The sequence below is a fragment of the uncultured Pigmentiphaga sp. genome, assembly GCF_937950555.1.
In the GTDB taxonomy this organism is placed as follows: Bacteria; Pseudomonadota; Gammaproteobacteria; order Burkholderiales; family Burkholderiaceae_B; genus Pigmentiphaga.
This window is the reverse complement of record NZ_CALFCW010000014.1, coordinates 1-113,097: the sequence shown is the minus strand read 5'-3', so window position 1 is coordinate 113,097 and position 113,097 is coordinate 1. Positions and strand designations below refer to the sequence as shown.

The window sequence follows — 113,097 nt, the reverse complement described above, 5'->3', positions numbered from 1 at the left end:
ACGCTGCACAACTTCTTGCGGCGCTTGCGGGCAGTCTGGAACGCGACGTGGGCGATACGGCGAATCTCGGGTTCCGCGTAGCGCATGGTGTCGAAGCCCTCGCGCTCGCCCGCGAACGGACCGTCGGGCGCCGTGCGAACGCCGCGCGGCTGGCCGAAATAAATGTCGCCCGTCAGTTCGCGGATGATCAGTATGTCCAGCCCAGAAACGACCTCGGGCTTGAGCGAGGACGCGTTGGCGAGCTCGGGATACAACACGGCGGGCCGCAAATTGGCGAACAAGCCCAGGTGCTTGCGCAGGCCGAGAATGGCCTGCTCGGGCCGCAGGGCACGCTCGAGCTTGTCGTACTTCCAATCGCCCACGGCACCGAACAGCACGGCGTCGGCCTTCTTGGCCAATTCGAGCGTGGCAGGCGGCAGCGGATGCCCCGACGCCTCGTACGCAGCGCCGCCCACCGGCTGGGTCTCGAGCGTAAACGATTCGCCCAGCGCAGTCAGCACGCGGACGGCTTGCTCGACGATTTCAGGACCGATGCCGTCTCCCGGCAGCACTGCGATGTGTTGTGTCATGCTTCAATCCAAAAAACTGACTCGATTCTCTGCCCGTCGGCGCGGCGCACCGGCCCGCCGGCTGCCGCGCCCACAAGGGCCCATTAACGTGCGGTGCCCCGGAGCTCGGGAACGTCCAGCCACGGATGCGCGGCCAGGCGTTTCTCTTCGAAGGCCTTGATCTTGTCTGCGTGGCGCAGGGTCAGGCCGATTTCGTCCAGTCCGTTCAACATGCAGTATTTGCGGAAGTTGTCGATGCGGAAGGAGAACTCGCGCCCCGACGGCGTCACCACCACCTGGCGCTCGAGATCGATGGTGAGCTTGTAGCCTTCCTGGGCCTCGACCTCGCTGAACAGGAGATCGACCTCTTCTTCGGACAGCACGACGGGCAGCAGGCCGTTCTTGAAGCAGTTGTTGAAGAAGATGTCGGCAAACGACGGCGCGATTACCGCGCGAAAGCCATATTGCTCCAGCGCCCACGGGGCATGCTCGCGGCTGGAGCCGCAACCGAAGTTCTTGCGCGCCAGCAGGATGGAAGCACCTTGGTAGCGGGGCTTGTTCAGCACGAAGTCCGGGTTCAGCGGGCGCTTGCTGTTGTCCATGCCCGGCTGCCCTTCGTCCAAGTAACGCCAGGCGTCGAAAAGATTGGGGCCGAAACCGGTGCGATGGATGGACTTCAGGAACTGCTTGGGAATGATCTGGTCCGTATCGACGTTCTCGCGGTCCAGCGGTGCCACCAGGCCCTCATGAGTGGTAAATGCTTGCATGATGTTCTACCTCAGTTGACCTTGCGGACGTCGACGAAATGGCCTGCGACCGCTGCCGCGGCCGCCATCGCGGGGCTGACCAGGTGCGTGCGGCCGCCCGCACCCTGCCGGCCTTCGAAATTACGGTTCGAGGTGGACGCGCAACGCTCGCCCGGCTCCAGCCGGTCGTCGTTCATGGCCAGGCACATGGAGCAGCCCGGATCCCGCCACTCGAAACCGGCTTCGATGAAGACCTTGTCCAGGCCCTCTTGCTCGGCCTGGGCCTTGACCAAGCCAGATCCCGGAACGGCCAGGGCCAGCTTGACGTTGGGCGCGATGCGCTTGCCGCGCAGCACTGCGGCGGCGGCGCGGAAGTCCTCGATGCGCGAGTTCGTGCACGAGCCGATGAACACCTTGTCGATCTTGATGTCGGTGATCGGCATGTTCGGGGTCAGGCCCATGTATTCGAACGCGCGTTCCATGCCCGCGCGGCGCGTTTCGTCCTGCTCCTGCGCCGGGTCGGGCAGGCGGGCGCTCACCGGCAGCACCATTTCGGGAGAAGTGCCCCAGGTCACCTGCGGCTCGATCTCAGAGGCATCGATCTCGACCACGCGGTCGAAATGCGCACCCTCGTCGGAATGCAGCGTCTTCCAATACGCGACGGCCTTGTCCCAGGCCTCGCCCTTGGGCGCATAAGGACGGCCGCGGAAGTATTCGATGGTTTTCTCGTCCACCGCCACCAGCCCGACGCGCGCACCCGCCTCGATGGCCATGTTGCAAATCGTCATGCGGCCCTCGATGGAGAGGTCGCGGATGGTGCTGCCCGCGAACTCGATGGCGTGCCCCGTGCCCCCGGCCGTGCCGATCTTTCCGATCACGTGCAGCACGAGGTCCTTGGCCGTGCAGCCAGCGGGCAGCTTGCCCTCGACACGCACCATCATGTTCTTGTTCTTCTTGGCGAGCAGCGTCTGCGTGGCCAATGCATGCTCGACCTCGGAGGTGCCGATGCCGAAGGCCATGGCGGCCACGGCGCCGTGGGTACTGGTGTGCGAGTCCCCGCAGACCACGGTCATGCCGGGCAGCGTGGCGCCCTGCTCCGGCCCGATCACGTGCACGATGCCCTGCCGGCGATCGCCCATGTCGAACTCGACGATGCCGAAGTCGCGGCAGTTGGCATCCAGCGTGGTGACCTGCAGCCGGGAAATCGGGTCGGCGATGCCTTGGTCACGGTTGTGCGTCGGCACGTTGTGGTCGGCCACGGCGAGGTTGGCGCTGATGCGCCAGACCTTGCGGCCGGCTAGCTTCAGACCCTCGAACGCCTGCGGGCTGGTGACTTCGTGCACCAGGTGGCGATCGATGTAGATCAGACAGGTACCATCTTCTTCCTGATGGACGACGTGGGCGTCCCACAACTTGTCGTAAAGAGTCTGAGGCATGAGTTTCCGGCCAAAAAATTGAACGGGCTCATACTGCCGCTCGGGGCGGTGCCTCGAGGCGCCGCCCTGGCGCGAGGACCGGCCTCGACAAAACCCGCTCAGGGTATAGGGAACTCTTGATTATATATGAACCCCCCTGGGCGCCGGCCACGGGCGCCCAGGGGATCCCGAGAGGCGAAAGCTGCCAGGCGTCACCGCTTCGCCCTCGCCTGCTGGTACAGCGGCAGGACTTTCTCGGATGCCTGTTTCAGGTCCGCGATCCGCGACTCCGCCGAAGGGTGGGTGGACAGGATTTCGGGCGGCGCGGAGCCACCTACCTGCCCCATTTTGGTCCACAGCGTCACAGCCGCGCGGGGATCGTATCCCGCCCGGGCCGCCAGCTCCACGCCCATGCGATCGGCCTCGGTCTCGTGCAGACGGCTGTTGGGCAAGGCGAACATCACATTGGCCAGCGCGCCGCCTAAGTCCGACGTCGCCTGCGAGCCGGTAATGGCGGCCAGCACGCTGAGCCCCACGTTGGTCGCCATTTGCTCCGAGGCGCGTTCGCGCGCATGCTCGCGCAGCGCATGGGCGATTTCATGCCCCAACACCGCGGCCAGCTCGTCGTCCGTAGGCTTGATCGTGTCCAAGAGCCCGGTATAGACGGCAATCTTGCCGCCGGGCATGCACCAGGCGTTGACCTCTTTGCTATCGATGACATTGACTTCCCATTTCCAGTTTGCGGCGTCCGGACGGAACGCGCCGACCTGGGCGATCAGGCGCTGGGAAATGGCCCTGACGCGCGACAACTGGGAAGCGTTGGTGTTGAGCTGCCCCTTGCTGCGCGCCCCCGTGAGCGTCTGCTGGTAGAGCTGGGCCGCCTGCTGGTTCAACTGGGCCTCGGAAACCAGGCTCGACATGCGCTGGGTGCGGTTGATGCCTATGGCCCCGCTTTGCGTGGTCTGGACGGATTCGCAGCCGGCAACCGCCAGCGCCAACAGCGCCGCCATCGTGACGCGGCGGGCGAACGCAGAATACTTCGTGGTGATCCTCATGATGCCCCCGGCAAGAAAGCCAGAGGCAATTTTGCACCAAAAGCGGCGCAATCCTGCTATCGGGCGGCGCGGGCGATGTCCGGCGTCGACACGGCGACATCGACGCATTGGGCACGGTGGCGCAGGGCGTGGTCGGCGATCACCAGGGCCAGCAAGGCTTCGGCAATCGGAGTCGCCCGGATGCCCACGCAGGGATCGTGGCGTCCAAGGGTTTGCACGACCGTCGGGTTGCCGGCTTTGTCGATGGAACGGCGCGGGCTCCGGATGCTGGAGGTAGGCTTGATGCCCAATGAGACCGTGATCGGCTGCCCGGTCGAAATGCCGCCCAGGATCCCGCCGGCATTGTTCGACAGGAAACCGTCCGGCGTGAGTTCGTCGCCGTGCTCGGTGCCGCGTTGCTGCACGCTGTGGAACCCTGCGCCGATCTCCACCGCCTTCACGGCATTCAGGCCCATCATCGCGTAGGCGATGTCGGCATCCAACCGGCCGTAGATCGGTTCCCCCAAGCCCACGGGCACGTTCTCGGCCACCACTTCGATGCGGGCCCCCACGGAATCGCCATCGCGGCGCAGCTGGTCCATGTAGGCCTCGAGCTCGGCCAACTTACTGTGGCCGGGCGCAAAGAAGGGATTGGTATGGACCGCCTCCCAGCTTTCGAAGGGGATTTCGATACTGCCCAGCTGGCTCATGTAGCCGCGCACCAGCACGCCGTAGCGCTGCGCCAGCCATTTCTTGGCCACGGCCCCGGCTGCGACCGTCGGGGCCGTCAGGCGGGCCGACGAGCGTCCGCCGCCGCGAGGATCACGGATCCCGAACTTGTGCCAGTAGGTGTAGTCGGCGTGACCGGGACGGAAGGTTTCGGCGATGCTGCTGTAATCCTTGCTGCGGGCATCCTGGTTCCGGATCAGGAGCGCGATAGGCGTGCCCGTCGTCTTGCCTTCGTAGACGCCCGAAAGGATTTCAACCTGGTCCGGTTCCTGCCGCTGCGTCACGTGGCGCGAGGTGCCGGGACGCCGCCGGTCGAGCTCGACCTGGATGTCCGCCTCGGTGAGCTCCAACCCCGGCGGGCAGCCGTCGATCACACAGCCGACCGCGGGCCCGTGCGACTCGCCGAAATTGGTGACGCGAAAGAGTTCTCCGAGGGTGCTGCCTGGCATGGGGAATCTGGCTCCGAAAGGGACGCGGACGCGCGTGACCCGTGATTATCGCACCGGATCACCGATCCGGTGCATCCAGCCCCCGTCGGCACTTCAGAGCTGGCTTTCGGCTTCCCGCTGCTCGCCCGGCCAGTCGCGGATATAAGCCTTGAGCATGCGGTTTTCGAAGCTTTGGGCTTCCAATACGGCCTTGGCCACGTCGTAGAAGGAGATGACCCCCAGCAACATGCGCCCGTCCATGACGGGGATGTACCGGGCGTGCTTGTCGAGCATCAAGCGACGCACCTCATTGACTTCGGTGTTGGGCGACACCGTGACCGGCGCGTCGTCCATGATGGAGCGAATGGTGGTCGTGCCCAGCGAGCCGCCGTTGGCATGCAGGTGGCGAATGATTTCGCGGAACGTCAGCATGCCCACCAACTCGCCGAATTCCATGATGACGAGAGAACCGATGTCCTGCAGCGCCATGGTATCGACGACCTGGGCGACGGGAGTATCCGGGCTGGCCGTGTAAAGCGCATCGCCTTTGACGCGCAGGATTTCACTGACTTTGATCATGACTGCCTCCTCGGCACGACGCCGGCGCTGGCGTGAAACGGTTGGTGAATATTTATCGGCTCGTGCCTGGCGATTTCCCTATGCTAGCGCGCCTGACAGCGTGCTTCAACTCGGCACGGCGGCGGCCGCGACCGCCCCGGCGTCGAGTGCGTCCATGATGTTGCGCGCCGTTCGCTCGATATGGGTGCAGAGCAGCTCGGCCGCGTCATCTTCGCTGCGGTCGAGCACGGCTTCCACGAGCGCCTGGTGCTCGCCCCGGACGTCGCGATCGAATGGCTGGTACGCAAGGAAGAGCCGCCGATAGCGCGCGCTGAAATACTGCAGCGACTCGCAAATGCTGAGCACCATTGGCATGCGGCACGCAGAGATGAGCGCGAGATGGAAGCCGCGATGGTGTGCTTCCCACTCATCCACGTCCCGCCCTTCTTTCCGCTCCGGCCGCTCGTAACGCATGAGCCGGTGGTGGGTCAGGACGACGCTTTCTTCCCAGGCGTTGTCGCCATGCCGGATGGATTCGCGCAAGGCCATCGGTTCGAGGGTGGCCTGCAGTTTCGCCACTTCCGCGAGGTTTTCACGCGACACCGGGGCCACCCGGAAGCCTTTTTTGTCCTCATTGACGACAAAGCCTTCCGTGGCCAAGCGCGCCAGCGCTTCGCGCAGGGGAGACAAGCTGACGCCGAACTCCCCCTTGAGCACCTCGATGGACAGCTTCGTGCCCGGCGGACGCCGCCCCGAAGCAATGTCATTGCGCAGGCGCGTTGCGATCACACTGGCGAAGTTCTGGCCCGCCTCGGCAGTCGGAGGCTCGGCAGAAACGACGGATTTCATCATTCTCCTTTCAGACGAACGGCATGGCCGCGTCGCTCGGCGAATCGTAGCACGCAGCCCCCATCGATTCTGCCACCGCGCTCCCGCGACGCCGCGCAAAGTAACCGATCCGCGGCAATCCGGCCGACGCCATGGACGCGACGCAATCTTCCCACTCCACTCTCATAAAAAAATCGTTTACAGTTTCTAGAATCGATTATTCACAATCCCACACCGGCCCCATGGTCGTCGGAACCTACCCCCCAATAGGAGGCAGCGCCCACATGTTGCAACATCCCCAGTCCGGCATATCTGCCGCGACAGCCGCGGCAAGCGGAACCCTGCCGGTATCGCTGGAAGAGCGGCTGTCCCCGGAGTCGTCTGCCTTGCTGGTCATCGACATGCAGAATGACTTTTGCGCGCCCGGCGGATATATCGACACCATCATGGGCAAAGACGTCTCCTCGGCAGCGGCCATCGTCGACGCCATCGCCGCGCTGGCGGCCTCCGCGCGGGCGGCGGACGTCCCGGTCTTCTGGGTACGCGCGGACTACACGCGGCATCGGATCCCGCCCCCGATGCAAGTCAAGCTGCAAGCCCGAGGTATCACGAGCGACTGCTGCGTCCCGGGCACGTGGGGAAGCGACTGGTTCGGCGTGGCGCCGCAGCCCCACGAACCGGTATTCACCAAACATACGTACAGCGGCTTTCACGGGACAGGCTTGCATGAAACGCTGCAAGCGCGCGGCATACGGACTATTGTCTTCACGGGCGTGCAAACGCACATATGCGTCGAAACGACGCTGCGTGCCGCCCATACCTTAGGCTATTACTGCGTGGTCGCCGAAGACGCCGTCGCCTCCCACAGCCCTGCCGAACACGCGGCGACACTGGCCAACGTCCGCTTCCTGTTCGGCGACGTGTGTCCGAGTACGACGCTGCGTCAAATCTGGGACAAGGCTTGAGAGCAGCCCACTGTCGCGGCATTCCCGCGCCGTCCGGGCTCGCCGGCCATCACCTCCGCAGGAGCCGGGACAGGGAAGGAAAACCGGCATTGCCTGCCGCGGCACGTTGACCGACCCATCGTTTTCATCGAACCAAGGAGTCAGCATGGGAATCCGAGACACCGACAAGACTCTGCCCTCCAACCGCATGGTGTTCGAACTGCGGCGCGACGAGCAGAAATACCGTGCCTTCAAGGAAGACCTCGAAGCCACCATGACGGCTTACGGCCTGAGCGAGGAGGAAAAACGCGCCTGGCGAGCCATGGACATCGAGGCGCTCGGCAAGCTGGGCGTCCATCCTTATTTCCTGCCCCAGGTGTCGCGGCTCTTCAAGGGCGCCGCGCGCAATCACAACGATAGCGAAGCGGCTCGCCTGTACGCCGAGAAAATGGGTATCGCGACCAAGAACTGAACGCGGAGATTCGTATGGCAAAAATCGTAGCAGCCCTGGGCGTGGCCCACGCTCCAGGCGTCACCGGTTGGATAGACAAGGCGCCGCAGCACGAGCAGGAAGGCGTGCTGGCCGGCTATGCGAAATTCCACCAGCTCATGGAAGAAGTCGAGCCGGACGTGGTGATTGGCATCGCCAATGATCACCTGCTCAATTTCTCGCTCGACAACATCCCGGACTTCTGCGTCGGCATCGGAGACGAATGGGAGGGCCCAGCGCCGTGGTTCCGCGACTGGCTCAACATTCCCGATTACAAGGTAGCGGGCCATCGAGAGCTCGGCCGGGCGCTGGTGCGTGAATCGGCCAAGGCCGGCTTCAATCACGCCTTCGCGGAAAAACTGCTGTTCGACGACAACTGGTCGGTGCCGCTCAAGTTCCTATTCCCGCGCTACGACGTGCGCTTCGTTCCCATACACATGAACTGCATCGTGCCTCCCGTCCCGACGGCGTCGCACTGCTATGCAGTGGGGGAAAGCCTTGCGCGTATCGTGCAGCAATTCCCCTCCGACGAGCGCGTCGTGATCATGGGCACGGGCGGCCTGTCGCACGACCCAGGCGGCAAGGACTATTTCACCGTGCACGAGGCGTTCGACCGCTGGTTCCTGGAGCTCATGGAATCGGGGGACGCCGAACGCGTCAAGCGCGAGCTCACCTTCGAAAAGCTGCTGACCGGCGGCGACGGCGGCGCGGGCGAATTGCTGGCCTGGGTGGCGGCGATGGGCGCGGCGAGCGTATGCGGCAATACGCGCGCGGAGACGGTGTTTTATGTTCCTTCCGCGCCGATGCGCTGCGGCATGGGTGGGGTGTATTGGCGGCTGAACTAGGGGTGCCGTAAGCTTGCCGGGCGCAATGCCCGGCCTCTAGCCTCAGGATGCGCGCGCGCGGCGCAGGCGCTCGTCATGCACGGCTTCGGCGGCGTCTTGGCCGGTTTCTGCCGGATCTGTCGCCGCTTCCAATTTCCGTTCCAGCTCCCGATCGAGCTCGCGCTCTTCCTCGATGTCTTCCGGCCGCTGCGCAAGGGCCTCGGCGATGGTTATCGAACCCTCCTCCCACGCGGCATTCACCGCGCGCAGCAGCGCAGGGTCGCCAGCCAGGGGCTTGCGATCGAGCAGGAGTTTCTCCACCACGGGCTCGAGCGTGGCGACGGTGGGATCGCACACCATCGCCCACCGTTCGCGCGCGCTGCCGGCATCACCGATCCGGGCGATGTACCCGATGCTGGCGAGGGTATCGAGCACGACCATCAATTCGTCATGGTGAAGGTTGAGGCGGGCGCGCAGCGCGATCGTGCTCAGGCCGGGCGGATTGCGGTCGCGCGCAACGGCCAGGGCCCGCAAGATCGACAGCGCATCCACGAAAGCCGCCCCAGGGTGCCGCGCCGTCTCCCAGCGGCCCATGCGAATCAGGGGCAGGCTGGCGGCCAGCGTCGCGCCGAAGAGCGTCACGAGCCAGGAAAGGTACACCCACAACAGGAAGATGGGCAGCGTCGCGAAGGCGCCGTACACAATGGTGTAGGTCGGAAAACGTGAAAGGTAGAACGCAAAGCCCGATTTCATGATTTCGAGCACGATGGCCGCCGCAAAGCCCCCCGTCAGCGCGTCGCGCGCCTCGACATGCCGATTGGGCACGACCATGAACAGGGCCGCGAATGCAAAGCCGGTCAGGATCAGGGGGATGAACGAGACGAGGACGCCGATGGGCGCGGGCACGTCTCCCACCAGCCCCATGGACTCGCGCACGAGGAATGAAGTGGCCCAGAGGCTGGCACCGATCAGCACGGGGCCGAGCGTCAGGGTCGCCCAGTAGATCAACACGCGCTGCGGCAAGGGGCGGCGCTTGCGCACGTGCCAGATCTCGTTGAGCGCCTTGTCGATGGTCAGCATCAGCGAGACGGCAGTGAACATCAGGAATATGCCCCCGACTGCCGTCAACTTACTCGCTTTCTGGGCAAAGTCGTTGAGGTAGTCCATGATGTTGTCGGCCACTGCGGGGGGCATGAGGTTGCCGACTAGAAACCCTTCCAAGGCTCCTTGGAACTCACGGAACAGCGGAAACGCGGTGAACAGCGCCAACGCCACGGCAAGCAGGGGCACCATGGACAATACCGAGGTGAAGGTCAGGCTGGAGGCTACCTGTGCAATGCGCTCCTCTGCCGCCCGCTGCATCGCAAACCGGAGCAAGCGCCCCAGCCGCGCCAGCCAAGACTCCCGGGCCAGGAGGCGGCGGCGCAACGCTGCGGTGCGGGATTCCGGGCGCTCCGCGGCGTCGGGACCGGAAAGGGCGGGCGTGGCCGCGGAAACGTTGGACATTTCGGAAGCGTTCTGGACCATGAGGGGAGATAATAGCGGCCTATGGACATCCTGATCTTGTACTACAGCCGGCACGGCTCGACCCGTCAACTGGCCGAGCACATTGCGCTGGGCGTGGAGCGAACGCCCGGCGCACATGCCCGCTTGCGCACCGTTCCGCCCGTCTCGACCGTATGCGAAGCCACGGCGCCGGCCATTCCCGACAGCGGCCCGCCGTACGTGGAAGCCTCCGACCTCGAGGAATGCGCCGGGCTTGCGCTCGGATCTCCCACCCGCTTCGGCAACATGGCGGCGCCGATGAAGTATTTCATCGACCATACCATTGAGCAATGGCTGGCCGGAAGCCTGGCGGGCAAGCCGGCGGCCGTCTTCACGTCCACGGGCTCGATGCACGGGGGCCAGGAAAGCACTTTGCTGAGCATGATGCTGCCCTTGCTCCACCACGGGATGCTGTTGGTTGGCTTGCCCTTCACCGAAAGCGCCCTGATGAGCACCCGGCAAGGCGGCACGCCCTATGGCGCCTCACACGTCGCGGGCGTGGACAACCGCCAGCCTTTCCACCGGGATGAGCTCCAGCTGGCCGAAGCGCTGGGCGCCCGCCTCGCCCGCACCGCCCTGGAACTTCACGCCGGCCGGCAGGCCCGCGCGCGATGAAGGCCGCGCCCGTCATCCTGAGCCGCCGGCTGCGGCTCGCCGCATCGGCCTCGCTCATCGCCCTCATCGTACTGTGCATCGTCTGGGAAACGGTGCTGGCCCCGCTGAGGCCGGGAGGATCGATGCTGGTCCTCAAGGCCGTTCCGCTCCTGCTGCCCTTGCGAGGCATACTGCGGGGTAGCCTATATACCTATCAATGGGCCTCCATGCTGATCCTGGTCTACTTCATGGAAGGCGTGGTCAGGGCCACGAGCGACCCCGGCTTTTCTGCGCAGGTGGCGTGGGCCGAGGTTGTACTGACGACGATTTTTTTCTGGTGTGCGATCTTGTACGTGCGACCGGCGAAGCGAGCCGCCAAGGCAGCCCAAAAGGCAGCCGCCGGCCCTCCGCGTTGAGGGCCGCGCCATGTCCCGTGTTTCGCCCGGCCGGGCGCCAATGGAGGATGCATGGATTTGCTGACCGAGCTCAAGAGCGCGTTGGGCGCCGAACAGGTGCTTACCGGCGCCGACGCCGCACCCTACCTCACCGACTGGCGCGGGCGCTATACCGGCTCGGCCTATGCCGTCACGCGGCCGGCCAACACGCACGAAGTCGCCCAAGTCGTCAAGCTCTGCCGCCGGTATGGCGCGCCCATCGTGCCCCAGGGCGGCAACACCGGCCTGGCCGGTGGTGCAACGCCTGACGGCAGCGGCCGTGCCGTCGTCATATCGACCCGGCGCCTGGACCGCCTGCGCGCCATCGATACCGACAACGACACCATCACCGTGGAGGCGGGCTGCGTCCTGCAAACGGTACAGGATTGGGCGCGTCAGGCGGGGCGGCTCTTCCCGCTCAGCCTCGCCTCCGAGGGCAGCTGCACGGTGGGCGGCAACCTCGCCACCAACGCCGGCGGCACCCAGGTGCTTCGCTACGGCAACGCCCGGGAACTGGCACTGGGGCTCGAGGTGGTCACGGCCGAAGGCGAAGTCTGGGATGGATTGCGCGGCCTGCGCAAGGACAACACCGGCTACGACCTGCGCAACCTCTACATCGGCAGCGAAGGGACGCTCGGCATCATCACCGCCGCCACGTTGAGACTCTTTCCCCTGCCGAAAGCCCAATGCACGGCGATGGTCAGCCTGCCGTCGCTGGAGGCCGCCGTGGCCTTGCTCAATCAGGCGCGCGCGGGCCTGGGGGCGGACTTGACGGGGTTCGAGGTCATGTCATATGCCAGTCTCGAAGTCGTCACCCGGGCATTTCCCGACCAGAAGCTGCCGCTTCCGGCGGCCCCTTGGTACGCGTTGCTGGAAGTTTCCGACAGCGAGAGCGAGGAGCACGCACAGGCTCGCTTCCAAGAGGTACTGCAGGCCGCGGTGGAACAAGGCACCGTGGAAGACGCTGTGGTGGCCTCCAGCATTGCGCAGAGCCGGGCGCTGTGGCTGCTGCGCGAGAACATTTCAGCCGCCCAGGCGTGGGAAGGCAAGAACATCAAGCACGATATTTCCGTGCCCACTTCCCGCATCGCCGCCTTCGTGGCCGCCACCGACGCCATGCTCCAGGCCGCGGTTCCGGGTGTGCGCCACATCACGTTCGGCCATCTCGGCGACGGCAACCTGCACTACAACGTCAGCCGCCCGCCAGAAATTCCCGAGGCCGACTTCCTGGCCCGGCAAGACGAGGTCTACCGCTTGGTGCATGACAGCGTCCATGCCCACGGCGGCTCCATCAGCGCCGAGCATGGCATCGGCCAGCTCAAGCGCGAAGAAATGGCGCGCTACAAGAGCGCGCTTGAACTCGACCTGATGCATCGGATCAAGCGCGCGCTCGATCCCGAAGGCCTGATGAACCCGGGCAAGATCCTGCCGCCCTGAGCAGGACTCACCGGGCGCTCGCCTTCCAAGTACCGTCGTCCTGCTTGCAGAACCAGAAGCCCCAGTTTTCCCTCGACTTGCCCTGGGTGACGTCCGCGGCCAGGAAGCGGCAGGTCTGGCCCTTGGCGGTTTGCACGGTGTTGCGGGGCGCAAAGGAAACCGTGACCGGAGGCACCTGGCGCACCGGGGTGCTGGCCCACGTGGCGCGCTGGCCGTCTGCGACCTCGTTGAGCACACGCCCGACTTCGTTCGAGAAATTCGACACCTGCGCCTTGGGAATGTGCAGGAGAACGGATTCGTTCAGAAAACTCAGGTTGTCGGCCTGGGCCGCACCCATGCCGGCGAGCAACAGGAGCGAAGCGGCGAGGAAGGAGGTGCGCATGGGGAGGGCTCCAGGTGAAAGGTGACGAGATGATATCGCGTCCTGGCCCACCGCACACGCGGGAGCCCCGATGGCACGGCCGGCGATTGCCCGATTGTGGCGCCTGGCCCCCCGCACACGCGGGAGCCCCTGCGCCGGCGGGTTATCATTTCCCCTTATGCTTTCCCACCAACGACCTGCCGGCTGGGCGCTGTGCGTAGCCCCCATGATCGACTGGACGGACCGTCATTGCCGGTTCTTCCATCGACTTCTCGCGCCGCGGGCGCGCCTCTATACCGAGATGATCGCCACCGGCGCCATTTTGTACGGCGACGCGGCCCGGCACTTGGATTTCGATCCGGCCGAACATCCGGTTGCGCTGCAATTGGGCGGCAACGAGCCGCATGCCCTCGCCCGTGCCGCCAAAGCCGGGCGGGATTGGGGCTATGACGAGATCAACCTGAACTGCGGCTGCCCTTCGGACCGGGTGCAAAAAGGGGCCTTTGGCGCCTGCCTGATGTCCGAGCCGGCCCTGGTGGCCGATTGCGTCAAGGCCATGCGCGATGCCGTCGACATCCCTGTCACGGTCAAACACCGGATCGGATTGGACTACGACGAGTCCTACGAATTCGTGCGCGACTTCGTGGGAACGGTGCACGCGGCGGGCTGCGAAGTGTTCATCGTGCACGCCCGCAACGCCGTCCTGAAAGGGCTCTCCCCGAAAGAAAACCGAGAAATCCCGCCGCTGCGCTATCACGTGGCCCGCCAGCTCAAGCGGGACTTTCCGCAAGCATCCTTCGTGCTCAACGGCGGCCTGGTCGAAGCCGGGTCCGCCCTCTCGCACATCGGGCACGGCGGCGGCGAGCTCGATGGCGTCATGCTGGGCCGGGAGGCCTACCAGCGCCCCCGCGTGCTGTCGGAAATCTCGCAGGAACTCTGGCCTGAGACCCCCATACCCGACGATGAGGCGGTCATCGCCGCGATGACCGCCTACGCCGGTGAGCAGGTCGCCCGCGGCGTGCCTTTGCGGGCGATCGTGCGGCACATGCTGGGTTTGTTCAACGGCCAGGGCGGGGCGCGACGGTGGCGCCAGATGCTCTCCGACAGCCGCCTGCTCGCAGCCAATGATCCCGCACTGATCGGGGACGCCTGGTCGACCGTCGCGCAAGCCAACCGGCGGCGCGCTGCGTGAGCGATGCAGCGCCCCACGAAGCCCCATTACGGAACTAACCCGCCGAAAGCCTTCTAATCCAGGCTTTGCGGCCTGCCCGTTCACGCCATACTCCTGCCCGGGTACGCTGCGCCCGTGCCCCGCGGTCATTTTCCGTTCATGCGGCGCCCACGCCGCCGGGACTCACGGCGCATGAGGGCAAGGGTATACAGGCATGGCCCAGATCGTGTGCATCCTGGGTAACAAGGGCGGCACCGGCAAGACGACGCTGTCCCACATGATCTCGCACGGCATGGCGCTGCTCGGCAAGCGCGTCGTGTGCGTGCTCACGGATCTCGAGCGCGAGCGCCTCTCCAAGGATGGGCGGCGGTACCTGCCATTCGACGCAAGGGAGCCCGGCAACCTGTCCAAAGTCGTCGCGACGCTGAATCATGTCGACGACTGGTTCGGCGTCATCGACGGCGGCGGCAATCGCCCCGACATCGACAGCCATCTCGCCAACCAGGCCGACCTGGTGCTACTGCCCTTTCGCGACTCTCACGAAGACATGCGCACGGTGCTGCGCGACCTCGAATGGATGCCTCGCGCCTGGGGGCTCCCCTCGCAATGGCCGACGGACGAGCCGGCCAGGCGGGAAGCCGAGGCATCGGTCTCCCTGCTGCTGGGCGACTATCAGCATCGCCTGCTCGACCCGATCCCGCATCTGCACGCCACCAAACTCCTGCTGCAAGACCGCATTCCCCGTACGCTGCCCTGGCAGCTGACCAACGCCTGCCTTGAATTGGCGATGCAGGTTTTCGAGCTGCTCGACGTGCCCTACGAAGGCGGCCCCGCCGTCGACGCGGTCCCAGCCTAGATGCCTCGCGCGGCACGGTAGTTGCTGCAGGCCCGGCATGCACACTTCTCCAGGAGACGACCATGCCGGGCGATCCAGAACAACGCACGCTGCCCCCACAGGCGCAATCCAAGCAGCCGGGGATCCAAAGCGCGATGCATCCGCAGCCGAAGTCCACCGGCCCGGGATATCGCGGGTCCGACAAGCTGAAAGGCCGGTGCGCCATCGTCACGGGCGGCGATAGCGGCATTGGCCGAGCCGTCGCGGTCGCCTTTGCCATAGAAGGCGCGGACGTCCTGTTCACTTACCTCGATGAGAGTGGCGACGCCGAAGACACCCGCCGGCAGATCGAGAAGACCGGCCGACGCTGCGTAAGCATGGCGGGAGACCTGGGCAGCGAGTCCCACGCCAGGGAAGTCGTGCGGCGCGCCTTGAGGGAATTCGGACGCATTGACATCCTGGTCAACAACGCGGCCGAACAACATCCGCAAAACGCCCTGGAAGACATCGATAGCGCCCAACTGGAACGGACCTTCCGCACCAATTTCTTCGGCATGTTCAACCTGACCCGGGAGGCGTTGCCGCACCTGACTGCCGGAGCTGCCATCATCAACACGACATCGGTGACGGCCTACCGCGGCAGCGCGCACCTGATCGATTACGCCTCGACCAAGGGCGCGATCGTGGCATTTACCCGCTCGCTCTCGGCGGCGGTTGTCGAACGCGGCATACGCGTCAACGCCGTCGCGCCCGGCCCCATCTGGACGCCGTTGATTCCCGCTTCATTCAGCGCCGAAGAAGTGGCTACCTTCGGCGCCAGCGTTCCAATGAAACGCCCCGGGCAACCCGAAGAAGTCGCGCCGTGCTACGTCTTCCTCGCGTCGGACGACGCGAGCTATATGACGGGCCAAGTCTTGCACCCGAACGGAGGGGAGATCATCAACGGTTGAGCCCGCGGCGGCGACAATGGCTTACCGGCCGAGCAAGGTCATCAGCGCGTCGAAGCTGCTGGCCTCCCGCACGGAAAACACGAAGCAATCGCCGTCGCGATAATCGGTGTCACGCAGGTTCGTTGCCAACCGCTCCGCATCCTCGAGCGCTTCATTCCACGTCCCGCGGATCAGCGGACAGTATTTGAGCCGGCTGTCCAGCATATCCTTGCCCGAGCGGGCCGTGACCTCAACATACCCACGGAACTGCCCTTCAGGGAGATCGTGGACCCGGGCCTTCAGGAAATACTGTACGGCGAGATGGTCGACGACATGATTCATGGCCAGTCTCCAGGAGTGCTGTGATTCGATGCTAGCTCATCAGAAAGAAACTTTCGGCCCCGGATCCCGGCCGATAGCAAACGTTTACGTTCCATACAGTCCTGTGGCGAACCACGCGACGCCGGCGCAACACTTTGCGCCTGGGAGCGGCTGCACCACGACTGAATGGCTGCGCAGCGCGCTGGGAAAATCAACGCCGGGCACGCGCTTCGAGGCCTGCGTAGAGGCAAACCGCGAGGACGAGCGGACCGAGGTAATACACCGCGCGATAGGCCAGGAGCGCGCCCAGCAGTTGGTGGGCAGGCACCTGCGCAGAGAGCAGCGCAAGGAATACCGTTTCCAATACGCCCAGTCCTGCGGGAACGTGCGTCAGCGCTCCGGCCACGGCGCTGACTAGCAACACGGCGAGCACCCGCCAGTAGTCGACCTCACCCCCGAGCAGCACATAGAGGATCCCGCCCATGATCATCCAATTGGCCACCGACATGACGACCTGCGCCAGTGCCAGGCGGCGTCCGGGCACGGTGACCTCCACCTTTCGCACCTCGAAGCTGCGCCTCCCCCGCACCGCACACATCGCAAGATAAGCCGCCGCCACGGCCCATGCCGCGACGCCGGCCACGGGCAGCATTCCTGCGGGAATGCCCCATTGCCGCGGAGGCTGCAATCCGCCCCACACCAAGACCACGCCTAGCAGAATCAGGTAGCCCAGCCAATTGGTCACGACGCTCAAGGCATAAATCTTGGATATGTCGGGTGCGGAGAGTCCCTCCCGCGAATAGAGCCGGTAACGGAAGCCCACGCCGCCGATCAAGGCACCAAGATTCAAGGTAAACGCATAGCAGACGCCGGCAATCATGGCGACACGCGCCACGCCGAGCTTGTGGCCGACGTAGCGCTTTCCCAGCTGGTCAAACGCGCCGAACAGCAAATGGCTTGCCACCGTCAGCCCTCCCGCGGCGAGAAGCATCTGCGGGGAATAGGACCGGATCGATTGCAGCACGCGCTCCCATTCGACCTTCTCCCATTGCTGGGCAAGCAGGAAGGTCACGAGCGCCAGGAATCCGAGGGTGAGCGCATGCCGCCCCCAACGCCACCAGGCACGACGGCTGGACGGCCGAGTGTCGTCACGCCCTGAAGGCGCGGCCTCCCTATCCGATCTCACGAGAGTGGGCATCTGGTGTCTCCGTCGGGCGTGATGGGCCGGGCTCGACTTTTTCGAGCCTGGGAGCATGCGCAGGCAGCCAGCCGGCCCACGCGGGGAAGCGTCGCAGGAAATGGAAAACGATGAACGACGTCGCCATCCGCCAACGCGAGCGCGGCCGCGTGTCGCGCGCAGAAACTTCCCGACAATGGCGCTCGACCAGCGCATCCAGCCGTTCGCGCAAGGTGCGGCTGAATGCCGGATCGCGAATGATGAGATTGGCTTCCAGGTTCAATGACAGGCTAAGCGGATCCAGGTTGCTCGACCCCACCGTGGCCCACACGTCGTCCACGACCGCGACCTTGCCATGCAGCGGACGCTCGCAATACTCATAGATCTTCACGCCCGCGCTGAGCAGGTAATCGTGCAGCATGTGCGCGGCCACCTTGACGATGGGCATGTCCGGCTCGCCCTGGAGAATGAGCCTGACCTGCACGCCGCGCCTGGCCGCTTTGCGCATGTCGCGCAGCAGCCGGTAACCGGGGAAGAAATAGGCATTGGCGATGGTCACCTCGCGCTGCGCCGCCCGGATGGCGATCCGGTAATGTTGCTCGATGTCCGTCCGGTGGGCGTTGTTGTCGCGCACGACCAGCAGGCACTCCGCGCCCGCCTCGTTCAACGGCTGTTCCTTGGCGGGAGAAGCCGGCCTGGCGGCCCGACGGCGCGCCTTGTCCCGCGGCACCGTGCCGTTGCGGACGAAATCGCGGATCTGGGCCACGATCGGCCCGCGCACTTCGATCGCGTAATCCTGTTTGGCGCTCGGACCGAAATCCGCGAGGTGATCGGCGGAGAAGTTGATGCCGCCCACGAAGGCCGTTTCACCATCCACCACGAGCAGCTTGCGATGCAGGCGACGAAACACGTTGGTACGCATCCCCAGCAGCTTGGGCCGCGGGTCGAATACCCGGAACTGCACGCCGGCTTCGATCAGGCCAGCCAGGAACTCCTCGGGTAGATCCGTCGACCCATATCCGTCGACGAGGACCGAAACATAGACGCCCCGGCGGGCGGCATCGATCAAGACGTTGCGCAGCGCATTGCCCACCTTGTCGTCGAACAGAATGAACGTCTCGAGCAACACCTCGGCGCGCGCCTGGCTGATGGCCTCAAAGACCCGCGGGAAAAAAGCCTCGCCGTTCTCAAGCAGCGCAATCGCGTTGCCCTGCGTCCATTGCACGCTCGCAGGTGCGGCGGACTGGCCGCGAACGCGCCCTGCTTCCTCGCCGCGTGGCCATCCTCGCCATCGCCCGCGGCCGAACAAGCCATTGGCGCTCCCTTCTTGCGAATAAGGCTTACGTGGAAACGAACTACTCATAGCACGATCTCCGCAGCCAGCGGCGCATGGTCCGACAAGGATTTCCACGGATGGGGCCCGAGGTGGATAGGCCGCATCGCCCGTGCCCCGCGCACGTAGATCCTGTCGAGCGGCAGCAGGGGATGCCACGCGGGAAAGGTGCGGGCCAAGCGCCCCGTGGCATGTTCATAGACCTCACGCAGGCCCGCGCACCCGTTCAGCACGCGGCCGGCGCGCTGCAACCAGTCATTGAAGTCGCCCGCCACCACCAGCGGCGCGTCCGGCGGAATTTCTTCCTGGACGAGATGGCATAACAACTGCAACTGCTTGCGGCGGTGGCGCTCTTGCAGACCGAGGTGCACGCAGATGGCGTGGAGCTCTCCACCGGTGTTGGGCGCCTTGACGATGCAATGCAAGAGCCCCCGTCGCTCGGGCCCGCTTATCGAGACGTCGCGGTTCTCGAAATGGGAGATCGGAAACTTGGAGAGCACCGCGTTGCCGTGATGCCCGTCGGGGTACACGGCATTGCGGCCATACGCGAAATCGGACCAGATCGTATCGGCCAAGAACTCGTATTGCGGCGCCGCCGGCCAATCGGCGAAGCGCAGCGCGTGCCTGGCATGCGTGCCTAGCACTTCCTGCAGGAACACCATATCTGCAGACACGCTGCGCACCGCCTCGCGCAAATCGTGCAGAATCAGCCGACGGTTGAAAAAACTAAATCCCTTGTGGACGTTGACCGTCAATACCCGGAAGCTCATCCGGCCCTGCGCATCCGGCGGTCCTTTATCATCGTTATCCTGGTTCATGCGGAGCGCACCGCAAGAACCGTTCCCGCTACTCCAGCGACAACCAGCGCCGCCCGTCGCGGGCCAGGAGGACATCCGCGGCCGCCGGGCCGTGGCTGCCGGCGCGATAGAAATGGATCTCGCCGCTCTCGGCCCAGGCCTGTTGGAAAGGCTGCACCGCCTCCCACCCCAGCTCGATGTCGGCGGCCCGCTGGAATAGCGTGGCGTCGCCGACCATGCAGTCGTAGATCAAGGTCTCGTACCCTGAGCTATGGGAAGGCGGAAAGTGATCAGCGTAGCGGAAGTCCATGCTCACCGGCGCAATGCGGATCTTGGAGCCGGGCACCTTGGCCTTCATGTGGAAGAACAATCCCTCGTCCGGCTGGATCTGCAGCACCAAGGTATTGGCCGGGGGTTTCTCCTGCGCGCTCTGGCGAAACAGCGCATGGCCGGCATCCTTGAACGCGATCACGATTTGCGTCTGCCTGCGCGCGAGCGCCTTGCCCGTGCGCAGGTAGAACGGCACGCCGGCCCAGCGCCAGTTATCGATGCTGAGCTTGAGCGCGACATACGTTTCGGTCGTGCTGTCGGGCGCGACGCCCTCCTCCTCCCGGTAGCCACGCATGGGCTTGCCGTTCACGAGCCCGGACTGGTACTGCCCACGCACGCTGTTCTGCAACGCCTCGGCCGGTGTCTGGATGTGTATGGCGTCGAGCAGCTTTTCCTTCTCCGTACGCACGGCATCGGCGTCGAAAGAATTGGGCGGTTCCATGGCCACCATGGCCAGCAGCTGGAATAGGTGGTTCGGCACCATGTCCCGCAAGGCGCCCGTCTGCTCGTAAAAGGCAGAACGCCGCTCTACGCCTATCGACTCTGCTGCCGTGATTTGCACGTGATCGATATACAGCCGGTTCCAGTTGCTCTCGAACACGCTGTTGGCGAAGCGCGAGACCAGGATGTTCTGGACGGTTTCCTTGCCCAGGAAGTGATCGATGCGGAATATCTGGTTTTCGTGGACGACCCGCGTCAACTGCTTGTTCAACTCGCATGCGGAAGCGAGATCTCTTCCGAACGGCTTCTCGATGACCACGCGGCGCCAGCGGCCTCCGGCCTGCTTCAGCAGGCCTGCTTCGTACAGGTGCCGGGCGATGGTCTGGAAGTAGCCGGGCGCGGTCGCAAAGTAGAAAATGACCCCGCCCGGTTCGGCCGCCAGCGCTTGGCTCAAGTCCGCGTACGTGCGTTCTTCCTCGAAATCGCCCTGCAGGTAAGACGTCCGGCCCATCAGCCATTTCCAGACGGGGGCCTCGAAGCTGGCCTGCGCCTCTTCCCCGCGCGAGGCGAAAACCTGGTCGGCGGCCTCCTTCAAGCGCCGCCGGAACCCTTCGTCATCCAACGCGCGATGGCCGATGCCAATGACGCGGAACTCGGGATGCAGCGCCTTCAGGCGTGCCAGGTTGTAGAGGGCCGGGACCAGGAGCCGGCCCGTCAGGTCGCCGGTCGCGCCGAAAATGACCAACGTGCAACGTGGAGCAGGCGGCAGTTCCGCCTGGGACGTTTGCCTGTTCGTCTGGAAGTCCATGACTACCTCCGAAGCATGCGTCGATTATGGACGCGGGGTTATCGCGCTGCAACAAAGCCGTACGCACCGCTCCCCGGGGAGGGGGCCTCGGGCCATCGGACCACAATGCGCATGAGTCGTTCCCGCCGGCGGAGCGCACGCTCAGGCGCTGGGCTGCTCCGAGCCAGGCCCTGGTGGCTGGCCATCCAATGCCCCCGCCTGGATGCGCTTCTTGATCAAGTCCATGGTGGCCTGGGCAAGGCGCGTCAGCGGCCGCTGCGCGGCCGTCGCGATCACGAGCTGACTGGTCAGCCCCGGAGAGACGATGCGCGCCGCCCGCAAGTGCGGCCGCTGCGAGCGGCCGTATATGGCGTTGCGGGAAAGTACGGCATACCCCATGCCCCGGTCGACGAGGTCGAGCAGCGACTCGATGGCGTCCACCTCCAGGGCGATGGACAACTGCACGCCGAGCCGGGCGCAATGCACGTCCAGCAGGTTGCGGATGGCATTCGGCTGCCCGGGGGTGATCAAGGGGTACTGGGCCAGGTCGCGCATCTTGACAGTCTCAGGCATGGCCTTGCCGCCCAGGCCTTTGCGGCCGATCAGATACAAGTCCTCGGACCACACGTGTTCGTAGACGGCCTGCTGGCTGACCGGCGGGTTGTAGAGCAGCGCAAAGTCCAGGCGCCCCAGCAGCAGCCATTCGTACATGGACACCGTCAGCGCCTCCACCACTCCCAGCGACGCGCGGGGAAACTCGGCCCGGAAATCGGTGACGAGGTCCACCGTGATCGATTTGCCGACGCTGGGCGGCATGCCGACCACCACCTTGCCTGCCGGGGAGCCCCTGAGCTCTTCGATCTCCTGCTTGGCCAGGCGCACCTGGTGCAGGATGCCCCGGCCGCGCTCGAGCAGCCGCTTGCCGGCGTCAGTGGGCACCACCCCCCGGCCATTGCGCTCGAGCAGGTGCTCCTTGAGCTCGATCTCGAGCTGTCGCACATGCCGGCTCACCACCGGCTGCGACAGGTTGAGCGTGACGGCCGCCCGCGTCACACTGCCGAACTCGACCACGCGCACGAAGCATTCGAGCTGTTTCAGGTCCATTTGGAAACCCCGATTCATGTTTTTTAAGCATAACAGCTAGTCCCGATTTGCGTTTTCCAAACGCCAGTTACAGTCCACAATGCAAATTCGCCCGCTTGGCGCCCAGCGCGCCAAGCAGCATCAAAAGATGGGCCACCCCACACCAACGACTCGAGGAAGACAATGATCCGCACACTACTCGCCCGCTTGTGCCTCGGCGCTACCGCCACCTTGGTCGCCGCAGGCGCCTATGCCCAGGAATTTCCTTCCAAGCAACTGCGCCTGATCGTGCCCTTCGGGCCTGGCGGCGTGGCTGACGTCACGGCCCGCATCGTCGCCCAGGGCCTGTCGGACAAGTTCGGCAAACCGGTAGTCGTCGAAAACATGCCGAGCGCCGGCGGCATCACCGGCGCGACGACCGTCATCCGCGCCACCCCCGACGGCCACACGCTGTTCCTGGTCAGCAACCAGCAGGCGGTCAGCCCCTCCTTGTTCAAGTCGCTGCCTTACGACCCGGTCAAGCAGTTGGCGATGATTTCCATGGTCGGCTCGTTCGACATCGTCATGGCGGTGGACCAAAACAGCCCGCTGAAGACCGTCGGCGACGCCATTGAAGCCGCCAAGAAGAATCCCCAAGGCTTTAACCTCGGCACCATCGGCGTGGGTAGCACCCAGCACCTGTCGGCCGAGATGTTCCGGGCCATGGCCGGGTTGTCCGTGCCCACCATTCCGTTCAAGTCCAGCGGCGAAGTGATCTCTGCCGTCAAAGGCAACAACGTGCAGGTCTTGTTCGAAACCGTGCCGGCCGTGATCGGCAACATCAAGGGCGGCAGCCTGCGCGTGCTGGGCGTCGCGTCGGAGAAACGGAGCCAGGTGTTCCCCGACACGCCCACCATCGCCGAAACGGTACCGGGCTACGTCGCCGTTTCGTGGAACGGCCTTGCCGCCCCGGCCGACACCCCGCCCGCCATCATCGAAAAGCTCAGCGCGGCGGTGCGCGAAGTGGTCGCCGATCCGGCCATCAACAAGAAGCTGATCGACGTGGGCATGATCCCGCAAACCAATACGCCCAAGGAGTTCCAGAGCTTCCTGGCCGCCGAGATCCAGAAATGGAGCAAGGTGATTGAAATGGCCAAGATTGAAAAACAATAATCCGCTTGCCGACGGGCGCCAGCCGCCGGATCGCCCGGGGCATGCCGGCATGCCCCGGACAGGCGGCACAGCCGGCGCTGCCGTCCCGCTTCGGGCCCATCCATGTGCCGCAACCTGCCGGGGATGGGCCTGCTTATTGGAGAACCATGATGTTGGGTGTTGTCGTTAGGAAAAAGCCGTCGCTGCCCGAAGGCGCGGCGGAAAAGCTGGCTGCGCAGGGCGTGGCCACCGTGCATGAAGCGCAGGGCCGCAGCGTGGGGCTTATGAAGCCTTACATGCGTCCCATTTACCCCGGCGCGGCGATCGCCGGCCCGGCCGTGACCGTGCTCGCCCAGCCCGGCGACAACTGGATGCTGCACGTGGCCGTCGAACAATGCTCGCCGGGCGACATCCTGGTGGTTGGCTGCACGACCGAGAACGCCGACGGCATGTTCGGCGAGCTGCTCGCGACCTCGCTCAGGGCGCGCGGCGTGCGCGGCCTCATCATCGACGCCGGCGTGCGGGACGTGGCCGCGCTCACCGAGATGCGCTTCCCGGTTTGGTCCAAGGCCATCAACGCCCGCGGCACGGTCAAGGCAACCATCGGGTCGGTCAACGTCCCCATCGTCTGTGCCGGCGCGCTGGTTCATCCCGGAGATGCCATCGTCGCCGATGACGACGGCGTAGCCATCGTCCCCAATGCGCAGGTCAGCGCCGTCATCCAGAAGGCCGACAAACGCATCCAGGAAGAAGAAAGCAAGCGCGCCCGCCTGGCGGCCGGCGAACTAGGCCTGGACATCTACCAGATGCGCCCCAAGCTGGAGGCGGCGGGGCTGCGCTATGTCGACTCGCTGGACGAGCTGAAAGACTGACGCCGCGCCTCAGGCCGTCTACCTCGGGCCGGGCCCGGACCCGGCCTCCCCTCCACTCACGATTGCTGAATCATGAAAACTTGCGCTGCACCTGATCCGAATCCCATCAAACCGCGCGAACCCTTGCCTCCCGGTTCGTGCGATGCCCACTGCCACGTATTCGGTCCCGCCGACCGCTTCCCGTACCATCCAGACCGAAGCTACACGCCGCCCGACGCGCCGTTCGAACGCCTGCGGCAACTCCATGACTGGCTGGGCCTGGACCGCGCCGTCATCGTGCAGGCGAGCTGCCATGGCGACGACAACTCCGCCATGCTCGACGCCATCGCGCGCAGCGAAGGCCGCTATCTCGGCGTGGCCATCGTCAACGGCAACGAAACCGATGAACAGCTGGCCGACCTGCACGCCGGCGGCGTGCGCGGCGTGCGCTTCAACTTCGTCCAGCACCTGGGAGGTGCCCCCGACCTGGAGATTTTCGACAAGACCATCGGGCGGCTGAGCGAACTCGGCTGGCACGTGGTGCTGCACCTGGACGCGCAAGACATCGTCACCTACCGCGATCGCATCAACCGCATCAACGTGCCATTCGTGATCGATCACATGGGACGCGTCCAGGCGGCCCTGGGCATGGACCAGGAGCCCTTCCGCGCGCTACTCGAGTTGATGAAGAATCCCCTGGCCTGGGTGAAGGTGTGCGGAGGAGAGCGCGTGTCGGTCGGCAAGCGCCCCTTTGCCGATGCCGCCCCATTCGCGGCCAAGCTCATCGAAGCCGCGCCGGACCGCGTACTGTGGGGCACCGACTGGCCGCACCCCAATATCTCCAAAGACATGCCCAACGATGGCGAGCTGGTCAACCTGATGCTGGATTTCTGCCCGGATCCGGCGCTGCGCCATAAGCTGTTGGTCGAAAACCCGGAACGGCTGTACGGATTCAAGCCGCTGGCCTGACCCCTGGCGCCCGACTTACCCCTGGCCCCGGACGCGCGGATGCCTGCGCCCCGGGGCCGTTTCATTGGCAGCCCCCAAAAAGCGCGGCGCGCTGCGGCGCCGCCCGGGATGCCTGGTGCAGCCGGTCCCGGGCTACCGCTGCTGTGCTACCGGCTTGCGGCGAGTGGTGCGCCGGCTTGGAACCACCTGCCCAGCAGCGCCCGCTCTTCCTCCGTCATCGCCGTCGCGTTATTCAACGGCATGGTGCGCTGGACGACGGCCTGCTGATACACCACCTGCGCATGCGACTTGAGCAGCTCCGGCGTCTGCAGCTGAATGCCCTTGTTGGGAAGTTGTGCGTTGTGGCACACCACGCAGCGCTGGGCCACGACTTGCTGGACCTGCGTGATGTCCTGGGGCTCCAGGGGCTCGTGAAAGGCCGCCGCCCCAGTGCCCGCCCCGGATGGCGCAAGCGACCATGCCACGGCCGCCAGCAGCGCCACGCCGGCGGCGGGATACCAGAAGTTGTAGACCTGCTTGTGGCGCAGCACGAAAAACTGCCGGATCAGCGCCCCCGCCAGCATGATGGCGATCAACACCAGCCAGTTGTACTTGGCCGAATACACCATGCTGTAGTGGTTGGACAGCATGGCGAACAGGACCGGCAGCGTGAAATACGTATTGTGCACGCTGCGCTGCTTGCCCAGCTGGCCGTGGATGGGATCGACCGGCTCGCCGGCACGCATGGCGGCGACGACTTTCCGCTGCCCGGGGATGATGACCATCAGCACGTTGGCGCTCATGATGGTGGCAATCATGGCGCCCACGATCAGGAAAGCCGCGCGGCCCGCGAACAGGTGGCACGCGAGCCATGCCGCGGCGGCCACGAAAACCGCAACGGCAATGCCCACGGTGCGGTCGGCCCGCTCCCCCGTACCCGCGATGCGGCAGATGGCGTCATACACCAGCCACCCCACTACCAGGAAGCACAGCGCAGCGACCACGGCCGCAGCCGGGCCCCAATTGAAGACGTTCGGATCGATGAGGTAGGTGCGCGCGTTGAACAGGTACAGCACCACCAGCAGCGCGAAGCCGGACATCCAGGTGGAGTAGCTCTCCCAATAGAACCAGTGGAGATGCTCGGGCAGCTGCTTCGGCGCTACCAGATACTTCTGCGGGTTGTAGAAACCGCCCCCGTGCACCGCCCAGAGCTCGCCCGACACGCCTTTCTCGAGGAGTTCCGGGTCCTGGGGTTTCAGAAGGCTGTTGTCGAGCCAGACGAAGTAGAACGAAGAGCCAATCCAGGCGATGGCGGTGATCACATGCAGCCAGCGCAGCAACAGATTGGCCCAATCAAGAATGTAGGCTTCCATGCCCTTCCTGCTAGAGACAATCGCTCACCACTGCGGGCGCTGTGAGCAAGAAGGTCGCGCCAATAAAGCACCGCGGCGACCGTAAGGCGGCGAGGACTACGCCTCGCTTGTTACAGGCTGCATCTTCTCGCGACGCGCCGCTGCTTGTCAACGGTCCGCGCCCGCCCCCGGACCGGACGGGGCGCCTCAATGGGCCACGCTTCGATCCGCTAGAATGGATCGGTCGCTCCAGGTCGGAGCCCCCTGCAAAAAGACCTGAGATAAGCCATGAGCTGCGCAACCGCCCCATCTCGACTATCTGACCCCACTCTTTTCAAGACCCAGGCGTACATAAACGGTGCCTGGGTCGACGCCAGCGACGGCGCCAGCTTCGCGGTCGACAATCCTGCTGACGGCACCCTGGTCGCACGTGTCGCGGACGTCGAACCTGCGCAGGCGGAGGCTGCCATCGCGGCGGCACAGGCCGCCTTCGGCCCCTGGCGTGCGCGCACGGCCAAGGATCGCGCCGCGCTCCTGCGACGCTGGTTCGAGCTGATGCTCGCCCACGCCGATGACCTAGCGGCCCTCATGACCTTGGAGCAAGGCAAGCCCCTTGCCGAAGCCAAGGGCGAAGTGGCCTACGCCGCCTCGTTCATCGAATGGTTCGCGGAGCAAGGCAAGCGGGTCGCCGGCGACACCCTCTCGCCGGTGGCACCCAATACGCGCATGCTGGTGCTACGCGAACCGATAGGAGTATGCGCCGCCATCACGCCCTGGAACTTTCCGCTCGCCATGATTACCCGCAAGGCGGGTCCTGCCTTGGCCGCAGGCTGCACCATGGTCCTCAAGCCGGCAGAACAGACGCCGCTTTCCGCCCTGGCGCTCGCCGAGCTGGCGCACCGCGCCGGCCTGCCGCCCGGCGTGCTCAACATCGTCACCGCGGGCAGCGAGCGCTCCATCGCCCTCGGCAAGACCCTCTGCGCCAGCCCGGTCGTGCGCAAGCTCAGCTTCACGGGCTCTACGCCGGTGGGCCGCATCCTCATGCAGCAAAGTGCGCCCACCATCAAGAAGCTCTCACTGGAGTTGGGCGGGCTGGCGCCGTTCATCGTATTCGAGGATGCCGACCTCGACGCCGCGGTAGACGGGGCCGTCGCCTCGAAGTACCGCAATACCGGGCAAACCTGCGTCTGCACCAACCGCTTCTACGTGCATGACGACATTTACGATGCATTCGTCCAGAAGCTGGCCGAAAAATCCCGCTCGCTGAAGGTCGGCAACGGCTTCGACCCCGGCGTCGTGCAGGGGCCGCTGATCGACGAAGCGGCCGTCGCCAAGGTCGAAGAACACGTCAACGACGCGGTCGCCAAAGGGGCTGCCGTCCTGGCGGGCGGCAAGCGCCACGCGCTGGGGGGCCGCTTTTTCGAGCCGACGGTCCTGGCGGACGTCACGCGGGACATGCTGTGCATGCGCGAGGAAACCTTCGGTCCGGTGGCGCCCGTCATGCGGTTCCGGGATGAAGCCGAGGTCATCCGGCTCGCCAACGACACGCAGTTCGGCCTCGCCTCCTACTTCTACAGCCGCGACGTGGGGCGCATTTTCCGCGTGGCCGAGGCGCTGGAATACGGCATGGTGGGCGTCAATACCGGCTTGATCTCCAACGAAGTCGCGCCTTTCGGCGGCGTCAAGCAATCCGGTCTCGGCCGGGAAGGTTCGGTCTACGGCATGGACGATTACCTGGAACTGAAGTACGTGTGCCTGGGGGGCATATGAGCGAAGGATTCGCGCCCCACCCTGGCGAGGCCTCGATCCGGCCCGCACGGCCCGAGGACGTCGGTCCGGTTCTGTCCCTGATGCGTGGACTCGCGGAGTACGAGCACCTGACGCATTTATTCAAGGCGCGCGAGGAAGATCTTTTCGATGCGTTGTTCGGCGCCCGTCCCGCCGCTGAATGCCTGGTCGCCGAGGTCGACAGTGGCGTGGTGGGCTACGCACTGTTCTTTCATAACTACTCCACCTTCCTCGGGCGGCGCGGCTTGTACTTGGAAGATCTCTACGTACGCCCCGACCACCGCGGTCGCGGGCTCGGCAAGCGCATGCTCAAGACGCTCGCCGCCATCGCCGTCGAACGCGGGTGCGGCCGCTTCGAGTGGAGCGTTTTGGACTGGAACCAGCCTGCCATCGATTTTTATCGCGCAATGGGAGCCGACGTGCTGCCCGACTGGCGCATTGTGCGCGTGACGGGCGACGCGCTCGCGCGCCTGGGCTCAGCCGGCGATTGAACTGGCGCCGCCGCGCACACCATGCTGCGGCGGCGCAGCCTGGTCAGACTTTGAACCGGCCGACCATGGCGTCCAAACGCGCGGCCATGTCACGCATCTCCTGGGCCGACCGGGTCGTCTCCCGCATCGCGGCCGTGGTTTCTTCCACCATCTGAGCGATGCTTTCGACCTGCTGGGCGATGGACGTGCTGGCCGACGACTGCTCTCGGGTAGCATGGGCCACTTCGCGCACGCGCTCGAGCGAGGTGTCGGCACTGGAGCTGATCTCGCGCAAGGACATGGCGACTTGGTCGGCCAGGTCCGTGCCTTCGGCCACCATGGGCAGGATGTGCTCCATCGTGGCGGCGGATTCAGCGGTTTCCCGCTGGACGGCGCTCACCATTTCCTCGATCTCGACGGTCGCCGAGGACGTGCGCTCGGCCAGCTTGCGGACCTCGTCCGCCACGACGCTGAAACCTCGGCCCTGCTCCCCTGCCCGGGCAGCCTCGATGGCGGCGTTGAGCGCCAACAGGTTGGTTTGCCCCGCGATTTCCTTGATCGATGCGGCAATCGAGTTGATCTGCAAGGCGCGGGCCTCCAGGCCCCGGATTTTTTCGGACGCTTCCCCTACGGCGGCGGCGATGCGCTTCATGCTTTCGGCTGCACTCATGACGCCGGCTTCGCCGTTGCGGCAACGCTCGGCGACACCCTCCGAGTTCTGCTGCGTCTGCATGGCGGCATCGGAGATGTGCGCCACGGAAACGGTCAGCTCTTCGACAGCCGCGGCCATCGAAGAGGTGGCATCGCTCTGCTGCGCGGCGGCCGTCGTCACTTGGCTCACGGAATCAGCGATGCGCTGGGCGTCGCGCTTCATGGCGCCGGCCTCGTCCCGCACCGAGGCTATCAGTTCGCGCACGGAGTTCGACATGCTGGCGAACGCATCGAGCAGGCTGCCGGGTGGGGCGTTCGGCAGCCGCTGCCGGAAATCGCCGAGCGCGGCCCGGCGCATGATTTCGATCACCGCCAGCGGCTCGTCGCCTATCTGCCGGATGACTCCCCGTGCAATGAAGCCGCCGCCCAGCAGCAGTACCACTGCGAGGATCACGGTCGAGCCGGCGCCGAGCATGAGTTGCCGGAACAGTGCAGCATCGAGATCATCGATGTACACCCCGGTGCCCACGACCCAGTTCCACGGCTCGAAGCTCTTGAAGACGTTCAGCTTGGGGATGAGCTTGCTTTCGCCGGGACGCGCGAACATGACGGGCAGGAACGCATGCCCGCCGCCTTCGCGCATGGCGGCGAAACGCTCCTGCATCACCAGCGCCCGGTCGCGCTTGTCTCCGGTCAGGGCAACCGAATCCGCGCCCACGAGCGCAGGATTGCCGCCGTTCATCACCATGATGCCGTCGGCGTCGGTGATGAAGACATATTCCGCCTTGCCGTTGCCCCCGCCGTACCGGAACCCGAGTAGCGCCGTCTTGGCGGCCTCCTGCGCTTGCTCCCGGCTCATCACCCCCTTCCGCTGCAGCTCGTAGTAATGGTTGGCGACGCTCCAGGCACCTTGCGCCACGGCCAGGATTTCGGCCTTCTTGGAATCCAATAGCACTTGCCTGTCGTGGTAGAGCGCCCAGCCGCGGTCGACCAGGAGCAGGATGACCGCCAAGGCCACCAGCGCCCACAGCTTGCCCCGCAAGGACAGCCGGTTCACGATGGACGCCGAAACGTCGCCTCCCGCGCCGGCGGAATAGCGACTTGTATCATGCATTACCGCACTCATTGAGACCCCTTGCTCGCACAGGCCGGTGCAATGCGCGCCAGCCCGGAAACGAAAAACCATGCCTACCATTAACGGCATGCCGGGCGGGATCTGTATGGGCGAAACACGGTTCGCCTCAAAAGAGAAAGGGGGCTGCTCGCCCCCTTTTCTCCTCACGCTCCTGCGCGGGCTCAGGCCGCTTCGCGGCTTGCGCGCTTGCGCTCGTGCTCCTTCAGGTGCTTTTTCCTCAGGCGTATGCTCTTGGGCGTGATTTCGACCAGCTCGTCGTCCGCGATGAATTCCACCGCGTACTCCAGCGTAAGCTGGATAGGCGGAATCAGGCGCACGGCTTCATCGCTGCCCGACGCGCGAATGTTCGTGAGCTGCTTGCCCTTGATCGGATTGACGACCAAGTCGTTGTCGCGGCTATGGATGCCGATGATCATGCCTTCGTACAGTGCTTCGCCCGGCGAGACGAACATGCGGCCACGCTCCTGCAGCTTCCATAATGCATAGGCCACGGCGTCGCCGTCCTCCTGGCTGATGAGCACGCCGTTGCGGCGTTCGCCCAACGTGCCCTCGCGAACCGGCGCATATTCGTCGAACACGTGGCTCATCAGGCCCGTGCCCCGCGTCAGGGTAAGGAACTCACCCTGGAAGCCGATCAGGCCGCGCGCAGGAATGCGGTATTCCAGCCGGGTGCGGCCCTTGCCGTCCGAGGCCATGTCGAGCAGCTCGCCCTTGCGGCGGCCCAGCTCCTCCATCACGGCCCCCTGGTGGCCGTCTTCGACGTCCACCGTGAGGAGCTCGTAGGGCTCGCACTTGACGCCGTCGATTTCCTTGTACACCACGCGCGGGCGGGAGACGGCCAGCTCGTAACCCTCACGCCGCATATTCTCCAGCAGAATGGTCAGGTGCAGCTCGCCGCGGCCTGACACTTCGAACACCGTATCGTCTCCGGTGTCGCGCACGCGCAGCGCTACGTTGGACTTGAGCTCGCGCTCCAGGCGCTCGCGCAATTGCCGGCTGGTGACGAACTTGCCTTCCCGGCCCGCCAGCGGCGACGTGTTCACGCAGAAGTTCATGGTCAGGGTGGGTTCGTCCACCTTGATCATCGGCAGCGCCTCAGGCGCCTCGGGCGCGCAGACGGTGCAGCCTATTCCCAACTCGTCGATGCCGTTGATGAGCACGATGTCGCCGGCTTGCGCCTCGGGCACGATTTCGCGCTCGAGTCCGCGGAACTTGAGCACTTGGTTGACGCGTCCCTTGATGGGTTCGCCTTCCGGGCCGAACTTGACCACCACGTCCTGCAACGGGCGGACGCGACCGCGGTTGATGCGGCCGATGCCGATCTTGCCCACGTAGCTCGAGTAATCCAGCGAAACGATCTGCAATTGCAGGGGGCCGTCGGCATCGTCGGCGCGCACGGGCACCTTGTCCAGGATGACGTCGAACAAGGGCTTCATGTCGCCGTCGCGCACGTCGGCGCTCAGGCCGGCGTAGCCGTTCAGGCCGGAAGCATAGACGACCGGAAAGTCCAGCTGCTCTTCCGTTGCGCCCAGCTTGTCGAATAGATCGAAGGTCTGGTTGATGACCCAATCTGGACGGGCGCCGGGGCGGTCGATCTTATTGATGACCACGATGGGCTTGAGCCCCAGGGCCAGCGCCTTGCGCGTGACGAAGCGCGTTTGCGGCATGGGGCCTTCGACGGCATCGACCAACAGCAGCACGCCGTCGACCATGGAAAGCACGCGCTCCACTTCGCCACCGAAGTCCGCGTGCCCCGGGGTGTCGACGATGTTGATGTGCGTGCCTTGGTATTCGACCGCACAGTTCTTGGCCAAAATCGTGATGCCGCGCTCTTTTTCGATGTCATTGGAATCCATGACGCGTTCGGCGACCTGCTCGTTCTCACGGAACGTTCCCGCCTGCCGGAGCAGCTGGTCCACCAAAGTGGTCTTGCCATGGTCCACGTGCGCGATGATCGCCACGTTGCGCAATGCGCGTGTCATGTCGTTTCCTTGAATGAAATCAATCTATCTGGCTGCAGCCAGCCGTCCTCGCGACGGGCCGTTCCCAGAAACTTTCCTTGCGGGTCGTATACCCGAACCTTGTCGGTCGAGCCCGACGCACCGACCGCCGCCGCACTTTGCTTGCGCCCCTGCATGAAGCGGGATGCCGCGGCCGCGTCGAGCGTCACGGCGTCCAGGTCTTCCAGCATCTTGTCCGCCGCAAGCAGGGCCGACGCTGGATCGTCCAAGGACTCCAGGGCCTCCAACGTCCATGCCTGCTCCAAGCCAAAGCCGGCGGTACTCGTGCGCCGCAACGCCGTGAGATGGGCGCCGCAGCCCAGTGCCCGACCGATGTCTTGGGCAAGCGTGCGGATGTAAGTCCCCTTGCTGCAACGCACGTCTATCGTCGCGGCGCGACCCTGCATCGACACGAGTTCCAGTTCGTAGATATGGACCTCGCGCGGCTCGCGCTCGAGCGTGACGCCCTCGCGCGCGTACTCGTACAGCGGCTTGCCGTCGCGCTTGAGTGCCGAATACATGGGCGGAACCTGGGAGATCCTGCCGACGAATCGGCGCAGCACATCGCGCAGCTCAGCTTCGTCCACGACGCGACCGGGCTCTTGCCCCGGAAAAGCAACCGGCAGGCCGGTGCAATCGCCGCTATCCGTTTCCTCGCCCAGCGCGAGCGTGGCCGTATAACGCTTGTCGGCATGGAACATGGCGCCGGAGAACTTGGTCGCTTCGCCAAAGCAGAGCACCATGAGTCCCGTCGCGAACGGATCCAGCGTTCCCGTATGTCCGGCCTTGCGCGCATCCAGAATGCGGCGCGCCCGCTGCAGCGCATGGTTGCTGGACAAGCCCTCGGGTTTATCCAGCAACAACACACCGTCCAGCGCACGTCCGCGTCGGGAAGCCATCGCAATCGTCGAAATAAAAAGACGCAGCGCGGCTTACGCGCGATCGTCGTCAGGCGCGGACGGTTCGGCCGGCTCAATTTCCTCGCGGCCGTCCTCGGCCGAGCGGGAAGCCTCGATCGCGTCGGCCTTGACCCCCGGCGTGTTGGCCTGGGTAATGAGCTGGCTCATGGCGATGCCGCGCGACATCTGCCGGTCGTGCACGAAACGCAGCGTGGGCACTGTGTGGATGTGCAAGCGCTTGAAGAGCAGCGAATGCAGCCAGCCCGCCTTCTCGTTCAGGGCCGCTTCGGCATCGGCCGGCTCGGCCCCCATGACGGTGAAGTAAACCTTGGCATGGGCGTAGTCGGCGGACAGATCCACACCCGTGAGCGTGACCAAGCCCGCGCGGCTCACGTCGACCTCGCGCTGGATCATCTCGGCCAGATCCTTCTGGATCTGGTCGGCGAGCCGCTGGTTGCGGCCGCCCGGCACCTTTCTCTGTCTATGACGACTCATGTATCTACGACGCGCCCTTTACAGCGTGCGTGCCACTTCCTTCACCTCGAACACCTCGAGCTGGTCGCCGATCGCGATGTCGTTGTAGTTGCGCAGCGTAAGGCCGCAGTCGAAGCCAGCCTTGACTTCGCGCACGTCGTCCTTGAACCGGCGCAGCGAATCGACTTCGCCCGTCCACATGACCACGTTGTTGCGCAGCAGGCGGACCTGCGAGTTGCGGCGCACCACGCCGTCGAGCACCATGCAGCCGGCGATGTTGCCGATGCGCGAGACGTGGTAGACCTCGCGGATCTCGACCAGGCCTATGACCTCTTCGCGCTTTTCCGGAGCCAACATGCCCGACATGGCCGACTTCACGTCATCTACGGCGTCATAGATGATGTTGTAGTAGCGCACGTCGACACCGTTGTTTTCGGCCAGCTTCTTGGCGCTGGCATCGGCCCGCACGTTGAACGCGATGACCACGGCCTTGGAAGCGATGGCCAGGTTGATGTCGCTCTCGGAAACGCCCCCGACCGCGGCGTGCACGACCTGCACGCGCACCTCGTCGGTGGAGAGCTTCGTGAGCGCCTGCACCAACGCCTCCTGCGAGCCCTGCACGTCGGTCTTGACGATGAGCGGGAGCGTCTGCACGCCTTCGCCCATGTTCTCGAACAAGGACTCGAGCTTGGCCGCTTGCTGGCGGGCCAGCTTGACGTCGCGGAACTTGCCTTGGCGGAACAGCGCGATTTCGCGGGCCTTGCGCTCGTCGTTGAGCACGATGAGCTCGTCGCCGGCGGCTGGCACCTCGGTTAGGCCCTGGATCTCGACGGGAATCGACGGCCCCGCCTCGGTGATCGGCTTGCCAACCTCGTTGAGCATGGCGCGCACGCGGCCGAAGCTCGCGCCGGCCAACACGACGTCGCCGCGCTTGAGCGTCCCGCTCTGGACCAGGATGGTGGCGACCGGCCCGCGGCCCTTGTCGAGCTTGGCCTCGATCACCAGCCCCTTGGCCGGCGCATCCACGGGCGCCTTCAGCTCCAGGATTTCGGCCTGCAGCAACACTTGTTCGAGCAGCTCGTCGATGCCGGCACCGGTCTTGGCGGACACAGGCACGAACGGCGAATCGCCACCGTACTCTTCGGGCACGACCTCTTCGGCAACCAGCTCCTGCTTGACGCGCTCGGGGTTGGCCTCGGGCTTGTCGATCTTGTTGACCGCCACGACGATGGGCACGCCCGCTGCCTTGGCGTGATGGATCGCCTCCTTGGTCTGGGGCATCACGCCGTCATCGGCAGCGACCACCAGGATCACGATATCCGTGGCCTGGGCGCCACGCGCGCGCATCGCGGTGAACGCCTCGTGGCCCGGGGTGTCGAGGAAGGTGATCACGCCGCGTTCGGTTTCCACGTGATACGCGCCGATGTGCTGGGTAATGCCACCGGCCTCGCCCGAAGCGACCTTCGAACGGCGGATGTAGTCCAGCAGCGAGGTCTTGCCGTGGTCGACGTGGCCCATGACGGTGACGACCGGCGCGCGCGGCAGCTGGGCCGCGTCGGTGGCGGGCGCCTCGTCGAGGAATGCCTCCGGATCGTCCAGCTTCGCGGCGATCGCGGTATGCCCGAGCTCTTCGACCACGATCATCGCGGTTTCTTGGTCCAGCACCTGGTTGATGGTGACCATCTGGCCCATCTTCATGAGCACCTTGATCACCTCGGCAGCCTTGACCGCCATCTTGTGGGCAAGGTCGGCCACCGAGATCGTCTCGGGCACGTGCACTTCGCGCACGATGTTCTCGACGACCTGTTGGTGCTGCTTCTGTTCCTGCTGGCGGTGCTTTCCACCGCGGCCGCCGCCGCGCCATCCGTCACGGCTCGCGCCGGCCGAGGCGTCGCCGCGGGTCTTCAGGCCCTTCTTGCGATTGGCATCTTCCGACCACGTGGACGCGACCGCACCGGCCTTCAAAACCTTCTTGCCGGCCGCGGGCTTGTCGTCCTTCTTGGCCGGAGCGCTTTCCTTATTGGCATCCTGGGCCTGGGCGCCCGCCTTCGCGGCAGGCTTGTGCAGCGTGCCGGCGATGGGTGCCGCGGGTTGGGCTGGCGGCTGCGGCGCGTGCAGGACCTTGCGCGGACGGTTCAGCATCTCGCGCAGGGCCGCGGCTTCCGCCTCGGCGGCGCGACGCGCCCTCTCGCGCGCCTCTGCGGCCTTGGCATCGGCCTGACGCATTTCTTCGGCTTTCTTACGGGCCTCGTCGGCCTTGACGCGCGCCGCCTCGGCGCTCGACGCAGCCTGGCTTGCTACGACATCGCTCACTGCAGCCCCTCCCTCGGGCACGGCAGGGTGGGTGGATTGGGCAGCTGCCGCCTCGGCGGCAGCCTGTTTGGCTCGTTCGGCTTCCGCCGCGGCTCGCTCGGCTTCCTTGGCTGCTCGTTCGGCCTCCTGGCGGGCCTTTTCCTCCGCCTCGCGCAGGCGGGCCTCGGCTTCGCGACGCTCGCGCTCCTCGGCCTCCGCGCGCGCACGGGCTTCTTCCTGCTCGCGCGCGGCCGCTTCGGCGTCGGCCGTAGCGCGCGTTTCCTCGTCAGCACGAACCGGCGTGCCCGACTCGGCTTCGGCGCCGTCGGCTATATCGCGCTTGATGAACACGCGCTTCTTGCGGACCTCGACCTGGATCGTGCGGGCCTTGCCGGTGGCGTCGGCCTGCTTGATCTCGGAAGTCTGCTTGCGGGTCACCGTGATTTTCTTGCGGTCTTCCGACGCACCGTGGGCGCGGCGCAACGATTCGAGCAGTTGTGCCTTGTCGCTTTCGGTGACGGTGTCGTCGACCGAATTGATGCTTACGCCCGCGGCGCGCAGCTGTTCCAGCAGTACATTGGCGGGCAATTTCAGCTCATTTGCGAACTGGGCGACAGTGTTACTCGACATTCGTTTCTCTTCCCCGGTGTGGCTGATCGACGGTATGGGTTGGCTCAAGCCTGCTCAAACCAGTGCGCACGGGCACGTACGATGAGCTGCTTGGCTGCCTCTGCGTCGATGCCTGTCAATTCGGTCAGCTCGTCGACGGACAGGTCCGCGAGGTCGTCGCGCGTGTACACCTGCCCTTCCGCCAGCTTGGCGGCCAGCTCCGGCGTCACGCCCTCCAGGCCCAGCAGGTCCTGCGCCGTCTCGACCCGCTCTTCCTGCGCGATCGCTTCGGTCAACAGTGCGTTGCGTGCGCGATTGCGCAGTTCATTGATCGTATCTTCGTCGAACGCTTCGATTTCCAGCAGTTCCTGGATCGGCACGTAGGCGATTTCCTCCAGGCCGGTGAAACCTTCCTCGATCAGGATGTCGGCCACTTCTTGGTCGACGTCCAGCTTGGTCATGAAGGTCTCGCGCAGGGCATTGTGCTCCTGCTCCTGCTTGGCCTGGCTTTCTTCCGGCGTCATGATGTTGATCTGCCAGCCGGTAAGCTCGGAAGCCAGGCGCACGTTTTGGCCGCTGCGGCCGATTGCAATCGCCAGGTTGTCCTCGTCGACCACGACGTCCATCGCGTGGCGATCCTCGTCGACCACGATGGATTGGACGTTGGCCGGAGCCAGCGCGCCGATCACGAACTGCGCCGGATCCTCGGACCATAGCACGATATCGACCTGTTCGCCTCCGAGCTCGTTGCGCACAGCCTGCACGCGCGAACCGCGCATGCCGACGCACGTGCCGATCGGGTCGATGCGGCGGTCGTGCGCCACGACGGCGATCTTGGCGCGCACGCCCGGATCGCGGGCCGCGCCCTTGAGCTCCAGCAGGCCCTGCTCGATCTCCGGCACTTCGTTTTCGAACAGCTTCGCAATGAACTGCGGCGCGGCGCGCGACAGGATGATCTGCTGCCCGCGTGCCTGGCGGTCGATGCCCTTCAGGTACGCACGCACGCGGTCGCCCACGCGCAGGTTTTCCTTCGGGATCATTTCCGAGCGCGGCAAGCGGGCTTCGATCTTGCCGATCTCGATGATGGCGTCGCCCTTGTCCATGCGCTTGATGGTGCCGGAGACGATGGACTCGCCGCGCTCCAGGAAATCGTTGAGCAGTTGCTCCCGCTCGGCATCGCGGATTTTCTGCAGGATGACCTGCTTGGCGGCCTGCGCGCCAATGCGCCCGAACTCGATGGGTTCGAGCGGCTCTTCAATGTATTGCCCCACTTCGATGTCGGGATCCACGTCGCGCGCGTCAGACAGCAGCGTCTGCTGGTCCGGCATCTGCAGACCAGCCTCGTCAGGCACGACGAGCCACCGGCGAAACGCCTCGTGAGAGCCCGTGTCGCGGTTGATCGCGACACGGATATCGACATCTTCTTTGTAGAGCTTCTTCATGGCGGAAGCCAGCGCGCTCTCGAGTGCGCCGAACACCACGTCGCGCGTGACATTCTTTTCGCGCGCCAGCGCATCCACCAACAATAGAATCTCGCGGCTCATCGCTTTTTGCCCCTGAAATTCAGAACCGGATCCAGCTTGGCGCGCTCGACCTCGTCGAGCGTAAACCGCAAAACCTGGATCTCCCCTTCCTTTGCTTCGAATTCGATACCGAACGTCGCGGGTTCGGATCCCGTACCTGCGTCGCCGTCCGGATCGGATTCCGGACCGACCAGCGTGCCAATGAAGACCTTGCGGCCCTCGAACGGCTGGCGCAGCTTGATTTGCGCACGCTCGCCGGCAAAACGCATGAAGTCCCTGGCGGTGCGCAACGGCCGGTCGATGCCGGGCGAGCCGACTTCCAGCCGCGCGTAATCAATGTTTTCGACCTCGTAGACGCGCGACAGTTGCCTAGACACCGCCTCGCAATCTTCTATGCGCACTCCGCCTTCCTTATCTATCGTGACACGCAGCAGCCCCTGCCCGGCGCGTTCCACGTCGACCAGTTCAATCCCCATCCCAGCCAGGGATTGTTCGGTAAGCTGAAAAAGATCTGCCATGCCTCGTTATGCGCCCTCGTTCGTAACCGGCACGCATCGCATGCCGCGTACCCGCCGCAGTCCATCGTCCGGCAGATGCCGACGGCCCGACGGACGCGAACCGGAAAACCAAAAAAAAATGGGCTGCACGGCCCAGCCCATTTTGCGACATCGCCCGGACCGAGCGCAGCTGCGCTGCAAAGTACCGAACGCTCGCCTGTTCTGTTGTCGGAGGACTCAACCGAAGACCAGCCTTGGGCACGGATGCCGAAAGCCGCCACAGCCGGAGAACCCTCCCGCCATACACACACTGGTGGCCCGTCGCCCAACAAACGCCAGGGCATTGCAGGCCGCCACCATCGCGCAAGGTGGAATCACTGAAACCGGCTTGGAAAGCGGCTATTCGTGCACTGGACCCTAAACGCGGTGTCTAGCCTGTAAATGTTAAGCTAAATTGGCCTTTTTTTCAAGCCAACACCGCCATTTCGCCAATAGATGCCGCTCAGCGTCCACGCCGGGCGCGCCCGGCAACGCCCCCTAGGAAGCCCAGGTGCGACTCGTGGGCCGACGGGCTGCGGGGTTGGCGCTCGTCCGCGCCGCGTGCCCCACCCTTGCCCGACTTGCCCCGGTTGCCGGACTTGCGGCCGCGCTGCGCTCGGCCGTTGGCGGAAACGTCGCCCTCCGGCTTGACGCCCGGCTGCCCCGGGCGGGCGGCCTTCTTGCCGCGCTTGCGGCCGGGCCCGCGCTCCGGCGCGACATAAGGATGCCCGTTGGGCAACCCGCCGGCGAAGCTCAAGCCCGTGCCGAAGGGGTCGGAAGGAAAGGTTTGGTTCAGGGCGACCACTCCGGCCTTGCCGCCCTGGAGCCGTCCTTTGCGCCCGATGCGCGCGCCATGCATGCCGTTCTGGGTGAGCGTGCCAAAGCCGGGCGGCAGCGCCGCTTCGTGGGAAACAGGCTGGGCGCCCCGGCGGCCGCGCCGACCGCCTTCGTCATCGGCCCGGATCAGCCCCAACTGCACCTGCAGGGCGGTGACCAGCGCCGGATCGAGCTCTTCCCATCGCCCGCGGCGCAGGCCGCGCGGAAGGGAAATGTCGCCGAAGCGGGTGCGCAGCAGGCGGCTCACGACCACGCCCTGCGATTCGAACATGCGCCGCACTTCGCGATTGCGCCCCTCCTGGAGCGTGACGCGGTACCAGCGGTTGGCGCCTTCGCCGCCCAGATACTCCATGGAGCCGAACGACGCCACGCCATCGTCGAGCTGCACGCCCTGCAGGAGGGCATTGCGCTGCTCCTCGGTCACCTCGCCCAGCACGCGGACCGCGTATTCGCGCTCCAATCCGTAGCGAGGATGCATCAGGCGGTTGGCGAGGTCGCCGGAGGTGGTGAAGATCAGCAAACCTTCCGTATTGAGGTCGAGGCGCCCCACGGAAATCCACTTGCCGTTCTTGATCTTGGGCAGGCGGGAGAACACCGTCGAGCGGCCTTCCGGGTCGTCCTGCGTGACGATTTCCCCGGCGGGCTTGTGATACAGCAGCACACGCGGAGGCCGCGAGGCATTGCGCCGCTGCACCAACTTGCCGTTGACGCGCACTTGGTCGTTCGGCCCGACGCGCTGACCGATATGCGCGGGCTCGCCGTTGACCGAGACGCGGCCGGCGATGATCAGCTCTTCCATTTCGCGCCGCGAGCCTATGCCTGCATCGGCCAGCACCTTGTGCAGCTTGGGCATGACCGCCTCGCTCGCGAGATATTTGCTCAGGCGGCGCTTCAGGTCCGGCGCCTTGTCTAGGTAGGACAACGCCTGCTCGGCTTCCTTTTCCGCTGCCTTCTGCTCTTCCGGACTCAACTCGGGCAACGCCGGCTGCATCGCCTCGGCAACGCCCTGCGGGGGCAATTCACCGCGGTTCGACTTGGTTTTTTTCCCGTTGCGGGATTTGCGGCGGGGAGCCTTGGCTTCCCCGGCTGGCGAGGAGGGAAGATCGCCTTCGGCGGTGGGGGCCGCCTCCGTTGCGGGCTGCGCCTCTTCGGCGGGCCGGCGGCGGCGGAATGGCGTGCGCAAATTCCGCCGCCCCCGTGCCTTTTCCTGCGTGGGAGCGCCTGTCTCCAGCGGAACCACGGGCGCCTCCACGCTTTCGGCAGCGGGCATTTCTTGCGTTGTGTCGTTCATCTATAGTCTTCGTCGCTTGTCTTCGTATCGGAGGACGCACCGTCCTCGGCGCCGGACGCCGGCTCGGCGTCGGGCGACTGCATGTTCGTACTGTCAGGGCCGGCTTCCTCGACTGCAGCCCCCGGGTTCGCGCCCGGTGCATCCTCATGCGCAGGGGCTGCGGACATTTCTGCCTCGGGCCCGGGCAAACCGGAAGCCGCGGCCTGTTCCTCCCCGACTTCGTCCTGGGGCTGCGCCTCTTCGTTCGCGGCTGCCGCAGCGCCCGGGTCAGCGGCGTCCACGGCCAGCGACAGATCGCCCGAGCCATCCAGGCCACTCAATGCCGCCACAGACTCGGCTGACTCGAGCGGAGGCAGCTCGTCCAAGGCCTTCAGCCCCAAATCGTCCAGGAACTGGCGCGTGGTCCCAAACAACGCCGGCCGGCCAGGCGCATCCCGATGCCCGATGACCTCGATCCAGCCGCGGTCTTCGAGGGTCTTGATGACTTGCGAAGATACCGTCACGCCACGGATCTCTTCGATGTCGCCCCGCGTCACGGGCTGCCTGTAAGCCACGATGGCCAACGTTTCCATGACCGCCCGGGAATACTTGGGCGGCTTCTCCGGATTCAGCCTTTCGAGATAAGGCCGCATCGACGGACGGCTCTGGAATCGCCAGCCGCCCGCCAGCGCAACCAGTTCTATGCCCCGATCGCTCCACGCCTCGCGAATATCTTGCAGGAGGCCACGGATCGTGTCGTTGCCGACTTCATCGGCAAACAGCTTGCGCAATTCCGACAACTGCAACGGTTCCTGCGCGCACAAGAGCGCAGTCTCCAGCACGAGTCTTGCCTCGCTGGTGTTCATGAGCGTGTGATCAAACGGGCGTAATCCGTATGATTCCCAATACGGGTTCTGATTCTTTAGAGCAATGCGGCCTGGACGGCCGGCTCGACCGACCTTCTGGGCGAGCGGGCTGAGTTCTACGTTATGCTGAACCGGCCTGTGATGATGCAAGAGCGATCTCGGCACCGGCTTGTGATGGCCGCCGGCATTGGCTGCCCCGCTCGTTGGCGAGAGCGGCCGCTCTTGCAGCGGTTCTAGTGTAGCGCCTGGCCGCGGTTGTCACAAGCTTTCGAAAATCCCCAGGAGAGCCAAGGACTTTCCGGCCGCCGTGCGCCGGACAGCCGGCGGACCTCCGTCATTGCCTGAATTCGCCCATGCTGTTTTCCCGACTCTGGAACTCTGCTTATTTTCTACTCACCGCCACGGCCCTGCTCTGGTCGGGAAACTTCATCGTCGGACGCGCGGTCGACGGCATCGTCCCGCCCATTGCTCTCGCGTTCTGGCGCTGGGCGGGTGGAACGGCGATCCTATTCGTGCTATTTCGCCACCACGTGCGGGCCGACTTGCCCGTCATCAAACGCCACCTCCCCCTGCTGCTATTACTCGCGCTGCTCGGCATCGCAGGATTCAACACGCTCGTCTATATCGGATTGCAGGACACCGCGGCCGTCAACGCCTTGCTGATGCAGTCAGCGGTGCCCATGGTTACGCTGTTGCTCTCCTTCCTGCTGCTGGGACAAAAAACCACCCTGTTGCAAATCGCGGGCGTGGTCGCCTCGCTCGCCGGCGTGGCCACCATCGCCACGCGCGGGCAGCCGCAGGACGTCATGGCGCTGGCGCTGAACCCGGGCGATGCATGGATCATCGCCGCCGTCATCGTCTGGGGCCTCTATACCACCCTGTTGACGCGGCGCCCGGCCATTCATCCGCTCAGCCTGCTGACCGTCACCTTCACCTTGGGTGCGCTGATGCTGCTGCCGCTCTACGTGCGCGAATACCTGCAGGGCGCGCGCATCGCCGCGGGGCTGCCCGGCATCCTGGCGATCGGCTACGTCATCGTATTTCCTGGCATCGTCGCCAACTTCTTCTTCAATCGCGGCGTGGAACTGGTGGGCCCCGGCACAGCCAGCTTGTTCACGCACCTGATGCCGCTTTTCGGCACGCTGCTCGCGGTGATCTTCCTCGGCGAGCGCGTCCATGCTTTCCATTTGGCTGGCGCACTGCTGATCGCGGTGGGCATAGGGCTGGCCACGGCCGCCAAGCGGCGCACCGCGGCCAAGGCCTCGTGAACGAAGCCGTCCAGGGGAATCAGTTGCGGAAGTCGCCGGTTCCGAGCTGCACGATGCCGCTGGTCGGAAGGCGCGCCGTCTCGCTGGCTACCGACAGAATCTCCTGCCGCCCCCGGTGGAACGCCGCCAGCAACGCCTCCGGGGAAGAGTCGGCAGCGCCGAAGTGCTCCCGCAGCACGTCTGCGGAAATCTCGAACTCCTGGCATTTCCGGCCCTCGAGCCGGGCGGTGAAGCGAACAGCGCCGCCGAGTACGACCGGCCGGACCTCTTTTGCAAGCTCCGTCGTCATAGCCTTGTCTCCGGTAAGCGTGAGTCTGTCATTCGCACGTCGCGATCTTCGACTCTAGGCCGTTCAGCGCCGCCCGTCCACCCACCGGGGCGTAACGGGACGTATAACCGGAAACTTAGCGCAGGCACCGCCACTCGCAACGTTTCGTTGCATGTGCCGTGCGTACCCGGCACAATCGCGGCTTTTGCGGCAACGTCGCGTTGCAATCGTCCGGGGAAATTCGTCATGAGCGCGCTGGGGCTGAGGGGAAAGTCATTGCTGGCACTGCTTTTGGCCTGCGCCCTCGCATTGCTCCCCGCAGCACTGCTCGCCTGGCAGGGCATCAATACGGTCAGGGAACACTTCGGCCTTGCGTACGCCCGAAACCATACCCTGCTCAGCCTGCAGAGACTGCTCGCGCCGGTCATGCGCGAACTGGTCCTCGCCCAGCGCATGGCAGGCTCGACACTGACCCTCGAGTGGCTCCGGGATCCGGCCGATCCCGCCAAGCGCCACCGTTTTTTCCAAGAAGCGGAAGGCTACCTGCGCGACTTCGCCGACCATTCCTATTTCGTCGTCGACGGCACCCCGGCGTATTACTACAACGCTGCAGGCCAGCCCGCCCTCGAAACACCGCACTATAGGCTGCGGCGCGAAGAGGCCAAAGACGCCTGGTTTTTCTCGACGATGGAGGATCCCTCCCCTTACGACATCCAGGTGGATCTCAATTGGAAACTCGGCCTCACGAAGGTCTGGTTCAACGTCCAGGTGCGGGACGGCGACCGCAAACTGGGCATGGTCGGCACGGGCCTGGACCTCACGACCTTCCTGGACCGATTCCTCGAGGGGGACGGCCCGGGCGTGACGCCGGTGATATTCGACCGCGAGGGCAACATCGTTGCGCATCGGGATCGCGAGCGCATCGCCTTCAAGTCCATGTCGGCCGAAGAGGCCTCCCGCCGCTCCGTCCTGAGCCTGCTCGACCCTGGACCGGGGCGGGAGGCACTCCAAAAGGCCATCTCCGACGCCGCGACCGCACCAGGCGAGACGGTTACCCTCTTCGGCCGCCAGAACGGCGCCAAATCCGTCGTCGCCTTGACCTACCTGCCGGAGCTGCGTTGGTACGTGCTGACCGCCGTGGAGCTGAACGTCGCCAACCTGATCGGCTCCCAATGGCTGGTGCCGGCCGTCTCGTCCCTCGCGGCAGTCATCGCGCTGCTGGTCCTGGGCTTCGGCTATGCCGTCGACCGGCTGGTGCTGACGCCGCTGCGCCGGCTGCAGCAAACCGCCCAGGCCATGGCGGCAGGCCGCTATGACGTCAAGCTGCCGCAACAGGGAAGCGACGAGATCGGCGAGCTGAGCCGCGCCTTCGGCATCATGGCGGAAAAAGTTCGGTCGCACACGGCGGAGCTGGAAATGCGGGTGCAAGAACGCACGCAGGCCCTGGAAGAAGCCAACCGCCGCATCATCGCCACCCATAAGACCATCGATGACTCCATCGACTACGCGAGCCTGATCCAGCGCGCCATCCTGCCCGATCGCCAGCTGGTGCAATCGCTGGGATCACGCCACTTCGTCATTTGGAAACCGCGCGACATCGTCGGCGGCGATTTTTACGTGTTCCGCGCCGATGGGCAGAACTGCCTGCTGGGGGTCGTGGATTGCGCCGGCCACGGGGTTCCCGGTGCCCTCATGACCATGCTCGCGCGGGCCGCCATCGACCATGCCATCTCGGAGGCCGGCCCCCGTGACCCAGCCGAGATCCTGGCGCGCACGGACGCCACGATGCGGTCCATGCTCCAGAATGCCGAGCTGCCGCGCGCGCCGGCCACGAACATGGATGCGGGACTCGCCTATGTTGATCGCCAGGAGGGGGTGCTGTATTTCGCCGGCGCGCGCATGTCCCTGTATGCGAGCCGCGGCGATGAAGTGGAGGAATACAAGGGCGGCCGCCGTTCCCTGGGCGAACGGCGCGTGGGCCAATACGCGAATACCACGGTGCCGCTGGCCGGACGCACCTTCTACTTCGTCACCGATGGACTCCTGGACCAATCGGGCGGGGAACATGGGTTCTCGTTCGGCAACCGTCGCCTGATGGATCTGCTCAGGAAAGTGGGCGGCCTGCCGCTCGACGCCCAATCCCGGGCCATCGGCCAAGCCTTGGTAGACTACCAGGGCAGCCAACCGCAGCGCGACGACATCACCATTTTGTCATTCAAGTTTGAGTAGCCACCTTTGCGCGGAGTCACGAATGGATTCGACCGATTTGTTCGCAATGCGCGAGGCGTTCAACCGCGACCGCATCATGCTTTGCTTCAACGGGCCGATCTCGCGTAGCCTGATCGAGGAGATCGGCAACGCCTTGCGCAATTACCTCGAGGCGGAACACGTCCAGCCCTCCGCGGCCATGGACGTCTTCGGCGCCTATATCGAGATGACCCAGAACATCCGCCATTACGCGCTCTCGCATGGCTACGCCGAGCATGAAGCCACCGCCACGGTGGTGGTCGCCCACAAAGAAGACGGCCGCCACGTGGTTTCTGCCGGCAACGTGGTCGAACTGGCGGACGGGCGCGCCCTGGTCGAACGCATCAACGCACTGGCCAAGCTCGACAAAGCGCAGCTCAAGGCAACCTACAAGGAACAGCTGCGCAAGCCCCGCGACGCCAACGCCAGCACTGGCGCCGGGTTAGGGCTGATCGACATTGCCCGCAAGGCCAGCGAGCCGCTCGTCGCCTCGTTGCGCGAAACCAGTTCCGGACGGGGTTTTTTCAGCCTGCGGGCCGTCATTTGAGTAAAGAGCACGTGCATGAGTAATTTGACGATCCCCGGTAGCCAGTCCACTCCCGCCATCAATGGAGATTGGGAGACAGGCGTCCTGACCATGTCGGGAGACTCCTATCCGGAAAACTCGTTCGACCTGTTCAACCAGGTCATTGACTGGGTCGAGCGCTTTTTGGCGCAAACCCGGAAGCCGCTGACGCTCGAATTGCATTTGCTCTACTTGAATACGAGCAGCGTCCGGGCGGTCATGGACGTCTTTGACCTCCTGGAAGAAGCGCACCAGGCCGGACACGAAGTGGCTGTCAATTGGCACTACGACCGACGCAACGAGCGCGTCGCGGAATTGGCGGAAGAATTCCTGGAAGACTGCAGCTTCCCTTTTTCCATCATCCCCCACGATTGAACCGCCCGCCATCATGAAACGCGACACCGACCTTTGCCAGCGCATCGAGCGTCTGCTCGCCATGCCGGAGTACCAGGGGCACCCGCTCCACGAGGCCCTGGGCCAACTCTGGCAGGCTTATGTCGACCAGTCTGCGCGGCTCGAACGAGTCACGCACATTTCCGACCGCTACCAAGCGCTGGCCAAGGAGCGGGAAAACGATCTCGACGAACGTTTTCGCAAACAGTTGCGCAAGCTGGAAAAACTGGCCCGCATCTCCGACCATTACCAACGGATGATGCAAGACCTGAACGCGGCGCTCAGCGATGCGTCCAAGCGCGACGTGCTGACCGGATTGCCCAACCGCCGGCACCTCTTGCAAAAGCTGAAAGAGGAAAGCGAACGCTCGGCACGTTCCGGCCGTCCTTTCTCGGTGGCGATGCTGGACATCGATCACTTCAAGCAAATCAACGATACCCTGGGGCACGCGGCCGGGGATCGCGTCCTGGCAGGCGTCAGCCGCATTCTCGAATCCTCGCTGCGGGAGAACGACTTGTGCGGCCGCTGGGGAGGCGAGGAATTCATGCTGGTGCTGCCCGATGCATCTCCGGACGCAGCCCAGGCCCTGGTCGATCGCGTTTGCCAACGGATACGCAGTCACGCATGGGCCCCCGATAACCCCAGGACCGTCAGCGCCAGCGTGGGGGTCAGCACCCACCGCCCAGGCGAGCACTATTCCGAGACCGTCGAACGCGCAGACGCGGCGCTGCTCGAGGCCAAGCGCCGCGGTCGGGATTGCGTGGTGATCTCCCCCGACTGACCGGATGCAGGCAAGCACCGCGCCTGCACGCCGTACCCTCTATAATCGTCACCACGACCTGCTTGACGGGTCTGCATAGCCGGGCGCCACGATCCGGCAGAGCTGGAGGAGGCTCAGTTTCGATGGGCCATCGATGCACCGCCAGCTTTTCCGCTTATTCCCTGCATTACGCTTTCCTTCGCCTCGCAGCTATGCGCTGCGCCTGGCGGTCGCCGTGCTGTCGGCAATGGCGCTCGCCCATGCAGCGCCTTATGCGAACCCTTGGTGGACCGCCATGGCAGTATGGATGCTCGGCCAGCCGACGCGCGGCCGGGCCATCGAACGTGCGGTCGCCCAATTGTTCGGCGTCGCGGCCGGCGGCCTCGCCGCCATAGCATTGACTGTAAGCACGCGAGAAGCACCCGCCCTGCTATTGCCCGCGCTTGCCGCATGGACCGCCGTGTGCTGCGGCACCAGTAGCCTACTGCGTGACCAACGCGCCCATGCTGCCGCATTGGGTGGCCTCATGGCGACGATGGCGGCTGTCCTGACGGATGGCACGCCGACCGCCGTCGCCCTTTTTGGGCTGGCGCGCATGCTGGACACGGGCATCGCCATCTCTGCTTCGCTGCTCCTGGTCACGGCGTGGAATCCTTCTTCCTGCGCCACCGCCGCGATCGAGAAAGCCGATGCGCTGGTGCGCGAAGCACTGCTTCGCACGGCCGCCACGATTGCGATGCCTGCGCAGCACGACACCCCGGCGCCGGACCGCGCTTTCGCCGCCTCCCTGGCCGAGCTCGAGGCTGCGGCAGAAGATGGCATGGCGGGATCGCTGTTTCTTCGACGTCGCCTCAAGCCTTTGCGCGAACTGCTCAGCGCGCTGCTGGACCTCATCGCTTTGGCGCCCGCCCTGCACCATCGAGCTGCGACGCTGCGCAACGAACGCAATGAAGATTTGCAGCAGCTGGAGGCCAGCCTGTACGACCTGGCGGAGACCCTCGAGGCAGGGCGCGGCATGCCCCTTGCCGTCGTGCGCACCGCAACGCGGCAATTGCGGGGAGCCGACCCGCTATGCGACGCCTGCCTGGAAGACTTGGAGCGCACGCTGGCAGCCATCGCGACGAGTCATCGCGCCATGACGGCCTCATTGCAAGACACTCCGTCGGCCACGCCCCTCGCCCCGCCGCTGGGGCCGGCAAGCGTGAATGTGCGCCAGGCGGCTTTGCGCGCGATGGCGGTATGCGCCTTGGTTGCAGCCGGATGGATCGCCTGGGGGGAACACACTGCGCAACTCATCCTGCTGGGCGCCAGCCTCTTTGTCGCCGCGGCCGGAGCGTGCGACCGGCAAACATCACTTGCCCAGTGGCCACTCGCCGGCATCGCCGCGGCGTCCGCCCTGGGTTGGCTGATCGGCATCGCGCCCAAACTCCACGAAGCCTGGCAGCCGATCGCATGGCTCGTCCCGATCACCTTCGCCGCTGCAGCCATCCAGGCGGACCGGCGCACCGCGTGCGCCGGCCTCTCGTTCAACATGCTGTTCGCGGCACTGGTGCAATGCCCACGCATCCTGGCCGGCGGAGCGGGCACCGAGACATGGATACTGATGGGTTTTGCGGCGACGTATTGCGCCTACCTGTACTTGACTCCAATCACGAGAGGACATCGCCGCCTACTTCAACAGCGCGCGATGCGTGCCGAGATTGCCGCCATTGCACGCCACATCGATGCGCCACAACGGGCGGCCCGCCACCTCGCCCGGCTGCGCTTCTTGATCTTGGGCATGACGCGCGAGCGGGACGCGGCCGCCATCGATGGCGCCATCGCTTCATTGACGCTCGGCCAGGCAGTGATGCGCGCGGGCGCCCTGCTCCGCCGATCGCCCGGCGCTGCGGAAGCCACGTGCTTGCGCGATGCGCTGCATGTGATGGGCAAGCCGCAGGCCACTGCTTGCGAAATCATCGATACGCTGCAACGCTACGCTGGCGAATCGCGCACCCATGCCGCGCACGGCGCGTCCGCACCGGCGCGCCACTTCCAGGACACCGCTGCGCACCTGTCCTTCTACGCGGCGCGCGCGCTCGCTGCGGGGCGCGATCGAACTGGGCGCCCCATGGGCGTCGCGCCGGTGCCGCCATCAAACCCTGTCACATCCCAGGAGCGCGCATGATGCGCTCGACGGCTGCGGTTTGCATTGCCAGGAAGACCGATATATAATTTCTTCATGCAGACGCGGGGTGGAGCAGTCTGGCAGCTCGTCGGGCTCATAACCCGAAGGTCACAGGTTCAAATCCTGTCCCCGCAACCAAATTCGAACGGCCTCGATTGCCCAAGCATCGAGGCCGTTTTCTTTTCCAAGCGCACTCCATGCGCCTTGCCCGAGCCCCCCAGGAAGAACGTCCATGAAACCGCTCGCCGCTGCCCTATGCACGCTCCTTGCCGCATGCACGTCGCCCGGCGAACGAGGACCGATCGGCATGGCCAATCCGGCGTCCGTTTACTGTCGCGAGCAAGGCGGCACGCTGCGCATCGTCGACACCCCAACCGGGCAGGCCGGAATGTGCTTGTTCGCGGATGGGACGACGATCGAAGAATGGGAACTGTATCGTCGCGATCATCGCTGATCACGACGGTTGAGCTGGTCAACGACTGGCTGGCGTGCGACTGTCCTGCGTGCCCGCGCCGCGTCGATTGTCGGGACGGGCTGGTTCATCGGGGCCAGTCGTGCTCGGTTTGTTCGCGGTCGGATCCTTACCGCCTTTTCCCGCTCCTTCAGGAATGCCGGTGCGCATGCCACCAGTCTGCGCCCCGGACGGGAGCTCTTGCGCGCCTTTTTGCTCCGCCCCCGTGTCATGCGTCTTGCCGCGGCCTTGCGTGGGCTTGGCGGCATCGAGTGCGTCACCGGAAGAGCGTTCGCCGGCCAGTGCCAGCGGCGGAGCCAGCACCAAGGCCGCACATAGGAAATAACGAGTTGCTCGCATCATGCCTCCTTTTGTTAGCAGTGGCGATTGCAGCAACGAACGTTCCCGATGGCTCATCCTGCCGCCGGCACCCACGCGCCCAGCAACTCCTATAATGCGCACGGTGCGCTGCGCGGGAACCTCGACGCAGGCCCGCTCCCGGGCCCTGCGGGCATACCCCAGGGCTCGCATCGACGCCGAACAGGTTACGTATACTTGAGGTAGGAGATCTCACGATTTCCCGCAATTGCCGGAGCGCTGCGCCGCCTCGGCCCTCTGGACACGCCATGACCGCTTCTCCACGCGCCATTACCTACTTCCCGGCCCCGCGCTCTCAACGCTACTGTTCCCAGTGCGGCAACCTGCTGACGCGCCGCATTCCCGAGGACGACAACCGCGTACGAGACATTTGCGACCAGTGCGGGGCGATCCACTACCAGAATCCGCGCATGGTGCTCGGCACCATCCCCGTGTGGGAGAAACAGGTCCTGCTCTGCCGCCGCGCGATCGAACCCCGCCACGGCTATTGGACCCTCCCGGCCGGGTTCATGGAGCTCGGGGAAACCACGGCCCAGGGCGCCGCGCGCGAAACCCAGGAAGAAGCCGGCGCCCGCATCGAAATGGGGCCCCTGTTCGCCGTACTGGACATCCCCCACGTCGACCAGGTCCACATTTTCTACCTGGCCCGGCTCACCGACCCCCAGTTCGAACCCGGGCCCGAAAGCCTGGAGGCTCGCCTCTTCAATGAAGAGGAGATCCCCTGGGACGAACTCGCGTTCCGATCGGTCTCCACCGCCCTGAAGCTGTTCTTCGCGGATCGCGCGCGCGGGGCGTTCCAGGTCCACAGCGATACGCTGCTGCGCGGTCCGGAACCCGTTTACGCGTCTTCTGCGCCCGCCCCTTGAGCCCGTCACCGTCTCGCTACCGCATGCCGGCCCTGCTGGGGCCCGATACGCCTTTTCCTCCGCTCGACCAGGCCCTGGAAGATCCTCCAGGACTGCTGGCGGTCGGGGCCGACCTGTCCGTCGAGCGACTCAGGGACGCCTACGCGCGCGGGATCTTCCCGTGGTACCTGCCGGGCGAACCCATCCTGTGGTGGAGCCCGGATCCGCGCATGGTGCTATTCACCGATCGCTTCGCGCCGTCCCACTCCCTGCGCAAGAAGCTCAGGCAGATCGAGCGCCGTGCGTCGGTCGAGGTCCGCGTGGACACCGCGTTCGACGAGGTGCTGCTGGCCTGCGCGGCGCCGCGCAGCGAAGAACGGCCGGCGACCTGGATCACTGCGCCCATGCAACGCGCCTATCGCGCCTGGCATGAACTGGGCGAGGTCCATTCGGTGGAAACCTGGGTGGACGGCAAACTCGCGGGGGGACTGTACGGCGTCTCGCTGGGCAGGGTGTTCTACGGCGAATCGATGTTCGCCCGGGTTTCCGATGCCTCGAAAATCGCGCTCGCGTATCTGGTGCGGTTCTTGCGGCGCCACGGGGCCGACGTCATCGATTGCCAGCAGGATACGCGGCACCTCGCCTCGCTCGGGGGGACCGTCATTGCACGCGCAGAGTTCGAGCGGCTGATTGTAAAATCCGTCCGCCTGCCCCCTCTTCCGTGGCGACCCGGCAGGCTGCTTCCGAACGGCGAAATCGTCGACCTGGATACCCCTCCCGCCGCGGCCTCTCCGGCTGAACGCGCATGACGCACCTTCGAGAACTACCCTTCGCCGCGCTGCAGTTCTATGCGACAGCCCCCTACCCGTGCAGTTATCTGGGGGACCGCATGGCGAGGTCGCAAGTCGCCACCCCGAGCCACCTCATCAACGCGGACGTCTATTCCGAGCTGGTGCGCCTGGGATTCCGCCGCAGCGGCGTGTTTACCTACCGCCCGCACTGCGACAGCTGCCGCGCATGCATCCCCGTGCGCATACCAGTCACCCGCTTCCGGCCCAACCGCACCCAGGCCCGCACCTGGAAACGCCATTCAGATCTCCAGGTATTCATCGCCGAGCTCGCCTATTCCGCCGAGCACTATGCGCTCTACCAGCGCTATCAGTCGACTCGCCACCGCGGCGGCGGCATGGATCAGGACAGCCGTGAGCAATACGCCCAGTTCCTGCTGCAAAGCCGTGTCAACACGCGGTTGGTCGAATTCCGGGACCCGCAGGGAAGCCTGCGCATGGTCTCCATCATGGACATCCTGTCCGACGGACTGTCCTCGGTCTACACCTTCTTCGACCCGGACCTGAAAGGCAGCCTCGGCACCTGGAACATCCTTTGGCAGCTGGAGCAATGCCGGCTGCTGGAGCTCCCTTATCTCTACCTGGGTTACTGGATAGAACAAAGCCCGAAAATGGCCTACAAGGTCAATTTCCGCCCCATAGAAATGCTCGTCAACGGCGAATGGCGGGACTACGCAGGCCCACCGCCCGGCAAGGCTTCCGTCGCCGTCGTCGACACTTCCCGCCTAAAGACTCCCGACCGGGACGGCCATCTCAACGATGTGCCGTCTTCCCCCAACTGACTCGATTCCACCCATGTCCGCGTTTTTCCGTGCCTACCCGCTACTGCGGCCCGCCCTGTTCGCCCTTGAGCCCGAAACCGCCCATGCCCTGACGCTCACCGCGCTGCAACGGCTTCATGACCTGGGGCTGACCCGGCGCGCCCCTACCCCCGGCCGCCCGGTCGAGCTCATGGGATTGAAATTAGCCAATGGGGTAGGCCTGGCAGCCGGCCTGGACAAGAACGGAGCGCACATTGACGCGCTTGCTGGCCTGGGCTTCGGCTTCATGGAAATCGGCACCGTCACGCCCCGGCCGCAGGCCGGTAATCCGCTGCCGCGGCTATTCCGCCTGTCCCCGGCTGAAGCCCTGATCAACCGCATGGGCTTCAACAATGACGGACTGGACGCCTTCCTCGCGAACGTCCGCCGCAGCCGTTACCAGGCCCATGGCGGGATCCTCGGCCTGAACATTGGCAAGAATGCCGACACGCCCATGGAAAAGGCCGCGGATGACTACCTGGCCGGACTCTCGGCCGTATATCCGCACGCCGACTACGTCACCATCAACATCTCGTCGCCCAATACGAAAAATCTCCGCAGCCTCCAAGGGGCAGACGAACTGTCGCAATTGCTGTGCCGGCTCGGCGAAGCGCGCGACGAACTCGCCTCGCGGCATGGCCGGCGCGTGCCGCTTGCCGTCAAGATCGCGCCCGACCTGGACGAAAGCCAGATCGACGCCATTGCCGAACTGCTGCCGCGATACGGCATCGACGGGGTGATCGCCACCAACACCACCCTCTCGCGGGACGCCGTCCGGGGCTTGCGCAATGCCGACCAAGCGGGCGGCTTGTCGGGGCCGCCGGTGCGAGAGATGTCGCTGCGCGTGATCGAGAGGCTGCGGCGCAGCGCAGGCTCCTCCCTTGCCATCATCGGCGTAGGCGGCATCACGGAGGGTCGGCACGCCGCCGACAAAATCGCGGCCGGCGCCGATGCGGTCCAGCTCTACACCGGCCTCGTCTACCGCGGCCCCGCCCTAGTCAACGATTGCGTTGCCGCGCTGGCGCCTGGACGCTGAGCCGCGCAGCCGGCCAGCGCGCTCCGACGAATGGTGCGATGCAATAAACCTGACCGGGCGGCGGTATACTCGGGAACAAAAAATGGGCTGCTGCATCGCGGCAAGCCCACCCCATCAAGGTGAGGTCGCGTTTACGACATTTCACCATATGGGATAAACTAGCATCATCGCGTAGAGATCAAATAACAATGCCCAGAGCCATGACTTCCGAGGAGGCGGCTTTAGCGCCTTCCTCCGCGGCTCCCGCGCCGCAGATCGCCATCCAAGTGCTCGAACGCACCATGCGTCTGCTCGATGCCCTCGCCCAGCACCCCGATCCGGTTAGCCTCAAGGAACTCGCCCAAGCAACCGGCCTGCACCCCTCCACCGCCCACCGCATCCTGAACGACCTGGTCGCAGGACGCTACGTCGACCGCGTGGAAAGCGGCATGTATAGCCTGGGCATGCGCCTGCTCGAGCTCGGCCACCTGGTGAAGGGCCGGCTCAACGTCCGCGACGCAGCCATCACGCCGATGCGCACGCTACACCGCCTCACCGGGCAAACGGTCAACCTGTCGGTCCGGCAGGGAGACGAAATCGTCTACATCGACCGCGCATACAGCGAACGCTCCGGCATGCAGGTCGTGCGCGCCATCGGCGGCCGGGCTCCCCTGCACCTTACGTCCACGGGCAAGCTGTTCTTGTCCGCCGACGATCCCCTGCAGGTGCGCGCATACGCAGCGCGCACCGGCCTGCACGGACACACGGCCAACAGCCTGACCACGCTCGAGGACCTCGAGCGCGAACTCGAAGAAGTGCGCGCCAAGGGCTACGCGCGGGACAACGAAGAACTCGAAATGGGCGTGCGCTGCATCGCCGCGGGCATACGCGATGACACCGGCAAGCTCATCGCCGGCCTCTCCATTTCCGCGCCGGCGGACCGCATGCAGGACAGCTGGATCGATACGCTGGTGGAAACTGCCAGCCAGATTTCGGACGCCCTGGGCTACGAGCCCTGACCGGCGCCCGCTACGCCCGGCGGCACCGGGCCGCGGCTGGCCGTGCCGCCAGCCGCCCCCGCGAAGCTTACATCGCGCCGATTTCGCGCTGCACCCACTGGCGAATGCGCTGGGCGTCAGCCGTGCGGGTCAGCGAGCCGACGGAATCAAGCAGCACGATGGCCAAGTCGCGGCCTCCTATGGTCGCCAGCATGACGAGGCAGCGGCCGGCCTCGTTGATGAAACCGGTTTTCGATACGCTGATATCCCAATCCGGGCGTGCCACCAGGCGGTTGGTATTGCGGAAGGTCTGGGGCCTACCCTTCACCTCGACCACATATTCAGTGTCTGTCGTGTAGTGCCGGATCAGCGGATGCCGGGCCGCTTCGCGCACCAGGACGGCCAGGTCGCGCGGGCTCGAGACGTTTTCGCTGGACAGCCCCGTGGGTTCGACGTAGCGCGTGTCTTGCATGCCCAGCGCGGCGGCCTTGGCATTCATGGCTTGCACGAAGGCCGGCAGGCCGCCGGGATAATGGCGGCCCAGCGCATTGGCCGCCCGATTCTCCGACGACATCAAGGCCAGGTGCAGCATGTCGGCCCGCGAGAGCCGGGTGCCGACCGCCAGGCGCGAATGCGTGAACTTGTGGGTGTCGATATCTTCGGACGTAATCTCGAGTTCTTCATCCAGCGGTTGCCCCGCCTCGATCACGACCAGGGCTGTCATCAGCTTGGTGATCGAAGCAATGGGCGCCACGGTATTCTCGTTCTTGGCAAACAGCACGTCCGACGAGGCCAGGTCTTGGACGAAGGCCACGCTGGAGCGAACTGCCAGATGGCCGTCGTCGAGCTCGAGCGAGGAAGCAGGACCGTACGAAGCGCGCTGTATGCCGGCCGCGGCTTCCTTGTGCGCAACCGGCTTGGCAGCGCGCTTTTTCCCCGCCGCGACCGGTTTGGCCTTCTTGGCGGAGGCAACCTTGGAGGACTTGGCAGGGGCAGTCTTGGAAGACTTGGCGACCTTGGCCGGCTTCTTGGAGGAACGGGCCTTCCCCGATGCCGCCTTCTTGGCCTGCTTGGCTTGCGACGCGGACGAGGTAGCGGCGTGGGCCACCGGGACGGCGGCGGGAAGGATAAACGTGGCTGTGAGGGCGCAGAGCAGCGAGATCGATAAAATGCGGTTCCTGATGCGCGCCATGTTTCCTCCGGTAACGACTCGGCCCAGGGGTGGCAGCTTATCAGATTTTTCCGCGGAAATCTCTATTAAATGAACGACTTAGCTCGCTTTTTTTAAGCTTCTACTTAAAAACCGACTGCAAATATTGCAAAGCCCGGCACAGGCCGGGCCTTGGCTTTCCAGGAGCCCATGGGCGACGCTCCGAAACACGCCTTGGCAGGGTAGCTGCCGGGCTACCGGAGGCGTCGCGCCTGGGCGGTGCTCGGCGTCAATCTGCGTAGACACCCGCCTTCTTGATCACGGCGCCCCACTTGGCGGTCTCGGACTTCACCAGCGTGTCGAGGGCGGCAGGCGTGGCCTTGTCAGCCAAGACGATGGCGCCGAGCTCGCTCATGCGCTTCTGGAACGCGGGATCGTCCAAGCCAGCCTTCAGTGCGCTCTGCAGCTTGGCGACCACGGCGGGCGAAGTCCCCTTGGGTGCCCACAAGCCGTGCCAGATGCCGACCGAGAACCCCTTCAGGCCGGATTCGTCCAGCGTGGGCAGGTCGGGCAGGCTCGGCACCCGGGTCGTGCTCGTCACGGCATAGGCCTTGACCTTGCCGGCCTTGATTTGCCCGGTGGTGTTGGTGGTTTGGTCGCACATGAAGTCCACCTGCTTGCCCAGCAGGTCGTTCATGGCCGGCGCGGTGCCTTTGTAAGGGATGGTCTGGAACTCCGTGCCGATGGAGCTCATGAACATCAGGCCGCACAGGTGCGAGGCCGAGCCGATCCCCGCGTTGGCCATGGAGAGCTTGCTGGCGTTGGCCTTGACGTAGTCGAGGAACTCCTTGATGTTATTCGCGGGGAAGTTGTCGCGCGCGACTATCGTCATGGGCACGTCGACCGTGAGCCCGATCGGTTGGAAATCGTTGGCCTGGTCGTAGCTCAGCTTGCGATAGAGCGCCGGCGCAGTGGAGAAGCCGATGTGCATGAGAAGCACGGTATAGCCGTCGTTCGGCGCCTTGGCCACCCTTGCGGTGCCGATCGTGCCGCCGGCACCGCCGACGTTCTCGACCACCACCGTTTGGCCGAGCGACTTGCGCATGGCTTCGGCCAGCGAGCGCGCCACCACGTCGGTGGGACCACCGGCCGCGAAGGGAACGATCATCGTCACCGGACGGGTGGGATAGTTCTGCTCCGCCGCGTGCGCAGGCGCGAGGCCGGCCACGCCGGCCAGGACTGCGGCCGCGATCGCCGCGGGCGCTGCATTTTTTTGAAGGCCCATTTTTGTCTCCTGCTCGTGAAAGGGTGCCGCGGGAGACGACTCCCGCGACAGTGAAAAGAGTGTAAGGGATCGCAATCTGCGCGCGAGAACGAATCTCCCTATCGTTTCCCCTGAGTCCACGCCACAGCGAACGCCGAGATCGCCATGCCGGCCAGCATGGTCAGGGTGAGTGGCTCGTCGAACGCCGCCCAGGCCATGAGCGCGGTCACGGTCGGCGTCAGATACATGAGGCTCGCCACCCGGGTGGCGGCACCGCGCCGAATCAGCAGGAACAACAGGCAGATCGCGCCGATGGACAGCGCAAACACCGACCAGGCCCACGCGCCCACGAAGGACCAGGTCCACTCGACCTGCATCGTTTCGAACACCCAGGCGGCCGGCGCAACGACGGCCAGCGATGCGGCAAACTGCAGCACCAGGCCGGCGCGCAAGTCCACCCCGGGACAGAACCGCCTCTGGTAAATCGTGCCGGCGGTGATGGAGACCAATGCCCCCACGGCAAACGCCAGCGCCCGCCAGGTGAGCCCGTCGCCACCGAGGCGGTTCTCCACCACCAACGCCACGCCCAGGAACCCCAGTGCCAGCCCGATCCATTGGCGCATGCTGGGCGCCTCGCCCATCCAGCGGCCGGCCACGCCCGTCAGCAGGGGCTGCAGGCCCACGACCAGCGCGGCCAACCCTGCCCCCATGCCCTGGTGGATCGCCGTCCAGACGCCGCCGAGATATCCGGCCTGGAGCAGCACGCCGGCCACGGCGACATGCAGGCTTTCTCGACGCCCTGGCCACTGGATGGACAACAGAAACGACAGCGGCACCATGACGGCGAGCACGCCCGCGAACCGCGCGGCCAGGAAGGTCATGGGCTCGGCATACGGCAGCCCAAAGCGGGCGACGACGAAGCCCGTGCTCCAGATAATGACGAAAAAGGGTGCGATCAAGCGGGACAGGAGCGGAGAACCCACGGCGCGGCCTTCGGTATGGGACGCCGAAGTGTAGCGGGACACCGCCCACGCGCGCTATGTGCAGAGCCCTTTGGGCCCCCTTCCGCGGGCGGGGAAGGCGCCTGACGCATCGCAACAATCCACAGGGGAAAAAACTTGACTTTCCCCACAGTACACCTACAATAGTTTTTGTGCGATGCAGCAATCGACATCGATGCGCATTGACGGATCGGGCTGTTTGGGGGCGTACTTCCCTGGTTTCCCGGTCGCCTCGTCCTAGACAGTCCACAAGGAGCCCAACTATGTTCGCTACCCCTGAACGCGCACTGGCCTCGCAAAAAGCGGCCTTTGAAACCCTACTCACCGCCCAGAACACCGCGTTCGAAGGTTTCGAAAAACTGGTCGACCTGCACCTGAAGGTTACCAAGGCCACGTTCGAAGAAGCGTCGCTGAAGGCACAAGAAGCCTTTGGCCTGAAAGACGGCCAAGAAGTGTTCGCCTTCGTCTCCTCGCTGGTCCAACCGAGCGCCGAGAAGGCGGTCGCCTACGGCAAGCACGTTTATGACATCGTATCTGGCGTGCAGACCGAATTCACGCGCCTGGGCGAAGCGCAGCTGGCCGAACAGCACCGCCAACTTGCCGAAGCCGTCGACCAGCTGGCCAAGAACGCGCCGGCCGGCTCGGAAAGCGCCATCGCGCTGGTCAAGTCCTCGCTCGCCACGCTCACGTCGGCATACGAGTCGGTGAGCAAAGCGGCCAAGCAAGCGGCGGAACTGGCCGAGTCCAACCTGAACGCGGCCACGAATGCCACGTTCAAGGCCGCCGCCGACGGCCGCGCAGCGCGCAGCCGCAAGGCCGCCGCGGCCTAAGCCCTGCACGCAAGACCCGATTACTCGGCGGCGTTGAACAGGCCGCCGAGCCGGCGCACCTCTTCGCGCATGCAGGCCAGCGCCTCGGCCGCCGCGGCCGGCTCGCCTTTGACACCCAACTCGATGTGGCGGCGCTTCCCATCGCCTCCCACGCTGGGCAGGCTGAACGCCTTGACGTCGGGCCAACGCCGCTCGATGGCCTCCATCACCGGCGCGATGCGCGACTCTGGCAGCTCGAACACCATGAATGAATGCTCGACGTGCGGCACCGCATGGTGCAAGCCGGCATAACGGTTGTCGAGCGTCCATTCGATCATCGGCCAGGCCATCACCGGAAAGCCCGGCACGAAGGTGTGGTCTCGTATGAAAAATCCCGGAATTTTGTTGTAGGGATTGGGCACGATCTCGCTGCCTTCCGGAAACTCGCCCATTTTCAGGCGCCGCTGGTTTTCCGGCGTCGTCATGTCGGCGCTGCCCGAGCCCTCGGCGGCCGTCTCCGCGCAGCGCTCGGTGATCAGAATCCGCGCTTCCTCGTGCAATACCAGCGGTACGCCCAAGGCAGCCGCCGCGGCTTGGCGCGTGTGATCGTCGGGCGTGGCGCCAATGCCGCCGCACGAAAACACAATGTCGCCACTGGCAAAACTGCGACGCAGCGCGTCGGTGAGCGCCTCGCGGTCGTCGCCCAGGAACTGGGCCCAGGCGAGCCGCAGGCCGCGCGCGCCCAACAGCTCCACGACCTTGGCGAAATGCCGGTCTTGGCGGCGCCCGGAAAGAATCTCGTCTCCGATGATGAACAAGCCGATACGGCGAGAAGCAAGCGATGCGTTCATGACGTGGTCTCGCTACGCAGGCGGCGCAGCGCCTCGAGTGCAAAATGCGAAAACAGGAGCGCCGAAAACACCGGCAGTATGAACCAGGCGGGAGGCAAGAGGTTCAACAGGGAACAGATCAGCCCTAACGCCCAGAATCCCCGATTGTGCCGCGCGAGCAGCAGGCGCCGCTCTTCGGGCGAAGCATGCTCGATCATCGCGTCGAGCCGGAGCATGCGAGTAAAGGCAAAAGCCCACCAGGCGATGGGCAGCAGCACGGCCAGTGGAGGAAGCAGCCAGAGCGGCATGGTGAACAGCCAGCCGAACACGAACAGCGTCGTGACCCACACGGCATTCCAGACGCTCGCGACCGTCGCATTGCGGCCACGCCGCTCCAGCTCGGGGTAGTCGTTCTTCTCCAGATTGCGCAGCACCAGCGGCATGATGAGCACCGCCGCGACCACGAGCCCCAGGATGCCCGATAGCGGCAGCAGGATCAGCGTGGCCACGACGGGAATCAGCCACAGCTTGAGCGAGGCGATCCCCACGGCGACCAGCACGCCGTCCAGATCGCTCACGAACGGAATCCCGAACAGCGTGCCTTGCAGCCATTCGGTAAGCGGTGTCCAGAAGAACCAAATCAGGGCGATCGCCGCGGCCAAGGCGACCAGGAAAGGCAGCAGCAACGCAAGCAACATGGGCCCGCGGAACTGCGATACGACGGCCCGGCCAAAGGCCAGGCCGACCCCCTGCAACCCCGCGCTGGCCGCAGTGCGTTCATCGGAAGAGGAAGCCATTCGATCTCCGTGATTTCAGTCACGGTTGCAAGTATGACGCAAGGCGCAGGCATAATGGCTACCAAAACCCTTACGTCACTCACATCATGGCCGTCTACTTTCCCGACACCGGCGCCGGTGAGCTCGCGCGGCGCCTCGATGATCCGCAAACCTTGCTGGTCGCGTGCCTCTGCGCGGCTTGGTGTGGCACTTGCCGCGAATACCAGCCCAAGTTCGAGGAACTGTCCGAGCAGTTCACCGATCACGTGTTCCTCTGGGTGGACGTCGAGGAACACCCCGACCTGCTGGACGACCAGGACATCGAAGACTTCCCCACCCTGCTGATCCAAACCGGGCACCAGACCCTCTTCTATGGCCCGATGCTGCCCCACATCGGCCACCTGCAGCGCCTGCTCGAAAGCCTGGAGACCGACAGTCCGGCCCCCAACCTGCCCGGCGCGCCGGAGCTGCGGCGCGCCCTCACCTAGGACGCTCGAAAAGCGAGGCGGAAAGCGTCACTGCTGCGTCGCACCTGGCTCGGAAACGGCCCCGCCCCCGGTGCGCCAGGGGTCTACGCAACAATGAATCGCCGCCCGCCCCGCCTGGCCCCCCACGGTGTGCAACGCGGCGTCGACCTGGTCGAGGCCGAAAACGTGGGTGCAGAGTTTGTGCAACGGGTAGCGCCCCGACGCAATGGTCGCAAGCCCCAGCTCCACGGCCTGGTAGCTATGCCCACGCACCCCCTTCAGAGTCAGGCATTTCTTGAACAGGATATCGCTGTCGAATTTCGGCACCGGCTCACCTTTGCGCCCCCCCAGCAGGATGGTTCCATGCTTGCGAGCCAGTTGGACCGCGGCGACGATGGTGGCCGGCCCCCCGGAGGCGCAGTCGATGACCAAGTCGGCCATCAGCCCGCCAGTCAGGTCGGCGACGGTCTCTAAGAGATCTTCCTTCTCGATATCGATGGTGTGGTGGGCTCCCAGTTCGCGCGCCAACTCCAGCCTGTGGCGGTCCGCCGACAAGCCCGTCACGATGATGCAGCTCGCCCCCGCTTCGCGGGCGGCGACCACGCACGCCAACCCCTGCTGGCCAGGCCCCTGGATGAGCACCGCTTGTCCCACGGTCGCCCGGCCCTGTAAATGCGCCCATTCGAACCCATTGCCCAACGGAAGGGCCAGCGTGGCTAGCGTCGGGGAGACCGATTCCGGCACCCGGTGGAACACCGAGCTGGGATGCAAGAACTGGTACTCCCCATAGCCCCCCCATAACGAAGGAGCGACCGAGATGGGCGTCGACCCATAGCGAACGCCGTTGCCCAGCAGGGAGTCGGTGGCGTCGCATAATCGAAAGTCGCCGCTGCGGCAATAATCGCAATGACCACAAGGAAGATACTCCTCCAGGGCGACGCGATCTCCCTCCTTTAATCCCCATCTGGTTGCAGCGGAGCGGCCGAGCGCCTCGATCCTCCCCACGGTTTCATGGCCCAGGATCAAGGGCCCCTTACTCCGAGGGTAGTTGACGAAGTATGGCCAATCGCTTCCGCATATTCCCGTCATCTCGACTTTCAACAGACCGCCATCGACCGGAATTTCGGGGCGTGCAAAGGCGCGCACTTCGGTTCGCAGCCCGTCGAGAGCCACGGCGGCCCGTATGGACGAAGTCATACTTGTGGACATGGCGTTCCTAGATGGAGGTATGGGCACCTTCGACTACCGCGGTCACCTCCTCCACCACGTCGGCCAATGGCACTTCGGGGGGCAGGACGAAGGACGCCGAACGCACCCGATGGGTCGCGGGATCCAGGCCGGGAGGCTGCGTGCCGTCCGCCACGGCGTCTGCGGCAGCCAATAAGCGCCGGCGGGCCTTGACAATGGCGATATCCGTGCTCGCCAGGCGCTCCAAGGACCGGTCTACGATAGGCCCCATGCTCTCTTGCAGCGATGCATCTTGCATCGCGATCCCCTTCACGCCGCTGTAATAGATTCCCTTTTTCTGCGCCTCGCGGTCGATCAGATAGTCATTGCGCTTGTTGGCGACCGTCCGGTAAGTGCCTGGGATCAACTCGGCATAAATGCCTTGTCCGCTTTCCATGGCGGCGCGCTCGTCCGTGCTGAGCGGACGGGACGGGTGATGGGTCATGCTCCACACGTAGCAATTCTCATCATCCATGGGCACCCACGCATGGCCATGAAGCGCGTGGTCACCGTAGGGCGGAATCATCGTGTACCAAGGCATGATCCACTGCGTAATCCGCCAGTAACTCTTGCCGCCGTCTGCGCGCCTACGCGCACCGATCAACAACCCGCCGGCTGACTCCATGACTTCAAATTGCGGCGTAGCGTCGCGCTGATACTGGGCGCCCTGGGTGCCCTTGTGCAGGGGGTCGGTGTGCAATTCCCCGCTGTGCAGGAAGGACACATGGCTCGAATCGATGCCTCCCTCCATCGCCTGAAGGTAATTGCTCTCCTGGATCCGCTTGCACACGTAGCGGTGGGAGGCCGGCACTTGCATCCACTCGAATTCGGGAAACGGCGGCTTGAGCTCTGGCGGCCCCATGTAAGTCCACACGACCCCGCCCTGCTCGATGCACGGATAAGACAGAAGCCTTACGCTCTTCTTGAATGTGCCGCTCGCCTCTTCCGACGGAACTTCCAGGCATTCGCCCGAGGCGGAGAACTTCCAACCGTGGTAGGCGCAACGGATGCCCCCCATTTCGTTTCGGCCGAACCAAAGCGAGACGCGGCGATGGGGGCAAAACTCATCGACGAGCCCAACGCGCCCCTCCGAGTCGCGAAAGGCCAAGAGATCTTCGGAGAGGAGCTTGACGCGGACTGGCGGGCAATCGGGAGTGGGTACTTCTTCGGACAAGAAAGCGGGAATCCAATAGCGGCGGAACAGGTTGCCCATGGGCGTACCTGGTCCGGTCCGGACCAATTTTGCGTTCTGTGCTTGAGTGACCATGACGTATGTAGTGGGTGGAAACCCGTTCAATCTCAATCGGCCGACAAACCGGCTTGGGACGCGACCTGGCGCCAGGTCTGGATTTCCCGGCGAACCCAGTCGTCCAAGACTTCCGGACTGCCGCCTACGGCGGTCACGCCCATTTGTTCGAACCCTGCCTTGACGTCGGCCGTCCGAAGCAAATCGTTGATATCGCGATTGACCCGCTCGATGACTTCCCGCGAGGTGCCTGCTGGCGCATGCAGCCCGACCCAAGTTTCGAACTCCATCCGCTTCAGGCCCAGTTCGCTGAGCGTCGGCACCTGGGGAAACTGGCTCAGCCTGCGATCCGACACCGCGGCCAACATGCGCATCTTGCCGGCCTGGACCAACGATGCCGCTGTCTGCAGTACCACGAAACTGGCCTGGACTTGGCCCGAAGCCAGGTCGTTGAGCACGCCGCTGGTGGCCTTGTAGGGCACGTGCGTCATCGAAACGCCGGTTTCCTGCTGGAACAGCTCCATCGTGAGATGATGCACGCTGCCTATTCCAGGCGAGGCATAGTTGAGCTTGCCTGCCGCTTGTTTCTTCACGTGCGCGAGGAACTCGTCCACGCTATGCGCGGGAACGTCATTGCTGACGACCAAGACCAGCGGACTCTTGCCGACTAACGCAACGGGGACAAAAGCACTGGCCGGGTCATAGGGCAACTTGGAACGCACCGCGGCAAGGGTGCTGAAGGCGGTGATCGACATCAGCAACGTATAGCCATCGGCAGGCGCCTTGGCCACGGCATCGAAGCCGATCGCGCCTCCGGCACCGACTTTGTTGTCGACCACGACCGGCACCCCCCAACGCGGCGACAACTTGGAAGCCAGCAAGCGCGCCATCTGATCGCCGGTCGTCCCGGCGGAAGCGGGGCTAATGATCTTGACCATGTGGGCGGGATAGCCCGCAGCCGATGCGACTGCCGGCGATAACGCCCACCCACCGAATAGACCCACACCCAGCCAACGAATCAATCGGCCGGCACCAGGTTTACTTGTGACTCGCGCTTCCATCCCCGTCTCCCATGTTGTTTTCTTTGGGATGGACAGTAACTCGCCCTGATTTATCATCCAAGCGAGTTATTCTCATTAATTAAATAGGTTCGCCAATGAATAACTTCTATTCCGAGCTCGGCAACCTTTCCCTCAAGCAATTGCGCGCCTTCGTCTGTGTTGCAGAGACGCATAGCTTTACGGAAGCCGCGGCCGTCCTGAACCTGTCGCAATCGGCCGTAAGCCTGCTGGTGCGAGAACTCGAGGCCGAGCTGGGGCTCAAGTTGTTCGACCGGACCACGCGTTCGGTTCAACTGACGGAGGCAGGCGAAGAGCTGCGCCCCACGGCGACCCGGGTCATCCAAGACCTCGGAAGCGCCGTCAGCGAATTCCGCGGGCTTGCCGCCCGTAGCAGGGGACGAGTGAGATTTGCGTGCTCGCCGGTCCTCGCGTCGCTCTGGCTTCCCCGCGTAATCGGGGCATTCTCGGAACGACACCCGAACGTGACCGTCGTCTTGCGCGACAGCGCGGGCGGCGAAATCGTCGATTTGGTCGCGAGCGGCGAAGCAGATCTCGCGCTCAGCGTCCCGCCGTCAGAATCACCGTTCGTTCGTGAAGAACCGTTCCTGACCGACCACCTCGCGCTCATCTACCCACGCAGCTATAGGTGGAATCGGCGCCACAAGCCTTCCTGGTCTGACGTCACGGCCCATCCGTACATCGCCTTGGCTGCGTTGAACCCGACCCGCCACTTCGTCGACTACCACGCGATGCAAGCCAACGTTCGCTTAAAGCCGGCCTTCGAAGTTTCTTTTGTATGGACAGCGATAGGCCTCGTCGATGCCGGACTCGGCGTGGCCCTGATTCCTGGCCACGCCCGCCCCATCGTAGAAAAGTACAGCAACGTCGAGATGCGTCTATTCGAACCAGAAAGCATCGTGCGCCCCATCTCGTTGCTAAGCCATCGCCAACGGTCCCTGTCGCCGGCCGCGCAAACCTTTTCCCACTTCATCCGGGAATACGTGAAACGCTGAGGCGCCGCACTTACCGGTTGATGGCCTCCCAGCTCTTTTGCAAGCGCTTGACCGACACCGGCATGGGCGTGCGCAGCTCCTGGGCGAACAGGGCCACGCGCAACTCTTCCAGCATCCAGCGGAATTCGTCCAGGCGCGGATCCGGGACGCCTTTGCGCGCGGCGCGGGCCCGTTGATAGGGCACGAGCAGTTGATTCAGGTCTGCCAGCAGGCGCGCGTCGCGGGGAGGATCGGCACGCAGCTTGTCGATCCGTGCCTGTACCGCCTTGAGGTAACGCGGGAAATGCGCCAGTTGCGGATAAGGGGTGTCGCGAATGAACCACTTTGTCATCAGGCCGCGCAATTGCTGTTCGATGTCCGCATGGGCTGCCGCGTGCGCCTTGGCCTGGGGTAGCTTGCGCTGCGCCGCCGCCCATTCGGTCAGTATGGTCGACGCCAGGCGTGCGATCTCTTGGGCCAGCAACCCCACCCGCCCCTTGCCTTCGGCCCGCCGCTGCGCGAAGGCTTGCGCGTCCGTCGGCAGCGGATCGGCCAGGCAGGCCTGTGCCAGCGCTGCATCGATGATCTGGTCCCGCAATTCCTCCTGCGTCCCGAGCGGCATGTACAGCATGCTCATCTGGGTCAGGCCGTTCAGGTTTTTCTCCAGGAACTTGACCTGGTCTTTCAGTTGCAGGCGGAACAGGCGCAGCAATCCCGCTCGGTGATGCCGAGCCGCCTCGTCGGGATCGTCGTAGACGTCGAGATCGCAGTGCGTGCCGCGGTCCACCAGCGCCGGATAGCCGATGACCGACAAGCCGCCGCGCCGGATTTCCATCAGTTCCGGCAAAGGGCCGAACGTCCAATCCGTCAGGTTCTCGTGGGCCAAGGCCTGCGCCACGTCCTTGTCGCGCGCGGCCACCTGCTGGAACGTGGCCTGCGCTTCGCGTCCCAGCTCCGCTTTCAGTTGCGACAAATTGCGGCTCATGTCCAACATCCGCCCGTGCTCGTCCACCACCCGGAAGTTCATGAACAGGTGGGGCGGCAGCGTTTCCAGCTTGAAATCGGCCGGCGCCAGCTGCACGCCGGTTTGCTCGCGCACGTCCGCGATCAGCGCCTCGATCAGGCTGCGGTCCGGTTTCAGTGCCCGGTCGAACCAACGGTCGTAGAAGGCCGCCGCGTACTCGGGCAGCGGCACGCAATGGCGGCGCAGCTTCTGCGGCAGGGATTTGAGCAGCAGATGGACCTTTTCCTTCAGCATGCCCGGCACCAGCCACTCGCAGCGGGCCGGGTCGAGCTGGTTGAGCGCGAACAGCGGCACGGTCAGCGTCACGCCGTCGCGCGGCGAACCGGGCTCGAAGTGATAATCCAGCGCCATCTCGATGCCGTGCAGCGCCAGTTTCTTGGGGAAGACCTCGGTAGTCACGCCGGCAGCTTCGTGCCGCATCAGCTCCTCGCGCGACAGGAACAGCAGCTTGGAGCCCTCGCCGGCCTGCGCGCTCGCCTCCCGGTACCATTTTTCCAGCGTGACGACGCGATTCACGTCGGCCGGAACCTGCCTGTCGTAGAAGGCGAAGATCAGCTCGTCATCGACCAGGATGTCGGGCCGCCGCGATTTGTGCTCCAGCTTCTCGATCTCGGCGACGAGCCGGCGGTTGTGCGCGATGAACGGCAGCCGGCTGTCGAGCTCTCCGGTCACCAGCGCCTGGCGAATGAAGATTTCGCGTGCATGGCGCGGATCGATGCGTCCATAATCGACGCGACGGCCGGCGTAGACCGTCAGGCCATACAACGTCGCCCGTTCATTGGCGACCACCCTGCCCTCTTTCTTCTCCCAGCGCGGATCAGACCAGTTCTTGCGCAACAAATGGCGGCCCGCGCGCTCCACCCAGGTGGGGTCGATGCGGGCCACGCAGCGTGCGAACAGGCGCGAGGTTTCTACGAGTTCGGCTGCAACGACCCAGCGCCCCGCCTTCTTCGCCAACCTCGACCCGGGATGGATGACGAAGCGAATGCCCCGGGCGCCGAGATACTGCGCGTCCTCGTCGGACTTGTAGCCAATGTTGCCGAGCAACCCTGTCAGCAGGGCAAGGTGGACTTGCTCCAGCGTGGCCTCGGACTGGTTCAGGCGCCATCCCTGTTCGCCAACGACCGCCGCGAGCTGGGAGTGCACGTCACGCCATTCCCGCATGCGCACCGGCGACAAAAAATGCTGGCGCAGTTTTTCTACCAACTTGCGCTGCGACTGTTTGTGCTCTAGCGCCTCATTGAACCACTTCCACAGCTTCAGGAACGCCATGAATTCAGACCGGTCATCGGCGAATTGGGCATGCGCCTGGTCAGCCGCTTCCTGTGCATCGAGCGGTCGGTCGCGCGGATCCTGCACCGAAAGCGCCGACGCGATGACCAGCATCTCGGACAGGCAATCGTGGTCCCGGGCGGCCAGGATCATCCGGCCGATGCGCGGGTCCACCGGCAGGCGCGCGAGCTCGCGCCCGACAGGTGTCAGCGCATTGTTCTCGTCGATGGCCCCCAGCTCTTGCAGCAAGTGGTAACCGTCGGCGATCGCCCGCCCGGGCGGCGCCTCCACGAAGGGGAACTGCTCGATGTCCGCCAGGTTGAGCGATTTCATGCGCAGGATGACGCTCGCCAGCGAAGAGCGAAGGATTTCCGGATCGGTGAAGCGGGGACGCGCCTCGAAATCGCTTTCTTCGTAAAGCCGGATGCAGACCCCCGGCCCGATGCGGCCGCAGCGTCCCGCGCGTTGGTTGGCCGAGGCCTGGCTCACCGGCTCGATGCGCAACTGCTCGACCTTATTGCGCCAGGAATAGCGCTTCATCCGGACCAGGCCGGTATCCACGACGAAACGGATGCCGGGTACCGTCAGCGAGGTCTCCGCCACGTTGGTCGCGAGCACCACGCGGCGGCCGCTGCCTTTGGGGTGGAACACCCGCTCCTGCTCGGCCTGCGACAGGCGCGCGAACAAGGGCAACACCTCCGTCCCCGGAGGATGGTGTTTGCGCAGCGCCTCCGCCGCCTCCCGGATTTCGCGCTCGCCCGGGAGGAAAACCAGCACATCTCCCGGCCCATGGCGGGCACATTCGTCCACGGCGTCGACGATGGCGTCGATCAAGTCCCGTTCTTCGTCGCGGGACAGCTGCTCTTTCTCGCGCGGGCGCTCGGACTTGCGCGGCGCCGCGTCTTCGGCATCGCTGGCCTGCATGCCCCGGGTGTCCACGGGACGGTACCGCACCTCCACCGGATACAGCCGCCCCGAAACATTGATGACCGGCACCTCGGGTTTCCCGGGCAAAGAGAAATGGCGGGCGAAACGCTCGGCGTCGATGGTCGCCGAGGTGATGACGAGCTTCAGGTCGGGGCGGCGCGGCAGCAACTGCCGCAGGTAGCCCAGCAAGAAGTCGATGTTCAGGCTGCGCTCATGTGCCTCGTCGATGATGAGCGTATCGTAGGCGCGCAACTCGGGATCGCGCTGTGTCTCGGCCAGCAAGATGCCGTCGGTCATGAGCTTGACCGAAGCGCCCGGCGCGGTCTTGTCGTTGAAGCGGACCTGGTATCCCACCACCTCGCCCAGCGGGGTGCCCAATTCCTCGGCGATGCGTCGCGCCACCGACGTCGCCGCGAGCCGGCGAGGCTGGGTGTGGCCGATCATGCCGGCCGCGCCTCGTCCCAGCTCGAGGCAGATCTTGGGCAGCTGGGTGGTTTTGCCGGAGCCGGTCTCGCCGCTTACGATGATGACCTGGTGGGCCGCCAACGCGCGCGCGATCTCCTCGCGCCGGCCGCTGACGGGCAGATCCTCGGGGTAGGTGATGGGCGGAACGGGATTGCGCCGTCGTGCCGAAGGCACATTCTTGGTGGATTCTGCGACCATGAGAAGAACTTGGATTAACCCGTCATTATAATTTTGGGATGAACGCTGCCGCCCAACCTTCTGACCCCGACTCTGCCAACCTCGACCTGAACGCCCGGTTCGTACAGTGGTTCCGCGAGGTCGCCCCTTACGTGCACGCCTTCCGCGGCAAGACCTTCGTGGTGGCTTTCGGCGGGGAGCTGGTCCAGGCCGGCGCGCTCAACAGCCTGATCCAGGACCTGTCCTTGCTTAGCGCCCTGGGCATCCGGCTGGTGCTGGTGCACGGCTCGCGGCCCCAGGTCAATGAGCAGCTCCGCCTGAAAGGCATTCCCTTCCAGTTCGACCGCGGCATCCAGGTCACCGACGCGGCGGCGCTCGAGTGTGCCAAGGAAGCCGCCGGCGAAATCCGGCTCGACATCGAAGCCGCCTTCAGCCAGGGCCTGCCCAACACCCCGATGTCGCATTCGCACATCCGGGTCGTTTCGGGCAACTTCATCACAGCGCGCCCGGTCGGCGTCATCGACGGCGTGGACTACCGCCATACCGGACAGGTCCGCAAGGTGGACGCCGAGGCGCTGCGGCTGGCGCTGGACCACGGATCCATCGTGCTGCTGTCCCCGCTGGGCTTCTCCCCCACTGGCGAAGCTTTCAATCTCTCCATGGAGGATCTCGCCACTTCGGTGGCCGTCGCGTTGCGCGCCGAAAAGCTCATTTTCCTGACCGACACGCCCCTCGTCCTCGACAAAGACGGCAACGTCGACTCCGAACTGGCGCGCGAAGACGCCGACGCCCTTCTCGCCCAGGGCAACCTGGACCCGGGCACCGCCGTTTTCCTGCGCCACGCCTCGCGTGCCGTCAAGCAAGGCGTGGCGCGCGCGCACCTCGTCCCGCACGACCTCGACGGCAGTGTATTGCTGGAAGTCTTCACGCACGACGGCGTAGGCACCATGGTGGTCGAAGACACGCTGGACGACCTGCGCCCCGCCACCATCGACGACGTGGGCGCGATCCTCCACCTGATCGAACCCCTCGAAGTGGACGGCACGCTGGTGCGCCGGGGCCGCGGCAGCATCGAGCGCGACATCGAGAAATTCTCGGTGGCCGAGCACGACGGCGTGATCTACGGCTGCGCGGCCCTGTACACCTACCCGGAAGAAAAAATGGCCGAAATGGCCGCCCTGACGGTCAACCCCGCCTGGCAAGGCGCCGGCGAGGGAGACAAGCTGCTGCGGCATATCGAGGCGCGCGCGCGCGCGGCGGGCATTACGCGTTTGTTCGTGCTGACCACGCGCACGGCGCACTGGTTCATCAAGCGCGGCTTCGCCCAAGGAAGCGTGGCGGACCTGCCCAAGGACAAACAGGCGCATTACGACCGCAGCCGCAACAGCCAGGTCTTCATCAAGCGGCTGTAAGCCCCCACCCAACCGCGCCAGAACGGGGCATCAAGCGCCTCCCGCGGGTCCAGAACGGGGCGTCCCGCCTGGCGATCGCCCCGACCGGGGCTTCCTGGTACAGGTGATCAAAGGCACGGCGCTCGCCTCGGTCATCGGACTCATCGAACTAACCAAAGCTGGCACCATGATCGCCAATGCCACCTTCAAGCCGTTTGTGGTGTTCAGTTGCGTCGGCCTGCTGTAGCCTGGCCCGCGACGGCATGACGCTCGTCATGGTGACCCACGAAATGCTTCGCGCGCAAGGTCAGCGACCGCGTGGTGTTCATGCGCCAGGGAAAGGTGCACGAAATGGGGCCGCCCGAAGAATTGTTCAACAGCCCACGGACGCCCGAACTCCAGCAATTTCTGTCATCGCTGCACTGAGGCGTGGCGCGGCGCCGGGCACATCCTGGCCGCCTGTACGCGCCCCTGGCATGGCATAATCCCACGTCTATCGAGGGTTTGCCGGTTTGCACGTGAACAACTCCAAACTCGCCTCCCACGTTCCCCCTCAAGTCGTTACACGGCTCCTCGACGTCGCCGAGCTCCTTTTCGCCGAACACGGCTATACGGCGGCTTCGGTCCGGCAGATTGCGCAATCGGCCGGCGTCAACCAGGCGCTCATCAACTACCATTTCCAGACCAAGCAGGGTCTGTTCATGGCGGTATTCGAGCGGCGCTGCCGCGTGCTGATGCAAGAGAGGGAAGAACTGTTGGCAGAGGCCCTGCGGCGCGGAGCCGAAAGCGGAAAAGTCGCGCTACGCGACATCATCTATGCCTTCGTCTACCCGCCCCTGCGCATGGCCAACGACGACGGCCCCGGTGGCCGAGCCTTCGTGAAGCTGCAGGCGCGCCTGCACCACGAGCCCAAAGAACTCGAGCAGGCGCTACGTGCCCGCTACTACGACCAAACCACCTTCAAGTTCGTGGATGCCCTGCGCGCCTGCTTTCCCGACCGCTCCCCGGAGTCGATCTACTGGCGCCTGACGTTCGTCATGGGGATCTACATCTACGTGGCGTCCAACACCGGGCGCATCGAGATCATTTCCCGGGGAACGTGCAAGGGTACGGACCTGGCGCAGGCGCTGGCCGAGATCCTGGATTTCTGCGAACACGGCTTCTAGCCGCGGCGCCTTACCGCTGCACTTACTGCTCCAGCTTGGCGCCGGTTTCGCGCACGATGGTGGCCCAGCGCTTGAGCTCGTCCTTCAGGTAGGTGCCGAACTCGTCGGGCGTGCCCCCCACCGGGATCAGCGCCTGCATGGCCAGGTTGTTCTTGATGTCTGCCTCCTTGAGCGTTTCGTCGATGGCCCGGCTGACCTTCTCGATGCGGTCCTTGGGCGTGCCTGCGGGAGCGAGAACGGCAGTCCAGGTGTAGTCCAGGATATCGGGATAGCCCAGCTCCGCGAGCGTCGGGACGTCAGGCAGCATGGGGATGCGCTCCTTGCTCGAGACGGCGAGCGCCTCCACGCGGCCGCTCTTGACGAAGGGCAGCACGCCCGCCACGGCCAGCGACCCCACGGGCGGCTCTCCCGCCGCCAGGGCCGCGGCGGCCGGGCCGGCACCCCGATAGGGCACGTGCGTCATTTCCGTGCGCCACTTGATCTTGAACAGGTTTTCCCCGGTGAGGTGTGGCGTGGTACCGGTGCCGGGGCTGGCGAACGACAGCTTCTCCTTGGACGCCTTCTCGCGCAGCTGCGCCAAGGTCTGCACGCCCAGGCTCTTGTGGACCGCGATCGCGTTCGGCTGCGTGGCGATGATGGAAACGGGCGCGAAATCCTTCTCTGCGTCATAGCCCGCATCCTTGCCGGACAGCGCCGGGTTCACGGCGAAAGATGTCGTCGTGACCAGGTAGGTATAGCCGTCCGGATCGGCCTTGGCCACAGCCTGCGCGCCGACGTTGCCGCCCGCGCCGCCCCGGTTCTCGATTACAACCGCCTGCCCAAGCCGCTCGCTCAGTTTCTGGGAAACGATGCGGGCCGTCACATCGGCCGGCCCGCCGGGCGGAAAGGCCACGATCAGCTTGACGGGCTTGGTTGGGTAATCCGACTCGGCGGCCCATGCGCCAAAGGCAGCAAGACAAGCGGCAGAGCCCAAGATCAAACGCTTCAACGTGCGATGCATCATCTCCTCCTCGTCCTAGTGAATACCGCCACATGCCGACGGCGCCCGCTCTGACCGGCCGGGCTGCCGACGGACGTTCCAAACCATCAACCTAAACCTGCGGCCCCTCCTTGCTCACGCCACTGGGGGCGGTGCCAGCACTTCGATGTCCGTCACGACATCGATCACGGCCGGCCGCCCCGCGGCCAGCGCTTGCTCGAGCGCCGCGGGAAGCTGTCCGGGTTGCGTCACGCGGATGCCGAGCGCGCCGATCGTGTTGGCGATTTCGGCGAAATTGACCGGGGTATAGGTCCAGAGCTCGCGCCCCCTTTCGGTCTGCTGACCGCCATAGGCGCGATCAAAACCCCGCTTGGACTGATTGCCGCCGCTGTTGTTGTTGACCACCACGACGGTGTTAATCTTCCAGCGCACCGCCGTTTCCAGCTCGGCGATGTGGTACCAAAAGCCGGCATCGCCGGTGAAGACGACCACTGGGCGCTCCGGCTGCGCGCATTTGGCGCCCAGTCCGGCCGGAAATGCCCAGCCCAAGTGGCCCGCGCTGCGGATATAGCTTTGGCTCGTCGAGCGCAGGTCGAACATGCCGCCCATCCACATGCCCGCATGCCCGGTATCGACCACCACCATCGCGTCGTCGGGCACATGCTGCGTAAGCTCATGGCAGATACGCTCCGGACGGATGGGAACGGCGTCCGACGTCAGGGCCGGCCTGTATTTCTCGTACCAATCGTGCTTGAGCTTGGCGACTTCGTCCAGCCAAGCTCGCCGGTCTACCGCAGGCTGGTTCCGCGCACGTTCGAGCAGCCTCGCCAGCGCAGCGCGCGCATCGGCGCACAGCGACGCACGCAAGGGATAGTTGCGGCCGATGACTTCCGGGTTGATGTCGATCTGGATGGCGGCAACGCCGGGCGCGGGCACCTGCCAGACGTGGGTCGTCATCCCGCCGGCCTCCGTGCCCACGAAGCACACGAGGTCGGCCCGCTGAACCGTGAGGTTGGCGCTTTCGCGCGAGTAGGAGCCGACCACCCCCACGCTCAAGGGATGATTGCCAGGAATCGCATCCTTGGCATTGAGCGAAGTCGCCACGGGAATCTGCAGCGCCTCGGCCAGCGCGCGAAGCTCGGCCTGGGCGCGGGAGTTGCGCACCCCGCCGCCGACGACGAATATCGGTCGCGACGCTTCCCGCAACAAGCCCAGCACCCGATCGACCTGCTCGGGCTCGGGTTCGGGACGATACGGAGGCACGCGCGCAAAGCGCTCGTCAATTTCCGCCTCCATGTCGGCTTCCTCCGCATCGATCTGCCCTTCGTTACCCCGGAATTGCAGGTGCACCGGGCCGGGCGCCCCGCTCACGGCCGCGCGGAATGCCTGGCGCAGCATGTCGGGGATGCGCTCCGGGGCGTCGACGGTGGCGTTCCACTTCGTCACGGGCTCGAACGCCGGGACGTCGTCGACCTCCTGGTAAAGCTTGCGGAATTTCGTGCGTGGATCGCGCCCTCCGGTGATCGCGATGACGGGCGATTGCGCCAGCCAAGCATCTCGCAAGCCTGCGGCCAGGTTCAGCGCCCCGACGATTTGCGCCATGCAAATGCCCGGCTTGCCGCTGGCGCGGGCATAGCCGTCGGCCATATAGGCCGCCGATTTTTCCCCGTGCGTATGGACGCGCGCGATGTTTGTCCGGAACTCGAGTTCGGCGAAAGTCCGCCGCAGGATGGCAGGCACCATGAATACGTGGGTCACGCCGTACGCCTTGAACATGTCGGCGATGACCTGCGCGCCGGTCGTCTTAGCCAAGATCGCCTCCTTGCCGATTACTTGATGGCCAGCGGGTTGGTTGGAGAACCGACGGCGCCGGTAATCGGCAGCGTCGGGGCCACGAAAAGAAACTCGTACTGACCGTCGGCCGCGCAATCGTCGGCGAGGTCCGCCACATAAAAGATTTCGCCCATCGTCAGGCCGATGATGGGAATGGTGATCCAATGCCAGGGCTGGTTGATGCCCGGCTCAGACTCATTGGGGCGCACTTCGCACCCCCATGTATCGCTCGCCAGTGCAGCGATCTGCGAACCATGCACCCACTCGAGCGTTTGGAAGGAAAACCCTGGCGCGTCGCCCCCAGGATAACCGTCCCAGCTGCCCTGCTTGAGCTTGGCTTCCATCTGGCCGGTCCGCACGATGACGAAATCGCCGCGCCCCACCTGCACGCCTTGCTTGCGGGCGGTTTCCTCCAGGTCGTCGCTGGTGATGGGGTACCCGTCCTCGAGCTGGTCTACGCCTTTGGCCCGCGCGACGTCAAGCAGCACGCCTCGCCCCACCATCTTGTTCTTGGTCTTTTCTATTCCGGCCTTTTGCGCGCCTGCCGACGTCACCTCGCGGCAATCGTAGCCGTTCCACATCCAGTTTTCGTAGAAGACATGGCCCAGGCCGTCCCATTGCGTGCCGCACTGGAGCGGCATCACGACGATGTCGTCGGCAGCGCGTATACCCCGGGAATCCAACACGCCCGAGTAGGCATCCGTGCCGGTGCGCAGCATGAGATGCAGCGGGTTGATGCGCCCCATCGCGGGATATTTGCTTTTCGCTCCCTGCGGGCCGTGCTGGTCGAAATTCAGCGCCAACGAGATGACCTTGCCCTGCCTGACGAGCTGCGCGGCCCGGATGATGTCTTCGGGCTGCACATAGTTGAGGGTCCCGATTTCGTCGTCCGGCCCCCACTTCCCCCAATTCTTGAACCGCTCTGCGGCCTTCCTGAGATCGTCGCGCGTCACCTTCATCGGCACCTCCTTTTAAATCTACTAAACGATCGTTTTAAACAAACGTTTAACACGAGTATGTCCGATGGCCTTCGCCACCGTCAAGGGGGCAAGAGGCGGTAGGAGGGGCACAGCGCTTGCTGACGGTGCCCGGCTTCCAACGAAAGGAGAGCAGCATGAAAGCGTTGTGCTGGCACGGCAAGAAAGACATCCGCTACGACACCGTCCCCGACCCCCGCATCGAGGAGCCCGGCGACGCCATCGTCAAAGTCTCCGCCTGCGCCATCTGCGGTTCGGACCTGCACTTATTCGACGGTTTCATGCCGGGCATGAAAGCGGGCGACGTCATGGGCCATGAGTTCATGGGCGAAGTGGTGGAGGTCGGCCCGGCTGCGCGCAAACTCAAGGTGGGGGACCGGGTAGTCGTCCCCTTCACCATCTGCTGCGGCGCGTGCGACCAATGCAGGCGCGGCAATTACTCCGTGTGCGAGCGCACGAACCGCAACAAAGACCTGGCGACGAAAGCCTTTGGCCACACGACCGCGGGGCTGTTCGGCTACACCCACCTGACCGGCGGCTACGCCGGCGGGCAGGCCGAATACGTCCGGGTGCCCTATGCGGACACGACGCACATCAAAGTTCCGGCCGACCTCACGGATGAGCAGGTCTTGTTCCTCGGCGACATTCTGCCGACCGGATGGCAGGCAGCCGTTCAATGCGACATCGCGCCCACGGATACGGTGGCGATCTGGGGCGCCGGGCCGGTCGGGCTGATGGCGATGCGCAGCGCCCAGTTGCTGGGCGCGCGCCAAGTCATCGTCATCGACCGCGTCGCCGAACGGCTGGCCATGGCCGCCAAGGCCGGCGCAACGGTCATCGACTTCGAGCAAGAAAGCGTGGTGGAGCGGCTACGTGACCTGACGGCGGGCAAGGGGCCGGAAAAATGCATCGACGCGGTGGGCATGGAATCCCATGCAGCGCGCTCGCTGGACGCAATGTACGATCGCGCCAAGCAGGCCGTCATGCTGGAAAGCGACCGGCCCCACGTCCTGCGGGAGATGATTTACGTCTGCCGGCCAGCCGGCGTACTTTCTATCCCGGGGGTTTACGGCGGGTTGATCGACAAAATCCCCTTCGGCGCTTCGATGAACAAAGGCCTGACCTGGCGCATGGGGCAGACTCACGTGCTGCGCTGGAGCGAAGAACTCCTACACCTCGTCGCCGAAGGCCGCCTGGACCCATCCTTCGTCATCACCCATACCGAAGCGCTCGAGGACGGACCCACCATGTACGAGATCTTCCGCGACAAAGAAAACGGCTGCGTGAAAGTCGTGCTCAAGCCGTGACGGCACCGCCCCTAAAAGGCGGCGGAACGATAGACTTCCCGGCCGCCGACGTAGGTCGCCAGCGCCTTCAGATGCTGCACCTCCGAGGCGGGAATGCTGAGGTAATCGGCCGATAGCACGACGAAGTCGGCAAGCTTGCCGGCTTCGATCGACCCCTTGATTGCCTCTTCGTCCGTCAAGCGGGCGTTGTTGATGGTCATGAGCCTGAGCACCGCCTCGCGCGAGGGCACCGCTTGGTCCCCAATACCGCTTGAGCACGGGCGCCGCGAGGTAGAGGTGGTCCTGCACCGACAACCGCAGATCCATGGCCTTGATGCGCGGGTATTGGTCCGGCCGCGTGACGAAGGCGTGCTCGATGGTCCAGCCCCGCCCGTTGATGTCTCGCTCCGCATCCGCCCGCTCGAACCCCTGCAGCACCTGGTCCACCGCGGCGTCGCCCACGGCATGCACGGCTGCGCGCCATCCTGCCCGATTGATAGCCGCCACGTAGGCGTCGAAACTTTCCTGCGGCACGAGCTGCAGCCCGTAATAGGTGCCGCCCTTGCCCAGCTCTCCCTCATACGGCCGGGTCATGCGCCCCCCCTCGAAGCCGCCGTCCACGCTGATCTTGAGGCCCCATACGCGCACGCACTCGTCGCCCTCTCCCTGGCGTATGCCCGCCTCGACGATGCTGGAGCGGAAGTCTGCGAGGTCCCGCGGCCGGAACAGGATGCTGTAGCGCACGGCCGCCCTGCCGCTGTCGCGCAACTGCTGGAACTGGCGATACGCGGCCACGGTCGTGCCGGGAACGCGGATGCTGGTGATGCCGTATTCGTTGAGTTTCTTTTGCTGTGCCTCGAGCCGGAAAACATTTTCCCGGGACGCAGCCCGCGGGCCGGCGCTCCGGCAGCGACGCCCCTTGCCGCCATGGCACAATGCGAGCGGAGCAATCCTAGCCGCCGCGCTTGCCGTGGCATTGCCGGACGGGCCGCTGTCCCGCATTGGAGCCTATCACCTCATGGAGCCACCGCTTCCTACGCCGCTCGATGCCGAAGCGCTCCAGCGGTTGGTCACGGTCGAAATGCCGTACGGCAAATACAAGGGCAGGAAAATTGCCGACCTGCCCGGCCCCTACCTCGCCTGGTTCGCCCGCGAGGGTTTTCCGCCCGGAGAACTGGGGCGCCTGCTGGCCCTGATGCACGAGATCGACCACAACGGCCTGGCCTCGCTGCTGGCGCCGCTGCGCCGGGGCTGACGGCGGCGGCCTCACCACCTCCGGCGTCCCGTGAGCGTTTCCGCCCACAGCCTGAAGTCTCCCTTCAGGGACCACCACGGGTGCGCAAACGTGGCCGGCCGGTTCTTCTCGAAAAAGAAGTGTCCGGCCCAGGCCAAGCCGTAGCCGCAGGCCACCGCCGCCGCGAACAGCCACGGCCGGCCAAGCGCAACGCCCAACACCGCCAACGCCAGCGCCGCGCTGGTGCCTGCCACGTGCATGCGCCGGGAAACCGGATGTGCGTGCTCGCTCAGGTAGAAATCGTAGAACTCGTCGAAGCTGTGGTAGCGCCTGCGGGGCGGGCGCGCCTGGGCGTCGGCCATGGTTCACCTCTGGGAAAAAGCGCAGTCACCCTTCCTCTATGCCCATTATGCGTCCGCGCCTGCCGGGATAAACACATCGTCGCGATATTTCAATTTGTGACGCAATGTATCATTTGTGTTCGACCATCCAGAGGGAAATCCATCCATGAGCGCTACCCACGCGGCCGGACCGAACGCCTCGGCCGATCCTCCCCTACGCTGCCGCCCAGGCCGGCTTCTCGCCGCCGCGGCCCTGTCCCTGTCGATGCTCCTCGCCGCATGCGGAGGCGGTAGCGGCTCCAACCCGCAACCCGAACCTGGCTCCGTCTCGGGAACCGTGACCTACGATGCCGTTCCGGCCAAGAAGTCGGCGGGCCTGGACTACGGCGCGACCCGTGCGCTGCCCGTGCGCGGCGCGGTGGTCGAAGCCATCAGCGGAGAGGAGGTCCTGGCCAGCACTGTCACCGACGAACAAGGCTGGTATGCCCTCGCGCTACCGCCTGGCCGCAACGTGCAAATACGGGTGCAGGCGCGCCTGCTGCGCGAAAGCCCGCAAGGCGCGTGGAGCGTGGCCGTGCGCGACAACACGCATCCGGGGTATCGGGCGGTCCCGTCCAATGCCCCGGTGTATGCGCTCGTGAGCAGCCCGTTGTCCGTGCCGCAGGTTGGCATGACCCTCGACCTGCACGCTGCCTCGGGCTGGACGGGCTCCAACGCGTCAGGCAGGTATGCCGGCCCGCGCGCCGCCGGCCCCTTTTCCGTGCTGGACCAGGCCTACGCCTCCATGCAGCGCTTCCTCGCCGTGGCGCCCGACATCAACTTCCCTCACCTGGACATCTACTGGAGCGTGAACAACCGCAGCGCCAACGGCAATCCTGCCGACGGCGACATCGGCACCAGCCACTTCACGTCGGGCGGCCCGGCGCCCGGCTTGTACATCCTCGGCAAGGCCGACGTCGACACCGACGAGTACGACACTGGCGTCGTCGTCCACGAATGGGGCCACTATTTCGAGGCGCACATCTCGCGCTCTGATTCTCCAGGCGGACCGCACACGGAGGGCGACAAGCTCGACATGCGGATTGCTTGGGGCGAAGGCTGGGGCAACGGCCTGTCGGGCATCGTGCGCGATGATCCTTTCTATGTCGACACGTCGGGCCCGAGGCAACAGTACAGCTTCTACTTCGACGTCAGCGCGCCGCCCGCCCCGCCCGACGACGCTGCCTGGTACAACGAAGCGGCGATTCAGTATTTCCTTTACCAGCTTGCGCAAGAGCCGGACGGCTTCAAGTCCACGGTCTCCATCCTCCGGAACGAGCAAAGGCACACGCCTGCCTACACGAGCATCTTCCCGTTCGGTGCCGCGTTGGCCAAGCACCTGACCGACGGCGTCGTCATCGGCCGCGTCAACCAACTGCTGGCCGATGTCGGCACGCCTGCCCTGGGCGAGTTGGACGAGTGGGGCAGTGCCGCGTCGTACACGATTCCCACCGACCCTCCCATCTCGGCCACACCCTATCTCACGTTCGCCGCGCCGCAGGCGAAGACGCCCACAAGGCAGCAAGCATGCGTATCCAACTTGCTCGGGAACGAATCCAACAAGCTCGACCAAGGCCGGTTCCTGCGCCTGCAGGTCGAGGAACCGGGAAGCTACAGGCTGGGCGCCCGGCTCCTCTCGCCGGAAGGTGCGAAGACCAAGGCGTTCCTCATGCTTTCCCGCTCAGGCGAATCTATCGACATGGACGACGAAGAAGTCGAAGGCGAACTCGAGCCCGGCACCTATACCGCCACGCTGCTGGACTACTCCATCGCCGAAGACGCGGACGACGACGATGACGACGTCGAGCGCGCCCCGCCGGGGACGCAAGTCTGTTATGAAGTGACTTTTGAACGCATTTCCGCCGGAGGCCAGTGATGCGACCGACACCGAATCCTCAAGCCGCGCGCGTGCCGGCTCGACGCAACATGGCCGCCCTAGTGGTCGTGCTGTCCACGTCGCTGTCCGCCCTACCCGCTTGCGCGCACGAATCGCAGCACGCTGCGCAGGAGGCGACGTCCTCCGCAAGGCATGACGGTTTCGAGCCGCGTCCCCGCAAGCCGGGAGACCTCGTCGCCGTGGCGGTGCGCACGCCGCCTGCCCCGCTTCCCGCCGGTCCGGCCACGGTGAGGCTCGCATTGACCGGATCGCCCGGCGTGAGCGCCGTAGAAGTGCGCTACGGCACGGAAGGTGCCCTGCGCGTGGACGCCGCCACGCCTGCGACCGTCCCCCTCGATGCGCAGCGCCGGGCCGTGCTCGAAGTGCCCGTCACGGTCCTCGGACCAGGCGTGCATTACCTGAACGTGTATCTCAGGGCAAACGGGAGAAACAGCGCATTCTCGGTACGCCTAGATGCGGGAGAGAACGCTACCGTCCGTCAAAAGCGCACGCTTCCCGAAGAAGGGGGATTCATCGTGCTGCCCGCCCAGGAAACCCGCTCCGGCGGCCCGGCGCGCTAGCGAGCGCCTGCCCGGCAAACGCCGCCTCCGTTGCGCCGCCAGGCCTGGCGCCCGGCCGCGCAACGCTCAATCTATCCGCGCGCCGGTGAACTTGACGATTTCGCCGTGCAGCTCATATTCCTTGCGCACGAACTGCGCGAACTCGCTCCGGCTCATGGGCGAATTGATGGAGCCGCGCTCCTGCATGGTGCGGTCGAAGGCCGGATCCTTGAGCACCTCGTTCACTGCCTGGTGCAGGCGGTCCAAGCGGTCGGCCGGCGTTCCCTTGGGAGCAAACAATCCGTCCCACGCGAAAAGCTCGTAACCCGGCACGCCGCTCTCGGCAATGGTGGGTACATCTGGCAACGCCGGAATGCGCTGCGGCGTGGAGACGGCCAGCACCTTGATCTGCTTGCTCTTGGCCAGGGGTACCAGATACGGCGCCACGTCGATCATGAACGATACCCGGCCCGAACGCACGTCGGTGGACGCGGGCGCCCCCCCTTTGTACGGCACGTGGGTGAACTCGACCTTCGCCATGTGCTGCAACAGCCCGCAAGCCATGTGCGAAGCCGTGCCGTTGCCGGCCGACGCGCAGGTCAGCTCGCGCGGATGCTGCCTGGCGTATTCGATCAATTCCTTGGCGGAGTTAAAACGCGAATCCGGGCTCACGAACATGACCATCGAGATCACCGAGAACCGCGCGATCGGCTCGAAATCGTCCGGCGAGTAGCCGACCGATTTATAGAGCCAATGATTGGTGGCCATGGTGCCGTTGGTCCCGAACACCACGGTGTGCCCGTCCGGCGTGGCCCGCGCGGCAGCCGCCGTCCCGATGTTGCCGCCCGCCCCGGCGCGGTTATCGATAATGATGGGTTGCCGGATCTTGCCCTCCATCTCGCGGGCATACAGGCGGGCCAGCGTGTCCCCGCCTCCGCCGGCCACGAAGGGCACGATCATGGTAATGGGGCGTTGCGGCCATTGCGCATCATTCTCCGCGGCGCCCACGCCCGCGACCCCCGCGACCGACAGTGCCATGGCGGCAAGCCAACGAACCGGGGTGCGCCCGGGTTTTACTGGGTTCATACGCGTCTCCTTTGCTGTTTGAGTTGTCTTCATGCCGGCATTGCTTGTCTTCGTGAGGCCGGCCCAAGACAAGGGTGTGATTCAGTCCACGCCGGCTTCGAGCAACTCCACCGGGTCGCCGTAGCGAGAAGCGATCTCGACCACTTCCGGATCGCGCAACGCACACAGGAATCCTCGATCGATCAGCGTGTTTGGCCCGGCCTTGACGGTGGCATCCAGGCAAACCAGGTCCATGTGCACGGGCGGCTCTTCCCAATCGGGTAGCACGCGCCGTATGTAGTCGCTGGGCTTGACCAGGTCGATGCCGAAATGCAGCGCCCCCGGCGCGTTGGAGCCGGCCGGATAAACGGTATGGCGCGGCGCCTTGGGGTTGAAGCCGCAACCGCCGCCTTCGATCATGCGTCCACCCACCAGCATGTCGTGCAGGATGCGCGCTTCTTCGGACTCTCCCTCGACCGCGCTGACGTACTCGCCCTCGAAGCGCACGGCGATGCGCTCTTCGAATGGCTTGGCAAAGCCGACCGCCCATTGCGGATAGATGACACCCGACATCGGCGTCTTGACCGAATGGTCATTACGGACCGCCGTCCGGTCCCATAGATTGGGCCCGTGGGTAGGCAGGTAATGCACGTAGCAGCCGGGCTCGTCCGCCGTGGTAACACCGCGCCAGCGGTTGGACGACAGCATGGTGTCGCGCGTCTCGGGGGTGAAACCGATGCGGAAATCGGTGCCTCGCGGATCGGTGAAGTGCAGGTCGAAGCTCTCGCCTTGCGGGTAGCGCTTGGCGGTGGCCCGGCACAGCGCGCCGACGATCTCGATGGGGAAACGGGCCTGCGGGGTATGGAGCAGGTCCAGGTCGCGGAAATACGTGATCTTGACCCAACGCTGGCCCCGCTTGCGCATGGCGATGCAGAACGGATCCTCGATCGAACAGAACCAGGTCGACACCACGAAGTCTGCTTGCTCCAGCAAGCCTTTTACCGGCTCGGGCACGGCGGTCACGCGCGAATTGGGCTCGGTATAGACGCGCACCTGCGCGCCCCGGGCGCGCGCCAGGCCGATCACGGCATCGACGACGCGCGTGTCCAGCAACTGGTCAGTCAACATCAAGACGCGCTCGCCTGGACGGATCGCGAACACTTTGGCGAAGTTATCCAGCGCCTGGAAAAAATGCTTGGTCTTGACAACGGAATCGGCCAGCGGAGGCGGCAGGCCGACGTATGCCGAAGAGGGGATCATGAGCGCCTCATACTAAGAGATCTAATTAAATTGCATGCAAATTATTGGTTATTTTCGTTTTACGTGCAAATATTTCGTCATTCTGCATGCAAATTTAAGGATGCTGCCATAGGGACTACCATCCCTGGCGACGAAAACCCCACAACGACCGATCCGGCAAATGGCCACACAAATCAATACGGTTGCCGCCGAGCTGCGCCGGCGCATCATGTCGGGCGCCTATTCCCAGGGCGAGCGCCTCGTGGAACTGCAACTCGCGGCAGAGCTCGGCGTCTCCCGCACGCCCATCCGGCTCGCGTTCGAGGAATTGGTCAAGGAAGGCCTGCTCGAGCGCCTGCCTACCCGCGGCTTCCGGGTCAAGGCATTCAATCTGGACGACCTCTCCCAGGCGCTCGACGTGCGCAGTACGCTGGAAGGCATGGCCGCGAGGCTCGCCACCGAACGCGGGCCCTCCCCCGACGTCATCGAGACGCTTCGCGACTGCATAGAGGAAGGCTGGCGGCTGCTGGAGGACGCCGCGGAGAACGGCTACCGCGTCGAAACGCCTCGCTGGTCGGCGATGAATGCGCGTTTCCACGCGACCTTGATCCGGGCAGCGGGCAACCCGCTGCTAGCCGGCATCTTGGAGCAGGTCTCGCAGATTCCGCTAGTGGGCGCCGTCGTGCTGGGCCTGGGCCTGGACGAGACCATGCCCAGCTCGGAATACACCTTTATCCATCGCGCCCACCAGGACCACGAAGACCTGGTCGGGGCCATCGAGCGTGGCGAAGGCACGCGCGCGGAGAGCCTGATGCGCGAACACGTGCGGCGCAGCCGCGATAACAAGCGGCGGATTTATCAGGCCAGAATGGAGGCCAGGGGAAAAGGCGGAAAGTAGCGGCGACGCCGGCCGCCATGAAGATGGTCCTGCCCGCCGGCGATTTCCGCGATGCCGCAAACCGCGCTTCGCTACAATAGCCGCATTGCAATCAACCGCGGAACAGGTGCTCACATGACTCGCATGGTCTACTGCGTCAAGCTCAAGAAAGAGGCGGAAGGGTTGGACTACCCGCCCTACCCTGGCGAACTCGGCACCAAGATCTGGCAGAACATTTCCAAGGAGGCCTGGCAGGAATGGGTCCAGACCCAGACCCGCCTGGTCAATGAAAACCGGCTCAACCTTGCCGACGCCCGGGCCCGCAAGTACCTGCAGCAGCAAATGCAGCGGTACTTATTCGAAGATGGCCACGTCGAGGCGCAAGGCTACGTTCCCCCGAAATAAGACCCGCCTGCTGCGCGTCCCGGGCCTCCCGCACGGGGCGCCACGCGTGGCCGGCGCAGCCCGCCCCCAGGGGCAGGCCACAGGGGCGTCCCGGGCTTGGGCGGCTACGCCGACGCCTCCCGCTCGACGTTGTCCACGCCGGTGTGGCGCACGTCCCGGCCTTTGACCATGTAGACGACCAGTTCGCACATGTTCTTCGCATGGTCGCCGATCCGCTCCAGCGCCTTGGCGATGAAGAGCAATTCGATGGACCGCGAGATTTTGCGCGGATCCTCGATCATGTAGGTGATGAGCTGGCGGATGATGCCTTGCCACTCCGCATCCACGGCCTTGTCCTGCCTGACCACCTGGACCGCAGCCTGGACATCGAGGCGGGCAAAGGCATCCAGCGCCCTTCGCAGCATCGTGACCACGGTGTTGGCCATGTGCCAGAGCTCGACGGCGGGCATGTTCATTCGGCCGGCCTCGTGGATCATCTTCGCCATGCGGGCGATTTTTTCGGCTTCGTCGCCCGCCCGTTCCATGTCGGTGATCATCTTGATGACGGTAATGATCATCCGCAAGTCGCCGGCCGCGGGCTGCCGCCGCGCCAGGATGTGACTGCAGGCCTCGTCCAGTTCGATCTCGAACTTGTTGACCTCGACGTCCCGCACGATCACTTGTTCGAGCGTCGCCAGGTCGCCGTTGGCCAGGCCGTCGATGGCGCCGGTGATTTGTGCCTCGACCAGGCCTCCCATTTGCAGCAAGCGCGACCGGATTTCCTCCAGCTCTGCGTCGTACTGCTTGTGCGTGTGTTCAGTCATGTCCGCTCCCAGCCCAAAAAACGGCGGGCCGGACGTCATGCCCCGGCCCATGGCAATGCATCTCAGTTTATGAACGCCATATGACACGGATATGTCGGCGCCGGCGCAGCGCGCGGGAGGCTATGCGTGATGCGGTTTTTCCAGCCTGCGAACGCCGGACTGGGTGGCGAGGAGCGCCACGTCTGCGCCGCGCAGTGCGAACAGACCGCAGGTCACCACGCCCGGGACGTCATTGATCACTTTCTCCAAGCCTTGCGCCTCGGCAATCCGCAAGCCGTGCACGTCGAGGATGACGTTGCCGTTATCCGTGACGAACCCCTCGCGCAGCCGAGGCTGACCTCCCAGCAGGCGCAAGGTGCGTGCCACCGCCTCCCGCGCCATGGGAATGACTTCGACCGGCAGCGGAAACGCGCCCAGCTGTGCGACCAGCTTGGATTCGTCGGCAATGCAAATGAAGCGCTCGGCCACCGACGCGACGATTTTTTCGCGCGTGAGCGCGCCGCCACCGCCCTTGATCATGTGCAGGTGGTCGTCGATCTCGTCGGCGCCGTCGACGTAGATGGGCATGTAGTCCACGTCGTTCAGGTCAAGGACCGCAAGCCCGTGCCCCGCGAGCCGCGCGGCGCTGCGCTCGGAGCTGGCGACGGTGCCGCGAATGCGGCCCTTGTAGGCCGCGAGCCCGTCGATGAATAGATCGGCGGTCGAGCCGGTGCCGACGCCGATGACCACGTCGGGCGCCGCCACCTCGGCGACGAAGGCGAGCGCCGCATCGGCGGCTTGCTGTTTGAGCTGTTGTTGAGAAAGCATGATAGTGGTGACCAAACTATTGCGAGGGGTTTTAGCGGACACTTTAGCACTTGCGGGCATGCAGGCCGCGCCGGCGCCCGCTATCCGGATTCCGGCCAAGCCCGGGCAAGCAGGAAGGCGCACGCCGCCTCCCCATGCCCGGTGTCGCTGTCGCCGTACAGCCAGCTCGGCTGCGCCAGCCGTGCCGCAATGAAGGCATCCGCCGCCATGCCGCCGGGGATGTCCATCAGCACCGCCGCCTGCACCAGCGCAGCCGTCAAGCCGGCGATGCGGCGCGCCTTGAACTCTGCCTCGTCCCTCGCGGCGATCAGATCGACCCAGGCCTGCCACGCCGCGCGGAACTCGTCGCTGCCCCGTCCCCTGTCCCGCAGGTGTTCCTCGAGGGCTTCGAGCGCTTCCGGATCCCGCTGCATCGCCCGCAGCACGTCCAGGCACATGATGTTTCCCGCCCCTTCCCAGATCGCATTGACGGGCGCCTCCCGGTAGAGCCGCGGCATCGGGCCGTCCTCGACGTAGCCGTTTCCGCCGCATGCTTCCATGCATTCGCCGATGGCCGCCTCGGCCCGCTTGCAGACCCAGTATTTGGCCGCTGGCGTCACGATGCGCCGGAGCGCCCGCTCGAGCGGGGCGTCGGACTCGAACGCGCGCGCAAGGCGCATGGCAAGTGCCGTGGCAGCTTCGCTCTCTAGGGCGAGGTCTGCCAGGAGGTGCCGCATCAGGGACTGCCGGATGAGCAGTTTTCCGAACGCCTGGCGCCGCGAGCAAAAGTGCAGCGCCTGGACGGTCGCCTGCCGCAGCAAGGCCGCGCTGCCCAGCACGCAATCGAGCCGAGTATGAGACGCCATCTCCAGGATGGTCGGCACGCCGCGGCCGGGATCCCCTACCATCACGCCCCAGGCGCCGCAGAACTCGACCTCGGCGCTTGCGTTGCTGCGGTTGCCCAGCTTGTCCTTCAGCCGCACGATGCGGACGGCGTTGCGCCGGCCATCGGGGCGATACCGGGGCACGAAAAAGCACGACAAGCCTTCGCCTGCCTGGGCCAGCACCAGATGGGCGTCTGACTGCGGCACGGAATAAAACCATTTGTGGCCCGTGAGCAGATAGGAGCGGCCGCGGCCGGGCGCCGCACACGGCTCGGCGTGCGTCGTATTGGCACGCACGTCGGAGCCTCCCTGCTTCTCGGTCATGCCCATGCCGACCAACACGCCTCGCTTGGACGCAACGGGCGCATCGGCCGGGTCGTAGCAACGGGAATACAGGAGGGCCAGCCAGTCGCGGGCGAAATCGACTTCTCCGGCCGGCTCCTTGGCCAGCACGGGAATGGCGCCGAAGGTCATGGTGGTCGGGCAAAGGGTACCCGCCTCGACCTGTCCCTGCATGAGGTAGCCTGCGGCGCGGGCCGCCATGGCGCCGGGGGCCGGAGATGACCACGGCGCGCAATGCAGCCCGCGCTGGAAAATGCCAGACATCAGGAAGTGCCACGCCGGGTGGAAACGCAGCGCATCGACCCGTCGCCCAACGGGATCGACGGGAATGAATTGCGGCGGATGCGCATTGGCGTCGCGGCCCGCCTCCATCACCTCGGGCCGGCCCAGCCAAGCGCCGTGCTCGCGCAACGCCTCCTGCGCATGGGCCGCACCTTCGCGGGCGACGGCCTCCTGCAATGCGACGTCGGTGTCGTACAGGGAATAACCGCTACGGGGGCCCACTACGTTGACCGCGTCGTCCAATCCCGCTTGCCTCATGCCTGCTCCCTACCGCCGCCGCGGCGCCGGGCTTCAGTGTAGCGCGGCCCTTGGGCCGGGCGACCTCGCCGGTTGCAGCGAGCCTACCCCTGGGCGTCCTCGTCGCCGTCCGCCCCAAGCAATTGCTGGGCCTCGTTCTCGGGCAGGGCTTCGACGGTCTTGAGATTACGGAGCATGGCCCGCGTGCGCACCTCGGTTTGCCCGATCTTGTTGCTCGCGGTCTCCAGTGTCTTCTTCACGCTCGCCAGCACCTCGCCGAATTTCCCGAACTCGGCCTTGACCGCGCCGAGCACCTTCCACACCTCCGACGAACGCTGTTCGATGGCCAGGGTACGGAAGCCCATTTGCAAGCTGTTGAGCAAGGCCGCCAGGTTGCTCGGACCCGCCACATTGATGCGCAAGGCATGGAGCTTGTCGATCAGGCCCGGACGCCGCAACACCTCGGCGTAGAGGCTTTCGGTCGGCAGGAACATAATGGCGAAATCGGTAGTGTGCGGCGGCGCGATGTACTTGGTCGCAATGCGGCGCGCCTCCAGTTCCACGCCTCGCTCGAACGCCGCGCCGGCCGCACGCACGGCCTCGGGGTCGGCCCGCTCCTGGGCGTCCACCAGGCGCTCGTATTCTTCCTTGGGGAATTTGGCGTCGATCGGCAGCCAAACCGGGCCGGACTCGTCCCGCCCCGGCAACCGGATGGCGAACTCCACCAGGTCGTCCCGGCCTGGCACCGGCTTGACGTTGCGGCCGTATTGGGCGGGCGTCATGGTCTGTTCGATCAGCATGCCCAATTGCACCTCCCCCCAGGTGCCGCGGGTCTTGACGTTGGTCAGCACGCGCTTGAGGTCGCCCACGCCTGCGGCGAGCGTTTGCATTTCGCCCAGCCCCTTGTGCACGGCCTCCAGCCGGTCGGAAACCAGCTTGAAAGACTCGCCGAGCCGCTGCTCCAGCGTCGCGTGCAGTTTCTCGTCCACGGTGCGCCGCATCTCTTCCAGCTTGGCGGCGTTGTCGGACTGCAAGTCTTTGAGGCGCTGCTCGACCGTGGCGCGCACCTCCGCCATGCGGCGCTCGTTCGCTTCAGTCAGCACGCGCAGTTGCTCGGAAAATCGGTCCGCGAACCGTTGCAGGGCCAGGGCGCTTTCCTCACGGGTGACGGCGGCATCGCGAGTGAGCGAGAGCCGCAAAGCCTCGAAGCGCTCCTGCAATTGCGCCGTGAGCACAGTGAGATTCTGCGCGAAGGCGTCGAGCTGCTGGTTGAGCACCTGGGCCTGCTGCGCCTGCTGGCTGCCCATGGCCTGAAGGCCTTGGGCCAGCGCCTGCCCGAGCTCGGTGCGCAGCCCGCGCGTCGACTCGGCCAGCTCGGAACGCAGCCCCCGCTGGCTCTCCGTGATCTCCGCCCGCAGCGAACGCTCCAGCCTTTCCTGCGCCTCCAGGATCTGGTCCGGACGAGGATCGCCGGACCCGGGCTTGCGCAACAGCGCCAGCAGCGCGAAAAGCGCGGCAAGCGCGGCAGCAACGGTGCTGCCCCACAACAAATATTCAGTCAAGACTCGACCCCCAAAAATGGGATTTTAGAGCCTGACCGCAAGGCAGCATCGCCCGGGCCCGTTGCCGGCCGCACGCATGGGCACGGATGCCAGGCAAGCATGTTGCCGTGGCGCGGGCGGGTATCCGCCGCGTCTACGCGCGCAGGTCAGTCGAGACGGATGTCATTCTTGCGGATGATGGGGAACCAGCGCTCCGCCTCATCCTTCAAGTACGCCGCAAACTCCTCGGGTGTCCCGGCCACCACTTCCATCATCTGCGCATCGAATGCCTTGCGAGCCTCCGGGTCGCGCAGGGCGCGCACCACTTCCGCGTGGATGCGGGCCTTCAATCCCTCATCCATGCCGCCGGGAGCGACAATGCCCATCCAGGCACCCGTATCGACCCCGTCCATGCCCTGCTCGGCGAGGGTCGGCACCTCCGGCATGAAGCGGGTGCGCTTGCCGGTCGTGACGGCAATGGCGCGGAGTTTTCCGGCCTTGACGAAAGACTGCACCGCCGCCGCGGGCAGGCAGGCCATGTCCACGTCACCTGCGATCAGCGCGGTCACGGCCTGGCTGGAGCCGCCGTAGGGTACATGCACGATGCTGGTCCCGCTGCGCGAAGCGACCAGCTCCATCGCGAGATGGGACAGCGAGCCGTTGCCGATGGACGCGTAATTGAACTTGCCTGGCGATTGCTTGAGCAGCTCAATCAGCTGCGCGAGGTCCTTTGCCGGTAGACCGGCGCGCGCCACGAGGACGCTGGGCTGCATCACGGCAACCGTGATGGGCGTCAGGTCTTTATCCGGGTCGTACGGCATCTTCTTGTACAACACCTTGTTGTTGACCAGCGGCCCGGTGATGCTCACGCCCAGGGTATACCCGTCCGGCGCCGCCTTGGCGACGTGGTCGGTGCCTATCATGCCGCCCGCCCCCGCCTTGTTCTCGACGACGAAGGTCTGCTTGAGCTGCTTGGACAGGCGCTCGGACAGAACCCGGGCCAGCGTATCCGGCGTGGAGGCCGGCGCAAAAGGCGCAATGATGCGCACCGTCCGCTCCGGCCACTCAGCATGGGCCGGCAAGGCGATCATGGGCACGAAAAGCATGGCCGCAGCCAGTTTCCTGATCACGGTATCGTCTCCTTGTAGTGAATGAATAGAGTAGGCCCCGGGCGCTAGATGTCCCGGCCCAGATAGGCGCCGTCTTGCTCGAGCGCGTCCTGCAGTCGCGCCACGTCGAGCCGGCGCGGCGCCACTCCGGCCTGCAGGGCGAGGGCCGCGGCAGTTCCGGCCGCCTGGCCCATGGCAAAGCACGGCCCCGTCACCCGCGCCGCCGACTGCCCCATATGGGTCATGGACGCGCAGCGTCCGGCAACCAAGAGGTTGTCCACCCTCTGCGGCAGCAACATGCGGTACGGCAGGTGATTGAAGCCGCGGCAGTTGGGCACGTCGACGAACTTGAAAACGATGTCGCCTGCCACGTGCGCTTCCACGGGCCAGCCGTTTACCCCTATGGTGTCGTCGAAGCTCGCGCAGCCGAGCACGTCTTCCTCGCTCAACTGATATTCGCCGACGATGCGTCGCGTTTCGCGGATGCCGACCTGCGGCGCGATCTCGAGGATGTACGAAGACTCGAAGCCCGGGGCATAGTCGCGCAGGAATTCGAAGAATTCGCGCACCTGGCGGCGTCCCTGCAACTCGCCCTCGGTCAACTGCCAGGCGTCAGTCCCGTCGATGGCCGAACCGTCGGGATTACTCAGTTGCGTCACGTTGGCGCGCCACTCCGAGGGATTTCTCTGCGGCCGGACGATGGGTGTCTTGCGCGCAAAGCGGCGTCCGTCCCGCGACGCCTCCTCCATCAGGCGGCCGAAGTGCTCCCAGGCATTGCCCGCCCGGGCAGGATCGACATTGTTGACGCGGAACATGGTGGACGGATACAGCATCCCACCCTGGCCGTCACCCTTCTCATACGGAACGCCGGCCGCCGCGGCAACGTCGCCGTCTCCCGAGCAATCGATGTAAATCCTGCCGATCACGGCACCGCGCCCAGACTTGGTTTCCACGAGCAAGGCGGCGACCTCACTGGCCGAGCGCATCACGACACCAGCGGCATAGGCATGGAACAGCAGCTTGCTGCCGCTGCCCGCGACCAGCTCGTCGGCAGCCAGCTTGAAGGCAGCGTTGTCATAGGCCTGGGCCATGATTTTGTCTTGGAACATGCGATGCGGCTCGCACAGGCCGCCCAAACGCTCCAAGCTGCCGAGCAACTCGTCTGCCAGGCCTCGGATCACGCGCCGGTGCTCTCCGAACACGTTGGCGTGCAAGCCGCAGAAATTCGTCACCCCGGCCGCCGTTCCCATGCCGCCGAGGAATCCATACCGCTCGATCAACAACGTGCGGCATCCGCGGCGGGCTGCCGCCGCCGCGGCCGTCATGCCGGCTGGCCCGCCCCCCAGGACGACGACGTCGTACTCACCCAGCACCGGTGTTTGCCGGGCCGGCTCGGAAATGCTTGCCGGGGTCGCCATGTTCACTGCCTCATCTCATAACCCTTGGAGCCCCGCATGGTATCTATTTCAAATCGGATTATCTGATCTAATTTGCAGCACCTGTTTTCGCAGTTTAGAAAAGATATGGATACACTGGCCAACTTGCGGGCCTTTCTCGCCACCGTGCGCGGCGGCAATTTTTCGGAAGCGGCACGCCAACTGGATACGGTTCCGTCGGTCATCGCCAAACGGATCGGGCATTTGGAGTGGACCCTGGGCGCACGCTTGTTCGAGCGCTCCAGCCGCCGCGTCACCCTCACGGAAGCCGGCCACAAGTTCCATGCGCGCGCCCGCGCCCTGGTCGCCGACTTCGATGCCATCGCGTCCGAACTCAAGCGCGACCAGAACGCCCTCGAAGGCCACATACGCCTGCGCGCGCCCACCTCGTTGACGGTCCTGTACCTGGCCGACATCTTGGCCGCATTCCAGCAGCGCTACGATCGGCTGACCCTGGAAATCACCTTGCTGGACCGCTCCGCCAACCCGGCCGAAGAAGGCTTCGACATTTCCGTAAGCGGCCGGGCCGACAGCTACGAAGGCGTCGTAGACGAGCCGCTGTGCCCGCTCAGGCAGGTGGTGTGCGCGTCACCGGCCTACCTGGCCCGTCGCCCGGCGCCACGCCACCCGCGTGACCTCGCCGATCACGACTGCCTGGTGTTCAATCCCACGGGCCACACCTGGCATTTCAACAGCGACCGGGGGCCGATCCGGGTGGATGTCCCGGCGCGCTTGGGCGCGAACGACAACTATGCCCTCTACGCGGCAGCGCGCGCCGGCAACGGCATCGCCGTGCTGCCCGCCTACGTGGCCGGCCGGGCATTGGCCGACGGCAGTCTGGTCGCCTTGCTGGAAGGCTATCCATTGCAGGACGTTTGGCTCAAGGCCCTGATTCCCGCGCGCAAGCGCGGACTGCCGCGCATCGAGGTATTGCTCGCCTGGCTGCGGGAGCACCTGGGCGGCACGCCGCCCTGGGAGCGTACGGGACCAGCGGCACCCGGCGCGTGAGGCGCGCCCTTATTCGGGGCGGTTGCGCATCCAGTCGGCCGTGTCATAGAACGCGGCGAGCAGCCTGTCGGCCAGCGCTGGCTCCACGCCTATCTGCTGCATCGCGCGCCCCATGCAGATCACCCACTGGTCGCGCTCTTTGGTGCCGATGGAGAACGGCAGGTGGCGGGCGCGCAGCCGCGGGTGGCCGAAACGTTCGATGTAGTAATTGGGCCCGCCCATCCAGCCGCACAGGAACCAAAACAATTTCTGCCGCGCCTGGTCCAGGGAGGGTCCGTGAGCGGCGCGCAGGTCCGCCAAATCCGCGTCCAGGTCCATCAAGTCGTAGAAACGGTCGACGAGTTCGCGCACCCGGGCTTCCCCGCCTATGCGTTCGAAAACGGTCGGCTCGGCGGAGGCGGCCTCGCCGGGCTCCTGTGTCACCATGGTTTGATCATCCTGCATAGAGATTGTCGCAAGCGCGGCGCATCATACCTCCCGCAGCGTCGCCAAGGGCGGATGCCTCAGCACGCCGCGCAGGCCCATCCATCCCCCCGCCCACGCGCATACCACGCCGACAGACACGCCGGCGACCCACACCCAAGGATTGGACGCCAGCGCAAACTTGAACACGAATCGCGCCAATAGCCAGGCGATCGCCGAAGCACCGCCTGCCGCCAGCAAGCCGGCAGCACCGCCGATGGCGCCCAATTCCAGCCACTGTGCGGCTGAAAGCTGGCGCCGCGTGGCGCCCAGCGCACGCAGCAAGCCAGCCTCGCGCACGCGCTCGTCCCGGGTCGAGGCGAGCGCCGCATACAACACCAGGCAGCCTGCGGCCAGCGTGAACAGGAACAGGAACTGGACTGCCGCCACGACCTGGTCCAGAACACCTTGCACCTGGCGCAGGATGGCGCCGGTGTCGAAGATGGTCAGGTTGGGAAACTCGCGAATCAACGCGCTCGACAAGTCGGCCTTGTCTTCCGGCAAATGCAATGCGGTGATCCAACTCTGCGGCATGTCGCGCAGCACGGCCGGCGACAGGATGGCGAAGAAATTGACCCGCATGGAATCCCAATCCACGGCACGCAGCCCTGTGACGGTCACCTCGACCGCATTGCCGGCCACATCGAACCTGAGCGTATCGCCCAGCTTGACGCCCAAGGTCTGGGCGATGCCCTCCTCCATGGAGAGCTCGGCGGCCGATGGGTCCAGCCAGCGTCCGGCCACCACCCGGTTGTGCCCCGGCATCTCATCCATGTAGGAAAGATTGAATTCCCTGTCCACGAGTCGACGCGCCCGCTCATCCTCATAGTCTGCCGGCCCCACGGCACGGCCGTTGATCTCTAGCAGGCGGCCCCGCACCATGGGATAGAGTTCCGTCTCGCCCAGCCCCGCGTCCGCGAGCCGTTGCCCCACCGCTTCGCGCTGATCGGGCTGGATGTTGATGAGAAACCGGTTCGGCGCATCGGGCGGCGCGGCCTGCCGCCACCCGTCGACCAAATCGCCGCGCGTGATCGATAACAGCAGCAAGGCCATCAGCCCCACTGCAAGCGCGCAGATCTGCGCCACCGTAGCCCCCCTGCGCCGGACGACGCCGGCCAGCGCGAATCGCAGCGCGACCGGCCCGCGCTGCCATTGACGCAATGGCTCGAGCCACCGCACGCCCAGCCATGCGAGCCCGCAGAACAAGGCAAAGCCCGCGAGGAAACCGCCGGCGACCATCGCACCCAGCTTCAGGTCACGCGCGAACCAAAGCAGCAGCAACGCGAACCCCAGCGCACCGATGCCATACCCCACGGCCGTGCGGGCCGGCGCCACGCCGGTTTCCCGTCGCAGCACGCGCACGGGCGAGACGTGTCGCAGTTGCGCGAGCGGCGGCAGCGCAAACCCGAGCAGCAGCCAGACACCGGCCAGAAAGCCCTGCACCGCCGGCAGCAGTGTTGCCGCGGGCAAATCGGTCGTGATCAATCCGCCCAGCGCCGCGATCAGGCCCTGGTGCGCGACGTAGCCGAGCAGACTTCCCGCCGCGGCGGCTCCCAGCGCGATAATGAGGAACTCGAGGGCGAATAAGCGGGTCAGCGCCGACTGCGTCGCGCCCAGGCAACGCATGACGGCCACGCTGTCGAAATGCCGCAGCGTGAACCGACGCGCCGCCAGGGCGACGGCCACGGCGGCGACCAAGGCCGCAAGCAGGGCCACGAGCGAGAGGAATTGCTGGGCGCGGTCGATGGTGCGACGCATCTCAGGCCGCCCCGACTCCAGCGTTTCCACGCGCTGGCCGCGCTCGAGCCGGGCCTGCAACCAGTCTGCATACTCGCGCACCTGCGCAGGCTGCCCTGCAACCAGCAACCGATACGAGATGCGGCTGCCGAACGTCACCAGCCCTGTCCCGTCCAGGTCGTCGGTGCGCATCATGACGCGGGGAGCGACGTTGATAAAGTTCATGCCGCGATCGGGCTCCACGGCGATCACGCGTTCGATGCGGAATCGCTTGTCCCCCAACTGCAGCTCGTCCCCCACCCTGACCTCCAGCAACGACAGCAGTTGCGGGTCGACCCAGACCGCACCTCGCGCCGGAATGTCCCACGCGACCTCGTCCGGCATCGCGGGGCCGTCGGCCACGCGCAGCCGGCCGCGCAGGGGATAGCCCTGCTGTACGGCCTTGAGCGCCGTCAGTTGCGAACGCAGCGCATCCCCCGTACCGGCGGCGGCCATGGAGGGAAACTGCAGGGTCTCGGTCACCTCCAGGCCCAACCTGGCCGCTTGCTCGCGCTGGATTTCCGAGATGGGCGCATCCGATACCAGGACCAGATCGCCACCGAGCAATTGCGCCGCGTCGCGCTCCAGTGCCAGGCGTATGCGATCGGCGAGAAAACCCACGCTAGCCACCGAAGCCACCGCAACCACCAGGGCCAGTGCGAGCAGGCGCAACTCCCCTGCCCGCCAATCGCGGACGGTCATGCGCCAGGCTTGCGCCAGGAAAGACAGCGAAGAAAACGGGCGGGCGTCTGGTTTCATGGACGGGACGATAGGAAGACGAGCTGGAGAGGCGAACGCCCCACGCGTTCGCCGACGGGCAAAGCGCATGCGCGGCCACGGCGCATTCGAGTGGGACTACGCCAGGCGCCGGCAGTTCACTGCCGACCCATACTTTAGCGGGACTGGAAGGAAGCGCCCGGAAATGCCCCCTCTCAGGCCACCGCCTTGCCCACGACGCCTTCCACGAACCAGTCCATGTGCTCCACGTCGCGCTCGGCAAGCACGCCTGATTGCTGCCGGACCTTGCCCTGGTTATCGACGAGGCGGCCGCCGAAGGGATGCAGCTCCCCCGATGCAATCCGCTGGCGCGCGCGCTCCACGGAGGCCTTCACGTCTGGCGGCACCCGGGTAGAAATCGCCTCGAGCCCGATCATGCCGTCCTTCAGGCCGCCCATGAAGGCTTGCGACCGCCATGAGCCTTCCAACACCGCGCGCGTGGCCCGGATGTAATGGTCGCCCCAGCGGTGCACGACGGCGCCGAGCTGCCGGGTCGGCGCATACTTGCTCATGTCGGAGGTATAGCCCAGCATCCACACGCCCGCTGCTTCGGCAGCCTGCGCCACGGCCGACGAACCGGAATGATTCGTCAGGACGTCCGCCCCCTGCCGTATCACGGCCTGGGCCGCGTCGCGCTCGCGCGGCGGGTCGAACCAATTCTGCGTCCAGACCACGCGGACCTGCACCTTGGGATTGACGCTGCGCGCGGCAAGCGTGAATGCGTTGATGCCTTGGATGACCTCGGGGATGGGCAGCGCGGCCACGTAGCCAAGCACATTGCTGCGCGTCATCGCGCCGGCCACCAAGCCTGCGAGATAGCGCCCTTCATAAAAACGGATGTTGTAGGCGCCCAGGTTGCGCGCCAGGCGGTACCCCGACGCCTGCTCGAACACGACGCCGGGAAATTCGCGCGCGACGCGCATCACGGCATCCATGTACCCGAATGAGGTCGTGAAAATGAGCTTGCAGCCTTGCCTGGCCAAGTCGCGGATCACCCGCTCGGCATCGGCGTTTTCGGGAACGTTCTCCACCACCTTGGTCGCGACGCGATCACCCAGCGCCCGCACCAGCTCCAGCCTGCCGTCTTCGTGCTGGCGGGTCCAACCGGCGTCGGTGATCGGCGACATGTAGACAAAGCCTATCGAAAGCGGCCCGGCCGCCGCCCGGACCGGCCGCGGCACGGCCGAGACGGCGTAAGCGGCCGGCACACCGGCCAACCAAGCGAGCATGCGGCGGCGCCGGCCACAGGCTGGGGAATTCGGGGCTTCAGTATTGCGAGGACAAGGGGATTCGCGGTGCACGGGCGGCACCCAAACGAGGTTTTTCACGCAGGTTCTCCTCGAACACGGCTTCCGGGGTTGAACGATCCGGCCTGCGGGAAGCGCGCGGGCCGGACGAGGGCAAACCCTAAGTGTACCAAGCGGTGCGGCGGCATCCGCTTGCAGGGCTGATCCGGCGACCGAGGTGGACGATTATCTCGATCTATCAAATCAATTTAATCAATTCAATTTACTAACACCCGCAGGCGGCCTATCTTGAGCGCTCTTCAATGCAGACCAAAGAGCCGACGATGACGAAACTCACCACCGCCACGGGCGCACCCGTCGCCGACAACCAAAACTCGCGCACCGCGGGACCGCGGGGCCCGGTATTGCTGGAAGATTTCCACCTCATCGAAAAACTGCAGCACTTCAACCGCGAGCGTATCCCCGAGCGGGTCGTCCACGCCAAGGGCTCGGGCGCCTATGGGGTATTCGAGGTCACCCAGGACATCACTCGCTACACCTGCGCCAGCGTTTTCTCGCACGTGGGCAAGAAAACCGACGTGCTGATCCGCTTCTCGACCGTGGGCGGGGAAAAAGGCTCCGCCGATACCGAGCGTGACCCGCGCGGTTTCGCGATCAAGTTCTACACCGACGAAGGCAATTGGGACTTGGTCGGCAACAATACGCCCGTCTTTTTCATACGCGACGGCATCAAGTTCCCGGACTTCATCCATACCCAGAAGCGGGACCCGCGCACCAACCTGAAGAGCCCGACCGCGATGTGGGACTTCTGGTCGCTCTCGCCCGAGTCGCTGCACCAAGTCACGATCCTGTTTTCGGACCGGGGCACGCCAGACGGCTATCGGCACATGCACGGTTTCGGCAGCCACACGTTCAGCATGATCAACGACCGCGGCGAGCGCGTGTGGGTGAAATATCACGTCCTGAGCATGCAGGGCATCAAGAACCTGCACCCGCGCGAGGCCGTCCGGCTCGCCGGAGAGGACCCCGACTATGCGCAGCGCGACCTGTTCCAGGCCATCGAGCGCGGCGAATTTCCCAGGTGGCGCGTGTGCATCCAGGTCATGACCGAGGATCAGGCGCGCAAGACGCCCTATGACCCCTTCGACTTGACCAAGGTCTGGCCGCACGGGGACTTCCCCCTGATCGAGGTCGGCATCATCACGCTCAACCGGAACCCGCAGAATTACTTTGCCGAGATCGAGCAGGCCGCCTTCTCGCCGTCGTCCATCGTGCGCGGACTCGGATTCAGCCCGGACAAAATGCTGCAGGCGCGCCTGTTCGCCTATCACGATGCGCATTTGTATCGGGTAGGCACCAACTACCAGTCCCTCCCCGTCAACCGTCCCCAGGCGCCGGTGAACACCTACCAGCGCGACGGCGCCATGCGCTTCGATGGCAATTTCGGCGGCGGACCGAACTACGAGCCCAATAGCGTGGCCGATGCGCCCAGGCAGGATCCCGCGTACCGCGAACCGGTCCTGCGGCTCGATGGCGAGGCCGACCGCTACGACCATCGCACGGGCAACGACGACTATACGCAGGGGGGCAATCTGTTCCGCCTGATGACCGCGGAACAGCAGGCCCTGTTGATCGAAAACATCGTCAACTCGATGAAAACGGTGCCACGCGAAATCCAGGAGCGCCAAATCGCGCACTTCCGCCAGGCGGATCCGCGTTACGGCGAAGGTGTCGCGAGGGGCCTGGGCCTCCTCTGACGGCCAGCCCGGCCTCGCGCCATGACGCGCCGCTACCCATCCCGTCCCGCCCGCATGTTGGCCTGGACCCTGGCCGGCGCCCTGACGCTGATCGCGGCAAGCGCAGGCGGCACCTGGCTGTACCTGCGGGCCAGCCTGCCGCAATTGGATGGCCGCATGGAGGCAGTGGGCATCGGCCACCCCGTCTCCATCGCCCGCGACGCAATCGGCAACGTCACCATCCGGGCGGACGACCGGCTCGACGCAGCGTTCGCCACCGGCTTTGCGCACGCCCAAGACAGGTTTTTCCAAATGGACCTCGTGCGGCGTTCGGCTGCCGGCGAGCTCGCCGCCCTCGTCGGTGACGCTGCGCTACCCCTGGACCGCCGCGTGCGGGTGCATCGTTTCCGCGCGCGAGCCGAACGCGCCTACGCCGAACTGCCCGCTCCGCACCGCGCCTTGCTCGAGCGCTATGCCGAGGGCGCCAACGCCGGGCTGGATAGGCTGCCTGCACGCCCCTTCGAATATGTCCTGCTGCGCACGCGGCCCGAACCTTGGCGGCCGGTCGACACCCTGCTCGCCATTTATGCGATGTACCTCGACCTGCAAGGCGGCGAACTGGGCCGGACGCGGTCGCGGGAAGCGCTGCGCGACCTGTTGCCCGCGCCCTTGCTCCAGGCCTTGATGCCCTCGCACAGCCGCTGGGATGCGCCGCTGGATCGGCCCGCATCTGGCGCCTCCCCCGCCGCTGCGCCCGACCCGGCGCTGGTTTCGGCGCATCCCGGCTGGATAGACGCGCGCCGGCCTGGCCCTGCCCGGCGCACGACGCCGGGCGAACTGCTGGCCGACTCACACGCCGCGGATTTCGCCGTGGGCAGCAACGGCTGGGCCGTCGATGCTCGGCACAGTGCCCACGGCGGCGCCCTCGTTGCCAACGACATGCACCTCGGATTGCGCCTGCCCAACATCTGGTATCGCCTCACCTTGGAATTTCCGACTGCAGAAGGCCCACGCCGTATCAGCGGCGTGAGCTTGCCGGGCGCCCCCATCGTGGTGGCGGGCAGCAACGGCGACATCGCCTGGGGCTTTACCAACAGCTACGGACACTTCCTGGAATTGGTGCGCCTGACCGTCGATGAAGCGGACCCGAGTCGCTACCGCGGCCCGGCGGGCGCATGGGAGTCCTTCTCCGAAACATTGGAACGCATCGAAGTCCGGGGCGCGGCACCGGTGACCATGCCCGTGCGGGAGAGCCGCTGGGGGCCCGTGCTGGAGCTCGACGGACGCGCCTATGCCATCCGGTGGATCGCCCACGCGCCGGGCGCGGCCAACGTCGTGCTGGCCGACATGGAACGCGCGCGCGGCGTCGAAGGGGCGCTGCACGTCGGGCACAAGGCCGGCATCCCCACCCAGAACTTGGTGGTTGCTGATCGCCAGGGCCGCATAGGGTGGACGCTGGCCGGCCCCTTGCCTGCCGCCATGCTCGATCCGCTCGGTTTTCCAGTCGCAGCGGAAGCTGCGGACCTGCCCCTCGAGCGACTGCCGCCGGAAGCCTATCCGACCGTGATCGATCCCGGGTACGGGCGCTTGTGGACGGCAAACAATACCCAGCTCGCGGATGCCCGGGCGCAACGCCGGATAGGCGACGGCGGGGCAGACATCGGCGTACGGGCCACGCAGATACGCGACGCGCTGTTCGCCGCGGAGCGCGTGGACGAACGCGATCTGCTTGCCATCCAGCTCGGCCATCGTGCGCAGTGGATCGGCTTCTTGCATGACCAGGCGCTGCGCGCGCTTGATGACAGTGCCGTGGCGGGCCATCCGCAGCGCGCCGCAGCGCGCCGTATCTTGCAAGCCTGGGATGGGCGGGCCGATGCCGACAGCGCAGGCTACGCCCTGCTGCGCACCTTCTACGACGCGCTCTACGACGCCTGGTTCGGCGCGCTGGACGACAAACTCGCGGAAAAAGGTGCGGGCCTGTCCGTACGCCGCGCCTCCTCCCGCCTGCTCGCCGTCATGGAGGACCTGGTGCGGGCGCAGGCATGGAAACCCGCTTACGCCGCCGATTGGCGCGAGTTCATGCTCGAGCGCCTCGACACGGCCATCGCGGAAATGACCATAGGCGGCCAAGCGCTGGAAACCGTGCGCTGGGGCGACCGCAACCGCCTCGCCATCGCCCATCCCCTGGCCCGGGTCCTGCCGCGCCCGCTGCAGCACTGGCTGTCCGCGCCGTCGACGCCCATGCCGGGAGACATCCACATGCCCCGCATCCAGGGCGCTGCCTTTGGTGCCTCGGAACGCTTCGTGGTCTCGCCCGGACGCGAAGCGCTCGGCATACTCCAGATGCCCGGCGGCGCCTCGGGCCATCCGCTTTCACCTTTTTTCCTCGCCGGCCACGATGCCTGGGTACACGGCAAAGCGAGCCCCTTCCTGCCGGGACCGGACGCTCACCGGTTGACGCTCGTCCCCCGGGCTCCTGCCGATTGACCGGCTCGAGCGGATCGAACTAACGCTCGGGCAGGAAGGGCCTTCCCAAGGCGCGCGGCATGTTCCGGCTCAGCCAGGCAGGATGGGCACCCCGCAGCGCGAGCACGGCGATCGTGCACACATAGGGCAACATCGCGAGGAACTGCGAAGGCAGCTGTACGCCCATGCCCTGCAATTGGAACTGCAGCATGGTCAACCCGCCGAAAAGATAAGCGCCGAGCAGGATCCACAGCGGATGCCACATGCCGAACGCAATCAGCGCCAAGGCCATCCACCCTCGTCCCGCGACCATGCCTTCGCTCCAGAGTTGGGTGTAAACCACCGACAGATACGCGCCGGCAAGGCCGCAGCACGCCCCGCCCGCGAGAATGGCGAGAGTGCGGATGCGCGCCACGGGATGGCCTAGCTCGTGCGCGGCCTCGGGCGATTCGCCCACTGCGCGCAACAGCGTTCCGGCCCGCGTGCGATACAAGAACCAAGCCAGAGCGCCGGCCAACCCCATCGTCGCGTACACGAGGGGGTGGAGCGCGAACAGGGTAGCGCCCACCCCCGGCAGGTCTTTGAGCACCGGGATGCCGGTGTCGCTGCGCGCAAGCGATCGCCCAGCGTAAGAAACTCCGGCAAAAGACGACAGACCCGAACCGAGCAGCATGACCGCAAGGCCGCTTCCGTACTGGCTGGCATTGAAGGTGACCACCCACAGCGCGAAGCCGGCCGCCAGCACAGCGCCAGCCCCCGCCCCGGCCGCCAAGCCCGCCCACGTGCTTCCCGCGTGGAACGCCATGGCAAAGCCGGCCGCGGCGGCGAGCGACATCATGCCCTCGGCGCCCAGGTTGATGACGCCGGCCCGTTCGTGCAACGTGAGGCCAAGGGCCGCCAATGCGAGCGGCGTGCCCGCATTCAAGGTCGCGGCAAGGAGCGAGAGCAGGCTATCCATGCCATCCCCTCGCCGCGCCGAAGGGATGGCGCAACCGGATGCGATACCGCACCAAGGTATCGCCCAGCAACAGCAAGGCCAGCGCCAGGCCCTGGAATATGCCGACGATGGAAGCCGGCATGCCCAGGCGCGACTGCGCCAGCTCGCCGCCGATGTACAGCGCCGCCATCACGATGCTGGCCGCGAATGCCCCGGCCGGATGCAAGCGCCCCAGGAATGCGGCGATCACGGCGGCAAAGCCGTAGCCCGGCGACACGGAGCTCGTAAGCCGCTGCATCGGTCCGGCAACCTCCCCGATCCCGGCCAGGCCGGCCAAGGCCCCGCAGGTCAACATCGACGCCCACAAGGCTTGGCGCGACGAGTAGCCGGCATATCGAGCCGCCGCAGGCGCCGCCCCTGCCACGCGCAGGCGAAACCCGGCGTGAAAGCGGGACAGGAACAGCCAGGCCCCCACGACGGCGAGCAGAGCCAACAACCATCCGGCGTGCGCGCGCGTGCCCTCCCAAAGCGCCGGCAGCAAGGCGGCCTCCTCGAACGAGCGGGATTGCGGAAAGTTAAAGCCGTACGGATCACGCCAGGGCCCGAACACGAGATATCCGAGCAACAACTGAATGACGTAAGTGAGCATCAGGCTCACCAACATCTCGTTGGCGCCATACCTGTCCTTGAGCCACGCGGTGACCGCCGCCCACGCCATGCCCCCGAGCATGCCTGCCACCATGACCAGGCACACGTATCCTCGCCAGGTTTCGGGGCCAGCCAGGAGCGCCACGCCGGCGCCGGCCACCGCGCCCGCCACCAACTGGCCCTCGGCGCCGATGTTCCAGACATTGGCCCGAAAGCAAATCGATAGCCCCACCGCACACAGGGCGAGGGGTGCAGACTTGACGGCCAGTTCGCCCCATGCATAGAGGCCATTGAACGGCTCGACCAGGAATAGGCGCAGCCCCTGCCACGGATCGACGCCCAATAGCGCAAAGAGCGCGGCGCCGCCCGCCATGGTCAGCGCCAACGCCGCGAGCTTCGCCAGACGGCTGGCATCCTGCGGAAGACGTCCGTCGTACCCATCAGACGCAACAGGCGGGATGGCGAGCAGATCGGCGCGTCCCACTGTTGTCCTGTGTGTCACGCGGCTCCCTCTGAGTAAGTACTAAGCGCCGTGCCGGCGGCGCAGCTCGCGCCAGATCGCCTCCAGCGGCACTCCCTGCTGCTCGAGCAGCACCAGACTATGGTAGAGGAGGTCGGACAGCTCCCAGGCCAGCTCGGACGGCGCCCCGTTCTTGGCGGCGATGATCACCTCAGCCGCCTCCTCGCCGATCTTCTTGCCGATGCGGTCCACTCCGCCGTCGAGCAGCTTCGTGGTGTACGAGCCGGCCGGCCGCTCAGCCGCCCGGCGGGCGATCACATCGGCCAGCTCGGTCAGGATCTGGCTCGCGGGCGCCCGCTCCACCGGCGAGCCGTCGAGCGCGCGGTGGAAGCAGCTCGGCTCGCCGGTGTGGCACGTGGGCCCGGCCGGCTCCGCGAGCACCAGCAGCGCGTCGCCGTCGCAGTCCTGCCGCAGCTCGACGAGCCGCAGCACGTTGCCCGAGGTCTCACCCTTCTGCCACAGCCTGCCCCGGCTGCGGCTCCAGAACGTCACCAGACCGCTCTCGGTCGTCTGCCGCAGCGCGTCCTCGTTCATATACCCCAGCATCAGCACTTCGCCGCTGCGGGCGTGCTGCACAATCGCGGGGATCAGGCCGTTGTCATCGAACTTCACGCCCGTACTCCGGTGAGCGCAAGTGCATCGTGGGGAGGCGGCAGCGCCGGGGCTGCCGCACAACACTGCACGCTGCGCCTAGTGTCGAAAATGCCTTCTTCCAGTGAACACCATCGCCATGCCCAGCCGGTCGGCCGCGGCGATCACCTCCTCGTCGCGCAGCGCCCCGCCGGGCTGGATCACGCACGTCGCGCCGGCCTCGGCCGCCACCTCGACGCCGTCGGGGAACGGGAACAGCGCATCGCTGGCGACCGCCGCGCCCTGCAGCGAGAGGCCGCTGGCGCGCGCCTTGATCACCGCGACCCGCGAGCTGTCCACGCGGCTCATCTGGCCCGCGCCGATGCCGAGCGTCCGATCGGCGGCGGCGTAGACGATCGCGTTCGACTTGACGTGCTTGCAGACCCGCCAGGCGAAGCGCAGCGCCCGCAGCTCGTCGTCGGTCGGCGCGCGCTTCGTGACGACCCGCAGCTCCTCCTGATCGAGCGGGGCGCGGTCCGGCTCCTGGACCAGCACGCCGCCGGGGACGCTGTGGAGCAGCAGGGGCGTGCGCCGCCCGCCGGAGCCCTGCTCCTGCGAGACGGGGCGCAGCGCGCGCATCAGGCGGCGGTTCTTCTTCTTTTTCAGCAGGGCCAGCGCCTCGGGCGTGAACTCCGGCGCGATGATGATCTCGGAGAAGATCTCGTCGATCGCCTGCGCCAGCGGCAGGTCCAGCGGGGCGTTCAGCGCGATGATCCCGCCGAACGGCGCGTCGCGGTCGGTGGCGAAGGCCTTCTCCCAGGCCTCCAGCCCGGTCGCGCCCAGCCCGACGCCGCAGGGGTTGGTGTGCTTCACGATCGCCAGCGCGACCCCCTCGGAGCGGGGGAACTCCTCGACCAGCTCGGAGACGGCGGCGATATCGAGGATGTTGATGTACGAGAGCTCCTTGCCGTGCAGCTGCTCGAAGAACTGCCCGAAGTCGCCGTAGAGCGCGGCGCGCTGGTGCGGGTTCTCGCCGTAGCGCAGGTCCTGCGCCTTCGTGAAGGCCAGCGGCAGCGTCGGCGGGAAGGGGTCATCGGCCAGGTAGGCGGCGATCGCGGCGTCGTAGGCCGCGGTGTGGGCGAAGGCCTTGGCCGCGAGCCGGGCGCGCAGCTCGGACGTCACGCTCCCGTCGCGCAGCGCCGCCAGCACCGTCTCGTAGTCGGCCGGGTCCACCACCACCAGCACCGACGGGTGGTTCTTGGCCGCCGCGCGCACCAGCGTCGGGCCGCCGATGTCGATCTGCTCGAGCGCCTCGTCGCGGGTGACATCCGGCCGGGCGACCGTCTGCGCGAACGGGTAGAGGTTCACCACCACCAGGTCGATCGGCGCGATGCCGTGCTCGGCCAGCGCCTCCATGTGGGCCGGCAGGTCGCGCCGGGCCAGGATCCCGGCGTGGACCGCCGGGTGCAGGGTCTTCACGCGCCCGTCGAGGATCTCGGGGAAGCCGGTCAGCTCGCTGACCGACCGGACCGGCACGCCGGCGCTCGCCAGATGGCGCTGCGTGTTGCCGGTGGAGAAGAGCTGCCAGCCGAGCTCGGCCAGGCCGGCGGCGAAGGTCTCGACGCCGCGCTTATCGCTCACGCTCAGTAACGCGCGCACGCACACCTCTCAGTTCAGGATGTACGCGGTGCGGTGCTGCGGCACCTGCCGCGGAGAGAGCTTCCGGGGAGGCGACGCTTCCCCAGACCCCACTGCGGGTGCGGGCGGCACGACCGCGTATCTTCGCGTCAGTTCAAGAAATGACCCCACCCTGGGCGACGGGCGGGGTCGGCTCGGCTGAACCATTATACCGCAGTCAGGCGAGGCTGCTGAAGACCTGATCGACCAGCGAGCGTATCTCGGCCAGCGGCTGGCGCACGCGGCTGGCGCCGAACGCGCGCGTGGCGGCGGTCTCGAACAGGTCGAGCGCGTTCGAGAGCTGGTCGGCGGTGGCCGTGTCCTGGTCGCGCACGCCGGCGCGCTCGTAGGAGTCGTACAGGAGGGCGCGGGCCGAGGTGCCGAGGGCGCTGAGCACGATGCGCTCGATCTCCGGGAACAGCGACTCCGACAGGCTGACCTCGCGCTTCTCGATCAGGCCGCTGCTCAGCAGGCGGGCGATGATCTCGCAGGTGCGCACCTCGCCGAGCCCGCTGCGCTGGGCGATATAGCCGACGGTGTTCTTGCCGTTGACCATCGTCAGCACGCGCCACTCATCGGCCTCGAGGCTGATCTCGCTGCCCGTCGCGGCCGGGTTCGGCACCAGGCGCGGGATCATCGAGAGCGAGGGGACCTGCTCCTGGATCTTGGCCCAAGCGTCCTGGCGCATGATCCCTTCCATGATGATCATCTCGTTGCTGACGGTGATCGTCGGCGTGTCGAGCTGGACATCTTCATGGAAGCGGAACGGGCCGGAGCTGAAGGTGAAGAAGGTGTAGGCCGCCTCCAGCGGCGGGAGGTTGCCCAAGCGCGCGCCGATAATCCGGCCGTCGCGGAAGTAGAGCCAGCCCTCGAGCTGCTGCTGGCCGCGGCGGCCCTTCAGGTTGACCGCGCCCGTCTTCTTGCTGAGGTCAACCAGCTGGATGATATCGGTGAGCGGGAACTCGCTCAGGTCGCCTGCGAGAGCCATAGCAAGGTATCTCCAGGTCGCACGGCGCGTGCGCGGCGTGTGCTTGAAGCGGGCTAGAGCTTGCTGATCACAAGCTTCGAGATCGCCTTGAGCGTATCGAACACGCCGCCGCCGTTGGTGGCGGTGGCCTCGAAGCGCTGCCAGTGCAGGGTGTTGAGGTACTTATCGAGCGTCGCGACCGGCAGCGCGCCGGGCACGTCGCGCTTGTTGTACTGCAGCACCACCGGGAAGTCCTGGAACTTCTTGTTCTGCTTGGTGATGTTCACCGCAAGCTCGCGCAGGCTGCGGATGTTCTCCTCGAGCTTGTGGCGCTGCGAGTCGGCGACGAACACCACGCCATCGGCGCCGTTGAGCACCGCGACGCGCGTGCGCTCGTAGAGCACCTGGCCCGGCACCGTGTAGAGATGGAAGCGCGTCTGGAACCCGCGCACCTTGCCGAGGTCCAGCGGAAGGAAGTCGAAGAAGAGCGTGCGCTCGGTCTCGGTGGCGATCGAGAGCAGCTCACCCTTCGCGTCCTTCGGTACCTGGCTGTGGATGTACTGCAGGTTGCTCGTCTTGCCGCTCATGCCAGGGCCGTAGTAGACGATCTTGCAGTGTATCTCACGCGCGGCGACGTTGATCAGGGCCATAGGTCCTCTCGCGTACCATGGGTTGCGATTCTACGGAGCTGTACGCATGCCGTGGGCGACGACAGGAGGGCGCACTCAGTCGCGGAACAGCAGGTCGATGGTGTCCTCCATCGATGTCCGGAAGGACGATCCAAGGACATCATCGCGCGCCTTCTGCTGCTCGCGCACGCGCTCGAGCACCAGGCCGAGCTCATCGGTGGCCTTCTTCGTCAACACCTTGACGAGGCCGATGTGGGTGCCCTTGTTGAAGATGATGCAGAGGATCCACTGATCTTCGATCAGCGCGATGAAGATATTCTCGCGCACGCCCTGGGTGAAGAGCTGGCGGAAGTCCTTCTCGCGCAGCAGCTTGGCCACCTCACGCGAGGAGGCGAAGGTGCCGGCGATCAGCGCCCCGAGCGCGGTGATATCCTGCCGGTTCGCATCGCCCTGCGAGGCGATCACCTGGCCGCTCTTGTCCAGCAGCAGGATGTAGTTGCCGCCGGTGTCCTCGGCCAGCCGCGCCAGGCACTCCTCAATGACCCTGACCTCCTCGATCGGCACGATCTGACTGGTCAGCTGTGGATCCATCATCACCCTACCTTGTCTGCGAGTGTGGGACGAGACGTGAGCGAGCCAACGCTATCAGAACGGCATTATAGCACAGCGACCGTCGCCCGGCCGGGCAGCCTGCGCGCGGGCCAGCGCCCCAAGCCGCGTGCGCCACCGCCAGAGCTGCCGAGGCAGTACGCCTGCCTCGGCTCCTCATTATACTATACCTGCTCGTTGTGCTTCTGTTCGAAGCGGTAGCAACCGCATAACAGCCGGCACCACTAGCCCTCGGTTCCGTTGTTGCTTCGCTCGCGCTCTTTCGGCGGTCGCCCGGTACGAATGTTGCGCAGGGAGTGGATGGTGGCCGCCAGCGCCCGGTCCGCCCAGCCGTAGATCGTCGGCCTGCTCTTGCGCAGGTCATCGGCGATCTGCGTCACATTCGTGCGGTACTCGGGGTCGAAGGTCGCGAGGTTGATACGCGCTGAGGCGACGATCTGCAGGATCTCTTCCTCCGTCAGGTCATGCTCGCGAATCAACTTCTTGGCCCGCTTGCTGCTGAGATCGAGCCGCATACGTCGCTCCTTGAACGAGGCGTTCTGCCGTGGCACCCTGCGCGGTCGTACGTGGGTAGACGCGACGGAGGTGTAATGCTTTATTATCATAGCACACCCCCCAGGTGCTGTCGAGTCCTATTTGTAAATAGTAATTGCAGAGCCCAGGGTGAAGGCAGCGATGGTACTGCGGTAGAACGGCGCTGCAGAGGCAGGAACACATCGGTGCGCATGAACAATCGCCGGAGGGTGGGGGACGGCGCCACCTGCGCGGCGGAGGCGCGGATTGTAAATCTTAACAGCGCCGGGAGCCGCGAGAGGCGTGAGTGTAAAAGTTTGTGCCGGGCAGCGGGCGGCGGCCCAAGGCAGGCGGGGCGCGCCAACGATGAAGGCCGGCCACATTCCCGCTCGGGGCGGAAACGTGGCCGGCCGCCTACCCCCGTTGGCCTGGCCCTAGGCCGGCCGACCTCTTAGTTGGCGTTCACCTGGACGCTGATCTTGCGCGGCTTGACCTCCTCGGCCTTCGGGATCTCCAGCCGCAGCACGCCGTTGTTCAGCGTGGCCTGGATCTCATCGGACCGAACCTGGTTCGGCAGGGCCAGCGAGCGGGCGAACGAGCCGAAGCGGCGCTCGACGCGGTGGAAGTTGCGCTTCTTCTCCTCCGTCTCCTGCCGCACCTCGCCCTTGATCGTCAGCACGCCGTTCTCGACGGTGACCTCAAGGTCCTCGGGCCGCAGCCCGGGCACGGCCGCCTCGACGATGTAGGAGTCATCGGTCTCGCTGATATCCACCGCCGGCACGAAGCTGCCGTTGCGGGTCAGGATCGGGCGCACGAAGCTCTCCTCGAACAGCTGGTTCATGGCCTCGCGCAGGGAGAGCATCTCCTGGTACGGGTCCCAGCGTGTCAGAGTCGACATACTATGCACCTCCTGTGAAGGTAGCGATCTCATCGGCGTAGGGGGCGGAGTGCTGATCCTCCGCGCCCCTCGTTTCTGTTGTGGAGTATACATTCGCTGTGTTAGAATGAAGTCTGTACCGCGTTAGAACGACGTTAGAGCCACTTTCGCCGTCAAGCGGGCGGCCCGCCTCAGGCTGTGACGTGGCCGGGCGCACCGCCCGGGCAGACAGGAACATGACAGCAGGAACCGACCAGCGACTGCGCCAGCGCGAGTCGCTGCTGCAGATCAGCCGGGCACTCACCGCCCAGCTCGACCTCGGCAGCGTGCTCAACCTGGTGATCGAGTTCGCCGTCGAGCTGCTGGCGGGCACCTCGGGGCTGATCGCGCTGCGCGAGGAGGACGGCCTGATCCACGTGCGCGCCGCCGCCGGCCTGCCGCGCGACATCTGGCCGGCGTTCACGCAGCTGGTCAACACGCCGCTCGAGGACCGGCGCATGCTGAGCCAGCGGCTGCGCGAGGTCTCGGCGGACACCGGGCTGCCGCTGCGCCACATGAGCGCCCTGCCGCTCGTGTACCTGCAGACGACGGTGGGCGTGATCTACGTCTTCCGCGCCGCGCTGAACGTCGGCTTCACCGCCGAGGAGCAGGAGCTGCTGACGGCGTTCGCCGACCAGGCGGCGATCGCGGTGAGCAACGCGCGCCTGTACCAGAGCGTGCTGCGCGAGAAGCAGCAGCTGGACGCGCTGATCGAGCACTCGGCCGACGGCGTGATGATCATCGACAGCCGCTGGCGGATCACGACCTTCAACCAGACCATGGAGCAGCTCACCGGCTGGCCGCGCGAGGAGGCGATCGGCCGCCCGTGCGCCGAGGTGCTGGGCATCCGCTCGCCGCAGGGCGTCAACATCTGCCTGGTGGACTGCCCGCTGCAGCGCAACCCGCCGCAGTCGAACCCGCTCGTCGAGGGGTGGATCACCACGCGCGACGGGCGCCGCCTGTACGTGCAGAGCCGCTACGCGGTGCAGCGCGGCCCGTCGGGGGAGTTCGCCGGCGCGCTCGCGAACGTGCGCGACATCACCGAGCAGAAGATCGAGGAGGAGATGCAGAACACCTTCATCTCGGTGATCTCGCACGAGCTGAAGACGCCGGTGAGCATCATCAAGGGCTACGCCGAGACCCTGGCGCGCGAGGACGCTAACTGGGACCAGGAGACGCTGCGCGAGGGGCTGAAGGTGATCATCGAGGAGGCCGACCGGCTGGCGAAGCAGATCGGCGGGCTGCTGGAGATCTCGCGGCTGCAGGCCGACGGGATGCGCCTCGAGCTGTCCGAGTGGGCGCTGCCCCCGCTGGCCGAGCAGGTCGTCCAGCGCTTCGCGTCCCAGGCGGGTGAGGCGTTTGAGTTCGAGCTGCGCATGCCCGACGACCTGCCCGCGGTGTACGCCGACTACGAGCGCACGCGGGCGGTGCTCGAGAACCTGCTGTCCAACGCCGTCAAGTACAGCCCGGACGGCGGGCGGATCCGCGTCGCGGCGCGCGCCGACGACCGCATGGTGATCGTCTCGGTGAGCGACCAGGGGATCGGGATCGCGCCCGAGGACCAGGCGCGCCTGTTCCAGCGCTTCTACCGGGTGGACAACCGGCTGCGCCGCGAGACGCAGGGGGCCGGGCTGGGGCTGTTCTTGGCGCGGCTGATCGTCGAGGCGCAGGGCGGGCGGATCTGGGTGGAGAGCCAGCCAGGGCGCGGCTCGCGCTTCTCGTTCACGCTGCCGCAGGCGACCCCGCGGCTCGAGGACCAGGAGCAATCCGCATCTGAGCCCCAGGTTCAGACGAGCGCTACCCACGGCCACGAGCAGCCGCGCGGGCTGCTGACGGACGAGGGGGGGAAGGGCTAGGATTCACGTATAGAGGGGCTAGAGGCGAAAGGTTACGGATCGGCCCCGCGCTGCTCACGGCGATTCTAACCCTTCACCTCTAAGCCATAAGGCAGTGATATGTCCGAGCTACGCGACAAGCTAGTTCTGGTGGTAGACGACGAGCCGCGCATGGTCAACTTCATGCGCATGAACCTGGAGCTGGAGGGCACGCGGGTGATCACCGCGTCCAACGGCCGCCAGGCGCTCGAGAAGGCGCGCGACGAGATGCCGGACATGGTGCTGCTCGACATCATGATGCCGGGCATGGACGGCTTCGAGACGCTGCGGCGCCTGCGGCAGTTCTCACAGGTGCCGGTGATCATCCTCACCGCCAAGGACGAGGAGGAGGACCGCATCCGCGGGCTGGAGCTCGGCGCGGACGACTATATCGGCAAGCCGTTCAGCCACCGCGAGCTGGTGAGCCGCATGCGCGCGGTGCTGCGGCGCCACTACACCCCGCCGCCCGCCCCGCAGACCACGGTGGTGGTGGACGATCGGCTGACGATCGACTTCGCGCGGCGCGAGGTGCTGGTGAACGGCGAGCGCGTCAACCTGCGCCCGACGGAGTACCGCCTGCTCTACCACCTGGTGCAGAACGCCGGCTACGTGATGACCCACGAGCAGCTCCTCACGCGGGTGTGGGGCCCCGAGTACCGCGACGAGACCCACTACCTGCGCCTGTACGTCACCTACCTGCGCCAGAAGATCGAGGAGGACCCGGCGAACCCGAAGTACATCCTCACCGAGCGCGGGGTGGGGTACCGGTTCGTGGACTTTGCGAAGGGAAATCAGTAGCCATCCGTTATGTCGACTTTTGTCTGACGACTACGGCGACTGACACCAGCGGCGACTGACTTCCGACGAGACTGACTTCCGGCGGCGAAGCACGCACACGCGCTGCACGGCGGCCTGGTCCGCGCCCGCTGGATGGACCTGGGGAGGCGAAGCCTTCCCAGAAATTCCCGCTTTCAGCCGCTCTGCGGCGGAGAACAGCGTCCGCTGGCGGGCCATAGGCCCACCACACCTCCCCGGAAGGAGGCCAGGCGGCACTCGGCGCAGCGACGCGCTGCGCCGAGTGCCGCCCACACCTATGCTCGCAGCGATTATCGTCTGGCTGATAAACCTCTTCCGATCGATACGCAACCTGTGGCGCGCGCTGCTGCGGCGGCGGGTGGACTACGTGCGCATACGCCTAGTGGGCGGCCTCCCGGAGTTCACCGACGCCGTCCGGTGGTGGCAGCGGCGCTTCCTCGGGGCGCGCGCGCCGCTCAGCATGCAGGAGCTCCGCCGCGCCCTCGAGCGCATCGCGGACGACCCGCACGCGCGTGGCGTCCTGCTGCACATCGACGGGCTGCAGGCCGGCTGGGCGACGCTCCAGAGCCTGCGCGACGAGCTCGCGCGCTTCCGCGCCGGCGGCAAGCGCGTCGTCGCCTACCTGGTCACGCCCGACACCCCCGGCTACTACGCGGCCTGCGCCGCCGACACGATCCTGCTGCCGCCGACGGTGTTCTTCTCGGTGCTCGGGGTGCGAGCCACGGTGCAGTTCCTCAAAGACGCGCTGGAGAAGATCGGCATCTCCGCCGAGGTGACCGCCGTCTCGCCCTACAAGTCAGGCGGGGACACGCTGGCGCG

General features: G+C 65.6%; 103 protein-coding genes, 1 tRNA gene and 4 pseudogenes (1 of these 108 only partly in view). 46 read left to right on the top strand and 62 right to left on the bottom strand.

What is annotated here, in order from left to right; translation table 11 throughout:
• The 7 genes from leuB to Q0319_RS02820 all read right to left on the bottom strand — a co-directional run.
• Positions 1-569, bottom strand: the 5' portion of a protein-coding gene (gene leuB / locus Q0319_RS02850) for a 3-isopropylmalate dehydrogenase (protein WP_299450747.1). It extends 505 nt beyond the left edge of the window; the window shows 569 of its 1,074 coding nt (coding positions 1-569); it begins with the start codon at positions 567-569; its stop codon lies beyond the left edge, outside the window.
• An 83-nt stretch (positions 570-652) separates the two neighbouring features.
• The gene (gene leuD / locus Q0319_RS02845) at positions 653-1,315 is read right to left on the bottom strand and encodes a 3-isopropylmalate dehydratase small subunit (RefSeq protein ID WP_299450745.1); all 663 of its coding nucleotides are present in this window, start codon (positions 1,313-1,315) and stop codon (positions 653-655) included.
• Between the two features lie 11 nt (positions 1,316-1,326).
• On the bottom strand, positions 1,327-2,730 hold the full coding sequence (leuC, locus tag Q0319_RS02840; RefSeq protein ID WP_296471273.1) for a 3-isopropylmalate dehydratase large subunit: 1,404 nt from the start codon (positions 2,728-2,730) through the stop codon (positions 1,327-1,329).
• A 191-nt stretch (positions 2,731-2,921) separates the two neighbouring features.
• Positions 2,922-3,719, bottom strand: coding sequence for a M48 family metallopeptidase (locus Q0319_RS02835; RefSeq protein ID WP_299450760.1), 798 nt, complete (start codon positions 3,717-3,719; stop codon positions 2,922-2,924).
• A gap of 101 nt (positions 3,720-3,820) precedes the next feature.
• Positions 3,821-4,921 (bottom strand): chorismate synthase, encoded by a 1,101-nt coding sequence (gene aroC / locus Q0319_RS02830; RefSeq protein WP_299450743.1) that lies wholly within the window; start codon positions 4,919-4,921, stop codon positions 3,821-3,823.
• Between the two features lie 93 nt (positions 4,922-5,014).
• Positions 5,015-5,479 carry a CBS domain-containing protein gene (locus Q0319_RS02825; protein ID WP_296462781.1) on the bottom strand — a complete coding sequence of 155 codons (465 nt, stop codon included), beginning with the start codon at positions 5,477-5,479 and terminating at the stop codon, positions 5,015-5,017.
• 105 nt (positions 5,480-5,584) lie between these two features.
• On the bottom strand, positions 5,585-6,310 hold the full coding sequence (locus Q0319_RS02820) for a GntR family transcriptional regulator (protein WP_296462779.1): 726 nt from the start codon (positions 6,308-6,310) through the stop codon (positions 5,585-5,587).
• 260 nt (positions 6,311-6,570) lie between these two features.
• Here Q0319_RS02820 and Q0319_RS02815 point away from each other — a divergent pair, with 260 nt between their 5' ends.
• The 3 genes from Q0319_RS02815 to Q0319_RS02805 all read left to right on the top strand — a co-directional run bounded on the left by Q0319_RS02815 (position 6,571) and on the right by Q0319_RS02805 (position 8,565).
• Positions 6,571-7,251 carry an isochorismatase family cysteine hydrolase gene (locus Q0319_RS02815; protein ID WP_296462776.1) on the top strand — a complete coding sequence of 227 codons (681 nt, stop codon included), beginning with the start codon at positions 6,571-6,573 and terminating at the stop codon, positions 7,249-7,251.
• A 145-nt stretch (positions 7,252-7,396) separates the two neighbouring features.
• Positions 7,397-7,702, top strand: coding sequence for a hypothetical protein (locus Q0319_RS02810; protein WP_296462773.1), 306 nt, complete (start codon positions 7,397-7,399; stop codon positions 7,700-7,702).
• A gap of 14 nt (positions 7,703-7,716) precedes the next feature.
• A complete protein-coding gene (locus Q0319_RS02805; protein ID WP_296462771.1) occupies positions 7,717-8,565 on the top strand; it encodes a hypothetical protein in 849 nt (282 codons plus the stop codon).
• 42 nt (positions 8,566-8,607) lie between these two features.
• Here the strand turns inward: Q0319_RS02805 and Q0319_RS02800 are convergent, their stop codons facing one another.
• On the bottom strand, positions 8,608-10,050 hold the full coding sequence (locus tag Q0319_RS02800; protein ID WP_296462769.1) for a YihY family inner membrane protein: 1,443 nt from the start codon (positions 10,048-10,050) through the stop codon (positions 8,608-8,610).
• Between the two features lie 42 nt (positions 10,051-10,092).
• Here Q0319_RS02800 and wrbA point away from each other — a divergent pair, with 42 nt between their 5' ends.
• The 3 genes from wrbA to Q0319_RS02785 are packed head-to-tail and all read left to right on the top strand — an operon-like array spanning position 10,093 to position 12,554.
• Positions 10,093-10,704 (top strand): NAD(P)H:quinone oxidoreductase, encoded by a 612-nt coding sequence (gene wrbA, locus Q0319_RS02795; RefSeq protein ID WP_296462767.1) that lies wholly within the window; start codon positions 10,093-10,095, stop codon positions 10,702-10,704.
• Positions 10,701-11,099 carry a DUF2069 domain-containing protein gene (locus Q0319_RS02790; protein ID WP_296462764.1) on the top strand — a complete coding sequence of 133 codons (399 nt, stop codon included), beginning with the start codon at positions 10,701-10,703 and terminating at the stop codon, positions 11,097-11,099. The genes wrbA and Q0319_RS02790 overlap by 4 nt, the downstream gene beginning before the upstream one ends.
• Positions 11,100-11,150: 51 nt before the next feature.
• Positions 11,151-12,554 (top strand): FAD-binding oxidoreductase, encoded by a 1,404-nt coding sequence (locus Q0319_RS02785; RefSeq protein ID WP_296462761.1) that lies wholly within the window; start codon positions 11,151-11,153, stop codon positions 12,552-12,554.
• 7 nt (positions 12,555-12,561) lie between these two features.
• Here the strand turns inward: Q0319_RS02785 and Q0319_RS02780 are convergent, their stop codons facing one another.
• Positions 12,562-12,936: a hypothetical protein gene (locus Q0319_RS02780; protein WP_299450742.1), complete on the bottom strand. Its 375-nt coding sequence runs from the start codon at positions 12,934-12,936 to the stop codon at positions 12,562-12,564.
• Between the two features lie 157 nt (positions 12,937-13,093).
• Here Q0319_RS02780 and dusA point away from each other — a divergent pair, with 157 nt between their 5' ends.
• From dusA to Q0319_RS02765, 3 genes are all read left to right on the top strand, one after another.
• Positions 13,094-14,107, top strand: a complete 1,014-nt coding sequence (gene dusA / locus Q0319_RS02775; protein ID WP_296462752.1) for a tRNA dihydrouridine(20/20a) synthase DusA — start codon at positions 13,094-13,096, stop codon at positions 14,105-14,107.
• 193 nt (positions 14,108-14,300) lie between these two features.
• Positions 14,301-14,942 (top strand): AAA family ATPase, encoded by a 642-nt coding sequence (locus Q0319_RS02770; RefSeq protein WP_296462749.1) that lies wholly within the window; start codon positions 14,301-14,303, stop codon positions 14,940-14,942.
• 62 nt (positions 14,943-15,004) lie between these two features.
• Complete coding sequence (locus Q0319_RS02765; protein WP_299450741.1) at positions 15,005-15,871, top strand: SDR family oxidoreductase; 867 nt, start codon at positions 15,005-15,007, stop codon at positions 15,869-15,871.
• A 21-nt stretch (positions 15,872-15,892) separates the two neighbouring features.
• Here Q0319_RS02765 and Q0319_RS02760 read toward each other — a convergent pair whose 3' ends face one another.
• The 6 genes from Q0319_RS02760 to Q0319_RS02735 all read right to left on the bottom strand — a co-directional run bounded on the left by Q0319_RS02760 (position 15,893) and on the right by Q0319_RS02735 (position 22,140).
• Positions 15,893-16,192 carry a hypothetical protein gene (locus tag Q0319_RS02760; RefSeq protein ID WP_296462744.1) on the bottom strand — a complete coding sequence of 100 codons (300 nt, stop codon included), beginning with the start codon at positions 16,190-16,192 and terminating at the stop codon, positions 15,893-15,895.
• Between the two features lie 190 nt (positions 16,193-16,382).
• Entirely contained in the window at positions 16,383-17,369 is a 987-nt protein-coding gene (locus tag Q0319_RS02755; protein ID WP_296462741.1) for a lysylphosphatidylglycerol synthase domain-containing protein, read from the bottom strand.
• Positions 17,344-18,711 carry a cardiolipin synthase ClsB gene (gene clsB / locus Q0319_RS02750; RefSeq protein ID WP_299450740.1) on the bottom strand — a complete coding sequence of 456 codons (1,368 nt, stop codon included), beginning with the start codon at positions 18,709-18,711 and terminating at the stop codon, positions 17,344-17,346. The genes Q0319_RS02755 and clsB overlap by 26 nt, the downstream gene beginning before the upstream one ends.
• Entirely contained in the window at positions 18,708-19,499 is a 792-nt protein-coding gene (locus Q0319_RS02745; protein WP_296462736.1) for an endonuclease/exonuclease/phosphatase family protein, read from the bottom strand. Before Q0319_RS02745 ends, clsB begins: the two co-directional genes overlap by 4 nt.
• A 28-nt stretch (positions 19,500-19,527) precedes the next feature.
• Complete coding sequence (gene zwf / locus Q0319_RS02740) at positions 19,528-21,057, bottom strand: glucose-6-phosphate dehydrogenase (protein WP_296462734.1); 1,530 nt, start codon at positions 21,055-21,057, stop codon at positions 19,528-19,530.
• 141 nt (positions 21,058-21,198) lie between these two features.
• The gene (locus tag Q0319_RS02735) at positions 21,199-22,140 is read right to left on the bottom strand and encodes a LysR family transcriptional regulator (RefSeq protein ID WP_296462731.1); all 942 of its coding nucleotides are present in this window, start codon (positions 22,138-22,140) and stop codon (positions 21,199-21,201) included.
• A 162-nt stretch (positions 22,141-22,302) separates the two neighbouring features.
• On the opposite strand from Q0319_RS02735, the gene Q0319_RS02730 reads away from it, so the two are divergent.
• From Q0319_RS02730 to Q0319_RS02720, 3 genes are all read left to right on the top strand, one after another.
• Complete coding sequence (locus Q0319_RS02730; RefSeq protein WP_296462727.1) at positions 22,303-23,271, top strand: tripartite tricarboxylate transporter substrate binding protein; 969 nt, start codon at positions 22,303-22,305, stop codon at positions 23,269-23,271.
• A gap of 146 nt (positions 23,272-23,417) precedes the next feature.
• Positions 23,418-24,122, top strand: coding sequence for a 4-carboxy-4-hydroxy-2-oxoadipate aldolase/oxaloacetate decarboxylase (locus Q0319_RS02725; RefSeq protein WP_299450736.1), 705 nt, complete (start codon positions 23,418-23,420; stop codon positions 24,120-24,122).
• A gap of 72 nt (positions 24,123-24,194) precedes the next feature.
• A complete protein-coding gene (locus Q0319_RS02720; protein ID WP_296462723.1) occupies positions 24,195-25,070 on the top strand; it encodes an amidohydrolase family protein in 876 nt (291 codons plus the stop codon).
• 146 nt (positions 25,071-25,216) lie between these two features.
• Here Q0319_RS02720 and Q0319_RS02715 read toward each other — a convergent pair whose 3' ends face one another.
• A complete protein-coding gene (locus Q0319_RS02715) occupies positions 25,217-26,422 on the bottom strand; it encodes a urate hydroxylase PuuD (protein WP_296462721.1) in 1,206 nt (401 codons plus the stop codon).
• 267 nt (positions 26,423-26,689) lie between these two features.
• Here Q0319_RS02715 and Q0319_RS02710 point away from each other — a divergent pair, with 267 nt between their 5' ends.
• Both Q0319_RS02710 and Q0319_RS02705 read left to right on the top strand, forming a co-directional pair.
• Positions 26,690-28,171, top strand: a complete 1,482-nt coding sequence (locus Q0319_RS02710; RefSeq protein WP_299450733.1) for an NAD-dependent succinate-semialdehyde dehydrogenase — start codon at positions 26,690-26,692, stop codon at positions 28,169-28,171.
• Positions 28,168-28,680 carry a GNAT family N-acetyltransferase gene (locus tag Q0319_RS02705; RefSeq protein WP_296462713.1) on the top strand — a complete coding sequence of 171 codons (513 nt, stop codon included), beginning with the start codon at positions 28,168-28,170 and terminating at the stop codon, positions 28,678-28,680. Before Q0319_RS02710 ends, Q0319_RS02705 begins: the two co-directional genes overlap by 4 nt.
• A 43-nt stretch (positions 28,681-28,723) precedes the next feature.
• On the opposite strand, the gene Q0319_RS02700 is transcribed toward Q0319_RS02705, so the two are convergent.
• The 9 genes from Q0319_RS02700 to scpB all read right to left on the bottom strand — a co-directional run bounded on the left by Q0319_RS02700 (position 28,724) and on the right by scpB (position 41,751).
• The gene (locus tag Q0319_RS02700; RefSeq protein WP_299450730.1) at positions 28,724-30,424 is read right to left on the bottom strand and encodes a methyl-accepting chemotaxis protein; all 1,701 of its coding nucleotides are present in this window, start codon (positions 30,422-30,424) and stop codon (positions 28,724-28,726) included.
• Positions 30,425-30,606: 182 nt separating this feature from the next.
• On the bottom strand, positions 30,607-32,427 hold the full coding sequence (gene typA / locus Q0319_RS02695; protein WP_296462706.1) for a translational GTPase TypA: 1,821 nt from the start codon (positions 32,425-32,427) through the stop codon (positions 30,607-30,609).
• The gene (gene truB, locus Q0319_RS02690; protein WP_296462703.1) at positions 32,424-33,344 is read right to left on the bottom strand and encodes a tRNA pseudouridine(55) synthase TruB; all 921 of its coding nucleotides are present in this window, start codon (positions 33,342-33,344) and stop codon (positions 32,424-32,426) included. The genes typA and truB overlap by 4 nt, the downstream gene beginning before the upstream one ends.
• A gap of 33 nt (positions 33,345-33,377) precedes the next feature.
• Positions 33,378-33,839, bottom strand: coding sequence for a 30S ribosome-binding factor RbfA (rbfA, locus tag Q0319_RS02685; protein WP_296462698.1), 462 nt, complete (start codon positions 33,837-33,839; stop codon positions 33,378-33,380).
• An 18-nt stretch (positions 33,840-33,857) separates the two neighbouring features.
• A complete protein-coding gene (gene infB / locus Q0319_RS02680; protein ID WP_299450726.1) occupies positions 33,858-36,740 on the bottom strand; it encodes a translation initiation factor IF-2 in 2,883 nt (960 codons plus the stop codon).
• 44 nt (positions 36,741-36,784) lie between these two features.
• Entirely contained in the window at positions 36,785-38,263 is a 1,479-nt protein-coding gene (gene nusA / locus Q0319_RS02675) for a transcription termination factor NusA (protein ID WP_296462692.1), read from the bottom strand.
• Entirely contained in the window at positions 38,260-38,760 is a 501-nt protein-coding gene (rimP, locus tag Q0319_RS02670; protein ID WP_296462689.1) for a ribosome maturation factor RimP, read from the bottom strand. The genes nusA and rimP overlap by 4 nt, the downstream gene beginning before the upstream one ends.
• A 481-nt stretch (positions 38,761-39,241) precedes the next feature.
• Positions 39,242-40,906 (bottom strand): 23S rRNA pseudouridine(2605) synthase RluB, encoded by a 1,665-nt coding sequence (rluB, locus tag Q0319_RS02665; RefSeq protein WP_299450714.1) that lies wholly within the window; start codon positions 40,904-40,906, stop codon positions 39,242-39,244.
• Positions 40,903-41,751, bottom strand: coding sequence for an SMC-Scp complex subunit ScpB (gene scpB / locus Q0319_RS02660; protein ID WP_296462681.1), 849 nt, complete (start codon positions 41,749-41,751; stop codon positions 40,903-40,905). The genes rluB and scpB overlap by 4 nt, the downstream gene beginning before the upstream one ends.
• A gap of 353 nt (positions 41,752-42,104) precedes the next feature.
• On the opposite strand from scpB, the gene Q0319_RS02655 reads away from it, so the two are divergent.
• Positions 42,105-43,019: a DMT family transporter gene (locus tag Q0319_RS02655; protein ID WP_296462678.1), complete on the top strand. Its 915-nt coding sequence runs from the start codon at positions 42,105-42,107 to the stop codon at positions 43,017-43,019.
• 19 nt (positions 43,020-43,038) lie between these two features.
• Here Q0319_RS02655 and Q0319_RS02650 read toward each other — a convergent pair whose 3' ends face one another.
• A complete protein-coding gene (locus Q0319_RS02650) occupies positions 43,039-43,308 on the bottom strand; it encodes a DUF1488 family protein (RefSeq protein ID WP_296462675.1) in 270 nt (89 codons plus the stop codon).
• A gap of 225 nt (positions 43,309-43,533) precedes the next feature.
• On the opposite strand from Q0319_RS02650, the gene siaA reads away from it, so the two are divergent.
• The 7 genes from siaA (at position 43,534) to Q0319_RS02615 (ending at position 49,873) form a co-directional block, all read left to right on the top strand.
• A complete protein-coding gene (siaA, locus tag Q0319_RS02645; RefSeq protein ID WP_299450713.1) occupies positions 43,534-45,516 on the top strand; it encodes a biofilm regulation protein phosphatase SiaA in 1,983 nt (660 codons plus the stop codon).
• A gap of 22 nt (positions 45,517-45,538) precedes the next feature.
• The gene (siaB, locus tag Q0319_RS02640) at positions 45,539-46,081 is read left to right on the top strand and encodes a biofilm regulation protein kinase SiaB (protein WP_296462668.1); all 543 of its coding nucleotides are present in this window, start codon (positions 45,539-45,541) and stop codon (positions 46,079-46,081) included.
• Between the two features lie 15 nt (positions 46,082-46,096).
• Positions 46,097-46,474 (top strand): biofilm regulation phosphoprotein SiaC, encoded by a 378-nt coding sequence (gene siaC / locus Q0319_RS02635; protein ID WP_296462664.1) that lies wholly within the window; start codon positions 46,097-46,099, stop codon positions 46,472-46,474.
• 13 nt (positions 46,475-46,487) lie between these two features.
• Positions 46,488-47,273, top strand: coding sequence for a biofilm regulation diguanylate cyclase SiaD (gene siaD / locus Q0319_RS02630; protein ID WP_296462661.1), 786 nt, complete (start codon positions 46,488-46,490; stop codon positions 47,271-47,273).
• Between the two features lie 133 nt (positions 47,274-47,406).
• A complete protein-coding gene (locus Q0319_RS02625; protein ID WP_296462658.1) occupies positions 47,407-49,419 on the top strand; it encodes an FUSC family protein in 2,013 nt (670 codons plus the stop codon).
• Positions 49,420-49,480: 61 nt separating this feature from the next.
• Positions 49,481-49,557: transfer RNA gene (locus Q0319_RS02620), tRNA-Met, on the top strand.
• Between the two features lie 94 nt (positions 49,558-49,651).
• Positions 49,652-49,873 carry a DUF333 domain-containing protein gene (locus Q0319_RS02615; protein WP_296462655.1) on the top strand — a complete coding sequence of 74 codons (222 nt, stop codon included), beginning with the start codon at positions 49,652-49,654 and terminating at the stop codon, positions 49,871-49,873.
• Between the two features lie 18 nt (positions 49,874-49,891).
• Here Q0319_RS02615 and Q0319_RS02610 read toward each other — a convergent pair whose 3' ends face one another.
• Positions 49,892-50,233: a hypothetical protein gene (locus Q0319_RS02610; RefSeq protein ID WP_296462651.1), complete on the bottom strand. Its 342-nt coding sequence runs from the start codon at positions 50,231-50,233 to the stop codon at positions 49,892-49,894.
• Positions 50,234-50,496: 263 nt separating this feature from the next.
• Between Q0319_RS02610 and Q0319_RS02605 the strand changes: the two genes are divergently transcribed.
• The 5 genes and pseudogenes from Q0319_RS02605 to Q0319_RS02585 all read left to right on the top strand — a co-directional run bounded on the left by Q0319_RS02605 (position 50,497) and on the right by Q0319_RS02585 (position 54,775).
• Positions 50,497-51,114, top strand: a complete 618-nt coding sequence (locus Q0319_RS02605) for an NUDIX hydrolase (RefSeq protein WP_296462648.1) — start codon at positions 50,497-50,499, stop codon at positions 51,112-51,114.
• A 23-nt stretch (positions 51,115-51,137) separates the two neighbouring features.
• The gene (aat, locus tag Q0319_RS02600; RefSeq protein WP_296462646.1) at positions 51,138-51,902 is read left to right on the top strand and encodes a leucyl/phenylalanyl-tRNA--protein transferase; all 765 of its coding nucleotides are present in this window, start codon (positions 51,138-51,140) and stop codon (positions 51,900-51,902) included.
• Positions 51,899-52,609: pseudogene (locus Q0319_RS02595) on the top strand (arginyltransferase); the annotation flags it as partial. The gene aat and the pseudogene Q0319_RS02595, both read left to right, overlap by 4 nt.
• A 127-nt stretch (positions 52,610-52,736) precedes the next feature.
• Positions 52,737-53,777 (top strand): quinone-dependent dihydroorotate dehydrogenase, encoded by a 1,041-nt coding sequence (locus Q0319_RS02590; RefSeq protein WP_296462640.1) that lies wholly within the window; start codon positions 52,737-52,739, stop codon positions 53,775-53,777.
• A 200-nt stretch (positions 53,778-53,977) separates the two neighbouring features.
• On the top strand, positions 53,978-54,775 hold the full coding sequence (locus Q0319_RS02585; RefSeq protein WP_296462637.1) for an IclR family transcriptional regulator: 798 nt from the start codon (positions 53,978-53,980) through the stop codon (positions 54,773-54,775).
• Positions 54,776-54,842: 67 nt separating this feature from the next.
• Here Q0319_RS02585 and pbpG read toward each other — a convergent pair whose 3' ends face one another.
• From pbpG to Q0319_RS02570, 3 genes are all read right to left on the bottom strand, one after another.
• A complete protein-coding gene (gene pbpG, locus Q0319_RS02580; protein WP_296462635.1) occupies positions 54,843-55,946 on the bottom strand; it encodes a D-alanyl-D-alanine endopeptidase in 1,104 nt (367 codons plus the stop codon).
• A gap of 247 nt (positions 55,947-56,193) precedes the next feature.
• Positions 56,194-57,189, bottom strand: a complete 996-nt coding sequence (locus Q0319_RS02575; protein ID WP_299450711.1) for a tripartite tricarboxylate transporter substrate binding protein BugD — start codon at positions 57,187-57,189, stop codon at positions 56,194-56,196.
• A 98-nt stretch (positions 57,190-57,287) separates the two neighbouring features.
• Complete coding sequence (locus Q0319_RS02570; RefSeq protein WP_299450710.1) at positions 57,288-58,193, bottom strand: DMT family transporter; 906 nt, start codon at positions 58,191-58,193, stop codon at positions 57,288-57,290.
• 239 nt (positions 58,194-58,432) lie between these two features.
• Here Q0319_RS02570 and Q0319_RS02565 point away from each other — a divergent pair, with 239 nt between their 5' ends.
• The gene (locus Q0319_RS02565) at positions 58,433-58,999 is read left to right on the top strand and encodes a phasin family protein (protein ID WP_296462621.1); all 567 of its coding nucleotides are present in this window, start codon (positions 58,433-58,435) and stop codon (positions 58,997-58,999) included.
• A gap of 20 nt (positions 59,000-59,019) precedes the next feature.
• Here Q0319_RS02565 and Q0319_RS02560 read toward each other — a convergent pair whose 3' ends face one another.
• Both Q0319_RS02560 and Q0319_RS02555 read right to left on the bottom strand, forming a co-directional pair.
• On the bottom strand, positions 59,020-59,829 hold the full coding sequence (locus Q0319_RS02560; RefSeq protein ID WP_296462618.1) for a molybdopterin-binding protein: 810 nt from the start codon (positions 59,827-59,829) through the stop codon (positions 59,020-59,022).
• Positions 59,826-60,605, bottom strand: coding sequence for an EI24 domain-containing protein (locus Q0319_RS02555; protein ID WP_296462615.1), 780 nt, complete (start codon positions 60,603-60,605; stop codon positions 59,826-59,828). Before Q0319_RS02555 ends, Q0319_RS02560 begins: the two co-directional genes overlap by 4 nt.
• Positions 60,606-60,691: 86 nt before the next feature.
• Here Q0319_RS02555 and Q0319_RS02550 point away from each other — a divergent pair, with 86 nt between their 5' ends.
• Positions 60,692-61,072 carry a thioredoxin family protein gene (locus Q0319_RS02550; protein ID WP_296462612.1) on the top strand — a complete coding sequence of 127 codons (381 nt, stop codon included), beginning with the start codon at positions 60,692-60,694 and terminating at the stop codon, positions 61,070-61,072.
• 27 nt (positions 61,073-61,099) lie between these two features.
• Here Q0319_RS02550 and Q0319_RS02545 read toward each other — a convergent pair whose 3' ends face one another.
• The 3 genes from Q0319_RS02545 to Q0319_RS02535 are packed head-to-tail and all read right to left on the bottom strand — an operon-like array spanning position 61,100 to position 64,462.
• The gene (locus Q0319_RS02545; RefSeq protein WP_299450709.1) at positions 61,100-62,260 is read right to left on the bottom strand and encodes an alcohol dehydrogenase catalytic domain-containing protein; all 1,161 of its coding nucleotides are present in this window, start codon (positions 62,258-62,260) and stop codon (positions 61,100-61,102) included.
• Positions 62,261-62,267: 7 nt separating this feature from the next.
• Positions 62,268-63,545 carry a Rieske 2Fe-2S domain-containing protein gene (locus tag Q0319_RS02540; protein ID WP_299450708.1) on the bottom strand — a complete coding sequence of 426 codons (1,278 nt, stop codon included), beginning with the start codon at positions 63,543-63,545 and terminating at the stop codon, positions 62,268-62,270.
• 32 nt (positions 63,546-63,577) lie between these two features.
• Complete coding sequence (locus Q0319_RS02535; protein WP_296470550.1) at positions 63,578-64,462, bottom strand: tripartite tricarboxylate transporter substrate binding protein; 885 nt, start codon at positions 64,460-64,462, stop codon at positions 63,578-63,580.
• Between the two features lie 218 nt (positions 64,463-64,680).
• On the opposite strand from Q0319_RS02535, the gene Q0319_RS02530 reads away from it, so the two are divergent.
• Positions 64,681-65,598, top strand: coding sequence for a LysR family transcriptional regulator (locus Q0319_RS02530; protein WP_299450707.1), 918 nt, complete (start codon positions 64,681-64,683; stop codon positions 65,596-65,598).
• A gap of 10 nt (positions 65,599-65,608) precedes the next feature.
• Here the strand turns inward: Q0319_RS02530 and hrpA are convergent, their stop codons facing one another.
• Positions 65,609-69,478 (bottom strand): ATP-dependent RNA helicase HrpA, encoded by a 3,870-nt coding sequence (hrpA, locus tag Q0319_RS02525; protein WP_299450758.1) that lies wholly within the window; start codon positions 69,476-69,478, stop codon positions 65,609-65,611.
• A gap of 23 nt (positions 69,479-69,501) precedes the next feature.
• Between hrpA and argA the strand changes: the two genes are divergently transcribed.
• The 4 genes and pseudogenes from argA to Q0319_RS02505 all read left to right on the top strand — a co-directional run bounded on the left by argA (position 69,502) and on the right by Q0319_RS02505 (position 71,999).
• Positions 69,502-70,854 (top strand): amino-acid N-acetyltransferase, encoded by a 1,353-nt coding sequence (argA, locus tag Q0319_RS02520; RefSeq protein ID WP_299450706.1) that lies wholly within the window; start codon positions 69,502-69,504, stop codon positions 70,852-70,854.
• 88 nt (positions 70,855-70,942) lie between these two features.
• Positions 70,943-71,077 (top strand): annotated as a pseudogene (locus tag Q0319_RS02515) (amino acid ABC transporter permease); the annotation flags it as partial.
• 1 nt (position 71,078) lies between these two features.
• Positions 71,079-71,259, top strand: a pseudogene (locus Q0319_RS02510) (amino acid ABC transporter ATP-binding protein); the annotation flags it as partial.
• A gap of 92 nt (positions 71,260-71,351) precedes the next feature.
• Complete coding sequence (locus Q0319_RS02505) at positions 71,352-71,999, top strand: TetR/AcrR family transcriptional regulator (protein WP_296464385.1); 648 nt, start codon at positions 71,352-71,354, stop codon at positions 71,997-71,999.
• A gap of 22 nt (positions 72,000-72,021) precedes the next feature.
• Here the strand turns inward: Q0319_RS02505 and Q0319_RS02500 are convergent, their stop codons facing one another.
• The 3 genes from Q0319_RS02500 to Q0319_RS02490 all read right to left on the bottom strand — a co-directional run bounded on the left by Q0319_RS02500 (position 72,022) and on the right by Q0319_RS02490 (position 75,770).
• Entirely contained in the window at positions 72,022-73,002 is a 981-nt protein-coding gene (locus Q0319_RS02500) for a tripartite tricarboxylate transporter substrate-binding protein (protein ID WP_296464389.1), read from the bottom strand.
• Positions 73,003-73,113: 111 nt separating this feature from the next.
• A complete protein-coding gene (locus tag Q0319_RS02495; RefSeq protein ID WP_296464393.1) occupies positions 73,114-74,790 on the bottom strand; it encodes a thiamine pyrophosphate-binding protein in 1,677 nt (558 codons plus the stop codon).
• Between the two features lie 17 nt (positions 74,791-74,807).
• A complete protein-coding gene (locus Q0319_RS02490) occupies positions 74,808-75,770 on the bottom strand; it encodes a cyclase family protein (protein WP_296464396.1) in 963 nt (320 codons plus the stop codon).
• A gap of 155 nt (positions 75,771-75,925) precedes the next feature.
• Between Q0319_RS02490 and Q0319_RS02485 the strand changes: the two genes are divergently transcribed.
• The gene (locus Q0319_RS02485; RefSeq protein ID WP_299450702.1) at positions 75,926-77,095 is read left to right on the top strand and encodes a zinc-dependent alcohol dehydrogenase; all 1,170 of its coding nucleotides are present in this window, start codon (positions 75,926-75,928) and stop codon (positions 77,093-77,095) included.
• An 11-nt stretch (positions 77,096-77,106) separates the two neighbouring features.
• Here Q0319_RS02485 and Q0319_RS19340 read toward each other — a convergent pair whose 3' ends face one another.
• Complete coding sequence (locus tag Q0319_RS19340) at positions 77,107-77,295, bottom strand: amidohydrolase family protein (RefSeq protein ID WP_363322234.1); 189 nt, start codon at positions 77,293-77,295, stop codon at positions 77,107-77,109.
• Between the two features lie 133 nt (positions 77,296-77,428).
• A pseudogene (locus Q0319_RS02475) lies at positions 77,429-78,076 on the bottom strand (amidohydrolase family protein); the annotation flags it as partial.
• Between the two features lie 16 nt (positions 78,077-78,092).
• On the opposite strand from Q0319_RS02475, the gene Q0319_RS02470 reads away from it, so the two are divergent.
• Positions 78,093-78,329, top strand: a complete 237-nt coding sequence (locus tag Q0319_RS02470) for a DUF3820 family protein (protein WP_296464402.1) — start codon at positions 78,093-78,095, stop codon at positions 78,327-78,329.
• An 11-nt stretch (positions 78,330-78,340) separates the two neighbouring features.
• Here Q0319_RS02470 and Q0319_RS02465 read toward each other — a convergent pair whose 3' ends face one another.
• On the bottom strand, positions 78,341-78,670 hold the full coding sequence (locus Q0319_RS02465; protein ID WP_296464405.1) for a DUF962 domain-containing protein: 330 nt from the start codon (positions 78,668-78,670) through the stop codon (positions 78,341-78,343).
• A 145-nt stretch (positions 78,671-78,815) separates the two neighbouring features.
• On the opposite strand from Q0319_RS02465, the gene Q0319_RS02460 reads away from it, so the two are divergent.
• Positions 78,816-80,564 carry a hypothetical protein gene (locus tag Q0319_RS02460; protein WP_299450699.1) on the top strand — a complete coding sequence of 583 codons (1,749 nt, stop codon included), beginning with the start codon at positions 78,816-78,818 and terminating at the stop codon, positions 80,562-80,564.
• Positions 80,564-81,145, top strand: a complete 582-nt coding sequence (locus Q0319_RS02455; protein ID WP_296464413.1) for a hypothetical protein — start codon at positions 80,564-80,566, stop codon at positions 81,143-81,145. The genes Q0319_RS02460 and Q0319_RS02455 overlap by 1 nt, the downstream gene beginning before the upstream one ends.
• A gap of 66 nt (positions 81,146-81,211) precedes the next feature.
• On the opposite strand, the gene Q0319_RS02450 is transcribed toward Q0319_RS02455, so the two are convergent.
• Positions 81,212-82,210 carry a tripartite tricarboxylate transporter substrate binding protein gene (locus tag Q0319_RS02450; protein WP_299450697.1) on the bottom strand — a complete coding sequence of 333 codons (999 nt, stop codon included), beginning with the start codon at positions 82,208-82,210 and terminating at the stop codon, positions 81,212-81,214.
• A gap of 81 nt (positions 82,211-82,291) precedes the next feature.
• Positions 82,292-83,449, bottom strand: coding sequence for a hypothetical protein (locus Q0319_RS02445; RefSeq protein ID WP_296464418.1), 1,158 nt, complete (start codon positions 83,447-83,449; stop codon positions 82,292-82,294).
• 160 nt (positions 83,450-83,609) lie between these two features.
• Between Q0319_RS02445 and Q0319_RS02440 the strand changes: the two genes are divergently transcribed.
• Both Q0319_RS02440 and Q0319_RS02435 read left to right on the top strand, forming a co-directional pair.
• Positions 83,610-84,326: a GntR family transcriptional regulator gene (locus Q0319_RS02440; RefSeq protein WP_296464422.1), complete on the top strand. Its 717-nt coding sequence runs from the start codon at positions 83,610-83,612 to the stop codon at positions 84,324-84,326.
• Between the two features lie 114 nt (positions 84,327-84,440).
• The gene (locus tag Q0319_RS02435) at positions 84,441-84,710 is read left to right on the top strand and encodes an oxidative damage protection protein (protein ID WP_296464426.1); all 270 of its coding nucleotides are present in this window, start codon (positions 84,441-84,443) and stop codon (positions 84,708-84,710) included.
• 104 nt (positions 84,711-84,814) lie between these two features.
• Here the strand turns inward: Q0319_RS02435 and phoU are convergent, their stop codons facing one another.
• The 6 genes from phoU to Q0319_RS02405 all read right to left on the bottom strand — a co-directional run bounded on the left by phoU (position 84,815) and on the right by Q0319_RS02405 (position 92,112).
• Entirely contained in the window at positions 84,815-85,513 is a 699-nt protein-coding gene (phoU, locus tag Q0319_RS02430) for a phosphate signaling complex protein PhoU (RefSeq protein ID WP_296464429.1), read from the bottom strand.
• Between the two features lie 120 nt (positions 85,514-85,633).
• Positions 85,634-86,320: a ribose-5-phosphate isomerase RpiA gene (gene rpiA / locus Q0319_RS02425; protein WP_296464431.1), complete on the bottom strand. Its 687-nt coding sequence runs from the start codon at positions 86,318-86,320 to the stop codon at positions 85,634-85,636.
• Between the two features lie 80 nt (positions 86,321-86,400).
• Positions 86,401-88,065, bottom strand: a complete 1,665-nt coding sequence (locus Q0319_RS02420; protein ID WP_299450692.1) for an isovaleryl-CoA dehydrogenase — start codon at positions 88,063-88,065, stop codon at positions 86,401-86,403.
• 83 nt (positions 88,066-88,148) lie between these two features.
• The gene (gene rmuC / locus Q0319_RS02415; protein ID WP_296464437.1) at positions 88,149-89,606 is read right to left on the bottom strand and encodes a DNA recombination protein RmuC; all 1,458 of its coding nucleotides are present in this window, start codon (positions 89,604-89,606) and stop codon (positions 88,149-88,151) included.
• Between the two features lie 146 nt (positions 89,607-89,752).
• Complete coding sequence (locus tag Q0319_RS02410) at positions 89,753-90,715, bottom strand: tripartite tricarboxylate transporter substrate binding protein (RefSeq protein ID WP_296464441.1); 963 nt, start codon at positions 90,713-90,715, stop codon at positions 89,753-89,755.
• 44 nt (positions 90,716-90,759) lie between these two features.
• On the bottom strand, positions 90,760-92,112 hold the full coding sequence (locus Q0319_RS02405) for an FAD-dependent oxidoreductase (protein ID WP_296469103.1): 1,353 nt from the start codon (positions 92,110-92,112) through the stop codon (positions 90,760-90,762).
• 105 nt (positions 92,113-92,217) lie between these two features.
• On the opposite strand from Q0319_RS02405, the gene Q0319_RS02400 reads away from it, so the two are divergent.
• Positions 92,218-93,138, top strand: coding sequence for a LysR family transcriptional regulator (locus tag Q0319_RS02400; RefSeq protein ID WP_296469106.1), 921 nt, complete (start codon positions 92,218-92,220; stop codon positions 93,136-93,138).
• A gap of 9 nt (positions 93,139-93,147) precedes the next feature.
• Here the strand turns inward: Q0319_RS02400 and Q0319_RS02395 are convergent, their stop codons facing one another.
• The 3 genes from Q0319_RS02395 to Q0319_RS02385 all read right to left on the bottom strand — a co-directional run bounded on the left by Q0319_RS02395 (position 93,148) and on the right by Q0319_RS02385 (position 97,382).
• Positions 93,148-93,564 (bottom strand): group II truncated hemoglobin, encoded by a 417-nt coding sequence (locus tag Q0319_RS02395; RefSeq protein ID WP_296469108.1) that lies wholly within the window; start codon positions 93,562-93,564, stop codon positions 93,148-93,150.
• Between the two features lie 42 nt (positions 93,565-93,606).
• Positions 93,607-96,135, bottom strand: coding sequence for an FtsX-like permease family protein (locus Q0319_RS02390; RefSeq protein ID WP_299450688.1), 2,529 nt, complete (start codon positions 96,133-96,135; stop codon positions 93,607-93,609).
• A gap of 173 nt (positions 96,136-96,308) precedes the next feature.
• Positions 96,309-97,382 (bottom strand): BMP family ABC transporter substrate-binding protein, encoded by a 1,074-nt coding sequence (locus Q0319_RS02385; protein ID WP_299450686.1) that lies wholly within the window; start codon positions 97,380-97,382, stop codon positions 96,309-96,311.
• A gap of 341 nt (positions 97,383-97,723) precedes the next feature.
• Between Q0319_RS02385 and Q0319_RS02380 the strand changes: the two genes are divergently transcribed.
• Positions 97,724-99,157 (top strand): catalase, encoded by a 1,434-nt coding sequence (locus Q0319_RS02380; RefSeq protein WP_296469114.1) that lies wholly within the window; start codon positions 97,724-97,726, stop codon positions 99,155-99,157.
• 21 nt (positions 99,158-99,178) lie between these two features.
• Positions 99,179-101,623: a penicillin acylase family protein gene (locus tag Q0319_RS02375; protein ID WP_299450684.1), complete on the top strand. Its 2,445-nt coding sequence runs from the start codon at positions 99,179-99,181 to the stop codon at positions 101,621-101,623.
• Between the two features lie 19 nt (positions 101,624-101,642).
• Here Q0319_RS02375 and Q0319_RS02370 read toward each other — a convergent pair whose 3' ends face one another.
• The 9 genes from Q0319_RS02370 to Q0319_RS02330 all read right to left on the bottom strand — a co-directional run bounded on the left by Q0319_RS02370 (position 101,643) and on the right by Q0319_RS02330 (position 109,570).
• Entirely contained in the window at positions 101,643-102,560 is a 918-nt protein-coding gene (locus tag Q0319_RS02370; RefSeq protein ID WP_299450682.1) for an ABC transporter permease, read from the bottom strand.
• Entirely contained in the window at positions 102,553-103,671 is a 1,119-nt protein-coding gene (locus tag Q0319_RS02365) for an ABC transporter permease (RefSeq protein ID WP_363322233.1), read from the bottom strand. Before Q0319_RS02365 ends, Q0319_RS02370 begins: the two co-directional genes overlap by 8 nt.
• Positions 103,672-103,710: 39 nt before the next feature.
• Entirely contained in the window at positions 103,711-104,319 is a 609-nt protein-coding gene (hisIE, locus tag Q0319_RS02360; protein ID WP_299450680.1) for a bifunctional phosphoribosyl-AMP cyclohydrolase/phosphoribosyl-ATP diphosphatase HisIE, read from the bottom strand.
• A 78-nt stretch (positions 104,320-104,397) separates the two neighbouring features.
• The gene (purH, locus tag Q0319_RS02355; RefSeq protein ID WP_299450677.1) at positions 104,398-105,942 is read right to left on the bottom strand and encodes a bifunctional phosphoribosylaminoimidazolecarboxamide formyltransferase/IMP cyclohydrolase; all 1,545 of its coding nucleotides are present in this window, start codon (positions 105,940-105,942) and stop codon (positions 104,398-104,400) included.
• 190 nt (positions 105,943-106,132) lie between these two features.
• A complete protein-coding gene (locus Q0319_RS02350) occupies positions 106,133-106,942 on the bottom strand; it encodes a DUF4388 domain-containing protein (RefSeq protein ID WP_299450675.1) in 810 nt (269 codons plus the stop codon).
• 53 nt (positions 106,943-106,995) lie between these two features.
• On the bottom strand, positions 106,996-107,571 hold the full coding sequence (locus Q0319_RS02345) for a GTPase domain-containing protein (RefSeq protein WP_299450673.1): 576 nt from the start codon (positions 107,569-107,571) through the stop codon (positions 106,996-106,998).
• A gap of 75 nt (positions 107,572-107,646) precedes the next feature.
• Positions 107,647-108,144 carry a roadblock/LC7 domain-containing protein gene (locus Q0319_RS02340; RefSeq protein WP_299450670.1) on the bottom strand — a complete coding sequence of 166 codons (498 nt, stop codon included), beginning with the start codon at positions 108,142-108,144 and terminating at the stop codon, positions 107,647-107,649.
• A 239-nt stretch (positions 108,145-108,383) separates the two neighbouring features.
• A complete protein-coding gene (locus Q0319_RS02335) occupies positions 108,384-108,674 on the bottom strand; it encodes a hypothetical protein (protein ID WP_299450668.1) in 291 nt (96 codons plus the stop codon).
• A 449-nt stretch (positions 108,675-109,123) separates the two neighbouring features.
• A complete protein-coding gene (locus Q0319_RS02330; RefSeq protein WP_299450665.1) occupies positions 109,124-109,570 on the bottom strand; it encodes an Hsp20/alpha crystallin family protein in 447 nt (148 codons plus the stop codon).
• A gap of 215 nt (positions 109,571-109,785) precedes the next feature.
• Here Q0319_RS02330 and Q0319_RS02325 point away from each other — a divergent pair, with 215 nt between their 5' ends.
• The 3 genes from Q0319_RS02325 to Q0319_RS02315 form a co-directional block, all read left to right on the top strand.
• Positions 109,786-111,444 carry an ATP-binding protein gene (locus tag Q0319_RS02325; protein WP_299450663.1) on the top strand — a complete coding sequence of 553 codons (1,659 nt, stop codon included), beginning with the start codon at positions 109,786-109,788 and terminating at the stop codon, positions 111,442-111,444.
• A gap of 99 nt (positions 111,445-111,543) precedes the next feature.
• Positions 111,544-112,260, top strand: coding sequence for a response regulator transcription factor (locus Q0319_RS02320; RefSeq protein WP_299450661.1), 717 nt, complete (start codon positions 111,544-111,546; stop codon positions 112,258-112,260).
• 295 nt (positions 112,261-112,555) lie between these two features.
• Positions 112,556-113,097 (top strand): S49 family peptidase (locus Q0319_RS02315; RefSeq protein ID WP_299450659.1); only part of this gene is annotated, 542 nt, incomplete at its 3' end.

Excerpts from the sequence above, each read along its gene's own strand:
- Q0319_RS02805 (WP_296462771.1), top strand. The coding sequence starts at position 7,717 with ATGGCAAAAATCGTAGCAGCCCTGGGCGTGGCCCACGCTCCAGGCGTC.
- siaD (WP_296462661.1), top strand. The coding sequence starts at position 46,488 with ATGAAACGCGACACCGACCTTTGCCAGCGCATCGAGCGTCTGCTCGCC.
- dusA (WP_296462752.1), top strand. The coding sequence starts at position 13,094 with ATGCTTTCCCACCAACGACCTGCCGGCTGGGCGCTGTGCGTAGCCCCC.
- Q0319_RS02590 (WP_296462640.1), top strand. The coding sequence starts at position 52,737 with ATGTCCGCGTTTTTCCGTGCCTACCCGCTACTGCGGCCCGCCCTGTTC.
- siaA (WP_299450713.1), top strand. The coding sequence starts at position 43,534 with ATGAGCGCGCTGGGGCTGAGGGGAAAGTCATTGCTGGCACTGCTTTTG.
- Q0319_RS02835 (WP_299450760.1), bottom strand. The coding sequence starts at position 3,719 with ATGGCGGCGCTGTTGGCGCTGGCGGTTGCCGGCTGCGAATCCGTCCAG.
- Q0319_RS02500 (WP_296464389.1), bottom strand. The coding sequence starts at position 73,002 with ATGATGCATCGCACGTTGAAGCGTTTGATCTTGGGCTCTGCCGCTTGT.
- Q0319_RS02745 (WP_296462736.1), bottom strand. The coding sequence starts at position 19,499 with ATGAACCAGGATAACGATGATAAAGGACCGCCGGATGCGCAGGGCCGG.
- Q0319_RS02445 (WP_296464418.1), bottom strand. The coding sequence starts at position 83,449 with ATGATCCCCTCTTCGGCATACGTCGGCCTGCCGCCTCCGCTGGCCGAT.
- Q0319_RS02550 (WP_296462612.1), top strand. The coding sequence starts at position 60,692 with ATGGCCGTCTACTTTCCCGACACCGGCGCCGGTGAGCTCGCGCGGCGC.
- Q0319_RS02705 (WP_296462713.1), top strand. The coding sequence starts at position 28,168 with ATGAGCGAAGGATTCGCGCCCCACCCTGGCGAGGCCTCGATCCGGCCC.
- clsB (WP_299450740.1), bottom strand. The coding sequence starts at position 18,711 with ATGAGTAGTTCGTTTCCACGTAAGCCTTATTCGCAAGAAGGGAGCGCC.
- Q0319_RS02455 (WP_296464413.1), top strand. The coding sequence starts at position 80,564 with ATGCGACCGACACCGAATCCTCAAGCCGCGCGCGTGCCGGCTCGACGC.
- Q0319_RS02780 (WP_299450742.1), bottom strand. The coding sequence starts at position 12,936 with ATGCGCACCTCCTTCCTCGCCGCTTCGCTCCTGTTGCTCGCCGGCATG.
- zwf (WP_296462734.1), bottom strand. The coding sequence starts at position 21,057 with ATGGACTTCCAGACGAACAGGCAAACGTCCCAGGCGGAACTGCCGCCT.
- Q0319_RS02710 (WP_299450733.1), top strand. The coding sequence starts at position 26,690 with ATGAGCTGCGCAACCGCCCCATCTCGACTATCTGACCCCACTCTTTTC.
- truB (WP_296462703.1), bottom strand. The coding sequence starts at position 33,344 with ATGGCTTCCCGACGCGGACGTGCGCTGGACGGTGTGTTGTTGCTGGAT.
- Q0319_RS02610 (WP_296462651.1), bottom strand. The coding sequence starts at position 50,233 with ATGATGCGAGCAACTCGTTATTTCCTATGTGCGGCCTTGGTGCTGGCT.
- Q0319_RS02565 (WP_296462621.1), top strand. The coding sequence starts at position 58,433 with ATGTTCGCTACCCCTGAACGCGCACTGGCCTCGCAAAAAGCGGCCTTT.
- Q0319_RS02760 (WP_296462744.1), bottom strand. The coding sequence starts at position 16,192 with ATGAATCATGTCGTCGACCATCTCGCCGTACAGTATTTCCTGAAGGCC.
- Q0319_RS02375 (WP_299450684.1), top strand. The coding sequence starts at position 99,179 with ATGACGCGCCGCTACCCATCCCGTCCCGCCCGCATGTTGGCCTGGACC.
- Q0319_RS19340 (WP_363322234.1), bottom strand. The coding sequence starts at position 77,295 with ATGACCATCAACAACGCCCGCTTGACGGACGAAGAGGCAATCAAGGGG.
- Q0319_RS02405 (WP_296469103.1), bottom strand. The coding sequence starts at position 92,112 with ATGGCGACCCCGGCAAGCATTTCCGAGCCGGCCCGGCAAACACCGGTG.
- phoU (WP_296464429.1), bottom strand. The coding sequence starts at position 85,513 with ATGACTGAACACACGCACAAGCAGTACGACGCAGAGCTGGAGGAAATC.
- nusA (WP_296462692.1), bottom strand. The coding sequence starts at position 38,263 with ATGAGCCGCGAGATTCTATTGTTGGTGGATGCGCTGGCGCGCGAAAAG.
- Q0319_RS02700 (WP_299450730.1), bottom strand. The coding sequence starts at position 30,424 with ATGCATGATACAAGTCGCTATTCCGCCGGCGCGGGAGGCGACGTTTCG.
- scpB (WP_296462681.1), bottom strand. The coding sequence starts at position 41,751 with ATGAACACCAGCGAGGCAAGACTCGTGCTGGAGACTGCGCTCTTGTGC.
- Q0319_RS02815 (WP_296462776.1), top strand. The coding sequence starts at position 6,571 with ATGTTGCAACATCCCCAGTCCGGCATATCTGCCGCGACAGCCGCGGCA.
- Q0319_RS02730 (WP_296462727.1), top strand. The coding sequence starts at position 22,303 with ATGATCCGCACACTACTCGCCCGCTTGTGCCTCGGCGCTACCGCCACC.
- Q0319_RS02385 (WP_299450686.1), bottom strand. The coding sequence starts at position 97,382 with ATGCTCGCTTGGTTGGCCGGTGTGCCGGCCGCTTACGCCGTCTCGGCC.
- rbfA (WP_296462698.1), bottom strand. The coding sequence starts at position 33,839 with ATGAGTCGTCATAGACAGAGAAAGGTGCCGGGCGGCCGCAACCAGCGG.
- Q0319_RS02440 (WP_296464422.1), top strand. The coding sequence starts at position 83,610 with ATGGCCACACAAATCAATACGGTTGCCGCCGAGCTGCGCCGGCGCATC.
- Q0319_RS02325 (WP_299450663.1), top strand. The coding sequence starts at position 109,786 with ATGACAGCAGGAACCGACCAGCGACTGCGCCAGCGCGAGTCGCTGCTG.
- pbpG (WP_296462635.1), bottom strand. The coding sequence starts at position 55,946 with ATGGCGCGCATCAGGAACCGCATTTTATCGATCTCGCTGCTCTGCGCC.
- Q0319_RS02715 (WP_296462721.1), bottom strand. The coding sequence starts at position 26,422 with ATGGAAGCCTACATTCTTGATTGGGCCAATCTGTTGCTGCGCTGGCTG.
- rluB (WP_299450714.1), bottom strand. The coding sequence starts at position 40,906 with ATGAACGACACAACGCAAGAAATGCCCGCTGCCGAAAGCGTGGAGGCG.
- Q0319_RS02785 (WP_296462761.1), top strand. The coding sequence starts at position 11,151 with ATGGATTTGCTGACCGAGCTCAAGAGCGCGTTGGGCGCCGAACAGGTG.
- Q0319_RS02555 (WP_296462615.1), bottom strand. The coding sequence starts at position 60,605 with ATGGCTTCCTCTTCCGATGAACGCACTGCGGCCAGCGCGGGGTTGCAG.
- Q0319_RS02400 (WP_296469106.1), top strand. The coding sequence starts at position 92,218 with ATGGATACACTGGCCAACTTGCGGGCCTTTCTCGCCACCGTGCGCGGC.
- Q0319_RS02790 (WP_296462764.1), top strand. The coding sequence starts at position 10,701 with ATGAAGGCCGCGCCCGTCATCCTGAGCCGCCGGCTGCGGCTCGCCGCA.
- Q0319_RS02800 (WP_296462769.1), bottom strand. The coding sequence starts at position 10,050 with ATGTCCAACGTTTCCGCGGCCACGCCCGCCCTTTCCGGTCCCGACGCC.
- siaB (WP_296462668.1), top strand. The coding sequence starts at position 45,539 with ATGGATTCGACCGATTTGTTCGCAATGCGCGAGGCGTTCAACCGCGAC.
- Q0319_RS02530 (WP_299450707.1), top strand. The coding sequence starts at position 64,681 with ATGAATAACTTCTATTCCGAGCTCGGCAACCTTTCCCTCAAGCAATTG.
- typA (WP_296462706.1), bottom strand. The coding sequence starts at position 32,427 with ATGACACGCGCATTGCGCAACGTGGCGATCATCGCGCACGTGGACCAT.
- aroC (WP_299450743.1), bottom strand. The coding sequence starts at position 4,921 with ATGCCAGGCAGCACCCTCGGAGAACTCTTTCGCGTCACCAATTTCGGC.
- Q0319_RS02650 (WP_296462675.1), bottom strand. The coding sequence starts at position 43,308 with ATGACGACGGAGCTTGCAAAAGAGGTCCGGCCGGTCGTACTCGGCGGC.
- Q0319_RS02490 (WP_296464396.1), bottom strand. The coding sequence starts at position 75,770 with ATGAAGGTGACGCGCGACGATCTCAGGAAGGCCGCAGAGCGGTTCAAG.
- Q0319_RS02770 (WP_296462749.1), top strand. The coding sequence starts at position 14,301 with ATGGCCCAGATCGTGTGCATCCTGGGTAACAAGGGCGGCACCGGCAAG.
- Q0319_RS02390 (WP_299450688.1), bottom strand. The coding sequence starts at position 96,135 with ATGAAACCAGACGCCCGCCCGTTTTCTTCGCTGTCTTTCCTGGCGCAA.
- Q0319_RS02435 (WP_296464426.1), top strand. The coding sequence starts at position 84,441 with ATGACTCGCATGGTCTACTGCGTCAAGCTCAAGAAAGAGGCGGAAGGG.
- Q0319_RS02485 (WP_299450702.1), top strand. The coding sequence starts at position 75,926 with ATGAAAGCGTTGTGCTGGCACGGCAAGAAAGACATCCGCTACGACACC.
- Q0319_RS02615 (WP_296462655.1), top strand. The coding sequence starts at position 49,652 with ATGAAACCGCTCGCCGCTGCCCTATGCACGCTCCTTGCCGCATGCACG.
- Q0319_RS02725 (WP_299450736.1), top strand. The coding sequence starts at position 23,418 with ATGATGTTGGGTGTTGTCGTTAGGAAAAAGCCGTCGCTGCCCGAAGGC.
- Q0319_RS02395 (WP_296469108.1), bottom strand. The coding sequence starts at position 93,564 with ATGGTGACACAGGAGCCCGGCGAGGCCGCCTCCGCCGAGCCGACCGTT.
- Q0319_RS02605 (WP_296462648.1), top strand. The coding sequence starts at position 50,497 with ATGACCGCTTCTCCACGCGCCATTACCTACTTCCCGGCCCCGCGCTCT.
- Q0319_RS02465 (WP_296464405.1), bottom strand. The coding sequence starts at position 78,670 with ATGGCCGACGCCCAGGCGCGCCCGCCCCGCAGGCGCTACCACAGCTTC.
- Q0319_RS02345 (WP_299450673.1), bottom strand. The coding sequence starts at position 107,571 with ATGGCCCTGATCAACGTCGCCGCGCGTGAGATACACTGCAAGATCGTC.
- Q0319_RS02765 (WP_299450741.1), top strand. The coding sequence starts at position 15,005 with ATGCCGGGCGATCCAGAACAACGCACGCTGCCCCCACAGGCGCAATCC.
- Q0319_RS02380 (WP_296469114.1), top strand. The coding sequence starts at position 97,724 with ATGACGAAACTCACCACCGCCACGGGCGCACCCGTCGCCGACAACCAA.
- Q0319_RS02350 (WP_299450675.1), bottom strand. The coding sequence starts at position 106,942 with ATGGCTCTCGCAGGCGACCTGAGCGAGTTCCCGCTCACCGATATCATC.
- siaC (WP_296462664.1), top strand. The coding sequence starts at position 46,097 with ATGAGTAATTTGACGATCCCCGGTAGCCAGTCCACTCCCGCCATCAAT.
- Q0319_RS02585 (WP_296462637.1), top strand. The coding sequence starts at position 53,978 with ATGACTTCCGAGGAGGCGGCTTTAGCGCCTTCCTCCGCGGCTCCCGCG.
- Q0319_RS02470 (WP_296464402.1), top strand. The coding sequence starts at position 78,093 with ATGGAGCCACCGCTTCCTACGCCGCTCGATGCCGAAGCGCTCCAGCGG.
- leuC (WP_296471273.1), bottom strand. The coding sequence starts at position 2,730 with ATGCCTCAGACTCTTTACGACAAGTTGTGGGACGCCCACGTCGTCCAT.
- argA (WP_299450706.1), top strand. The coding sequence starts at position 69,502 with ATGAACGCTGCCGCCCAACCTTCTGACCCCGACTCTGCCAACCTCGAC.
- Q0319_RS02460 (WP_299450699.1), top strand. The coding sequence starts at position 78,816 with ATGAGCGCTACCCACGCGGCCGGACCGAACGCCTCGGCCGATCCTCCC.
- Q0319_RS02755 (WP_296462741.1), bottom strand. The coding sequence starts at position 17,369 with ATGCCCACTCTCGTGAGATCGGATAGGGAGGCCGCGCCTTCAGGGCGT.
- Q0319_RS02575 (WP_299450711.1), bottom strand. The coding sequence starts at position 57,189 with ATGGGCCTTCAAAAAAATGCAGCGCCCGCGGCGATCGCGGCCGCAGTC.
- aat (WP_296462646.1), top strand. The coding sequence starts at position 51,138 with ATGCCGGCCCTGCTGGGGCCCGATACGCCTTTTCCTCCGCTCGACCAG.
- Q0319_RS02320 (WP_299450661.1), top strand. The coding sequence starts at position 111,544 with ATGTCCGAGCTACGCGACAAGCTAGTTCTGGTGGTAGACGACGAGCCG.
- Q0319_RS02335 (WP_299450668.1), bottom strand. The coding sequence starts at position 108,674 with ATGCGGCTCGATCTCAGCAGCAAGCGGGCCAAGAAGTTGATTCGCGAG.
- Q0319_RS02450 (WP_299450697.1), bottom strand. The coding sequence starts at position 82,210 with ATGAACCCAGTAAAACCCGGGCGCACCCCGGTTCGTTGGCTTGCCGCC.
- leuD (WP_299450745.1), bottom strand. The coding sequence starts at position 1,315 with ATGCAAGCATTTACCACTCATGAGGGCCTGGTGGCACCGCTGGACCGC.
- Q0319_RS02820 (WP_296462779.1), bottom strand. The coding sequence starts at position 6,310 with ATGATGAAATCCGTCGTTTCTGCCGAGCCTCCGACTGCCGAGGCGGGC.
- Q0319_RS02810 (WP_296462773.1), top strand. The coding sequence starts at position 7,397 with ATGGGAATCCGAGACACCGACAAGACTCTGCCCTCCAACCGCATGGTG.
- Q0319_RS02540 (WP_299450708.1), bottom strand. The coding sequence starts at position 63,545 with ATGGTCACTCAAGCACAGAACGCAAAATTGGTCCGGACCGGACCAGGT.
- rimP (WP_296462689.1), bottom strand. The coding sequence starts at position 38,760 with ATGGCAGATCTTTTTCAGCTTACCGAACAATCCCTGGCTGGGATGGGG.
- Q0319_RS02735 (WP_296462731.1), bottom strand. The coding sequence starts at position 22,140 with ATGGACCTGAAACAGCTCGAATGCTTCGTGCGCGTGGTCGAGTTCGGC.
- Q0319_RS02340 (WP_299450670.1), bottom strand. The coding sequence starts at position 108,144 with ATGATGGATCCACAGCTGACCAGTCAGATCGTGCCGATCGAGGAGGTC.
- Q0319_RS02720 (WP_296462723.1), top strand. The coding sequence starts at position 24,195 with ATGAAAACTTGCGCTGCACCTGATCCGAATCCCATCAAACCGCGCGAA.
- Q0319_RS02560 (WP_296462618.1), bottom strand. The coding sequence starts at position 59,829 with ATGAACGCATCGCTTGCTTCTCGCCGTATCGGCTTGTTCATCATCGGA.
- Q0319_RS02370 (WP_299450682.1), bottom strand. The coding sequence starts at position 102,560 with ATGGATAGCCTGCTCTCGCTCCTTGCCGCGACCTTGAATGCGGGCACG.
- wrbA (WP_296462767.1), top strand. The coding sequence starts at position 10,093 with ATGGACATCCTGATCTTGTACTACAGCCGGCACGGCTCGACCCGTCAA.
- Q0319_RS02655 (WP_296462678.1), top strand. The coding sequence starts at position 42,105 with ATGCTGTTTTCCCGACTCTGGAACTCTGCTTATTTTCTACTCACCGCC.
- Q0319_RS02535 (WP_296470550.1), bottom strand. The coding sequence starts at position 64,462 with ATGGTCAAGATCATTAGCCCCGCTTCCGCCGGGACGACCGGCGATCAG.
- Q0319_RS02825 (WP_296462781.1), bottom strand. The coding sequence starts at position 5,479 with ATGATCAAAGTCAGTGAAATCCTGCGCGTCAAAGGCGATGCGCTTTAC.
- Q0319_RS02420 (WP_299450692.1), bottom strand. The coding sequence starts at position 88,065 with ATGAGGCAAGCGGGATTGGACGACGCGGTCAACGTAGTGGGCCCCCGT.
- Q0319_RS02625 (WP_296462658.1), top strand. The coding sequence starts at position 47,407 with ATGCACCGCCAGCTTTTCCGCTTATTCCCTGCATTACGCTTTCCTTCG.
- Q0319_RS02330 (WP_299450665.1), bottom strand. The coding sequence starts at position 109,570 with ATGTCGACTCTGACACGCTGGGACCCGTACCAGGAGATGCTCTCCCTG.
- rpiA (WP_296464431.1), bottom strand. The coding sequence starts at position 86,320 with ATGCTTTCTCAACAACAGCTCAAACAGCAAGCCGCCGATGCGGCGCTC.
- Q0319_RS02545 (WP_299450709.1), bottom strand. The coding sequence starts at position 62,260 with ATGTCCACAAGTATGACTTCGTCCATACGGGCCGCCGTGGCTCTCGAC.
- infB (WP_299450726.1), bottom strand. The coding sequence starts at position 36,740 with ATGTCGAGTAACACTGTCGCCCAGTTCGCAAATGAGCTGAAATTGCCC.